Origin of the sequence: Pyxidicoccus sp. MSG2, assembly GCF_026626705.1 — a bacterium.
In the GTDB taxonomy this organism is placed as follows: Bacteria; Myxococcota; Myxococcia; order Myxococcales; family Myxococcaceae; genus Myxococcus.
Genome location: NZ_JAPNKC010000001.1, coordinates 3,329,523 through 3,444,287 on the forward strand (window position 1 = coordinate 3,329,523; position 114,765 = coordinate 3,444,287).

The following is a 114,765-nucleotide window of genomic DNA, read 5'->3' on the forward strand; positions in this document are numbered from 1 at the left end:
GAGGAGGACCTGCCCCGGCTGTTGCCCCTGGCCCAGGGCTTCGTGCGCGAGGCCCTGGAGAGAGACCCGCTGGCGGAGGACCCGCGCGGCTACGAGGCCCGCATCATCCAGCGCGTCCGCCAGCGCCGCACGTACGTGCTGGAGGAGGCGGGCGGGCTGGTGTTCAAGGTCGACATCGGCAGCCGCTCCCAGTACGGGGCGGAGCTGGAGGGGCTCTACACGCTGCCGGCCGAGCGGAAGAAGGGCCACGCCACGCTGTGCCTGGGACAGATTTCCCGGCACCTGCTGTCCTCGCTGCCGCGCCTGACGATGCGCATCGACGAGCGCGACGAGAGCAGCGCCCGAATCGCCCGCAAGGTCGGCTACCTGGCCGGCCGTACCCAGCGGCTCGTCCTGGTCGACTAGCTGTGCCTGCCCTACAGTCCGCGCCCGCATGAGCCGTCCCACGCCTTCCCGCCGTCCCCTCTCCGGAGAGGGTCCCGTCATCCTCCACGCCGCCACCGACGCGCGCTGGCTGCCGCTGGCGCTCGAGCGCTTCGACGAGGTGCTGGTGGACCACGCCCACTGCGAGAAGAAGGCCGCCGCCAACGCGCTGTCGCTGCTCCAGGTGTACCCGGACCTGCCGGGGCTGCCGGCGCAGATGGCGCGACTCGCCCGCGAGGAGAGCGCGCACCTGGCCAAGGTGCTGGAGTTGATGGAGGCACGCGGCCTGACGCTGACGAAGGACTCCGGGGACCCGTACGCCCAGGCCCTGCAGAAGCTGGTGCGCAACCCGTCCGCGGAGCGCCGCGTGGACCGGCTCCTGGTGGCCGCCGTCATCGAGGCCCGCTCGTGCGAGCGCCTCTCGCTGCTCGCCGAGGGGCTCACCGACCCGGCGCTCGCGCGCTTCTACGGGGAGCTGGCCCAGTCCGAGGACGGGCACCAGTCCCTCTTCTTCCGGCTGGCCGTCACCGCCGCCAACGGCGACGAAGCCACCGTGCGCGAGCGGCTGGAGTGGATGCTGGAGCACGAAGCCCGCGTCATCACCGACGTGGGCCTGCGCGCCGCCATCCACTGAGGCATCACGGCATGGCCGCGACGGCGCTCACGAGCGTCACGGCCCCGTGCCACCTGCTGGCGCCATGACCGTCGGCCCCGGACTCGCGGGAGCGACGGCGCTCACCGGCGTTCCCCGCGCGGGCGCCTCGCGGGCCGCCTTCTGGAAGGGCCACACCCAGGGCACGGCCACCACCAGCGCGGCCAGGAGCACCGCGGTGAGCGGCGTGCCCAGGCGGAAGAAGTCCGTGAAGCGGTAGTGCCCCGGGCCGTAGACGAGCACGCAGCTGGGCTCCAGCGGGGTGATGAACGAGCAGCTCGCCGCCAGCGTCACGCCCATGGCGAAGGCCCGCGGGTCCACGCCGAGCTCGTGCGCGGCATTGAGCGCCACCGGCAGCACCACCAGCGCCGCGGCCTGGTTGCTCATGGGCGCCGACAAAACGATGGTCAGCACCATCAGCATCGCCAGCACCGTGCGCGGCCCGCCGTACGCCCCCAGCTCCGCCACCGCATTGCCGATGTACTTCCCCGCGCCGCTCTCCTCCATGGCCAGGCCCAGCGCCATCATGGAGCCGATGAGCAGCACCACGCGCCAGTCCACCCGGAAGGCGATGCGCGCGTCCACGCACCCGGTGGCAATCATCGCCAGCATGCCGGTGAGCCCCGCCACCGACAGCGGCACCAGGCCCAGCGACCCGGCCCCCAGCGCCCCCAGGAAGAGCACCACCGCCAGCAGCGCCTTGCGGTGGCGCGGCGGCTGGTAGTCGTGCCCGCCCAGCACCACCAGGTTGGCGCCCTTCGCCAGCTCCGACACCTTCTCCTTCGCCCCGCGCAGGAGCAGCACGTCACCCACGGACAGGGGCATCATCGACAGCGAGCGCTCGCCGAAGATGCGCCCCAGCAGCTGCAGCTTGGTGACGCGCTGAATCGCCGGCTTGCGGTGCAGCGCCAGAGCGACGAGGCCGTAGCGCTCCAGGAACAACGTCTCCTTCAGGCTGCGCCCCGTCAGCGGGCTGCCCTGCGGCACGGTGGCCTCGATGAGGATGGTGTCCTTGTCGCTCAGCTCCGTGTCCGACAGCCTCACGTCCGGCCGGATTTCGATGCCGCGCAGGTCCTTCACCCGGAGGATGTCCTCGCGGTTGCCCTCGATGATGAGACGCTCGTCGCCGTGCAGCCGGTAGTTCGGCACCGCGGGCAGCGTCTGCCCGTCGCGGATGATGCCGATGACGCGCAGGCCGAGCCCTTCCGTGATGTCCGCCAGCTCCCTGCCCACGTAGCGCGAGTCCGCCGGCAGCATCGCCTCGGTGAGGTAGTCGCGCAGCGTCCAGTCGTCCACGCTCCCCTGCCCCTCGCGCGACGGCAGCAAGAGCGGTCCCAGCAGCACCACCACGAGGATGCCGATGATGCACAACGGGAAACCCACCGGCGCCAGCTCCGCCACGCCGATGGCCGACATCCCCATGCGCTGCAGCGCCGCGGACACCACCAGGTTGGTGGACGTGCCGTAGAGGAAGATCATCCCGCCCAGCATCGACGCGTAGGCCAGCGGCAGCAGCACCTTGCTCTTGGGCACCTTCGCCCGGTTCGCCGCGCCAATGGCCACCGGCAGGAAGGCCGCCGTCGTCACCGTGTTGGAGATGATGGAGGAGAAGGCCGCCACCGCGACCATCATCGCCATGACGAACGTCTGATGGCCGAAGCGGGCGAAGAAGGCCAGCCGCTGACCCACGAGCTGCACCACGCCCGTGGAGGCGAGCCCCTGCGTCATGGCCAGCAGCGTGAAGATGAAGATGACCGTGTCGTTGCTGAAGCCCTCGAAGGCCTGCTGCGGCGTGAGAACGCCCGTCAGGGCGAGCAGACACACCACCACCAGCGAGCTGACCTCGATGGGGATGGTGTCGAAGGAGAACAGCACCAACGCGACGACGACGATGCCGAGGACGATGGCGATGGTCATGGGTTCCGCCACCAACCTGTGCCCTTTCCCGCCGCGAGGTGAGCCCCCTGGCGCATCGCGCCGTCGACTACTGGATGCCCGGCCGCTGATACGTGGAATCAGGAGAGCCCTGTCCGGAAGGCCGGTTCACCGCCAGACGCCCCCTCGCGAGCACAGCCACCCGAAGGTCTCCCGTCTGGCCCGACGCGTGCTTTGGGCCCGGCCACCATGTCCGGCCCGCACGACCTCTTCGTCCGCTACACCTTCGGCCATCCCGAGCGGGCCGCGGCTGAGCTGCGCGCCGTGCTGCCCGCGCACGTCGTCTCCGCCGTGGACTGGACGTCTCTGCGCAGAGAACCCGGCAGCGTCGTAGACCCGGAACTGCGAGAAACCGAGAGCGACCTGCTCTTCACGGCGCGCCTGCGCACCGGCCACCCGCTGCTGCTGTATGTGCTGCTGGAGCACCAGTCCACGGTGGACCGGTGGATGGCGCTGCGCATGCTGCGCTACGTGGTGCGCCAGTTGGAGCGTTGGCGCCAGGAGCACCCGGACAGCACCGGGCTGCCGCCCATCCTCCCGCTCGTCATGTACCACGGGCCCGAGGGGGCCTGGACGGCGCCACGCCGGGTGGAGGAGCTCTTCGCGTTGCCGGAGAAAGAGTGGGCACGGTGGCGAGCGCTGGTACCGCGCTTCGAGTACCTGCTCGATGACCTGACAGCGGAGCGGGAGGAGGCGCTGAACTCGCGGCCCGGGCCGCCCCTGGTCCGGCTGGCGTGGTTGGCGTTGCGGTACGGGCGCAGCAAAGCGCTGGCGCGGAAACTGCCGGAGTGGGTGGCGATCTTCGCGCAGGTGCAGACAGGCCCCGGAGGCACCGATGGGTTGGCGGTGCTCATCCGGTACCTCATGTTGACAGGAGATGAGGCCACGCGTGAAGCAACCGGGCAGGTGTTACATTCGGTGCTGGGTGAGCAGCGCAAGGAGGAACTGATGCGGGGCTACGGCGAGGAACTCATCGAGCGAGGACTCCAGCAGGGCCTGGAAAGGGGCCGGGAGGAGGGCCTGGCGCAGGGACTGGTTCGCGGACGCGCCGAGGCCATCCTGCGCATCCTCACCGCACGGGACGTGCCGCTGAACGAATCGGCCCGGAAGCGCATCCTCTCCTGCACGGACATGGCCACGCTGGACCGCTGGTTCGACAAGTCCCTGAACGCCACCTCCTTCTCCGCGGTGTTCGAGGACCCGGCGTAGTCGCCGCTGACGGCGTCGTCAGGTGCAGGCCTCTCCGTACGCGGTGAGCCCCCTGGCGCACTGTGTCGTCAACTACTGGAAGCCCGGTCGCTGATAAGTGGAATTAGTAGAGCCCCGTCTGGTGGCCCGGTTGACTGCCGGACGCCAGTTGCATTCCCGGCCTCCTTCCAGAAGGTTTGTCGTCTCTCCCGTTGGTAGGTTCCGGCCCCTTGGGACGGCACGCGGGAATCCCTATTTCGAGACGACACGAGGATACTTCGATGGCTTCGACGCAAGCGGCGGCGGTGGGTGAGAAGGCCCCCACGAAGAACCCCACGCTCCTGGCCTGGGTGGCCAAGATGGCCCAGATGACCCAGCCGGACAGCATCGTCTGGTGCGACGGCTCCGAGGAGGAGAAGAAGCGCCTGACGGACCAGGCGGTGAAGGAGGGAATCCTCATCCCCCTGAACCAGCAGAAGCGCCCCGGCTGCTATCTGCACCGCTCCAACCCCAATGACGTGGCGCGCGTGGAGCACCTCACGTTCATCTGTACGCCCAACAAGACGGACGCCGGCCCCACCAACAACTGGATGGACCCGGACGAGGCGTACACCAAGCTGGGTCAGCACTTCGACGGCGCCATGAAGGGCCGCACCATGTACGTGGTGCCCTACGCCATGGGCCCCATCGGCAGCCCCTCCACCAAGATTGGCGTGGAGCTCACCGACAGCGTCTACGTGGTGCTCAACATGCGGATCATGGCCCGCATGGGGAAGCAGGCGCTGGACATGCTGGGCGACAGCGACGACTTCAACCGCGGCCTGCACAGCACCGGCGACGTGAATCCGGACCGCCGCTACATCTGCCACTTCCCCCAGGACAACACCATCTGGAGCTTCGGCTCGGGATATGGCGGCAACGTGCTGCTCGGGAAGAAATGCCTCGCGCTGCGCATCGGCAGCTACCTGGGCCGCGAGGAGGGGTGGCTGGCCGAGCACATGCTCATCCTCGGCGTCACCAGCCCCAAGGGTGAGACGACCTACGTCGCCGCCGCCTTCCCGTCCGCGTGCGGCAAGACGAACTTCGCGATGATGATTCCTCCGGCCGAGTACAAGGGCTGGAAGATTGAAACGGTCGGCGACGACATCGCCTGGATGCGCCCCGGTCCGGATGGCCGCCTGTACGCCATCAACCCGGAGGCCGGCTACTTCGGCGTGGTGCCCGGCACCAACTACAAGACCAACCCCAACGCGATGGAGACCATCGCCAAGGACACCCTCTTCACCAACGTGGCGATGACGGCCGACGGTGACGTGTGGTGGGAGGGCAAGGACGGCGAGGTGCCGGACGAGCTCACCGACTGGCAGGGCCGCCCCTGGAAGAAGGGCAGCACGGAGAAGGCGGCGCACCCGAACAGCCGCTTCACCGCGCCCATGGCGAACAACCCGGCGCTCAGCTCCAAGGCCAATGACCCGATGGGCGTGCCCATCTCCGCCCTCATCTTCGGCGGCCGCCGCTCCAACACCATCCCGCTCGTCATCCAGGCGTTCAACTGGACGCACGGCGTGTTCCTCGGCGCCACCATGGGCAGCGAGACCACGGCCGCCGCCACCGGCAAGGTCGGCGTCGTGCGCCGCGACCCCATGGCCATGCTGCCCTTCTGCGGCTACCACATGGGCGACTACCTCCAGCACTGGCTGGACATGCAGAAGGCGATTCCGCAGCTGCCCAAGATCTTCCAGGTCAACTGGTTCCGGCAGGACAAGAACGGCAAGTTCGTCTGGCCGGGCTTCGGGGACAACATGCGCGTGCTCGAGTGGATCGTGAACCGCGTCCACGGCCGCGTCCCCACGAAGGAGACGCTGCTGGGCTGGGTGCCGCGCTCCGACGAGGGCCTCAACCTCAAGGGCCTGGACATCTCCGCCGAGGCCGTCGCCGAGGCCACCTCCATCAAGGAGGACGAGTGGAAGAGCGAGCTGAAGAGCCAGGAGGTCTTCTTCGAGCAGCTGGGCACCAAGGCCCCCGAGGCCCTTATGCTCCAGCGCAAGCTGCTCATCTCCCGTCTGGAGTCCTGAGCCTCCCTGTAGCGACCTGAAGCCCTGTTCCGGGGCCGCTTCCTGCCTGCTCATGCCGGGCGTGGGGCGGCCCCGGTGTCTTTTCACGGGAAGTGAAGGCGCCCTCTTCGCCGTGCGGGCGGCTCCGCGCTAGGCTCGGGGTCACCATGAGACTGGCTTTTGTGTTGTCGGTGGCCCTCGCGCTGGCGCCACCGGTGGCGCTCGCGCAGCGCGGCGGCGCCCGGAATCCGGCGGTCCTCATCCGCGAGGGTGAGCGGCTGTACCAGGCTGGGAAGTACCGCGAGGCGGCCGAGGCGCTGAAGAAGGCGCACGAGCTGTCGCCCAATCCGAAGCTCATCTACAACATCGCCGTCGCCCTGGAGAACGCGGGCGAATTGCGCGAGTCGCTCTCCTGGTACCAGCAGTACGTCGGCAACACGGAGGGCACGGACCCCACGCTGCTCAAGCGCAGCGCGCGCGGCATCGACCGGCTCCAGGTCCTCATCAAGAAGGAGGAGCAGGCGCAGGCCACCGCGGACACCGAGCGCGAGAAGCTCCAGGCGGAAGCCGACGCGGCACGCCGCCGGGCAGAGGAGGAGCAACTGGCGGCCCGGCGCGCGGAGGAGGAGAACCTGCGCCGTCAGCAGGCCGAGCACGAGCGCGCGATGAAGTCGTACAAGCGCCAGCGCATCGCCGCCTTCGCGATTGGCGGCGTGGCCGTGGCCGGCGTGGGCGCGGGCGTGCTCTTCGGCATGCAGGCGCGCGACGCGCGCGAGCAGTTCGACGCCGCCCGGAACCTGGAGGACAAGCAGGCCCGCGCGGACGACACGAAGAGCAAGGCACTGCTCGCGGACATCGGCTTCGGCGTGGGCCTGGCCGGGGCGATTACGGCCATCATCCTCTACCCGAAGGATGGACCGCCCGTGGAGGGCGAGGTGCGGGTGACGTTGGCGCCCAGGGGCGCCGGAGCCGGAATGGAGGTCAGCTTCTGATGCGCGCGCTGGGACTGATGACGTGCTGCACCGTGCTGCTGGCCGGCTGCAGCTTCACCACCGCCGGTGGGCTCACCGAGTGCGAGACGAGCGCGGACTGCGACTCGGCGCAGGTGTGCAACGAGGGCTTCTGCCTGCCGCAGCCGGTGGGCTGTGGCGACGTGTTCGGCCCCGTCTCCAAGCCGAACACGATTCCGCTGGGCGCGGCGCTGCCCCTGACGACGTCCGAGGGCAAGGACGAGTCCGAGGAGCAGGCGCTCAACTCCATCAAGCTGGTGATTGAAGAGGTCAACCAGCGCGAGGGCATCAACGGCCGGAACTTCATCCTCTACATCTGCGACACCGGCTCCGACGCCGCGCGCGCCCGTGAGCAGGCCCAGTGGCTGGTGAACGAGAAGGCGGTGCCGGTGGTCTTCACTTCCGGCAGCGCGCAGACGATTGCCGCCTCCAGCGTCACCATCGCCGCCGGCGCACTGATGATGACGCACACGTCGACGAGCCCGGACATCGCCACGCTGCCCGACAAGGCTCAAGGAGCGGCGGGGCTGGTGTGGCGGACGGCGCCCTCGGACACGCTGCAGGGCCGCGTCATCGGCGACCTGCTCCAGGGCACCATCACCGTGGCGGACAACGCGACGGCCTTCGCGAACACGAACAAGGTCGTGCTGTCCTACGTGGACGACCCGTATGGCCAGGGCCTGTCCGGCGTGGTGCTCCGCCGGCTGACGCAGCCGCAGGTCATCTCCGCGAAGTACAACCGCAACGCGGACGTGACTCCGGCGGTGACCGCCATCAGCACCCAGCAGCCCGACATCACGGTGATGGTGGGCTTCTCCGAGGACAACGCGAAGGTCATCAACCAGCTCGCCGCCCAGGGCACCAAGGGGCGGAAGTGGTTCTTCACGGACGCCGGCAAGGACCCGGGCCTGTTCACCAACCTGGGTGCCAACAAGAGCGAGGTCAATGGCGCCTACGGCACCGCCCCGGCCCAGGCCCGTACCGGGGACAACGTGTACAAGCAGTTCGCCAACCGCTTCCAGGCCGCGTACGGCAAGGACCCGGGCCAGTTCTCCTTCACCGCGCACGCGTTTGACGCCATGTACCTCGTCGCGCTGGGCACCGCCTACGCGGCGGGCCCGGACGCCAGCAAGCCGCAGCCCATCACCGGCGCCCGCATCGCCGAGGGGCTGACGCACATGACGCCGGGCGCGGGCGTCACCGCGCCAGCCTTCGACCTGGGCTACAACGACTTCATCAGCGCCCGGGATGCCATGCGCACCGGTACCGTCATCAACGTGAAGGGCGCCAGCGGCGACCTGGACTTCAACAACGACACGGGCGAGGCCCCGTCCGAGTACGAGCTGTGGAAGGTGGAGAACGGCGCCTTCAAGACGGTGCAGCTCATCAAGCCGTCCGCGGACTGACGGGCCCCTCTCCCAACACCCGCGCCAGCACCTCCACGGCGGCGGCGAACACCTCGGGCGTCGGCAGCAGCGACAGCACGAGGAAGGCGCCGCCGCCGAAGTCGTAGAAGTACCCCGGCTGCACCCGCACGCCCGCGTCCAGCAGGGCGAGGCAGGTGGCCTCCTCGCCGGGCTCCGCCGGAATCCTCAGCACCGCGCTCCACCCGCCGTGCGCGGGCACCACGTCCCACGTGGCGCCCGCCGGGCGGGCCTTCAGCAGGCGCTGGCGGTTGCCCCTCACGCGCTCCAGCACCGCTGCCTGGAAGCGGGGCACGTGGGCCAGCAACTCCGGGAGCGCGAGCTGCACGGGCGTGCCCACCGGCAGGTACGTGTCCGCCACCCACTCCAGCCGCGCCAGCGCCTCGTCGCGCAGGGGCTGGGGGCCGCCCACGTGCATCCACCCCAGCTTGAGGCCGGGCAGCCCCGCGACTTTCGACAGGCCGGACAGGGCGAAGGTGAGCGCGGGCAGCGCGCGTCCGGCCACGGTGGCCACGCGCGAGGGCTCGGTGTCCCAGGCGAAGTCACTGAAGACTTCATCGGACACCAGCGCCAGCCCGTGGCGCGCGCACGCGTCCGCCAGCGCCGCCAGTTCGCCCTCGTGCAGGTAGTGGCCGGTGGGGTTGCCGGGGTTGACGACGAGCACCGCGCGGGTGCGGGCGTCGCACGCGGCCTCCACCTCGTCCACGTCCAGGCCGAAGCCGTGCGCGCGGGGCAGGGGGTAGGGCCGCGTCTCCACGCCCTCCAGGCGCGCGAGGTGCTCGAAGAGGGGGTAACTGGGCGCGGGCACCAGGACGTTGTCTCCCGGCTCGCACAGCAGCTTGAAGAGCCACCCGTAGGCCTCGCTGGTGCTGGCCGTCAGCACGAGGTGCTCGGGGGACACGGCCGCGCCGCGGGCCGTCAGGTGCGTGGCCAGGGCGTGGCGCGCGGAAGGAAGGCCGAGGGCTTCCGGCGCGTAGCCACAGGCGCCGGGAGGGGCGAGCAGGCCTGTCGCGGGGGCGGGCAGCCCCACGCGCGTGGGGTTGGACTCGGTGACGTCCAGCAGGGGGAGCCCGCGGGCGCGGTGCCGGGCGAGCGCCTGTGCCAGCGGGTTGGGGGTGCGGGGGAAGTCGGAGCGGGCGGAGAAGCCGCTCACAGGCCCGTCTGCAGCATGGCGTTGGCCACGCGGCGGATGAGCTCCCGGCGCAGCTCCTTGCGGCAGTGCTCGATGGCCTTCTCGTGGGGCCGGGGCAGCGCGGGGTCTCGGGTGCGCAGCGCGGTCCGGAGGACGAGCTCGACCTTCGAGGGCTCGATGTGGAACAGCCGAGGCCCCTCCTTCTGGAGGAAGTAGCTGAGCCCCCTCTGGTCGATGAGCTTCGTGAAGAAGCGCCGGACGTCCGCGTGGAACGTGAGGTCGATGATGTCCGCCATTCGCAACGCGTTCTCGCGCGGAAAAAACGGCCCGTCCATTTCACGGCCGCGTGACTCAAAAACTTGCGCGACCTGTAGCACTCGTCCTTTGGCGAAAACGCGCCGGAGGCCGATTTTCCGGCCTCCGCGCGCTCAGGGCATCAGCGCGCGCAGGGCCTTCCGGAACGCGGTGTGCCGTCGGCGCGCGTCAGGCAGGTACGGCACCGGTCCCAGCACCGGGACGCCGTGACGATCTTCCAGCAGCAGGCGGTTGTCGCGCTCGGACGGGTCCTTCGCCGCGGTGCCGCGCGACAGCAGCACGGCCTTCACGGGGATGCGGCGCGCGGCGAGCGCCTGGAGCGACAGGGCCGTGTGGTTGAGCGTGCCCAGCCCCGCGCGGGCCACCAGCAGTACGGGCAGGCGCAGGGTGGCGATGAGGTCGATGACGTCGTGCCGTGAGTCGAGGGGCACGAAGAGGCCGCCGGCCCCCTCCACCACCGTGATGCCATGGGAGAGCCGCTTCCACGCGGCCAGGGTGACGTCCCAGTCCGGCTCCCGGCCCAGGCGGCGCGCGGCCACGCCGGGGGCCAGGGGCGCTCGGAAGCGGTGGGGGCAGAGGGCGTCCACGGGCAGCGTGCTGCGCGCCGCCTCGCGCAGCGCCAGCGCATCCGCCGGGGCGCGCAGGGAGGCGCAGCCGCTCTCGTAGGGCTTGAAGCCCTGGGGCTGGAGGCCCGCGTCCGCCAGCAGCGACAGCAGCGCGCACGAGGCCTGCGTCTTGCCCACGCCGGTGTCCGTACCGGTGACGAAGATTTGGAAGGGCCGGCTAGCCATGGTGCACTCCCACCCGGCGCAGGGCGTCCAGCGCCAGGTCCACGTGGCCCAGGGTGTGGGCGGCGGAGAGGCAGAAGCGCAGCCGGCTGGTGCCCTCGGGCACGGTGGGCGGGCGGATGGCCTTCACCAGCACGCCCGCCTCGCGCAGGCGGCGCGCGGCGTCCAGGGCGCGCTCGGGTTCTCCGAGGACGATGGGGAACACGGCGCTGCGGGCTTCGGCCCTCAGGCCCAGCGCGCGCAGGCCGGCCGCGAAGCGGCGGATGTTGCGCCACAGCCGCTCGCGCAGGGCCGGGTCGCCCTCCACTGCGTCCACGGCGGCCTCGGCGGCGGCGCACAGCGCGGCGGGCAGCGCGGTGGAGAAGACGAAGGGCCGCGCGCGGGACACCAGCAGGTCCGCCACCGCGCGCGAGGTGGCCACGTACGCGCCCATGCCGCCCAGCGCCTTGCTGAGCGTGCCCATGCGCAGCTCCACGCGCGCCTCCAGGCCCAGCTCCTCACACAGGCCCGCGCCGCGGGCGCCCAGCACGCCGGTGGCGTGGGCCTCGTCCACCATCAGCGCGGCGCCGTGTGCCTCACAGGCCTCGACGATGTCGCGCAGCGGGGCCACGTCGCCGTCCATGGAGAAGACGGTGTCGGTGACGACGAGCTTGCGCCGCGCGGGCGTGTCCGCGAGCGCGCGGGACAGCGCCTCCACGTCCGCATGCGGATGGACGACGACGCGGGCGCGGGACAGGCGGCAGCCGTCCACGAGGGAGGCGTGGTTGAGGGCGTCGGAGAAGACGGCGTCACCGGGGCCCACGAGGGCGGGCAGGATGCCGGTGTTGGCGGCATAGCCGCTGTTGAAGAGGAGCACGGCCTCGGCGCGCTCGAAGGCGCAGAGGCGCGCCTCCAGCCGGTGGTGCGCGGACGTGTCGCCCACGACGAGCCGGCTGGCGCCGGTGCCCATGCCGTAGCGCTCCAGCGCGGCGGCGGCGGCGGCGCGCACGGACGGCGAGGCGGCCAGCCCGAGGTAGTCGTTGGAGGAGAAGTTGACGAGCGTCTCCCCGCCCATGCGGACCACCGGGCCCTGGGGCGAGTCCAGCGGCTCCAGGTGCCGACGCAGGCCGCGCGCGGAGAGGGCTTCCAGGTCCTCCCGCGCCCACTTCGAGGCGACGCTCACGTCTACCCGTCCCGCCGGGGCTCCAGCGGGCGGATGCCGGCCTTCTCGAGCAGGGCCATGTCCTGGCCGTACTCGGGGTTGCCAGTGGTGAGCAGCTTCTCGCCAAAGAAGAGCGAGTTGGCGCCCGCCATCATGCACAGCAACTGCGCCTCCTCGTTCATCTGCTGGCGGCCCGCGGACAGGCGCACCATGGACTGCGGCATGAGGACACGGGCGGTGGCGATGGTGCGCACCATGTCCACCGTCTCGATGCGCGGCTGCTCGGCCAGCGGCGTGCCCTCCACGGCCACCAGCGCGTTGACGGGCACCGACTCCGGGTGGTGCTCCTGGTTGGCCAGCGTGCGCAGCAGGTTGCAGCGGTCGTCCACCGACTCGCCCATGCCGATGATGCCGCCGCAGCACACGGAGATGCCGGCCTCGCGCACGCGGTTGAGCGTCTTCAGCCGGTCGTCATACGTGCGGGTGGAGATGATGTCGCCGTAGTGCTCGGGCGAGGTGTCCAGGTTGTGGTTGTACGCATCCAGCCCCGCCTCGCGCAGGCGCTTCGCCTGGCTGTCGGTGAGCATGCCCAGCGTGGCGCACGCCTCCATGCCCAGGGCGCGCACGCCGCGCACCATCTCCAGCACGCTGTCGAACTGTGGGCCGTCCTTCACCTCGCGCCACGCGGCGCCCATGCAGAAGCGCGTGGCCCCGGCGGCGCGAGCCTTCGACGCGGCCGCCAGCACCTCCGGCACCGCCATCAGCTTCTCCGCCTTGACGCCCGTCTTGTAGCGGGCCGCCTGCGGGCAGTACGCACAGTCCTCGGAGCAGCCGCCCGTCTTGATGGACAGGAGCGAGCACAGCTGCACCTTGTTGTCCTGGAACACGGTCCGGTGGACCGTCTGCGCCCGGTGGACCAGGTCCAGCAGCGGCATGGCGTAGATGGCGCGGACCTCGGCGAGCGACCAGTCATGGCGCACCTCGACACCCGGAGGCGGCGGCGCGGCCGTGTGGGAATGGCCGTGAAAGGACTCGCTGGGGGCGGCGGTGTCGGGCATGGGCTCCTCGGCAGGTTGGAGGAGCGCGAACGTGCGCGGGCGGCGGGAAGTTGTCAACGTCGCTGAGCGGACAGGTTGACGACTTCCCACGACAGAAAAACGGGCCGGCGCCCGCGGGGAAGCCCCGGGGCACCGGCCCTGCCAACCTCAATTGAAGCGGGCGCTAGACGCGGACGCGGCGCCGGCCGCCGGCCATGCCCACCAGGAACAGCACCAGGAGTGCGCCCACGACGGAGAACAGCAGTCCGGTCGGGTGCAGGTCGAAGATGCGGCCGTCGCTGCGGAACAGCGAGCCGATGAAGCCACCCACGAACGAGCCGGCGACGCCGAGCAGCGTGGTGGCGATGAGCCCCATGGACTGGTTGCCCGGCATGACAGCGCGAGCGATGAGGCCGGCGAGAAGGCCGATGACCAGGAAAGCAATGATCCCCATGACTACCTCCCTTGCTTGGGAGCGGCGCGGCTTGCGCTGCTCACGTGGATTCAAGGTGGGCTGCCCCTCCTTCCCGTACAACTTGACAACAGGGGGGTTGACACCGTGCCTGCCTGCTCTCCTGTCTGGCCAACCTGTAAGGGCGTAAAAACGTCAGGGTTCCGCGCTATGGCTCCCCCATGGCGAAGGCGAAGACGCACTACACCTGTCAGGCCTGCGGGTATCAGACGGCGAAGTGGCTCGGGAAGTGCCCGGACTGCGGCGCGTGGAGCTCGCTGCTGGAGGAGACGGGAGCGAAGGACGACGAGAAGCGCCCGGCGTGGGGGGCCTCGGGCGGGGCCTCGAAGCCCGTGCTCCTCAAGGAGGTCACCAGCGAGACGGAGGTGCGGCGCCGCACGGGCATCGCCGAGTTCGACCGGGTGCTGGGCGGCGGCGTGGTGAGCGGCTCGCTGGTGCTGCTGGGCGGAGACCCGGGCATCGGCAAGTCCACACTGCTGCTCGCGGCAGTGGACAGGCTGGCGCGTCACGGGCCGGTGCTCTACGTGTCGGGTGAGGAGAGCCTGCGCCAGACGAAGATGCGCGCCGAGCGGCTCCGCGTGGAAGGGGATGCCCTCCACCTGTTCGCGGAGACGGACGCGGAGCGCATCCTGACGGCCGCGGAGGCGCTCAAGCCGCAGGCGCTGGTGGTGGACTCCATCCAGACCATGTACCTGCCGGAATTGGGCAACGCGCCGGGCAGCATCACCCAGGTGCGCGAGGTGGCGGGCCGGCTGATGGCGTACGCCAAGCGCACGGGGGTGCCCACCTTCCTCGTGGGCCACGTGACGAAGGAGGGCTCCATCGCGGGCCCGCGCGTGCTGGAGCACATGGTGGACACCGTCCTCTACTTCGAGGGCGAGCGCGGCCACCCGTTCCGAATCCTGCGCGCGCACAAGAACCGCTTCGGCTCCACCAACGAGATTGGCGTCTTCGAGATGAAGGGCGCGGGGCTGGTGGAGGTGTCGGACCCCTCCGCCCTCTTCCTCTCGGAGCGCCCGGTGGGCAAGTCCGGCAGCGTCGTCACCAGTACGCTCAACGGCACGCGCCCGCTGCTGGTGGAGGTACAGGCGCTGGTGGCGCCCACGGGCTACGGCACCGCGCGGCGCACGGCCATCGGCGTGGACGGCAACCGCGTGGCGCTGCTGGCGGCGGTGCTGGAGAAGAAGGAGGAGATTCCGCTGGTGGGCTGCGACCTCTTCGTCAACGTCGCGGGCGGAATGCAGCTCAACGAGCCTGCGTGTGACCTCGCGGTGTGCGCGGCGCTGGTGAGCAGCCTGCAGAACCGGCCGCTGGACGCGCAGACGCTGGTGCTGGGCGAGGTGGGCCTCGCGGGAGAGGTGCGCGCGGTGGGCCAGGTGGAGCCGCGCCTGGCCGAGGCCGCGAAGATGGGCTTCCAGCGGGTGGTGCTGCCCGCCGGAAGCGCGCGGCGGCTCGAGGGCGCCGGGAAGATGAAGGTGGTGGGCGTGGAGACGCTCGGCGAGGCGCTGGCGGCGATGTTCGACTGAAGCACCGCGCGCCAGGGGCGCCGAGCCTTGGAGCCTCCGGGCCCGTGGGCCTACGGCGCCGCGGGCATCTTGAACTCGGGGATGAGCCCGCCGGTGAGGCGGATGCTCTTCATCACCTTGTCATGCGGCAGGGCGCCCACCTGGTGGAAGGACATGAGGGCGTCGATGCCCAGGGCCTCGTAGCGCTTCAGTCGCTTCCGCACCTGGTCCTGGGTGCCGACAATCAGCGAGTCCTGCTCGCTCAAGACTTCCCAGACCTGGCCGTCCGGCACGTCCTCGCCTCCGACGATGCGGCCCAGCAGCCGCTGGGCCCGGGACTGCGGCGCGTTGGGGTCCTTGTTGCGGACGTACTGCCCCGTGAGTCCTCCGCCCGCGGGGTCCTTCGCCAGCGCCTCCAGCTCGGCGGCGGTGCGGATGAAGACCTCCTTCGCCTCGAAGAAGGTGAAGGAGCCATTCGTGTACCAGGCCGCGGCCTTCGCGGCGCCGTTCTCCATCGCCTCCTGCTCGGTGTCCGCGCAGTGGACGAAGGTGAAGAAAGCGACCTGGTCGTTGACGAACTCACCCACCGGCTCGCAGCGGGTGCGCAGGGCCTCGCGGTAGATGTGAATCATCTCCGCGACTTCTTCCGGCGAGGCCCACAGCGTCACGCCCAGCGCCCCCACGCCGTTGCGTCCCGCCTGCTCGAACGAGGCCGGGCTGGAGCACGCCTGCCAGAGCGGCGGGTGCGGCTTGCGGTACGGCTTGGGGATGACGCTGATGTCCTTGAGCCGGTAGTCCGGGCTGTCCCAGGAGAACTTCTCGCGGGTCCACATCTTCGGAACCATCTCGAAGGCCTGCTGCATCTGCCCGCGCGTGGAGTCCGGGTCGATGTTGAAGGTGCGCCATTCGGGGATGGTGCTGCGCGCCAGCCCGAGCTGGAAGCGGCCCCCGCTCAGGTGGTCGATGAAGGCTCCGCGCTCCGCGATGCGGATGGGGTGGTTGAAGCGCCCCGGCGCCAGCACCGACGAGTGGCCCACGTGCATCCGCTTCGTGTTCATGGCGATGGCCGTGAGCATGACCTCGGGCGCGGAGCTGTAGCTGAACTCCACGGCGGTGTGGTGCTCCACCTGCCACCAGACGCCGTAGCCCATCTCATCCGCCAGCTTCGCCTGCTCCAGCGTCTCCTGGATGAGCCGATGCTCGTGGTCAGGACCGGTCCAGTGCTCCTTCGGGTGCTGCATCTCCGAGAAGATGTCGAGTCTCATGTCCCCCTCCTCTGCTGCACGGGTATGCGCCGCCCTCCAGGGCAGGGCTCCCGCAGCCTAGACCAGGCGGGCAGGCAACCGAGATACATGTCTCATCCTGACGGTAGGCGGCTGGGCGACATCGCAGACGCTGACGACACCGGTGTACGATTGAAGCGCCGAGGCCCCGCGAGGGAGCGAGCCGTCGCCCCGCCGGCGTGAAACAGGAAATCCATCCATGCAATGGATTGCCTTTCCGCCCGGACTCCAGGCGCATTTCCCTCTGGGAACCAATGCCTTGCACTTCCGCCTTCCCACCGACCTGGCGTCCTCATGGAGTGCCGAAATGACTCACAACATGGCTTGAAAGTCGACGGCGGCATTTGGTGTTTGTGCCCCCACTTGCCAGGCACCCCTTGCACGCCGGTCATTTCCGACGCGGCGGTTGAGCAGGCGAGGGCCCCTTCCGTCCGTCGTGTTCGGAGAAGCGGGGCCCGCGTCGGCTCACATTCCCTGGCTGCTGGAGCACCATGAGAAAGCAGCTCAAGTGGTTCATGTTGGCAGTCGGCGTCCAGGCCTCCGCGTGCGGTGGCGCGTCCGACTTTCAAGGAAGCACGCCCGAGGTCACCACCCCCGAGGTGACCGCCCCCGAGGCCCCCACGCCCTCCGAGTCCGCGCCCCTCGATGCCGGCGCCACCGCGGTGGACCCCAACAGCATCTACGCGGACGCGCTCGGCTCGGGCTGGGTGGACTGGTCCTGGGCCACGCACAACCTCGCTGCCACGTCCCCCGTCAATTCCGGCACGCGCGCCGTGTCCGCGACGTTCAGCGCATGGGCGGGGCTGTACTTCCACCACACGGGCGTCCCCACCACGGGGCTCGAGTTCGTGGAGTTCCAGGTCCACGGCGGCGTGACGACCAACCCCACCCTCTCCGCGTATGCCACCGTGGCCAATGCCAACCGGCCCACGGTGGGGGTGAACCGGTACTGTGACGGCGGCACCATCAAGGCCAACGCCTGGACGCGGTGCCGCGTGCCGCTGTCCGCGCTCGGCGTCACCAACGTCACGATGGACGGCTTCGTCATCCAGGAGGGCGCCGGCCGCTCGCTGCCGGTGATGACCTTCGACAACCTCCGCCTGGGCACCTCCGCGGCCACGCCGGCCGCTCCCACCGGGCTGGCGGCCACGCCGTCCTCGACGTCCGTCTCCCTGACGTGGACCGCCGTCAGCGGCGCGACGGGCTACCACGTGTACCGCGCCACCACCCAGGCGGGCACGTACACGAAGCTGACGGTGACGCCCGCCACCACCGCCACGTACCGGGACACCGCCGTCTCCGCCGGCGCGACGTACTGGTACGCCGTGTCCGCGGTGGGCACCGGCGGAGAGGGCGCCCGCTCCTCGGCGGTCTCCGCCACCGTGCAGTCCCCGGTGCCCACGGTGGCCATCTCCGTGACGCCCACCAGCGCGTCGCTCCTCAAGGGCGCCACGCGGACCTTCACGGCCGCCGTGACGGGCAGCACCAACACGGCCGTCACCTGGTCCGTCCAGGAGGGCTCGGCCGGAGGCACCGTCACCAGCGCGGGCCTGTACACCGCGCCGCAGACGACGGGCACGTACCACGTCATCGCCACCAGCCAGGCGGACACCACGAAGAAGGCGACGGCCACCGTCACCGTCACCGCGTCCACTCCGGCCACAGGCAAGTGGGTGTCTGGCTATTACACCGGCTGGAATGCGGACCTGTACCCGCCGGAGAAGGTGGACTTCAGCGCGATGACGCACATCATCGTCGGCCGCGCCACGCCCCGCACGGACGGCACAGTGAGCACGGCGTTCGACAACTCGAACGGCCCGGCCATGGCGCGCACCCTGGCGACGCGGGCCCACGCGGCCGGCCGCAAGGCCATCATCATGGTGGGCGGCGCCGGTGAGCACGCCAACTGGGTGGGCGCCGCCAGCAGCGCCAACCGCGCGAAGTTCGTGCAGAACCTGCTCTCCGCCATGGACAGCCTCGGCTACGACGGGCTCGACATCGACTGGGAGCCCGTGGAGACGGCCGACAAGCCCAACCTGCTCGCGCTGGTGAAGGACCTGCGCGCGGCGCGGCCGGGCATGCTGCTCACCTTCCCCATCGGGTGGATCAACACCAACTTCGCGACCGACGTGGACCCCTGGTACGCGCAGCTCGCGCCGTACCTGGACCAGATCAACGTCATGTCCTACGAGATGATTGGCCCGTGGGACGGCTGGCAGTCCTGGTACACGTCCGCGCTATACGGCCACACCGGCAACCACCCCACGTCCGTCTCCGCCAGCCTCAACGGCTGGGCGAGCGTGGGCATCCCCAAGGCGAAGCTCGGCATGGGCATCCCCTTCTACGGCATGGCGTGGCGCAACATCACCGGCCCGTACCAGAGCTTCACCAACTGGTCGGACTACGTGGGCAGCGACAACTCCTTCACGTACAAGAAGATCCTCCAGCTCTCCAAGTCCGGCACGTACCACTGGGACGCGGTGGCCGGCGCGAGCTACGTCACCTTCAGCACGCCCGTGGAGGACGGCACCGTGCGGTGGATTTCCTATGACGCCCCGCAGACCATCGCCGCCAAGGGCGCGTACACCCGCGACAACGGCTTCGGTGGCACCATCATCTGGACCATCAACCAGGGCTGCACCGACCCCGCCACCGGCGCCAACCCGCTGTTGGACGCGGTGAAGAGCGCGTTCCTGCAGTAGCGGGGCACCAGAAGGGAGGAGCGGAGCGCCACCCGCCACGCTCCTCCCTCCTGCTTCACTCCGCCAGGGGCAGGCCCGGAGGGGGCATGATGTTCGTCCCCGGGGCGCCTTCAGGCAGCACGGCGTAGCGCAGCAGCAGCACGCCGTTCTTGTAGACCTTGGTGGACAGCAGCTCCAGGCTCCGCGTCCCCTGGAGCCGCGTGACGAGCGGGATGCCCGAGCCGAGCAGCAGCGGGCTCAGCTTGAGCACCACCTCGTCGACGAGCCCCGCGTCCAGCACCTTCGACGCGAAGTCCGCGCCGCCCGCGAGGTAGAGGTCCTTGCCCGGCCGGGCCTTGAGCTGACGGATGACACCGAGGGCGTCGTCAGCCACCAGCTTCACGCGCGGGTTCGGGCTCTCCTTCAAGGAGCGCGTGAAGACGTAGGGCTCCATCATCGGATAGGGGTCCGTCACCCCCACCTTCAGGCCCTGCTCGTACGTGCGACGCCCCATCAGGACGGTGTCGTACGTCGCGAAGGACGCGAGGTAGTCGGTGATGTGCTCGCTGTCCTTCACGAGCCTCTCCTGCATGAAGGCCCCGTAGGTGTCGTCCTCGTGGGCGATGAAGCCGTCGGCGGTGGAAGCAACGTGGTACTTGAGCTTTCGCATACAGAAATCTCCAAAAGCAGCGCGTACGCCCGGAGCACCGGGCGGATGGGAATGGAACTCGCGGCGGGGACTCGGTGAAGACCACACGTCCGGACGGCAGACCTCGACGCACCACGGCCAGGCTGCCGGGGCGACGCAGGGAAGTCTCGGGAAGTGGGTCAGCGAGTGGAGATCATGGGGCGACGCCGTGAGGCGCCGGGCGCGACATTAAGCACGCCCACCGAGCGGCCGCAACCGGGTTGCATGCCCGAGCGTCGCCCATCGTGCGTCACATGCGCGGTCCGGCCTGTCGTTGCCGCACACGTGCTGTGAATATCTGCAGTGAGGGTGCGTCCAGGGCTTCGCGCGCCTGCTCCGCTGCCTGCCGCTGAGCATGGCACCGATTCTCAACCCCAAGGAACCTCGAATGAGCCCGATTGCCCGTGCCGTGATTGCCGTGTCCGTGTTCGCCGCCTCCGTCGCCTCCGCCCAGGACGTCGAGATGAACATGAACGTCCAGGGGGATGACATGGACATGCCCTCGGCCCACATCCAGGTGAAGGGCACGGCGCCCGGCTCGGGCGAGGAAGGCGTGGACATGGACGTCCAGGCCGGCGGTGCCCGCATGCAGATCAAGGTGAAGGGGGACGTGAATAGCGAGACAAGCGAGCGCACGGAGAAGCGGGAGCGTCGCGAGCATCGCGAGCGCCGTGAGGAGGTCCGTCACGAGGAGCCCCAGGCGATGCCCGTGCGGGGCGTCGCGTCGGAGCCGGCGTTCCGCAACTGTGGCACCGGCGAGGACCCGGGCTGCACCATGCGGCGGGATGGCCAGTTCGCGATGGACGCGGAGACCTTCCAGGGCGTCATGAAGTCGCTCAAGGCCGTCTCCAACGAGCTGACCCGCGAGGACATGGCGGAGAAGATGTTCAAGCGGAACTACCTCACCGCGAAGCAGTTCGGCCAGGTGCTGGACCTCTTCAACAACGAGCTCACCCGCCTGGACGTGGCGCAGAACGCGGCGCCCCACGTGGTGAACCCGCAGCACGCGCTGGGCTTCTCCTCCAAGTGGAAGAACTCCCTGACGGGCGAGGACTACATCGAGGTCATGTCCGCCCAGTAGTCGGCCGAGGTGGCCGGGCCCGCGTCACATGTGAGGCCGGCGCAGTCCCTCTCGAAGGGGGCATTGGCGCCTCCCCGAACAGGAGACGCCATGCCCGAACAAGAATCCTACATCCCAAGCATGGGTCGGCCCGCGAAGGCCGACCCCATCCTCCAGCAAGGCTCGACGGGGCCCGCCGTCGTCGAACTGCAGATGCTGCTCACGAAAGCGGGCTTCAGTCCCGGCGCCGCGGACGGTGACTTCGGCGCGAAGACGAAGTCCGCGGTGATGAGCTTCCAGCGCGCACGCGGGCTGACAGCGGACGGAATCGTCGGCCCGGTCACCTGGGCCGCGCTGCGGGCTTCCACTCCCGCCCCCGCCCCCGTGAGCGGGCTGCGCGAGAAGATAGTGGCCGAGGCGCAGTGGGGCCTCTCCAACGCCGCCGGCATCCACTACCAACAACTGCGGCCCATGGACGGCATCAACCAGCGCCACAAGCTGCCGCTGAACACGGACTGCTCCGGGTTCGTCACGCTCTGCTACAAGTGGGCCGGCGCCGGAGACCCCAATGGGCTCGGCTTCAACGGCCAGGGCTACACGGGCACGCTGCTGGGCTACCTGACCTCCATCCCCCAGTCTCAGGTGAAGGCGGGAGACCTCTGCCTCTGGGCGCGCAACGGCAAGGGCGAGCACGTGGCCATGGTCAGCGAGCCGGGCAGCGACCCGCTGCTCATCTCCCACGGCGAGGAGTCCGGCCCGTACACCGTGCGGTTCTCGTCCTCCAATCGCTACCACTCGGGCGCCACCGTGTACTGGCTGAAGCTGCCCTCGGTGGATGGCACCACCCGCGAGATGCCGCCGGGAGCGACCCAGATGCGCATGCGACAGCCCGAGGTGAGCGGCGCCACCGACGCGCCCAGCGAGTCCGGCCTGGCGCGAGAGAACGAGTCCCCGCCCGTCACGCACTGACGCTCCGGCGCGAGGCCCCGCGGGTGGGCGAGGTGCGACGTGGAGCCCCAGGCCCCATGCCAGCGTGCCTTCCTGACGCGGGGCTCGGCTAGAGTCCGCCGTGCACATGGCCGACGGAGCCCAACACACTTCCCGGTGGAGGGACGCACTGGGCTCGCTCTCGGCGCGGCTGCTGGTGGCGTTCCTCGTCCCCACCCTGCTGTTCGTCGCGGTGGCGGGCACGGCGGTGTACCACCTCGCTCGCGCCATCCTCGAGGAGGAGCTGGGCGCCGGCCTCTCCGCCATCGCCGCCGCCACCGCCAGCCAGGTCAACGGCGAGCGCATGCTCACCGTGGAGCCCGGCGATGACGTCACCGGCACCCGCACCTGGCGCAACCTCGTGCGCGCGTTGGAAGGCGTGCGCGAGGCCAGCGGCGTGCGCCGCGTCTACGCCGTGGACACGCAGGGCCGCGTGCGCGTGGACGTGGGCGGCGGCCTGCCCGTGGGCGTGGAGATGCCGGAGCTGGCGCGCGACAGGCTGGAGCTGGCCCGCGTCTTCGCCGGAGAGCGCGCCGCCAGCCAGGTCCTCTTCACCGGCACCGACGGGCACCTCTACAAGACGGGTTATGCCCCCGTGCGCCAGGACGGCCGCGTGGTGGGCGCGGTGGGCGTGGAGGGCAGCGCCGCCTTCTTCGGCCCGCTCCAGTCCCTGTCACGCACCTTCGTCATCATGGGCGCGGGGGCCCTGGCCGCGCTCGCCGCCATCGCCCTGCTCACCGCGCGCGGGCTGGCCCGCCCGCTGCGGCGGCTGATGGACTCCGCGCTGCGCATCGGCCGCGGAGACCTCACCACGCCCGTCCCGTCCGAGCCCACGCTCGAAATCGGCGTGCTGGCCCGCGAGCTGGAGGTCATGCGCGGCGCGCTGGAGAGCCGCGACAGGCAGCTCAAGATGATGCTCGCCGGCGTGGCCCACGAGGTGCGCAACCCCATTGGCGGCATCGCCCTCTTCTCCGGCATCCTCCAGGAGGACCTCCAGGCCGGCGCCCACTCCGAGGCCGGCGAGCACGTGAAGCGCATCCAGCGCGAGGTGGCCTACCTCCAGCGAATCGTCGAGGACTTCCTCGCCTTCGCCCGCGAGCAGCCCCTGGCGCGCTCGCCCGTGGAGGCCCCCGCCCTGCTCTCCGGCGCCTGTGAGTTGCTGGCCGTCGAGGCCAGTGCCCGGGGCGTCGCTGTCGAAGTGGACGCCGCGCCCGCGCGGCTGGAGGCGGATGGCAGCCTGCTCACCGCCGCCCTCGTGAACCTGGTGAAGAACGCGGTGCAGGCCTCGTCCGCCGGAGGCAGGGTGCGCGTGTCCGGCACGGCGGGGGACGGCCGCTACACCATCCAGGTGCGCGACGCCGGGCCCGGTGTGCCGGAGTCCGAGCGCGAGCGCATCTTCGAGCCCTTCTTCACCACGCGCGAGAAGGGCACCGGCCTGGGTCTGCCGCTGGCGCGCAAGATTGCGCTGGCGCACGGAGGTGAGCTGCGGCTGGCCTCCGCGCCGGGCGACACGACCTTCATCCTCACGCTGCCGCTGGAGAGCACCCCGCTCAGTTCGCCGCGGTGAACTGCCCCGCCATCCGCCCCACCTCCTCGGACACGCTGGACAGCGTGGCGGTGGCCTCCTGCGTGGACTCCAGGCGCTTCAAGGTGGAGTCCATGATTTGCGACAGGTCACCGATGGCGGTGAAGATTTGCGAGAAGCCGGCGTTCTGCTGCGTCACCGCGGCGGCAATCTGCCGGGCGGCCGTGGAGTTCTCCTGGGAGATGCGCGACAGCTCCCGCAGCGAGTCTCCGGACGCGCGCATCTGGTCCAGGCCGGTGCCGATGGTGTGCACGCCCTGCTCGCCCATCAACGCCGCGTCGCGGATGCCCTGGCTGATTTCCTGGAGGATGCCGCGGATGCGCCGCGTGGCCTGGATGGACTGGTCCGCCAGTCCGCGAATCTCCCGGGCCACCACCGCGAAGCCCTTGCCCTGCTCACCCGAGCGCGCCGCTTCAATGGCCGCATTCACCGCGAGCAGGTGCGACTGGTCCGCCAGGTCCTTCACCGTCTCGGTGATGTCACCAATCTGCGTGGTGCTCTCCGCCAGCCGCGCCAGCCGCTGCTGGATGCCATCCACCGCGCGCCGGATGTCCGCGAGCCCGGTGACGCTCTGCTCCACCGCGGCCTCGCCCTTCTGCCCCAATTCCTCCGCGCGGCGGGCCACCTGGAGCACCGCGTCCGCGCGGTCGGCCGCCATCAGCGAAGTGCGCTTGATTTCCTCCGACGTCACCTGCGCCTCGTGCAGCGCGGCCGCCTGACGCACGAGGCTCTGCTGCTGCTCGTCGTTGGCCGTGCGCAGGTGACTGCCCGCGTCGCCCAGTTGCGTCGCGGACGCCTGGAGCGCCAGCGGCAGCTTGCGCAGCTTGGCCAGCACCGCGTTCATGCCCGAGGCCAGGGTGCCAATCTCATCCGTGGACACCCACTCGGGCGAGGTGGTGCGGCCATGTGCCAGCGCTTCAATCGCCACGCCCACCGCGCCGGTGCCCTGCGCCTGCCGGCGCGCGAGCATGTACGTGGTGATGGTGGGAAGGATGAGCACCAGGCCGGCCACCCACGCCATGGAACCCAGGAGCTCCGTCACCAGCGAGCCGCCCAGCGTGTCCAACACCTGCCGGGAGGTGATGGCCCCGTCGTGCACCAGCTCCGCGCGGAGCACGTCCCGCAGCCCCAGCATCTTCACCGTCATCACACAGCCACTCAGGAGCAGCGTGGAGACGATGGACGCCACGAAGGTGAAGGGCAGGAACCAGGACTGGCGCGGCCAGAAGAAGCCGCCGCCGCGCGGCACGACGCCCGGGTGCAGTCGCTGCTCCTCCATCGCCAGCGGGACGAGCTGCTTCTCCAGGCTCAGCGCGATGGGGAACGACATCACCACGCCGAAGCAGAAGGCGATGGTGGAGCCCAGCACCACGCGCAGCACCTCCTTGTCGAACTCGAGGCACACCGGGATGCTGAAGCTCAGCCCCCCCAGCGTCCACGCCGCATACGTCGTGAAGACGGTGCTCTGCCACGGCAGCCGGAGGATGCGGCCCAGGCGCTCCCCCGGCGCATCCCCCGGGCGGTGCCGCAGCGCCCGCGCCGCGAGCAGGCGCAGCGCCGCGTACGGGTAGATGGTGCCGAAGAAGAAGATGAGCGCGGGAGCGATTCGCGTGGTGGCCCACAGCCCCTCCTCGCTGTTGAGCCCCATGGACAGCGCGATGAGGTACGCGCAGTTCAGGCCGGGCAACGCCACCCAGCTGATGAACGTCAGCGCGCCCTTCCTGGCGAAATCACCGATGACCTGTTCATCCAAGTTGCCCATGACTCGTGTCCCCCCGGACGTGAGCGCGGCCTCCAGCGTGGCTGTCCCCCCGGACGTGGCATGTAACCGCAGGACTTCCGCGGTCGCGCATGCCTGCGCTCACCAGATACAGCTTAATGAGCAACGCCTCGCGGATACCAGCCACCGGGTCCATCGAGAGTGCTCACAACTGTGTGAAAGGGATGGAATCCCTGCACTCCCAGCACTTCACTAACAAATCAGGCACGCAGTCGCTCGACGCGCATGCGCAGACCGCCGGACGGGGCAATGGTGACCGCTCGACGTTGAGGCCGTACCTGGGTGTCCAGGGGGGTCAGCTCGAAGCGCGAGAGCACGAGTCCGAGCACCACCTTCATCTCATACAGCGCCAGCGCCATTCCGATACATCGGCGCACACCGCCTCCAAAAGGCAGATATTCGAAGGGTGACCAGGCGCGCTCCAGGAAGCGCTCGGGGCGGAACACCTCCGGGTCGGCGAACGTCTCCGGGCGGTGGTGGGCAAGGTAGATGCACGCGGCCACGGTGACGCCCGGGGGCACCTCGTGGCCCTGGACGCGGAAGGGCACCTGGGTGCGGCGCGCGACGACGGGGATGATGGGGTGCAGGCGCAGCGTCTCCTGGCAGACGGCCTTCAGCCAGGGCGCGGCGCTGCTGGCGAGCGCGGCCGGCTCCGGCTCGGCGCCCAGCCCACGCAATTCCTCGTGCAGCCGCTCCAGCGCGCCGGGCGAGGCGTGAAGCCAGTGCAGCGCCCAGGCGATGGCCGTCGCCGTCGTCTCGTAGCCCGTCACCACGAGCGTCATCAGCTCGTCGCGCAGCACGCCGTCCTCCAGGGGCGCGCCGTCCTCGTAGGTGGCGGCCAGCAACATGCCGAGGATGTCGCCGCGCTCGCAGTCCTTCACCTCGCGCCGGTGGCGCACCTCCTCCAGGAGGAGCTGGTCGATGCGCTCCAGGCCGAGCTTGTAGGAGGCCCACGCCTCGGAGTGGTGCTCCTCGCGGAGCTGGCCGAGGTTGCCCAGGTTGAACTTGGAGTCATTGAGGAAGGCCTGGATGCGCTCGCTCAACTCGTCGGCACGGGCGCCGCCGTCCAGGCCGAACACCGCCGTGAGGATGACCCGCAGCGACACGCGCTGCATGACGTCCTGGATGACGACGGACTGACCGGGGTGCCAGCCCTGGAGCGCGGACAGCGTGGCCTCGCGCACCTGCGCGCCATACTGCTCGATTCGCCGCGAGTGGAAGGCGGGTCCCAGCATGCGCCGCTCCCGCTGGTGGGGCTTCTCCTCCAGGAGCAGCAGCGAGTGCGCGCCGAGCAGCGGCCGCAGCACCACGTTGCCCTCGCCCGCATGCAGCACCGCGGGGTCCGCGGAGAAGATGTCCCGCAGCGCGTCCGGGTGGGAGAACATCGCGTACGTGCCGTGGCTGCCGAGGTCGAGCGTGAAGGCGTCTCCCAGCTTCTCGCGGCAGCTTCGCAGCAGCTCATATGGACGCGCGCGCCACATCAGGGACTGCTGCACCGCCGGAAGCTCGACGCGTGGAGGCAGTGGGCTGACGGTCTGCATACGGAAGCTCCCCCCGGACCCCTGACGCTACTCCCCCCGGACCCCAGCGGCTTCGCGCGGCCCGGTGGGGGCCTTCCCGACAGCCAGGGGAGTCAACACCTCGCGTGTCCCCTGCGCGTCGCTTGGGGCACCCATCTGTCTTTCAGTGCGCAAGAAACAAGGAATGATACAGAGTCACGATACACCCGCTTCTCTTGCTTAGACCATCCCTGTATCTTTTTATCATTCGTTGATTTTTGGCCGGGTGGGGGGTGGGTCAGCGCGGTCGGTGGACGTTTCCCGGGCATGGGGCGCAGTGCTGCTCCTGAGTTTGGACAACCGGGCCCTGGTCCTCCAGCGGTCCAGTGACGGGGGGTTCCGCGATGCTGACCGGGAGCGACACCGATTCCATTCTTCACGCCGTGGTGGCCGCGACGCGGGCCGCATGCCGGCTGCCATTGCCCGAGGTCATCGGCCGCGGGCACTGCTTCGTCACGGACCTGGGCTTCGACTCGATGAGCATCGCCCGGCTCGCGCTGGAGCTGGAGGACCGCGTCCAGCAACCGGTGCTGCTGGACGACTGGATTGCCAGCGAGCCGGACCCGACCGCGCTCACCGTGGGCTCGCTCTGCAACTACGTCGCCGCGCTCGGGTAACCCCATGTCCACGAAGCTCTTCGGGATGCAGTGGGCGGGTGATGTCCTGGTGCTGACGCTGGACACCCCGGGCTGTGACTTCAACATCTTCAGCCACGAGGCGGCGGTGCAGTTGCTGGAGCTGCTGGAGGGCGTGGACCGCGAGCGGGTGCGCGCGCTCGTCTTCCGCAGCGCCAAGCCGGGCAGCTTCGTCAATGGCGTGGGGCTGATGATGGCGGGCACCGCCCAGGCGCCCGAGGACATCCCCCGGATGACGGAGACGGTGACGCGGGCCTACCGCGCGGTGCGCGAGTTCCCCGCGCCCACCATCGCCGCCATCCGTGGCAACTGCTACGGCTGTGGGGTGGAGTTCTCGCTGCACTGCGACTACCGGGTCGCGGCGCACACGTACGAGACGCACTTCTACATGACGGAGATTGCCGAGTACCTGTTCATCCCGGCGTTCGGCAGCACGCAGGACTTGCCCCAGCTCATCGGATTGGAGAGCGCCACGGATGCGCTCCTGTGGGGCCAGCGCTGGTCCGCTCCGGAGGCGATGCGCCGGGGGCTGGTGGATGCCTGCTTCGATGACGCGGACTTCGACGGCAGCGTGACTCGCTTCGTGGACGCGCTGCTGGAGTGCGGCGCGCCCAAGCGCTGGCAGGTGGACGCGCCGGCCCGCACGCCCGCGCCGGCCGACTTCGAGGCGCACACGCGCGCCCGCATCTCGAACCTGCCTCAGAGCTACCAGCCCGTGTACACGGAGTGCTTCGACCTGATGCTGCACGCCTCGCGGCGGGCCCGGGCGGACGCGGCGGACTACCAGCGGGAGGTGGAGGCCTGCGGGCGCGCGGTGGTGAACCCCATCGCGAAGGCCGCGCTCTCCATCTTCTTCGTGCGGCGGCTCGCGCAGCACCACAGCCTGCGCGAGCACGAATTGCCGCCACTCACCCACTGGGTCATCGACACCGAGGACGCGCGGCTCGCGGCGTTCGCGGAGGAGCTGCGCACCCGGCGCGTGCGCGGCCTGTCGGTGGAGGTGGCTCCGAGGACGCCTCCTCCTGGCGCTCCGGCGATGCACGTCGCGCGCCATGCCCCCGAGCATGGGCCGCTGCCGGAGGGCACGGTGTCCCTGGCGGTGGACCTGGTGGAAGGCGCACTGCTGGGAGCTTCGGACCTGGTGCTGTACGCGCCGCTGCTGGAGGCGGGGCTGCCGGTGGTGGAGGTGCGCGCGGGGAAGGACCAGCCGCTGGAAACGGCGCGCGGCGTCTTCGCCCTGCTCCACCGGGCCGGGTTCCACCCGGTGCTGTCGCACGCGACGGGGGAGCCGGTGCTCCATGCCCTGCTGGGCGCGTACCTGGGGCCGCTGGTGGCGCACGTGCTCGGAGGCGGCGAGGCGCGCGAGGCCCTGGCCACGGTGCGCACCATCGGCTTCGTGCGCTCTCCGGCGGAGCTCATCCGGACCCTACCGCGCACCGCCCTGGCGATGGCGCTGGCGCCGCACCTGCCGGGACCGGTGGAGCTCGGGGCCGTCGAGCGGGCGCTGGAGGAACTCGCCACCGCCGAGGCTCAGGGGGCCCATGGCTCCGCGCCGCTCGCGGACGCGGTGTTCATCTCGCTGCTGGGCTTCGTCACCCGCGCGCTCGCTGAGCGCACGCTGGGGCACCCCACCGTGGTGGACGTGCTGGCGCGTGAGCTCATCGACTTCCCGCTCGGGTTCGGGAGCCTCTGCCGCTACCTCACGCGGGAGCGGGCCTCGCGCCTGCTGACGTCGGATGTGGTGAGGGCCCTGCTCCCTCGGGGCCCCATGCTGGCGCTGGAAGCGTTCGTGTCCACGGGGCGCGACTTCTATCCGCAGGCGAAGCCGGCCGCGCGCCCCGCCGCCCCGGCCGTGGCCCTGGCGGCCACCAGGCAGGCCACTCCCTCCGCGCAGCCCGTGTCCGAACCGCAAGCCTCCGAGGCCCCGTCCTCCCCACGGGCCCTGCATGTCTGAGCCACGCGTCGCCGTCATCACGGGGGCGGCGGGTGGCATCGGACGAGCAGTGGTGCGGCGGCTGCTGCGCGCCGGGCTGCACGTCGTGGCGACCGACCACGCGGCGGAGTCCCTTCGCGAGCTGGCGGAGGTCAGCGTGGACCAGCCCCGCCTGAGCTGCGAGGTGATGGACGTGGCGGACGTGGAGTCCGTGCGCCGCGTGGCCGCGAGCGTCGACGCGGCCCACCACCGCGTGGACGTGCTCGTCACCTGCGCGGGCGTCTTCCAGCAGGTCTCCGCGCTCAAGGACGACGCGGAGGCCGTGGAGCGAGTGCTGCGCATCAACCTCACCGGCACGCTCCACACCACCACGCACTTCGGCGTCATCATGGCGCGCACCGGCGGGCGCATCGTCCACGTGAGCTCCATCGCCGGGCTCACCGGGGCCGCGCTCGCGGGGCCGTATGCGGCGTCGAAAGCGGGGATGGTGGCGCTCACGCAGTCGCACGCGCGCGAGCTGGCACCGCACGGCATCTCCGTGAACGCCGTACTTCCAGGCTACGTCGACACGCCGATGGCCGCGCCGATGCGCGCCACACTGCAGCAGTTCGTCATGCCTCGCGTCCCCCTGCGCCGCTTCGCGCAGCCGGACGAGGTGGCGGAGGTCATCGAGTTCCTCGCCACGTGCAAGACGCCCTACCTGACGGGCGCGGCCATCCCCATCGACGGAGGCCTGCATGTCGGCTGATTCGGTACGCGGGGACTGCCTGCACGGAGTGAGGCATCCCCCCGGCGGCCGGCAGCCGTGGAAGGAACGTTCATTCCGCGAGTCACCCGCCCGGAGGGGCGCAGCGGTGCCCTCCGGCGGCCGGCAGCCGTGGAAGGAACGTTCATTCCGCAAGTCGTCCGCCCACAGGGGGCAGCGGTGCCCTCCGGCGACCGACAGCCGTGGAAGGAACGTTCATTCCGCGAGGCCTCCGCCCGCTGGGGGCAGCGGTGCCCTCCGGCGGCCGGCAGCCGCGGAAGGAACGTTCATTCCGCGAGGCCTCCGCCCGGGGGGGCGCGGCTGTGCCCTCCGGCGGCCGGCAGCCGCGGAAGGAACGTTCATTCCGCGAGGCCTCCGCCCGCCGGGAGGAGCGGAGTGCCGGATGCCACTTCGCTTTGAGTGAGCCCGTCCTCACCGCCCCGTCGGAGGACACGACGCTGATTCACGACTCGACCGCTGACCCGGACGAATCCACCCACGGAGGTCTGCATGTCGGCCAAGCCCGCCTTGACGGTCCCGCCGGAGGACACGAAGCGGATTCACGACTCGGCCCCTGTCCCGGCTGAGTCCAGTCCTGAAGGTACCGTGAACGCAGCGCGGGCCTATGGCCCGGCCAGTCCGCGCGCGGAGACCGGGTCCACGACCACGGCCTGGCTGCCCGACCCAGCACTGACCTTCCCCGAAGCCTTCGCGCGGCGAGTGGCCCTGACGCCCGACCAGCCCGTGCTCCAAGCAGTCAGCTTCGTCGGACGCGAACCCCAGGCGCGCCCGTTCACCTACGCGGCGCTCGCGAACGGAGTTCATCAAGCCGCCGCGTTGCTCGTTCGCGCGGGCGTGCAGCCGGGAGACACCGTGCTGCTGTGCGTATCCCGGGCGGACGCGTTCTTCTCCTTCCTCGTCGCCACGCAGGTGCTCGGCGCCATCCCCGCCCCGCTTCCGTCGATGGCGGACTTGCAGATGCAGTCGTACCAGTCCCGCCTCCGCTCCGTGGCCCGTGACGCGAAGCCGCGCGCCCTCGTGGTGGACGACGCGCGCGCCCGGCAGGCCGTGGCCGGCGCGCTGGAGGATGGGACGCTCGGCGTCGTGGAGGTGGCGGAGCTCGACGGTGAGTCCGTACTCCTGGAGCGCGCCCTCGACTGGGGCTGCCGCCCGGAGGGCCTCGCCTTCCTGCAGTACACGTCCGGCAGCACCGGAGAGCCAAAGGGCGTGGTGGTGCGGCACGACAACCTCGTCGCCAATCTGCGCGCCATCATCGAGGGTGGGCGGATGGACGGGCGCGACGCCGTCTACTCGTGGCTGCCCGTGTTCCACGACATGGGGCTCGTCGCCGGGCTGCTGCTGGGCGTGTACCTGGGCATCCCCGCCTATGTCGCGCCGCTGAAGAGCTTCGTCTACCGCCCGGACTCGTGGCTGCGGGCCATCCACCGCTTCCGCGCCACGTTCAGCCCCGCGCCCAACTTCGCCTATCACCTGCTCGCGCACCGCATCCCCGAGAGCGCGCTGCGCGAACTCGACCTGTCCTCCTGGCGGCTCGCCTTCGACGGAGCGGAGCCCATCGACCCGCGCACGGCCGAGGCCTTCATCCGCCGCTTCGAGCCCGCGGGCTTCCGCGCCACCAGCTTCCGCCCCGCCTACGGACTGGCCGAGGCGACCCTGGCCGTCTCCTTCGCGCCACCGGAGGCCCCCCTGCGCTGTGACACCGTGGAGCGCGAGGCGCTCACGGCCCGGGGTGAGGCGCGCGCCGTGGTGAGCGGAAGCACCGACAGCACCACCATCATCAGCGTGGGCCAGCCCGTGCCAGGGCACCGGGTGCGCATCCTCTCGACAGAGGACGGACGCGAGCTTCCCGAGCGGCACCTGGGTGAGGTGGCCGTGTCCGGCCCGTCCGTGACGCCCGGCTACTTCCGCGAGCTGCGCGAGGGTGGAGCGCCGCGCGCGGAGCTGCGCACCGGGGACCTGGGCTACCTCGCGGAGGGCGAGCTGTTCATCGTCGACCGGCTCAAGGACCTGCTCGTCGTGGGCGGACGCAAGCATGCCCCGGCCGACGTGGAGCGCGTGGTGGGCGCGCTGGAGGGGGTGCGAGGTGGCGCGGTGGTGGCCTTCAGCGTGCGGGGCTCCGAGGGCACGGAGGAGGTCGTCCTCGCCGTCACTCCGGAGGCGGGTGCGGACCTGGTGGCTCTGGAGGCTACCGTGCAGCGGTCCGCGCAGGAGCACTTCGGCTTCCCACCGCGCGTGGTGCTCGTCCGCCCGGGCGCGCTGCCGAAGACGTCCAGCGGCAAGCTCCAGCGGTCCGCCTGCCGCGCGCGGTATCTCGACGGGACGCTCCAGCGCTTCACGCGCGAGCCGGCACCGACGACGTAGGTCCCCATCGCGTTGGCGCCTCTGGACGGCCATGAGGCGGAGCACGGCCAGGTCGATATGGCACCCGGGCCCGCGCAAGCCTTCCCGTCCACACCGCAGCCACGACTCCGCCCTAACGAGAGGCCGGAGCCACCACGCGCCGCGCCTTCTCCAGCATCCGCCGCAGCGGTGCCTCATCCGCTCGCGCCAGCGCCTCATCCCAGGTGAGCCACTGCACCCCGGTGGACTCGGCCGGGTCGTGCACCAGCGCCTCCGGGTTCTCCGCCACCAGGAGGTAGCGCACGTCCAGGTGGTGATGCTCCGGCTCGTCGCGGCGCGCCGGAATCGTGTGGATGTCCACGTCCAGCGGCTGGGGAGCGGCGGGGTGCACGTGGACACGGCAGCCCGTCTCCTCTCGTGCCTCCCGCAGCGCCGTGGCCGTCATGTCCCCGCCATCCGCCGCATCCGCATGCCCGCCCGGCTGCAACCAGCGCTTCAGCTTCCCGTGGTGCAGCATCACCACGCGCGCGCCTTCCGGGTCCACCACCACCGCGCTGCCGGTGAAGTGGGCGGTGGCCTGCGAGCGGGAGAAGGGCTGCTCCAGCGTGGCGGCGAAGTGGCGCATGCGCTCCAGGTCGTCGCGCTCCTTGTCGTCCGTGGCAACGTGACGCGCGAGCAGGGTCTGCAGGGACGTGGGGACCGGGGAATCCATGTCCATCCACGTACCGTCCCGCGACGGCACGCGCCAGTGCCTTCGCACGGCAGGCGTGCAGGCGGCACGAGCCGGTGTAGGGTGCCGCCCGGGTGTGTTCTCATGCAGGCGCACCCGGGGCGGCCGGTCCCCGCAGTGCATGGAGAATTCGAGCAACGCCATGGCGCGCATCCTCGTCATCGATGACCACGACACCCTGCGCGAGGGCATGGCCGTCACCCTCACCCGCGCCGGGCACTCCGTCTCCGCGGTGCGCAGCGGCGCGGACGGCCTGGCCGCCTGGCGCAAGACGCCCTTCGACCTCGTCGTCACCGACCTGAAGATGGACGGCATGGACGGCATCGAGGTGACGAAGGCGCTCAAGGCGTTGGACCCGGCCGCCGTCGTCATGGTGGTGACGGCCTTCGGCACCATCGAGACCGCCGTGCGCGCCATGCAGGAGGGCGCCTACGACTTCATCACCAAGCCCTTCCCGCCCGAGGTGCTGCGCGCCAAGGTGGACAAGGGCCTGGAGTTGTCCACCACGCGCCGGCAGGTGGAGAAGCTCACCGCGCGCACCGCCGCGCACGACGCGGACGCGGCCCTCACCCACGGCAGCCTCGTGGGCGACAGCGAGCCCATGCATCGGCTCGTCGCCCAGGTGCGCAAGGTGGCGGCGAGCGAGGCCACCGTGCTGGTGCGCGGCGAGAGCGGCACCGGCAAGGAGCTGGTCGCCCGCATGGTCCACCAGCTGTCCCCGCGCAAGGACGGGCCCTTCGTCGTCGTGCACTGCGCGGCGCTCGCGGAGACGCTGCTGGAGAGCGAGTTGTTCGGCCACGAGCGCGGCGCCTTCACCGGCGCGGTGAAGCGCAAGCTGGGCCGCTTCGAGCTGGCCGACGGCGGCACCCTCTTCCTCGACGAGATTGGCGAGATTCCCGCCTCCGTGCAGACGAAGCTGCTGCGCGTGCTTCAAGAAAAGGAAATCCAGCGCGTGGGCGGCGAGGAGACGCTCAAGGTGGACGTGCGCGTGGTGAGCGCCACCCACCGGGATTTGCAGGCCGAGGTGAAGGCGGGCCGCTTCCGCGAGGACCTCTACTACCGCCTGCACATCGTCCCGCTGATGCTGCCGCCCCTGCGCGAGCGGCCCGAGGACATCGCCGTACTCGCCCGCCACTTCGTGGCCAAGCACTCCGCCCGCGTGAATCGCCGCATCACCGGACTGGACGACGGCGCCCTGCGCGCGCTCGCCCGCCACGCGTGGCCCGGCAACGTGCGCGAATTGGAGAACGTCATCGAGCAGGCGCTCGTCTTCGCCGAGGGAGAGGTGCTCACCGATGTGGACCTGCCCTCGCACCTCACCGGCGGCACGCCGCGCATGGACGCGGGCCTGCCCGTGCCCCATGGTGACCGGCCCCTCCCCGACATCCTCGAGGACCTGGAGCGGCAGCTCATCGCCCGCGCCTACGAGAAGGCCGGCCGCGTGAAGACGGAGACCGCGCGCCTGCTCGGCATCAAGACGTCCGCGCTGTATTACAAGCTGGAGAAGTACGGCTTCCTCCCGAAAGGCACGCCCCCCGAGGAGGCTTGAGCCTCGAAAATCCGTGACACCCCGACGCGCCACCATGACTTTCCACCGCCGTCCCACCCCCTCCCACTCCCTCCCGGCGGCTCCAAGCCCCTGGAATCGCCCGGCTTTTCCCACCGGGGTCGTACCGGAGTACAGGGCCGGACTGGCATCCGCCTTGCTCAGGAAGCCCCGTCGATGAACCCCCGCCTCTCCGCCCTCCTGCTGTGCCTGCTGCTTGGCGTGCCCGCATGGGGCGCGTCCGGGCTGGAGGCGGTGCGCGGGCGGGCGCAGACGGCGCGCACGGAGGTGCGCTCGCTGCGCGGCCAGCAGCAGTCGCTGCGCGAGGAGCTCAACGGGCTGGCGGCGCGAATCGAGGCGCTGAAGTCGGCGCGCCAGGGGCGGCTGACCGCGGGGACGGAGCTGGAGGCGGCGCTGCGGCGCTCGCAGGAGCTGAGCGGCTCGCTCACCGGGCTGGCGCAGTCGGTGGCGGCGGCGGAGGGCGAGTCGGAGCGCGCGCACCTGGCGCTGCACACCGCGCTGTCCGAGGAGCTCTCGCGGCTGCGCGCGGCCTGGGACGCGACGACGGAGCGGGGCCAGCGGGCGAAGCTGCTGGAGGCCATGCGCACCGCGCGCGCCGAGCGCGAGGCCGTGCGCGCGGCGCTGCCGGCCTCGCGGGTGCCGGCGCTGGACGCGGCGACCTCCAGCGGGGATGACCCCGAGGACCTGCTGGAGCAGGCGGACACGCTGCGCGACACCGAGGACAAGGTGCGCGAGCGGCTCAAGGCCCTGCGCGGGCGCATCACCGAGGTGCGCGAGGAGCGCGACCTGGACCGGCGCATGAACGACTTCCTCGGCGAGGAGTCGATGTTCGACGAGCAGGACCGCCGGCTCCGCGTGCGCCTGTCCGGCGACCGCGTGCAGGTGGACCGCAGTGGGGGGAGTCGGGGCGGCAGCCCCTCCTTCCAGGAGGACTCGGCGGGCGCCCCCGGCGGAAACCCGGCACCGCCTCCGGAAATCAGCACGCCCGATGACGTCAGCGGCCCCGGCCCCATCTCGCCCACCAACGCCTCGGCGCGCGCGAGCGACCGCCGGCCGCAGGTGGAGTCGGTACGCGCCCAGGCGCTGGCCTCGGGCGGGCCGGTGGACCTGGCCGCCCTGGAGGCCGAGGCCGCGAAGCTGGAGTCCCTGGCCCGCGAGCTGGACGGCCGCGCCTCCACGCTGGAGCACCGCGCCCAGGAGCTGGAGAAGCGCTGAGGCGGCCCTGGGGCTACAGCAGCCCGCCCTCCACCTCGAGCGTCACCACCGCCTGCAGGCGCACCTCGCGCTCCGGCATGCGCCCGCGGCCTCGGACGATGATGCTCATGGTGGGCGCGGACACGAAGGGCTGCAATTCCGTGTCGTCCACGTCCAGCGAGAGGACGGGGTTGGGCGGCCGGAGGTTCAGCCGGGAGATGTCCTGACGCCGGGCGATGCGCTCCTCGCGGTCTCCTGCCCGCGCGAAGAACTCCACCGAGTCCAGGAAGGTGAAGTCCTGGTCATTGGGACTCAAGAGCTTGAGCGTCAGGGACGTCACCTTCGCGGACGTCACGTCGCTCTTCTGGACATCCTGGTTCTTGAAGTCCTGGTTCTTGTCGAAGTCCAGCCCCGCGAAGCTGCTGATGCTGGGGAAGGCGTTGAGGTCGGTGGTGGCGCCGGGAGGCCCCGCGGGCACGGTGGACTCGCCCTTCAGCTCGGTGGTGAAGGAAGAGGGGGCACAGGCGGCGAGCCCGAGGCCCGCCGCCGCCAGGAGGGACAGAAGGCGCATGTATCAAGTGTATCGGGCCGCCGGGGGGGCCGTCACCGTCGAGGCCGACCTGCCGGACGGGCGCGCCCTCCCGCGAGTGGGGCGTGCAGGCTCCGGGCCGGTTATGGTGCGCGCGTCGTGGCCCGCTCCCGCCCACACCTCCTGCTTGCCCTCTGCGTGCTCGCCGCCGGCCCCGCGCCCGCGGCCGAGTGGGAGGGCGCGCTGAAGGCCACCAGCCGGATGATGGTGGACACCAACGCGTCCCGCGACTTCTCCGACGCCGCCACCGCGGCCAACAACGGCCTGGACGGGGCCTTCAGCCTGCTCGGCTCCGCGGAGGGGCGCGGCACCTTCGAGCGCTCGCAACTGGTGGGCCGCTACGAGTTGGGCGTGCGCAAGTACCTGGGCTTCACGGACGAGGACACGCTGGTGCAGGCCGGTGCCCTGGAGGGCTCGCTCGCGCTGGGCGCCGAGTTCGGCGTCGGCCTGGAGGGCCACGCGAAGGACCGGCGCGGTGGCTCGCGGGCGTACTCCGATTTGGGGACGAGCGCCTTCGTCGAGTACGCCCCCGACGTGCGCCTGGCGCTGCGCCTGCGCGCGGGGGCCCGGCGCTTCGTGTACCGGCCGGACGCCACCGCCAACTTCGGCGGCCCGGAGGTGGGCGTGCTGGGCCGCTACCGCTTCGACCGCCGGCACAGCGTGTCCCTCTTCGGAGACTGGGGCTCACGGGGCTACGGCACCCAGGCGCGGCCGCGGCCCGGAACGACGGTGGCCTCCCCGGGCCGGCGCGAGGACGGCGCCCTCACCGCTGGCGCCTCCTACAACTACCGGGGCCCCGTGGCGCTGGGCCTGACGTACGCCTACCAGGAGTCCTCCTCCAACAGCTTCGGGGAGACGGTGCTGCGGCACCGCGTCACGGGCAACGCCGGACTGCGCCTGCCCTGGCGGATGACGCTGCTGGCCCAGGGCTCGCTGGGCTTCAGCACCTACCCGGACGGCATCTTCCTCTCCCCCGAAATCATCCTCGTGGAAGAGGACGAGGGGCAGAACTCCGTCTCCCTGAAGCTGGCCCGCCCCGTGACGGAGAAGGTGGACGCGGAGGTGTCCTGGGGCCTGTGGAGCACGCGGCTGCCCCGCAACGGGCTCACCTACACGCGCCAGGTCTTCGGCATGGGCTTCACCTGGCGCGACTGACGGGGTGACTTCAGCCCAGGTCGGCGATGCGCTCGTCGATTTCCTCGGCGAGGCCGGGGTGTCCCTGGGACAGGGCGTGCGCCTTCGCCCGGCCGAGCACCTCCCGGGCCTTCTCCGTCTCCCCGGCCCCGGCCCAGGCGTCGCCCAGGGCCACGAGGGCGGCGGCGTACCCCGGGTCCAGCCGGACGGCGGACTCCAGGGCCCGGGCCGCCTCGGCGTATTCCCGACGCTCCAGGTACAGCTTCCCCAGGGAGAAGTGGCTCATGGGGGAGTCTGGGAAGTTGGCCACCATCTTCTTGAACTGCTCCAGCCGGGCGTCGCTCATGGACAACAGGAGATAGAGGACCGCTGTCCCCTTGCCAAGGGTGCGGTAGGGTGCGCGGCACATGGCCACAAAGAAGAAGACGAGCGCGAAAAAGAGCGCCGGCAGGACACCGGCGAAGAAGAAGACGGCGGGCAAGGCTCCCGCGGGCAGGGGGCCTGCGGGCAAGAAGGCCCCCGCGCGCAAGAAGACGGCGGGCCGGGCCCCTCTGCGCGCCAAGAAGGCGAGGCTGCCACCCGCCCCGCAGCAGAAGGCGGGCCCCGCGGAGAACCCCCAGGCGAAGGCGCTGGCCCAGCGCATCGGCCAGCTCCTCGTGGACAAGAAGGCACTGGACGTCGTCATCCTCGACGTGCGGGGCATGACGTCCTACGCGGACTACTTCGTCATCGCCTCCGGCGAGAGCGACCGCCAGGTGAGCGCCATGGCGGACAACGTCCAGGTGCAGCTCAAGACGCCCGACGAGGGCGGCCACCGTCCCATCGGCACCGAGGGCCTGGAGACGGGCCAGTGGGTGCTGCTGGACTACGGCGAGGTGGTGGCGCACCTGTTCCTCTCGGACCTGCGCGCGCACTATGACCTCGAGGGCCTCTGGGCCGACGCGGCGCGGGAGAAGGTGGCCTGAAAGTCAGGCTCCTCTCCATCGGCAAGGACCGCTCGGGCCTGTATGAGCCCGCGGTCCAGGAGTACGCCAAACGCCTGGGGCACTACACCCGCTTCGAGCTGGTGGAGCTGCCCGAGGCCAGCGGCAAGAAGCTCAAGCCGGGCGAGGCGAAGGCGGCGGAGGCCGACGCGATTCTCGCGAAGCGCAAGCCGCAGGACTGGCTGATTGCGCTGGACGAGCGCGGCTCGCTGCTCGACTCGGTGGAGCTGAGCCGCTACGTGGCCAAGGCGCAGACGGGCGCCAAGGATCTGCTCTTCATCATCGGCGGCGACGAGGGGCTGGATACGCGGGTGCGTGACGCGGCGAACCTCACGCTGTCCCTGTCGAAGATGACGCTGCCGCACCGGCTGGCGCGGGTGGTGCTCATCGAGCAGCTCTACCGCGCCTTCACCATCCTCAAGGGCGAGCCCTACCACAAGTAGGCGGCCGGGCAGGCCCGGGAACTCCGAGCCTGTCCGGGCCTGCCCCGTCAGGGCGCCGCCAGGCGTGGCGTCTGCGGGGGCATGAGCACCGCCGCCTCCTCCGCCACCCCTTCCTCCGCGCCCCCGGCGCACGTCCGCGTCATCGCCTCGCCCCAGTCGTGGGTGGAGGGCGAGGCGGTGCGACAACTCGAAGCCATGGCGCGGCTGCCCGGCATGCGCCTGGCGGTGGGGCTTCCGGACCTGCACCCCGGCAAGGGCGCACCGGTGGGCGCCGCCTTCACCTCCGAGGGCTTCCTCTATCCCTACCTCGTCGGCAACGACATCGGCTGTGGCATGGGGCTCTTCGACGTGGACCTGCTGGCGCGCAAGGCGAAGGCGGAGCGGTGGGCGGCGAAGCTGGATTTGGAGGGGCCGTGGAGCGGGGACGTGGACGGCTTTCTCTCGGAGCATGGGGTGAAGGCCACCGGCTTCGAGGCGGCGCTGGGCACGGTGGGCGGCGGCAACCACTTCGCGGAGGTACAGCGGGTGGACGCGGTGCACGACGCGGAGGCCTTCGCGGCGCTGGGGCTGGCGGCGGACCGGCTGCTCCTGCTGGTGCACTCGGGCTCGCGCGGCCTGGGTGAGGCGATTCTTCGCTCCCACGTGGACCGGCACGCGGCGGGTGGGCTGGTGGATGACTCGGCGGAGGCGCGGGCGTATCTGACGCGGCATGACCACGCGGTGGAGTGGGCCCGGGCCAACCGGGCGCTGGTGGCAAGGCGGGTGCTGGACGGCATCGGAGCCCTGGGCCGGCGGGTGTTGGATGTCTGCCACAACAGCGTCACCCCGCTGAAGGTGGAAGGGCGCACGCAGTGGCTGCACCGCAAGGGCGCGGCGCCGTCGGACGAGGGCCCGGTGGTGATTCCCGGCAGTCGCGGCGCGCTGAGCTACCTGGTGGCGCCGGTGGGAGACGGGACGGTCAGCGCGCACAGCCTGGCGCACGGCGCCGGCCGCAAGTGGACGCGCACCGCCGCCCGCGAGCGCATCAAGGAGCGCTTCACCGCCGAGTCCCTCACGCGGACCTCCTTCAAGAGCCACGTGGTGTGTGAGAACAAGGACCTGCTCTTCGAGGAGGCGCCGCAAGCGTACAAGACCATCGACCGGGTGGTGACGGACCTGGTGGAGGCGGGCCTGGTGCGGGTGGTGGCCACGCTGGCCCCGGTGCTGACGTACAAGACGCGCGCCCGGGGGGAGTGACGGCTTCCTGGCCGCCAGGTTGAGGGGCTGGCGCTTTTTGTCCTCTCCGCCCGCCGCCCCCATGGTTAGGGTTCGGGCATGACTCCCGCGCACAAGGTCCTGCTCTGCATCCTGGACGGCTGGGGCATCCGCCAGGAGCGAGATGCGAACGCCATCCTCCTGGCCGGCACGCCCCACCTCGACAAGCTGGCGAGCCCCTACCCCTTCACCGAGCTGCAGACGGCAGGACTGGCCGTGGGCCTGCCCGAGGGGCAGATGGGCAACTCGGAGGTGGGCCACACCAACATCGGCGCCGGCCGCATCGTCTACCAGGACCTGGTGCGCATCAACCGCGCGGCCGAGTCCGGTGAGCTGGGACAGAACCCCGTGCTGCGCGCGGCCATGGACGGCGTGAAGGCCGACGGCAAGGCGCTGCACCTGCTCGGGCTGGTGTCTCCGGGGGGCGTGCACTCGTCCATGGAGCACCTGTATGCGCTCCTGCGTGCCGCGCGCGAGCGGGGCGTCCCCCACGTCTACGTGCACGCCTTCCTGGACGGGCGCGACACGCCGCCGCAGAGCGCGCTGGGCTACGTGGAGGAATTGGAGCGCTTCCTCCACGAGACACACGCGGGCCGCATCGCCACGGTGAGCGGGCGCTACTACGCCATGGACCGCGACAAGCGGTGGGACCGGGTGCACCTGGCCTACGAGGCGCTGGTGTACGGCCGCGGCCCCAGGGCGCCGGACGCGCTGAGCGCCATCCGTGCGTCCTACGCGGAGAAGGTGACGGACGAGTTCGTGAAGCCCACGGTGCTGGCCAGCGGCGACGGCACGCCGGTGGGCCGCATCCAGGACGGCGACACGGTGGTCTTCTTCAACTTCCGCGCGGACCGGGCGCGGGAGCTGACGAAGGCGCTCGCGTACCCGGACTTCAAGGAGTTCGACCGGGGCGGGCTGCGGCTGGGGCGCTACGTGTGCATGACCCAGTACGACGAGACGTTCGATTTGCCGGTGGCCTTCGCGCCGGACCAGCCGCAGGACATCTTCCCGGAGCTGCTGTCGCAGAAGGGCCTGCGCCAGTTGCGCACGGCGGAGACGGAGAAGTACGCGCACGTGACGTTCTTCTTCAACGGCGGCCGCGAAGTCGTGTACCCGGGCGAGGACCGGCACATGGTGCCCAGCCCGCGCGACGTGAAGACCTACGACTTGAAGCCGGAGATGTCCGCGCGCGAGCTGACGGCGGAGCTGGTGCGGCGGCTCGACTCGGGGACGTACGACTTCGCGCTGGTGAACTTCGCCAACCCGGACATGGTGGGGCACAGCGGCCGGCTGGACGCGACGATGCAGGCGGTGCGCGTGGTGGACGAGTGCCTGGGCGTGCTGGGCAAGGCGTGCGAGCGCAACGGCTGGGTGATGGCCATCTCCGCCGACCACGGCAACTGCGAGCAGATGGTGGACCCGGTGACGGGCGAGCCGCACACCGCGCACACGCTCAACCCGGTGCCCTTCCACCTCATCCACCCGGACTTCCGGGGACAGAAGCTGCGCCCCGGCATCCTCGCGGACATCGCCCCCACGCTGTGCAAGGTGATGGGGCTGCCGCAGTCGAAGGAGATGAACCGGATGGGGCTGTTCCCTTGAGCACCGAGGGGCCGTGCCGGTGCTGAAGGCGCTGCTGGATTTGCTCTACCCGCCTTCGTGCATCGCCTGCGCGAAGGTGCTGCCGGGCCCGGGGGCGTTCTTCTGCGAGCCGTGTGACACCGCGCTGGAGCGGCTGCCCCCCGCGTGCTGCCGCACCTGCGCGGAGCCCGGGACATTTCCCGGTGGAGCCTGTCCCCGGTGCCGCGCGGCGCCGCCTCCGTTCTCCCGGGGGTGGGCGCCGTTCGCGCATGAGGGGCCCGTGGCGCGGGCCATCCACCGGTTCAAGTATGAAGACCACCCGGAGCTGGCCGCGCCGCTGGGAGAGTTGCTGGCGGGTGAGGCCCGGGCGTTCCTGGGCCGGGCACCGGAGCACGTGGTGGCCCTGCCGCTGCACACGCGCCGCTATCACTCGCGCAAGTACGACCAGGCACAGCTCCTCGCGGGGACGCTGGCGAAAGCCACGGGCCGCGAGGCTCCGGTGGGCTGGCTCACGCGCACCCGCGAGACACAGCGGCAGGTGGGACTGAGTGAAGCGGAGCGCGCGCACAACGTGGCGGACGCCTTCACTGCGTCCGCCGCCGCGAAGGGCCGCGAGGTGCTGCTGGTGGACGACGTCTTCACCACCGGCGCCACCGCACGCGCCGCCGCTACGGCACTTCAGGAAGCCGGCGCCGTCAGGGTCGAGGTGCTGACCGTGGCGCGGGCCTTCAGCCTGGCCTGAGCCGCCCTGAGGCAGGTGAAGTGGCCGGACTCCAGGTGCCGGTCCGTCTGGATGGGACGCGAGGCTGCCGGGTCAGGCGTGGGAGGCCGCCGAATCCCTCCTGAGGACCTTGCGCAGCCAGGTATCCGCTGCCGCGAGGCCGCAATTGCGTACCAGGGAGGATTAGCTGTGACTAGACTCCAAAAGTATAACTGCCCCTGCTTCCGGAGTCTCCATGAAAACCCCTGTGACGCCCGTGGCCGCGCCGCACCCGGTTCCCACCTTCATCACCGAAGAGGAGGATGCCCTCGGAGCGCCGGGCGGGCGCCATACGCTCTTCCATGTGGATGACACGCGCTACGACTTCGTCCGGGTCCTGGAGCAGCGGGATGATGGCGAGGTGCTGATGCTGGCCGAGCGTCACGAGAAGCACGGGCTGGCGGGCCCCGTCGTCATCCGGCGGGTGCGCAGCCCTTCCACCTTCGAGCGGCGGCAACGACTGGTGGAAGAGGTGCAACTGGCCTACCGGCTCAATCACCCGGCCATTGCCCAGGTGCATCTCTTCAAGGTCCGGGAGCGCAAGCCGTACGTCATCATGGAGTACGTCGACGGACCTACCCTGGATGGTGTCCTGAGCCTCATGGCGATGCGGCACCGGCCTGTCTCCATTCCCTTCGCGCTGCACGTCGGCGCGGAGATTGCCGACGCGCTTCACCATGCCCACCAGCTCACCGACGACGCGGGCCGGCCGCTGGGGCTGGTGCACCGGGACGTCAGCCCTCGCAACGTCAGCATCAGCAGGAACGGGGCCGTGAAGCTGACGCACTTCGGGGTCGCCTACTCACGTCTGGTGGGGCGCGAAGTCACGCAAGGGGCCCTCCGCAAAGGGGACGTCGCATATTCCTCACCGGAGTATCTGAGCCTGCGGAGACTGACGCCCGCCGCCGACCTCTTCTCGCTGGGGCTGGTGTTGCTGGAACTGGCCACGGGGCGCAACCTCTTCCAGGAAGCCATGGAGGAGATTGCCGAAGCACCGGAAGGCGCGCTGGCGAAGGTGGCTGTGGAAGAGCAACCCTCGCTGCCACTGACCCGGCTTCTCGCGCTCATGGAGGCCTGCAAGCCGGACGCGGTTGTCCGGGCGGTGGCCGGTCTGCCCCAGGACTTCCAGGCCGTGCTCCAACGTGTCCTGCGACGCGAGCCCGCTGGCCGTTACGCCACGGCCGGACAGATGCGGGACGCGTTGCGCGCATGTCTCGCGCGCGAATGGCAGACCGGCCCCTACGGACGCCAGGAAGCGGCGGCGGAACTTGCGCAGCTCATCAGCGAGGCCAGCGCCGCGCGGGACGAAGTGGACCTGGGGGATGAGCGCCTGTTCCCCGCGGGGCTGGAGTCACATGAACTGGACGTTTCCGCGGGAGGCAGGAAGCGCCGGACATAGCGGGCCGCCACGCGCGCGGCGCTCCAGAAACCCTTGGGGCGACGGCTAGCGTGACAGCGCGCGGGCCATGACGACGAGCGCATCCAGCTTCTCCTCGTCCAGCTCGCGCGCCAGGGTCACCAGCCGGCGCAGCAGCGGCGGCTCCTTCTGCGCGTCGCGCCGGGCCTCCTTGTCGGGCCGGGCCAGTCCCAGCAGTTCGTCCGTGGGGGTGCGCAGGGCCATGCTCAGGCGGCGCAGCATGCCCGTGCTGGGCACCATCTTCCCGCGCTCCACCCGGCTGTAGACCATGGGGTGCATGTCCACCATGGCGGCGACCTCCGCCTGTGTCAGTCCCAGACGCGCCCTCGCTTCGCGCATCGCCTTGCCCACCGTCATTCCCAGTTGTTCGTCCATGCGTGCGAGTAAAGGTAGCGCACTGCCACCCGCGTGACTTCATCCGCCGGGCATTCTTTTCCCGGGGCGCGAGCTATATCAGGGAGGTATAGCGCGTGATAGACTTCCCGCTTGATAGCGCCGCCCACTGCCGCCCCGTGGTGTGGCTGCCTGGGGTCGTGCGCAGCCGCGCTCCTGGGCTTGCTACCGCCCACCCACTCCTGGAGGAAGTCCTGATGCGCCTTGGCGGCGCCGGTATTCATGAGGAAGGCAAGGGCGGCGCCGGCCGCCGGGAAGCGGGCCCATGAGAGACCCCCTCTTCGCGGACGTGGAGCCTGGCACGGATGTGGGTGGCTTCTCGGTGGAGGGGCTGCTGGGCCGGGGCGGCTGCGGCGCCGTCTTCCGCGCGCGGCGCGGGGGCCACGCCTTCGCGCTCAAGTTGCAGTCGCTCTCCGCGCTGGGTGGGTGGGCGCAACGCGAGGTGACCATCCTCACGCGGCTGGGCCACCCCAACGTGGTCCGCTTCCATGCCTGCGGGCTCTGGCCCGACAGGGCGCCTCGGTGGTTCTACATCGCCATGGAGTTGGTGGAAGGGCGGACGCTGAACGACTGGGTGGCGGAGGAGAACCCCAGCGCACGCCGCGCGGGGCGTCTCGTGCTGGACCTGGCGCGTGGACTCGCGGCGGCCCACGACAGCGGCGTGCTGCACCGGGACGTGAAGGAGAGCAATGTGGTGGTGCGCGACGCCACCGGACAGGCGGTGCTGGTGGACTTCGGCGTGGGCTCGTACCCGGGGGCGCCGCGCCTGACGCGGGAGGTGCTGCCTCCCGGCACGCCGCAATACCGCAGCCCGGAGGCGCTGGCCTTCCGGCGGGCACATGGGGAAGGCGCCGACGCGCACTACGTCTCCACGGCGGCGGACGATCTGTATGCCCTGGGTGTCCTCCTCTACTGGGTGCTCACGGACAGGCACCCCTTCGCCGCGCCCTCGTCCGCGACGGAGGTGGAAGCCGTCATCTCAAGGACGCCCACGGCTCCGCACGAGGCGAACCCACGCGTGCCCCCAACGCTGGGCGCGCTCTGCATGCGGCTGCTGGAGAAACAGCCGGAAGCACGCTTCTCCAGCGCGGGCGCTCTGGCCGAGGCGTTGGAGGTGGAGTTGGCCGGAGCGGACGACGCCTGGGACGTGCCGCTCTGTGAGAGCAAGGCCTCCGCTCCCGCCGCACCACCCGAGGTGCCGGAGGACGGCGAGGAAGCATGGATGCTGGAGGGTGAGGCAGGAGGAGGCGTGCCACGCCGGGGCCGGCTGCCTGACCGAATCGTGCCCGATGGGGCCGTCCCCGCCGCGGCTGGCGCGGCGGCACCGCCCACTCCTTTCGCCGAGCCGCCCGTGCGGGCGCGAAGCGGCTTCAAGTGGGCTGTCCTCATGGGCCTTGTGGCCAGCCTCGTCGTGGGGGCGGCGCTGATGATGAGGGCACACGCGCCTCCATCCCTGTCTTCCGGTAGGGAAATGGCGCCGTCCGCCGCGCGGCCAGAAGCTGAGCGGGCCGCAGCCGCACCCTTGTCGGCGGCCTCCACTCCCGCGGTCGTCGCCCCGCCGGCGGCGCACGTGCAGAAAGATGAGTCACCCGTGAAGCAGCCTGCTACTCCTCCTCCCGCCACTCCCGCGCAGCCCCGCCCGGCCCGCCTCTCCGGCTCCCTGGCGCGCGTTGCCGCCGCCGCGGCCGCCTGCACCGCCCTGGCCTGCCCCGGGGGGCCACAGTTTCGTGAGAAACCTCCCGTCGAGCCGTGCCCCGTGGGGGCCGTGGATGCCATGAAGAAGCTGGGTATCGACGTGGGCGATGAGGGTTACGGAGTCATGCCCGGGCGCAGCCCCGACAAGGGAGTGGACGTGGTCACCGTGCGCGATGGCTGGGTCCGCGTTGAAGTAGGCGAGCTGGGGCACCTGGAGAATGGAACGGTGAGCGGGCGGCTCATCGTGGGCGAGCGCGTCTACGGCCGCTTCACCGAGGGCCGGACGAAGAGGGGAGACGTCTTCCCCGTCTGCCTGGAACTGCGTGACTTTGAAGAGCGCGTCCGGGGTGTGCGGCGCGAGCCGGGCAGTACCGCCGTGGACTCCGCGCGCATCATTTCCACCGTGGCCTTGAGTGCGGTGGACCACTTCGAGTGATGCCGTGGAGGTATGCCCTCGTGCTGAGTCGCTTTGGCGCGGTCCTGCTGACGTGTGCCCTGTTTGTCGTGACCAATGCCACCGCTCAGCCCGAAGGTGACCCGTGGGCGCCAGGCACGCGCCGCATCACCCTGGAGCCGCAGCGCGCGGGTCCGCCTCCGAAGGTGCGCATCAGCCCTGGCGTGGGGACGATCCTGGTCTTCGACACGGCCGTGGCGCGCGTGGAGCTACAGGAGCATGAGCGCTTCGGGCGGGTGCGGCTGGACAAGGACACGCTCACGCTGCTGCCCACCTCCAACCTCGAGGCGGAGGAACTGAAGCTCACCGTTCACTTCGAGGACGGGGCGGTCCCCATGAGCGCGGACTTCCTCCTGGTGGTGCACGCCACGCTGGCCGAGCGGCAGGTGGAAGTATTTCGCCACCCGCGTTCTGCCGCCAACCTCCAGGCGGAGCTGGAGGAGAAAGACGCGAAGATGCGGCGTCTGGAAGAGCAAGTTGCACGGTTGCAGGCAGCACAGGCGCAACCGGAAGGCCTCACCGGCCTGCTCGTCACCGGGCACATGGACGGGACAAGAGGTGTCCAGGTACGCGCGCTGGCGCGTGACTTCGTGCTTCACCGGCGCAGCGCGCTGCGCGCCACGGGGGTGGTCACCTACCGCGCCGCGAGGAGCTTCGCGCTCTCGGTGAAGTTGGAGGGCATTGGCGGACCCGAGGCGTGGCAGGCGGAGGGCGCGGCCTTGGAGGCGAGGGATGGAATCGCGCTCCGGGTGCTGAGGGTGTGGCAGTCTGCGCCGCTTCAGTCAGGCGAAAAGGGCCAGGTGGTGGTGGAGACCGAAGCCGAGGACACCACCAGCCCGGGGCCGTACACGCTGACCGTCTGGGCCACGGGCGGCAAGCGCCCGGTCATCCTCGGCAACATCCAGTTCCCATAGGCTTCCGGTAGGACAGCCGTGCACATGATCCAGCGTCAGATCATGCGAGGGCGTGTTGTTGTTTTGTTGAGTTCTTCCATGGTGCTTTCTCTGTTGCGCCGCGCGATTACGACGCACCACGGGAGAGCAGACACCGGGCCAATGCTGGCAACGTGTGATTACGCCAGTTTGCGTGCAAACTCGGGCTCAGCCTACTTCTGCACGTGCAGAAGTGAGAGGTGGTTGCCTGGGTGCCCTACTCAGGTGGCCGGGCCGGACGCGGTGGGCGTGTTGCTCACGGGCATGGGCGACGACGGAGCGGACGGGCTGGCGGACATACGCCGCGCCGGGGCCGCCACGTTCGCCCAGGATGCTGCCACCCGCGTGGTGTACGGCATGCCGCGCGACGCAGTGCTGCGCGGAGCAACCGAGCAGTCTCTGCCACGCGACTCCCTGCCCGAATCCATCCTGAACGCGGCCTCGCGACGCGGGTCCTCACCGGGTGACGAGGAGGAGCCTCGCGGCATGCGCTGGCCCCTCCCCGTCCTCCTCGCATTCGTCGCCCTCCGCCGCGCCCACGCGCCCGAGCCGGCGACTCCCGCTCCCGTGGCCGCGGCGCCCACGTATCCCGAGCCCCAGCCGCCCGCGCCGCGGATCCCCGACACCGTCCGCCCCGCCCACTCCGCGTTGGACTTGAAGCTTCTCCCCGCCGAGCCGTGGCGGACGCTTTCACTGCGTCCGCCGCCGCGAAGGGCCGTGAGGTGCTGCTGGTGGACGACGTCTTCACCACGGGCGCCACCGCGCGTGCCGCCGCCATGGCACTGCGGGAAGCTGGCGCGGTCCGGGTCGAGGTGCTGACCGTGGCGCGGGCCTTCAGCCTCGCCTGAGGACACGCCGCAACTGGGAGTGGAGTGGCCGAACTCCGCGGGCCCGGGTCCGAGCTTCAGGCACCCTGTCCTGATCGACCCGGCCAACCCTCCAAGCAGACATGCAGTCCGGGGCGTTTGGTACCCAACTTGAGACATGCCCGGATTGACGTGTATTTGGAGCACACACGTTCCACGCTCCACCCGGCCCGGTGGTGACAGGACACGCACGTGGACCTGCAGGCCGTCGTACACATCTTCGTCGAGGAGGCGGAAGGACTGCTCCACACCCTGGAGCAGGGCTTCCTGACGCTGGAGTCGTCCCCCGGCGAAGCCAACGCCCTCGCCGGCATGCTGCGCGCGGCGCACACGCTCAAGGGCAGCTCGGCCTCGCTCGGCCTGGAGCGCTTCCCCGCAATCATCCACTCGCTGGAGGAGCACCTGGAGGCCCTGCGGGACGGACACCTCGTGGCGGACGCCGCGCTCGTCACCCGCTTCCTCGAGCTGGTGGATGCGCTGCGCCACCAGGCCCGAAGCACCCGCCTCGGGGAGCCCGAGGCCTCGGCGAAGGCCGAGGCGGTGCTCGCGGAAGTGGAGCAGCTGCGCAGGCGCACGGACGCAGCCTCTCCGGTCGCCACCCCAGCCGCGCAGACCCCGGGTGCCTTCGAGGAGACACCGGGCACCGCCGTCCGGGTGGAGGAGGAGCGGCTGGACCGGCTGCTCGACGTGACGGGGGAGCTGACGCTGGACCACGGGCGCGTGGTGGAGCTGGTGCGCACCGGCGCGGCGCGCGAGGCGCTCCTCACGGAACTGGAGGACATGCGGCAGCGGCTGCGGAGCCTGGAGGCAGCGGTGCTCCAGGCGCGGCTGGTGCCCGTGGAGCCCATCCTCCACGCCCAGCAGCGCACGTTGCGGGACGCCGCCGCCGCCTGCGGCAAGCGCGTGCGGCTCGTCGTGGAGGCCGGGGGCGTGGACATGGACACGCGCGTCGCGGGCCCCCTGCGCTCCGCGCTGCTCCACCTCATCCGCAACGCCGTGGACCATGGCATCGAGTCACCCGAGACGCGCCTCGCGCGGGGCAAGCCCGAGGAGGGGGCGCTCACGCTGCGCGCCGGGCATCGCCTGGGCTGCCTGGTGGTGACGCTCTCCGACGACGGCGCGGGGTTGGACCGCGAGCGCATCCTCGCGCGGGCCCGGCAGCGCGGCCTCGTGGCCGCCGACGCGCGCCCGGAGGACGCGGCGCTCGACGCGCTCATCTTCGCCCCGGGCTTCTCCACCGCCGAGTCCGTCACGGCGCTCTCCGGCCGCGGCGTCGGCCTGGATGCGGTCCGCCAGGAGGTGGAGTCGCTGCGCGGCGGGCTGGACGTGGGCAGTGAGCTGGGACGCGGCACCACCTTCACGCTCCGGCTGCCGCTCCACCTGGCCATCATCCCGGGCTTCGCGGTGGTGGCCGGCGCCCACGCCTACGTGCTGCCCCTGGACGCCGTGGAGCAGTGCGCGCCGCTGCCGGACGGCGCCGCGCGGCCCGGCACGACGGAGGGCGTGCTCCACCTGGGCCGGCAGCCCATGCCCTACGTACGCCTGCGCGACGCCTTCCGGCTCGGAGGCGCCGCCTCCCGCCGCGAAGAGGTGGTGGTGGTGCGCACCGAGGCGGGCCGCGCCGCGCTGGTGGTGGATGCGCTGCTCGGCGAGCACCACGTCGTCGTCAAGCCGCTGGGCCCGCTGCTGCGACGGCAGCCCGGCCTGTCGGGCGCGTCCGTCCTCCCCGACGGGCGGCTGGCGCTGCTGCTGGACCTTCCCTCGCTGCTCCGCTCCCCCTCCGCTGTCCCCATGGCCCCGCCCCCGAGGCCCGTAGGAACCCCCACCCCATGATGCTCAGGAACATTCGAATCGGACCCCGGCTGGCCGCGGGCTTCGGCGTGATGATGGCGCTGGTGCTCGCCGTGGCGCTCGCCAACCACATGGGCCTGACCCAGGTGGAGGAGATGTCGCACCGGCTCGTTGCCGGCGACAACCGCCTCACGGCGAAGTCCCAGGCGGTCGTCACGCTGACCCAGGGCCTGCGCCGCTACGAGAAGGACTACTTCCTCAACATCGGCAACGCCGCGCGCCAGGCGGACTCCTTCCAGCAGTGGACGCAGGCGCGGACGGACCTGGCCGAGGCCGTCCAGGAGTTGCGCGAGAGCACCACCGGGAAGGACCACGAGGACGTGATGCACATGGAGCAGGCACTCCAGGAGTACGCGGACGACTTCCGCGCCGTGGTCGCGGGAATCCAGAGCGGGACGCTGCACACGCCCCAGGAGGCCAACACCACGCTGGAGCAGCACAAGGACGCCATCCGGCTGCTGGAGACCACCGCGGACGCCCAGCACGAGCGCTACGAGGCGATGGTGGAGGGCCAGCTGGAAGGCACCCTGCACACGCTGCGCTCGGAACTGTGGGCCTTCGTCGCCGTCGCCCTCGTGCTGGCCGGCGCCGCATCGTGGCTCCTCACCCGCTCGCTCACCCTCCCCCTGCAGCGGGCCGTGGCGTTGGCCGAGCGCATCGCCTCGGGCGACCTGCGCGAGCGCGTGCGGGTGGACGGGCGTGACGAGCTGACCCGGCTGCTCCAGGCGCTGGACGGCATGGCGGAGCGCATCCGCGAGGTCATGGGCCAGGTCCGCTCCGAGGCGGACGGCCTCTCCTCCGCGTCCGGCCACGTGGCGGCCACGTCCACCTCGCTGTCGCAGGGCACCAGCGAGCAGGCCTCCGCCGTGGAGGAGACGACGGCCAGCCTCACGCAGATGACGGTGGCCATCAACCAGACGGCCGCCCACGCCCGGACGACGGAGCAGATGGCCCAGCAGGGCGCGAAGGACACCGAGCTGGGCGGCGCCGCGGTGACGCAGACGGTGCAGGCGATGCGCGCCATCGCCGACAAGGTGCTGCTCATCCAGGAGCTCGCCTACCAGACGAACATCCTCTCGCTGAACGCCGCCATCGAAGCGGGCCGCGCGGGCGAGCACGGCCGCGGCTTCGCGGTGGTCTCCACCGAGGTGCGCCGGCTGGCCGAACGCAGCCAGGGCGCGGCGCGTGAAATCGCCACCCTGGTCAACAGCAGCGTCGCCACCTCGGAGCGCGCGGGCGAGCGGCTCGGCATGCTGGTGCCCTCCATCCGCAAGACGGCGGACCTGGTGCAGGAGGTGGCCACCACCGCCAGCGAGCAGGCCACCAGCGTGGGCCACGTGAGCCGCGCCATGGGGCAGATGAGCGTGGTGACGCAGCAGAACGCCTCGGCCGCCGAGGAGCTGGCCGCCACCTCCAAGCAGCTCGCCGGACAGGCCAGGAGCCTCCAGCGGCTCCTGGGCCTCTTCCAGCTCCCGGAGCTCCGTGAGCCGCCCGTCGCGTCCACGCCCCGGGAGCCGCCTCCGCCGGCCGCCGGGCTCGACTCCCACTTCCAACCCTTCGCGGTGGGAATGCGATGAGCGCGGAGGGCGCAGGCACCCGGCAGTACCTCACGCAGCACCTGTGTGGTGAGCGTTACGCGCTGCCGCTGTCGCGTGCGCGGGAAGTCCTCCGGTACGGCCCCCTCACGCCGGTGCCCGGAGTGCCGCCGTCCATCCGCGGCGTCATCCACGCGCGCGGGCGCGTGGTGCCGGTGGTGGACCTGGCGGTGCGCTTCGGCCGCCCGGCGCAGGAGCCCACCCCGTGGACGTGCTTCGTGCTGGTGGAGGTGGACGTCGACGGCGAGCCCACGGTGCTAGGGATGATGGTGGACGCGGTGGACTCGGTGGTGGAACTGGCCCCCGAGGACGTGCTGCCGCCGCCGCCCTTCGGCACCGCCATCCGCACCGAGTTCCTGCTCGGCATGAGCCGCCTCGGTGACGGCATCCTCCTGCTGCTGGACGTGGACCGCGTGCTGGCGCATCACGAGCTGCTCGCCGCGGGAGAGCTGGCGGCCCGTGAGCTCGCGACACCGGGCTCCAGGCCCGGCGCTGGAGACGCGCCGGCATGAAGGCCGCGGGGCTCGCGAGCCTGGCGCAGCCGCCACTGCCGGAGCCGGCGGCGCTCTCGCGCCTGCGGGAGTGCTTCTACGCCGAGGCCGGGGTGCGTCTGGGCGAGGGCAAGGCGGAGTTCGTCCGGTGGCGGCTGTCCGCGCGGCTGCGCGCGCTCGGGCTGGAGTCCTTCATGGACTACGCGGCCCGCGTGACGATGGACACCGCCGAGCGGAAGAAGATGGTGGAGGCGCTGCTCGTCCACGAGACGTGCTTCTTCCGCGAGCCCGCACAGTTCACCTGGCTGGAGCGCGAGCTGTTCCCCCGCTGGCGGCAGGACTCGCGCCGCCGCAGCCGCCATGTGCGCGCCTGGAGCGCGGCGTGCTCCACCGGCCAGGAGCCGTACACGCTGGCCATGGTGCTGCTGGCGAACCTTCCCGCCGAGGAGGGCTGGAGCGTGGAGGTGCTGGGCACGGACCTGTCCGGCGACGCGCTCTCCCGGGCCGAGGCGGCGATGTGGCCGCTGGAGAAGGCGTCGGAGATTCCCACCGCGTACCTCCACCGCTTCATGCTGCGCGGCACCGGCCCCGCCGAGGGGTGGATTCGCGCGGGCCCCCAGCTGCGCTCGGTGGTGCGCTTCCAGACCCTCAACCTGCTGCGCGCGGAGGACACCGCCCCCGGCACCTTCGACCTGGTGCTGTGCCGCAACGTGCTCATCTACTTCGACGCCGCGTCCAGCGCTCGGGCGATGCGGGGGCTGGTGCGGAACCTCGCGCCGGAGGGCCTGCTCCTGCTCGGCCACGCCGAGGGCCTGCACGGGCTGCGCGGCCTGCGCGGCGTCCATTCCTCCATCTACACCCGGGCCCCCGAGGCGCCCGCCCCATGACGCCGGCCGGAGAGCCGCTGCGGCGGGTGCTGGTGGTGGACGCCTCGGCCGTCGTGCGCCAGGACGTCGCGGCGCTGCTGCGCGACACCGGCCGCTGCGAGGTGGTCGTCGCGGCGAACGTGCTGGCGGCGCGGCAGAAGCTCCGGCGCGCGTGGCCCGACATCGCCCTCATCGGCCTGGAGCCCCCGGGCCACGACGCGCTGGCCCTGCTGCGGGAATTGGTGGCGGCGTCGGTGCCGGTGGTGGTCTGCGCGAGAGACGCCTCGCCAGGCGCCCCCCAGGTGCGGGAGGCGCTGTGCGCCGGCGCCAGGGACGTCCTCCACTGGCCACGGGTGGGCCTCAAGGCGCACCTGGCGCAGGAGGCCGGCCCGCTCGCCGCCCTGCTGCTGGACTCGGAGCGACGGCCGCCCCGCGTCCCACCACTGCCCCGGGGCTCCAAGCCGAGCCCGCCCTCGACTCCCATGGCGGACCGCGTCTGGGCGCGGCAGGTGGTGGCGGTGGGGGCGTCGACGGGAGGCCCCGCCGCCCTGCGCAGACTCCTGGGCGCGCTGCCCGCGCATGCACCCGCGCTGCTCGTGGTGCAGCACATGTCGGAGCCCTTTGCCTCCGCCTTCGCGCGGGGCCTGGGCGAGGTGTGCCGCATCGAGGTCCGCAGCGCGGCGACGGGAGACCGGGTGCGCCCCGGCCTCGCGCTGCTGGCGCCCGGAGACCAGCACCTGCGGCTCGTCGCGGGGGCCGGTGGCTACGCGGTGGAGTTGTCGGAGGCGCCTCCCGTCCGGCACCACCGTCCCAGCGTGGACGTCCTGTTCCACTCGGTGGCGGAGGCGGCCGGGCCGGACGCGGTGGGCGTGCTGCTCACCGGCATGGGCGACGACGGAGCGGACGGGCTGTCAGCCATGCGCCGGGCCGGAGCCGCCACGTTCGCCCAGGATGCCGCCACCAGCGTGGTGTACGGCATGCCTCGCGCCGCGATGCTGAGGGGAGCAGCCGAGCAGTCACTGCCGCTCGACTCGCTGCCCGAAGCCATCCTGAACGCGGCCTCACGACGCGGGTCCCCACCGGGTAACGAGGAGGCGTAGCCTCGCGGCATGCGCTGGCCCCTCGCCGTCCTCCGCGCATTCGTCGCGCCGCGCTGCGCAAGGCCGGCGCCGTGCAGGTGGAAGTGCTGACGGTGGCGCGCCTTCAGTCTTTTTTGACTGTCCGGTGAAGTCTCGTTTTACCCACTACCGTCCGCGCCACCGGTGTGCTTTTGCAACAACTGCCGTGGGACACGCCGTCCCTGCGTGGGCCGTTGTGCGTCGCGCGCGCGACATCCACGGCGCTGCTCTTCCTCTTCCGTGAATGGAGTTGCGTGATGAAGCAGTCCCTGTGGAGCATGTTCGGTCTGGCGGGCGTCGTGGCAGCCCTGGGCGCACCGCTTCCCGCCTCGGCGCAGATTCCCTCACCCGCCTGGGTGCGGCAGCTCGGGTCGAACCTGGACGAGCAGGCCCAGGCGGTGGCCGTCTCGGGCAGCAGCGTGTACGTGGTGGGCACCACCACGAGCCAGCTCGGGCCGGAGCCGCGCGCGGGCGGCCAGGACATCTTCATCTCGAAGTACGACACCGCCGGCGCGCTGCAGTGGGTGCATCAGCTCGGCACCAGCGAGGGTGACCGCGCCACGGCGGTGGCCACCGACGCGGACGGCAACGTGTACGTGGTCGGCCACACCTTCGGCGGCTTCGACTTCTACGTGAATGCGGGCGGCCTCGACTTCTTCGTCACGAAGTACGACGCACAGGGCAACCGCCTGTGGCTGAGCCAGCGCGGCACCGTCATGGATGACTTCGCCACGGGCGTGGCCGTGGGCGCGGACGACACGCTGTACATCGCGGGCTACACCGGGGGCAGCTACGCGAACGGCGGCAACCCCAACAACTACGACGTGGTGGTGGCCCTGTACGACACGGCCGGCAACCCCTACTGGCTGCAGCAGCTCGGCTCCAGCCAGAGCGACGTGGCGCAGGGCATCGCGGTGACGCCCACGCACGAGGTCTACGTGACGGGCTACACCTTCGGCAGCCTCGACGGCACCACCACCCCGGTGGGCACCGACATCTTCCTGATGCGGCTGGACATCCTTGGCGCCCAGCAGTGGGTGCGGCAGGTGGGCGCGTCCGACCAGGACTACGCCACCAGCGTGGCGGTGAGCCCGGATGGCGGCGTGTACCTGGCGGGCTACACCTTCGGCACGCTGGACGGCAATCCCCAGGCCGGCACCTACGACGCGCTGCTCGCGCGCTATGACGCCCTGGGCAACCGCCAGTGGAGCCGCCTGCTGGGCGGCACCCAGCCGGACTACGCCCAGGCCGTGGCCGTGGCCGCGGATGGCACCGTGCAGGTGACGGGCTACACCAGCGGCGTGTTCGACGGAAACCCCTCCGCCGGGCTCGGCGATGCGTTCCTCGCGCGCTACGACGCACTGGGCACGAAGCTCGGCTCGCGAGTGGTGGGCACCACCCTTCCCGACCAGGGCCGCGGCGTGGCCGTGGACGCCAGCGGCAACACGTACGTGACGGGCTTCACGTACGGCGGCCTCGGCGGCAACACCAACGCGGGCAGCTACGACGCCTTCCTCATCCGGTTCTGAGGCCGGGCTGGAGCACCGGCGCCCGCGCGCCCGCTCCAGGAGGTTGCAGGGAGGCAGGATGACGCAGCCTGCCTCCCGCTTCCCGTTCCCCCATCCACCGGGGAGGCGCGCTAGTTTCGCGGCATGCGCTGGCCCCTCCTCGTCCTCCTCGCATTCGTCGCCCTCCGCTGCGCCCACGCGCCCGAGCCGGCGACTCCCGCTCCCGCTCCCGTGGCGGAGGCGCCCACGTATCCCGAGCCACAGCCACCCGCGCTGCGGCTGCCCGACACCGTCCGCCCCGTCCACTACGCGCTGGACTTGAAGCTCCTCCCCGCCGAGCCGACCTTCTCCGGCGCCGTCGCCATCGACGTGGAGGTCCGCGAGCCCGTGCGTCAGGTGTGGCTGCACGGCCAGGACCTGGAGATAACGCAGGCCCGCGTGGAGACGGGCGCGCGCACCCTGGAGGCCCGCGCCGTCACCGCCAGCGACGGGCGCCTCGGGCTGCTGCTGCCCGAGCCCCTCCCCGCGGGCAAGGCCGTCATCCACCTGGCCTTCACCGGCCACATCGACCGCGAGCGCAGCCGTGGCATCTACGGCGTGGAGGAGCGCGGCGAGCCCTACCTCTACACCTTCTTCGAGCCCGTGGACGCGCGCCGCGCCTTCCCCTGCTTCGACGAGCCGGGCTTCAAGGTGCCCTGGCGCCTGCGCTTCACCGTGAAGACCGGGCACGTGGCGCTCGCCAACCACCCCGTCGTCTCCCGCGAGCCGCTGCCAGAGGGCCTCGAGCGCGTCACCTTCGCGGAGAGCCGCCCCATGCCCAGCTACCTCGTGGCCTTCATGGTGGGGCCGTTCGACGTGGTGGACGCGGGCACCGTGGGCCGCAACGCCGCGCCGCTGCGCTTCATCGTCCCGAAGGGCCGGGGCCCGGAGACGGCGTACGCGGCCAGCGCCACCCCGCGCATCGTGAAGAGCCTGGAGGACTTCTTCGACCAGGCGTACCCGTACGAGAAGCTCGACGTGGCGGTGGTGCCCCGCTACTGGGGCACCATGGAGCACCCGGGCATCGTCGCGCTCGGTCAGCCCCTCACGCTCATCCGCCCCGGCGAGGAGACGCTCGCGCGCCGCAAGTGGTACGTCACCATCGCGGGACACGAGCTGGGCCACTACTGGTTCGGCGACATCGTCACCTGCAAGTGGTGGGACGACATCTGGCTCAACGAGTCGCTCACCTCGTGGTTGGACAGGAAGCAGATGGACGGGTTCGACCCGGGCTGGGGCTTCTCGCGCGAGGCGAGCATGCACGCGCTGTCCTCCGCGCTCGACGCGGACGCGCTCTCGGCCGCGCTCCCCGTGCGCAAGCCGGCGGAGACGCATGACGACGTGCTCGGCTCGTTCGACAACGGCACCACCTACGCCAAGGGCTCGGCCGTCATCGCCATGTTCGAGGCCTGGCTCGGCCCGGAGCAGATGCGAAACCTCCTGCGCGTCCACATCCGCAAGCACGCCTGGGGCGTGGCCACGTCCGAGGACTTCGCCACCACGCTGTCCGAGGCCGCGAGCCCCGACCTCGCCCGCTCGTTCCGGAGCTTCATCGACCAGCCCGGCGCCCCGCGCATCTCCGCCGAGCTGCAGTGCAAGCCGGGCACGCCCACGCGGCTGAAGCTGTCGCAGGAGCGCTTCCTGCCGGCCGGCTCCACCGGCAGCACGAAGCAGACGTGGTCCGTGCCCGTGTGCGTGCGCGCGGGGACGGGCGGCGGCTCGCACCGCGTCTGCACCATGCTCAGCGAGGCCACCGGCGAGCTGTCGCTGCCCATGCGCGACTGCCCGAAGTGGGTGCTGCTCAACGCGGGCGGCACGGGCTACTACCGCGCCAGCTACACGCGCGAGCAGCTCGCCCAGGTGCTGGCCGCGCCGCCGAAGAGCCTCACCGTGGAGGAGCGGCTGGCGCTGCTGGCGGACGTGGAGGGCTCGGTGCGCCGGGGGGATTTGCCGCTCGGCGAGGCGCTGCGGCTCGTCCCCGCCACCGCGCGCGACGAGGACCGCCTCATCGTCCAGCGCGGCGCCCGGCTCCTCCAGCTCGTCAACGAGGACGGGCTGTCCGTGGAGGACCGCACCCGCTTCCGCGCCTGGGTGGGTGAAGTCTATGCGCCCCGCGCCCGCAAGCTGGGCTGGGAGCCGAAGCCGGGCGACAGCGACGACGTGAAGCAGGAGCGCGCGCGGCTGCTGGAGCTGGCGACGCTGGAGGGAGAGGAGCCCGTGCTGAACCGGGAGGCGACGCGGCTCGCGAAGGGGTGGCTGGCAGACAGGAAGTCCCTCGACCCGGAGGCGGTGCCCCTGGTGCTCGCGGCGGCGGCACACCATGGAGACCGGGCGATGTTCGACACCCTGCTCGCCCAGGCTCGCAAGACGGAGGACCGCAACGAGCGCAGCCAGTTGCTCACCACGATTGCCAGCTTCCGTGAGCCGGCGCTCGTGAAGGAGGCGCTGAAGCTCGTGACGAGCAACGAGATGGACCTGCGGGACACGAAGGTCCTGCTCACCGGCGCCTTCATGACGGCCGACACGCGCGAGGTGGCCTGGGCCTTCTACCGGGAGAACTTCGACGCGCTCGCGGAGCGGCTGCGCTCGGACGAGCTGGGCTGGCTCGTCAGCCTGGTGGGCAACCTCTGCGACACGGAGCGCCACGCGGAGGTGCAGGCGTTCCTCGAGCCACGCGTCTCCCGCCTGGAGAACGCGCCGCGCGCGCTGGCCCGCGCCGAGGAGTCCATCCGCCTGTGCGCCGAGGCGGACCGCCTCCACCGCGAGGGCGTGAAGGCCTTCCTGCGCGCGCCCCCCACGGTGCCCGCCCCCACCCGGACGCGGTAGGGAGAGCAGACGGCCAGCCCTCCGGGAAGGAGTCGCCCCGGGGGGCGGGCCCGCGCTACACAGCACGCATGTTCGACGCCGCACGCTACCTGGAGCGCCTGGGAGTGGACGCGAGCACACCCCTCGCGCGGCTGCACCGGGCCCACCTCCAGGCCGTCCCCTTCGAGAACCTCGACATCCACCTGAAGCGGCCCATCCGGCTCGACGAGGAGGCCGTCTTCGAGAAGGTCGTCCTCCAGCGGCGGGGTGGGTTCTGCTACGAGCTCAACGGGCTCTTCGCGCGCCTGCTTCGGACGCTCGGCTACGACGTCACGCTGCTCTCGGCGCGCGTGGCCACACGGCCCGATGGCAGCGAGTACGGCCCGGAGTTGGACCACCTGGCACTGCTGGTGGAGGACGCCTCCGGCCGCTGGCTGGCCGACGTCGGCTTCGGGGAGTGCTTCGTGGAGCCGCTGCGGCTCGACGAGCGGGGCGTCCAGGTCCGGGCCGGTCACCGCTACCGGCTCGTCGAGGAGGAAGGTCGGCTCGTCTACTGGAGCGAGGCGGCGTCGGGCTGGGAGGCGCAGTACGTCTTCTCGCTCACCCCGCACGCGCTCGCGGACTTCGCCGGCATGTGCCTCCACCACCAGACGTCGCCGGAGTCTCCCTTCACGCAGCGGCGCCTGTGCACCCGGGCCACGCCCGAGGGCCGCATCACCCTCAAGGAGGGCGCGCTCGTCACCACCACGCGGGACGGGCGCCACGAGCAGCCGCTCGCGGACGAGGACGCCTGGCAGGACGCGCTCGCACGGCACTTCGGAATCACCTTGCGCTGAGCGCGTGGCGTAGACACACCTACCTCCGTCCCCGGCCGCCACGGCATCGGCGCCCACTTGTCAGCTACCCGTCAAAGCGATACGCCTGCGCCCGCCTGCTCCGGAAGTCACGGAACAACCCCCAGACGCGACAACATGATGAACGCCGGCACAGAGGGCAGAGCCGAGCCGTACCTCCACTTCGTCGTGGGCGGTGAGCACTACGCCACGCCCAGCGCCTGCGTGGCGGGCGTGGTGCCCGAGGCCCGCCTGGAGCCGGTGACGGGCGCGCCGCCCCACGTGCGCGGAGTGCTCGTCCAGGACGGCGAGGCCGTGCCGGTGGTGGACCTCTCCCACCTGCTGGGCCAGGCGCTGCGCACCGTGCGCGCGCGTCCCACCGTGGTGCTGGCCCAGGTGCGCTGCTGTGGTGAGCCCCTGCGGCTGGGCCTCGCGGTGGACGGCGTGGGCGCGCCGCTGGAGCTGTCCTCGCGGGATGTGGTGCCGGCGCCCTCCTTCGGCGCCGCCATGCCGGTGGACTTCCTGGTGGGCATGGGCCGGCACGGCGAGGGCCTGGTGCTGCTGATGGACGTGGAGCGCATCCTCACCGAGAGCCAGCTCCACTCCGCCATCCAGCTGGCGTCGCCCGTCGGCCCCAAGGGCCACGGCGGCTGACGCACCCGCACCTACCTCGTCCCCTACAGTACCCTCCGCGACGTTTTCGGTTGCCTGCCCGCCGCCCGGGGCCGCATGCAGGGGAAGGCCCGGAGAGGGTCACCTGTTCATCGCCGTCGGCGCCCCTGTTTCCCTCGCGGGTGCCCCTACCGTAGACGTCAACGAGGAGAACGGATGTCCCGCTTCACATGGCTGGCCGCGGTTTTCGTGCTCACCTGCCCGCTCTGGGCGCAGGCGAGGCCGGCAGCGGACGAGACGGCGCGCGGGTACGCGGCCGAGGCGCTGAAGCAGGCCTCCTCCCCCCGTGGCGCCGCCGCCCTGCTGCGGATGCACGCCCTGGTGGATGACGTGGAGGACCTGACGCCGCTCATCAGCACCTACTCCCTCATCGCCTCGCGGCGCACGTCGGACCCGAACACCCGCGCCACCGCGCAGATGCTGCTGCTGGAGACGGAGCGCGCCCGCGGCCGGCTGGTGCGCGCCAACGAGGTGAAGCAGTGGCTGGGCTTCGTCGGCGACTACTACGTCGTCGGCGGCTTCGAGAACGAGGGCAAGGCCGGCTGCGACACCGACTTCGGCCCCGAGGCCGCCAACCTGGACCTGGCCGCCACCTGGCCGGGCGCCAAGGGCCGTGAAGCCACGTGGCGCAAGCTGACCGCGAACACGACGGACGGCTACGTGGACCTCGCCACCGCGGTGCGCCCCAACCGTGAGACGGTGGCCTACGCCGTCACCTGGCTGGAGGCGTCGCAGGAGACGCGCGTGGCCATGGGCGTGGGCACCTCCGGCGCGTTCCGCCTGTGGGTGAACGGGCAGCTCGCCGCGAAGGAGGACCGCTACAACCTGCCCCGGCCGGACCAGTCCCGCGTGTCCGTGAAGCTGCGCAAGGGCCTCAACCGCGTCCTCGTGAAGGTGTGCCAGGAGTCCGGCCCGCTGGGCTTCTACCTGCGCCAGGAGACGCCCTCCGTGCGAGCGTCGCTGCCCGCGAAGGCCCCCGCGCTGGAGCGCGGCGCCGCCCCCGCGCCCCAGTCGCTGCCCACCCTCACCTCCGCGCTGCGCACCCTCGTCGAGAAGAACCCCAACGACGCAGAGCTGCGCGGCGACTACGCCCGCGTGCTGGGCTTCTTCCGCGCCTATGACGAGCGCGAGCACACCTCCACCGTGGAGGCCACGCGCGCGGCCGAGGCCGCCCCCGGCAACGCGGGCCTGCAGATGCTGGCCGCGGGCCAGCAGCGTGACGACCTGAACGAGCGCCGCCGCTTCCTGGAGGCCGCGCTGAAGGCGGACCCGGACTCCGCGGAGGCGCGCGTCGCGCTGGCCGACCACGAAATGGACCGCGGCCACCCGGAGCGCGTGGAGGGGCTGGTGGCGCCGGTGCTCCAGAAGGACCCGGACTCCGCCTCCGCCCGGCTGATGCTGGCGAATGCCGTGGAGGCGCTGAACGAGCGTCCCCGCGCGAGCGCGCTGGTGGAGGAGGCCTTTCGCCGGCAGCCCCGCGTGCCCCGCGCGGTGCGCGCCGCGGTGCAGGCGTCCCGGCAGCTCGGCCGCAACCGCGAGGCCATGGACCGGATGCGCGTGGTGCTGGCGCTGCGCTTCGATGACGTGAATACGCGCCGCGGGCTCGCCTCGCTGCTGGCGGACGCCGGCCAGGTGGAGGCCGCCCAGCGCGAGTACGCCCAGCTCGTCACCCTCAACCCCTTCGACAACGGCGCGCGCGTGCGGCTGGCGGAGTTGAAGGCCAACAACGGCGCGGTGGAGGAGGCGGTGGCCCTCTTCGCCGAGGCCCGCGCCCTCTCCCCCGACGAGCCCGAGGTGTACGAGCGCGAGGGCCGCGCCCTGCTGGCCGCCGGCCGCCGTGAGCCGGCGCTGGCCGCCTTCGAGAAGTCCCTGGCGCTGCGCCCGCAGAACCCGGGCCTGAAGGAGACGCTGCGCACCCTCAAGGGCGAGACGTCCGGCGCGGGCATGCAGTACCTGGTGGACTCCAGGGGGCTGGAGAAGGAAGCCGAGGCCTACGTCCACGAGGACGCCGTGTACCTGGTGGACAGCACCTACGTGCGCGTCCAGAAGAGCGGCCTGTCCAGCCGCCTGTCGCAGATGGTGGTGAAGGTGCTCAACGCGCGCGGCGTGGATGCCTTCCGCATGATGCCCGTCACCTACTCGCCGGACCGCCAGGAGGTGCGCATCCTCAAGGCCCGCGTGGTGAAGGCGGACGGCTCCGTGGTGGAGAGCTACGGGGAGAACGACCGCAACATCAACGAGCCGTGGACGGGCATGTACTACGACGCCCGCGCCAAGGTGCTGACCTTCCCCTCGCTGGCCCCCGGCGACCTGCTGGAGCTGACGTACCGGCTGGACGACACCGCGCAGGACAACCTCCTCTCCGACTACTGGGGTGACGTGGAGAGCGTGCAGGGCGTCTACCCGAAGGTGCGCTTCCAGTACCTCGTGGACATGCCGAAGGAGCGGCCCCTCTACTGGAACAAGAGCAAGCTCACCGGCGTGCAGGGCGCGCAGGAGTCGGTGGACGGCGGGCGCGTGCTCTACCGGTGGAACGCGAAGCACGTCTCCAAGGTGGTGCCGGAGCCGGGCATGCCGGGCTGGGCGGAAGTCGCGCAGAACCTCCACGTCTCCACGTACCAGACGTGGGACCAGGTGGGCCGCTACTGGTGGGGCCTCGTCAGGGACCAGCTCCAGCCCAACGCCGAGCTGCGGCAGACGGTGGACCAGGTGCTCCAGGGCGTGGACCGCAAGGACGAGCTGGCGGTGGTGCGCGCCATCTACAGCTTCGTGGTGACGAACACGCGCTACGTGGCGCTGGAGTTCGGCATCCACGGCTACAAGCCCTACCGCGTGGACCGCGTGCTGGCGCGCCGCTTCGGTGACTGCAAGGACAAGGCGAGCCTCATCCACTCCATGCTGCGCGTCGCGGGCGTGGACAGCCGGTTGGTGCTGCTGCGCATGCGCAACCTGGGCGCCATCGGCGAGGAGCCGGCGAGCCTCGCGGCCTTCAACCACGCCATCGCCTACGTGCCCAAGTACGACCTGTACCTGGACGGCACGGCGGAGTTCCACGGCGCGAAGGAGCTGCCCAGCGCGGACCGCGTCGCCAACGTGCTGGTGGTGGACCCGGATGGCAAGAGCACGTTCCTCACCACGCCCGAGGCGAAGGCCGAGGACAACGCCACGCGGCTGACGCTGGACGTGGCGCTGAACACCAACGGCGCCGCGCAGATAACGGGCGCGAGCACGGTGGCCGGGGAGAGCGCGCCGGACTACCGCCGGGCGTACCGGCCGGAGGCCACGCGCAAGTCCACCTTCGAGCGCGCCTGGGCGCAGAGCTTCCCGGGCCTGACGGTGCAGGAAGTGAAGCTGAGCGACACCACGCGGCTGGACGACGACGTGGCGCTGGACTTCAAGATGAACATTCCGCGCTACGCGGAGGTGCTGCCCAACGGCATGCGCTTCCTGCCCTTCGGCACGGGCCGCACGTACCAGCAGGCGTACGCGTCGCTCGCCGAGCGCCGCTTCGACCTGATGATGCAGGGCCCGTGGCTCAACAGCTTCACGCTGCGCTACGCGCTGCCCGCCGGCTGGACGGTGACGGAGCTGCCGCAGGCGGTGGAGGAGAAGACGAAGTTCGGCTACGTGAAGCTGAGCTACCGCGTGGACGGCGGCAAGCTGGTGGCGGATGGGGAGATGGCTCTCACCGCCGCGCGCGTGAAGGCGGACGACTACGCCGAGTTCCGAGAGTTCCTCGGCCGCGTGGACCGCGCCTTCGGGCGCCGGGTGCTCGTCCAGGGCCCCGGCAGCCGCACCGCGTCCGCGGCGCAGTAGCCGCTTCCGGCTTCGCGCTCGCGGTGGCACGGCGGGCGCGAGGCCACCGGAACAGCCCCAGGCAGTGACACGGCCCGTCGGTGGAAGCTGCTTCCACCCGCGGGCCGTCGTCTGTCCGGAGCCCGGCTATGGCTGCTCGGGCGCGCTCAAGGCGGCGACGATGATGCCGCCAGCGATGCGGGGCTGGTCCTGCCCCATGCGAAGCGTGTTGACGGAGTAGACGAGGCGCCGCCGCAAGTCGCGCGTGGCGCCCATCCCGTTGTTGTAGCCGTGCCTGTCCCCGCTCTTCCCCCACAGGGTGAAGCCGTTGACGACGAAGCGGCCCAGGCCCGCGGCGAAGCTGGCGCGGCCTCCCTTCACGTCGGGCACGTCCGGCACGGTGAACATCTCCTCCAACTGCGCGCGCGGCAGCAGCCGCCCCTTGAAGAGCGCGACGAGGAAGCGGTCCAGGTCGGCGGTGGTGGAAATCATCTCCCCCGCCGCCCAGGGCACGGACTGGCTGGCCACGGTGACGTCCACCAGGCACCTGCCCTGGTACGCGGTGGCCCCCGCCGGGCAGCCCTCCCCTTCCGCCGCGACGATTTCGTAGCCATGGGCATGCGGCCCCGGAATCGTCACGTCGTTGCCAGGCACGGAGGTGTCCCGCAGGTGCAGCGGGCGGAGGATGCGCGAGTGCACCTCTTCTCCATAGGGACGGCCCGTCACCTTCTCGATGAGCAGCCCGGCGACGATGTAGCCGATGTTGCCGTACTCCTGCTGTGTGCCCGGCTCGAAGCGGGGCCCCTCCGGGAGCGCCAGCGCGACGAGCTCGCGAGGGCTGAAGCGGCGGTAGCGGTTCTCGAAGAACCACGCGGGGTCCTTCTGCGGCACCGGCACCCCGGGCAGGCCGTGGGTGTAGTTGAGCAACTGCCTCACGGTGATGGGTGCATAGACGCCGTCGGGCAGCAGGCGCGGCAGGTAGTGCTGGACGGGCCGGTCCAGGTCCACGCGGCCCTCGGCGACGAGCTGCAGCACCACGGTGGCGGTGAACACCTTGGTCATGCTGCCGATGCGGAAGCGCGCGTCCGCGGGAATCGGCGCCCCGGTGCGGATGTCCGCCACGCCCGAGCTCCCGAGCCAGTGCCCGTCCGCGCCACTCACCCGGACCAGGGCGCCCGTCACCTCGCCATTCGGAAGGTTGGCGATGGCCTGCCGCAGGGCCTCGCGATTCAGCGGCGGCAGGGGCGACTGGCCCGCCTCCAGCGTCAGCTCACCCGACTCCAGCTCGCCCACCTCCGGCTCGCTTCCGGCCGGAGCCTCGGGTCCGCAGGCGGGGGCCATGAAGCTCGCGAGCAACGCCATGCCGACCCGCAGTCCGCGGTGAAGGACAGCCATGTTCCATCTCCTGTTGGGGGAAGGCCGGCGATGCCGGCTGGCAGATGGAACACCGGCGCCTCGCGGCGCTGTCACCGGGGCTTCAGGAGAACAGTGCGCCGAGCAGCTTGCGGACCTCGCCGGGCCCGTTGACGCGGAAGGCGGCGCGCGTGGGCTTGTGGCCCGCGTTGATGGTGAGCCCGCCCGGGGGGATGGCCGCGAAGAGGTCCTCGTCCGTGCGGTCATCGCCAATGGCCACCACCAGCGTGCCCGGCGCGAGCCCCTGCGTGGCCTCGCCCACCACGCGGCCCTTGTGCACGCCGTGGGGACGGACCTCCACCACCCGGTCTCCGGGCAGCACGTCCATGTGCTGCCCGGCGAACGTCTCCATCAGCAGCAGGCGCAGCTCGCGGGCCTGGATGGCGCCGAACTCCGGGTCCACCATCCGGTAGTGCCACGCCAGCGACGCCGTCTTCTCCTCCAGGAACGAGCCCGGCACCCGCTCGCAGAAGGCGCCCAGCACCGGCCGCGCGCTGGCCTTCCACTCGAAGGACACGCCCTCCAGCATGCGCCATGGCTGGCCCGGCCGCGTGCGGGACCAGAGGCCGTGCTCCGCGTGCAGGCTCATGGGCAGCTCGCCGAACCACGCCTCCAACGTCTCCTTGGGCCGGCCGCTGACGATGCTCAGCGAGGTGTTCGGCCGTGCCAGCAGCTTCGCCAGCAGCGCTCGCAGGGCATCGTCCGGCGCTGCGAGCTCCGGCCGGGACGCGAAGCCCACCAGCGTCCCATCGTAATCCAGTAGCAGGTGCAGCCGGGGTGACGCTTTCATCAACTCCAGCGCCTCGGCGCCGCTGCCCGTCTTCCGCTCCGCCATGGAGGGCAGGGACTGGAGCCGGTTGAGGAAGCTGCCCGTCCACCAGTGCACGTCGTGGGACTTCACGCCCTCACGCAGGGCGCGCATCCGCTTTCGGCGCTCGTCCTCGCCCAGCTCCAGCGCCTCTTCAATCGTGTCCGCCATGGCCTCCACGTCGAACGCGTTGACGATGAGGGCGCTGTCCATCTCCGCGGCGGCGCCGGCGAACTCGCTGAGCACCAGCACGCCGTCCTCGTCCGGGCGGGACGCACAGAACTCCTTGGCCACCAGATTCATGCCGTCGCGCACCGGGGTGACGAGCATGACGTCCGCCGCGCGGTACAGCCCCACGAGCTGCTTCTCGTTGAAGGAGCGGTAGAGGTAGTGCACCGGCACGTTGTGGACGCCGCCGTACAGGCCGTTGATGCGGCCCACCAGCTCGTCCACCTTCTCGCGGTAGGCGGCGTAGGCCTCCACCTGGGTGCGGCTGGGCACGGCCACCTGGATGAAGCGCAGGCGCCCGCGCCAGGCGGGCTCGCGCTCCAGCACGCGCTGCACGGCGAGCAGCCGGCGCGGAATGCCCTTGGTGTAGTCCAGCCGGTCGATGCCCAGGAGGATGCGCTGCCCTTCCGCCTTCCGGCGCAGGGTGGCCACCTCCTCCAGCACACCCGCGTCGTTGGCGAGCGACTCGAAGGCCGCGGCGTCGATGCCCATGGGGAAGGCGCCCACCCGCACCTCGCGGCCGTCCCAGATGACGCGGTCGATGTCCGTGTCCAGCCCGAGCTGCCGCATCAGCGCCCCGGAGAAGTGCCGCACGTAGCTCACCGTGTGGAAGCCGATGAGGTCCGCGCCGAGCAGTCCCTTGAGCAGCGCCTGGCGCCGGGGAAGGGTGCTGAAGACTTCCGACGACGGGAAGGGGATGTGGTGGAAGTAGCCGATGCGCGCGTCGGGCAGCCGCTGGCGCAACATGCCGGGCACCAGCATGAGCTGGTAGTCATGCACCCAGATGGTATCGCCCGGCTGGTAGTGGTGGACGACAAGGTCGGCGAAGCGCTCGTTGACCTTGCGGTAGATTTCCCAGTCCCGGTCCTGCCGGGGAATCCGGTCCACCATGTAGTGGCACAGCGGCCAGAGGACGCGGTTGGAGTAGCCCTCGTAGTAGCGGCTCACCTCGCTGGCGCTGAGGTAGAGCGGCACGCAGCGCATGGCCTCGAGCTGGGATTCGACCTTGGCGCGCTGGGCGTCCGTCAGGCGGGAGACATCGCCGGGCCAGCCCAGCCAGACACCGCCGGAGCGCTCATGGGGACGGCGCAGGCCGGTGGCGAGGCCTCCCGCACTGCGCACCACGGAGACGCTGTCCTTCTCCACCTTGACGGTGACAGGGAGGCGATTGGAGACGAGCAGGAGTCGGGACATAGGCCCCTGACGCTTAGTCACTCCCTCCGGGGATGGCCATGGTTGAAAGGGGCAGCGTGCTGGATGGTGGACCCTCGGGACCGCCCGGTGGGACCCAGCCCAGACGGGTCAACAGCGCGGGCTCGCGGCCCGGCTTCCAGATGAAGGCATCCAGCACGTAGTGCGTGGCCTGCGGCAGCGCCAGCAGCGGCACCACCAGGGCGAGCAGGTCCTCCGGGAGCTCCACGGTGCTCACCCCGAAGAGGGGAGCCCGCTCGTGCCAGATGAGCCAATCCCAGAGCCCCTCTTCCATCAGGGCCAGCACTCCGAGGAACAGGATGAAGCCCGGCAGCCCCGCGCGCAGGAGGGCCCCGCCCACGCCATAGCCGCCTTCCGCGCGCCGCCCGCGTGCGTAGCGAAACAGCAGCGCGAAGTACGGGACGCCGTGGAGCACGATGTTCATCACGGTGAAGGCGAAGTCATCCTTCGCGAGGACGATGCCGCCGAACCACGCCACCCACGTGGCGGCCACCAGGAGCACCTTGCCCGCCTGCAAGCCTTCGCCGCGTGTCACGCGCAGCGCCTGGAAACCCACCCAGACCGCGAGGACGACGGCATGGACGGCCAGAGCCACCGTCCCCACCCCGCGGGGCATACCGGAGAGGAAGTCGCCCTCCACGAACCACCAGAAGTCGCGAGGCAGGTTCGCGTGCCACCAGACGACGGGGCCCAGGGTGGCGGCGTAGATGGCGGCGGCGTCCAGGCGGCGCTCGGCGGTGGAGGCGCGGACCTTGCGGCCGTAGAGGGCCACCCAGCCGTACTGCTGGCGGACGAAGTGCGTGAGGGCCACGTAGGCGAACAGCGTCCAGAAGGCCTGGGGGGACACGAGGTACGCCGTCACGCCCGCGACATACGCGGCGAGCGGTGCGCCCAGGTAGAGGCCGGGGCGGCGGCGCAGCTCGTCGGTGTCCAGATAGGTGCGGAACAACGTGGACCAGACATGGGCCACGTCCACGCAGACGACGAAGAGGACCCAGGCCCACAGCGGCGTGTCTCCCACCGCGCCGAGCCACGGCGCGGTGAGCACGAAGGCCACGGACACCAGCGCGCTGCCGGCGAAGACGGTCAGGTCCACTCCCGGACTGAACAACCAGCCCTGGGAGGGCGAGAGGAGGCGGGGCATCGGAGTCCGCAGACTATCACCGACTCCGAGCCACTTTCTCAGGCCGTTGAGAGCAGGTCAGGCGACTATGCTTCGTCGGCGATAAGCAGCCTTCTTGCGTGAGCACAGATGCCCCGTTTCTTCTGGTTGCGCCGCGATGAGGCCACAGCGACGACGTACGATGGCGAAGTCGACGCGGCGCACAGATGGAGACTGCCCGGCGTGAGCTGCCACACGTGCGGAGCGACCTGGGGCGGAGCAGGTCACCAGTACCCGTGCGTTGACCTATCGCAACTGTCCGAGCGCCACGAGTTCGAGAAGGCCAGACCCGAGCCCTTCCCCGAGTTCGCACGCCTTCGTGAGCTGGTGCGCCCTTTCGCGCCTCCCCATGCAACGCTGCCACCCGGAACAGCCTTCGGGTCGCTGGTCGGTCGTGCCTTCGGGAAGTTCGGCCCCTTCGGATGGTGGGGCAGTTCCATGCTGCTGGTACGCCGTGCCTCGCTAGAACTTCTTCAAGCGGAAGGCGTACGGGGACTGCTCGGCTGCCGCACGGAGCTGCGCTTCCGGCAGAAGGACCCGCCGGAACTGCTGGAACTCCAAATCGAGCCGCACGGCAGACTCCACCCGGACTGCATTCCCCCGGATGAGCCTCCACCGTGCGTCACCTGTGGCCGGTTCGGACTCGCGCGGCCAGATGAGCCCATCCTGGACGCGGCCTCCCTGCCCCCGGAACTCGACCTGTTCCGGCTCGGCAACTTCGCCACGATGATCATCGGCACCGAGCGGTTCAAGGAGGCCGTGCAGCGCCTGGAGCTGCACGGCCTCACCTTCCGCGAGCTCCAGACGCGCTAACGCACGACGATGTTGACCACCTTGTCGGGCACGACGATGACCTTGCTCACCGTCTTCCCGCCCTCGAGCTGCCGGACGACGTTGGGCAGCGCCAGCGCCCGCTCACGCACCTCGGCCTCCGGCGTGCCGCGCTCCACCTCCACGCTGCCGCGCAGCTTGCCGTTCACCTGGACGGCGTACGTCACCTGCGCATCCACCGTCAGCGCCACGTCGAACACAGGCCACTCCTGCTCCAGCAGGAAGCCCTTCCCACCGAGCCGCTCCCACGCCTCGTCCCCCAGGTGCGGCGCGAAGGGGCCCACCAGCTTGACCAGCGTGACGAGGTCCTCGCGCGTGCTCCCCTTCGAGGTCAGCTCGTTCGTGTACGTCATCAGCGCCGCGATGGCCGTGTTGAACTGGAGCCGCTCCAGGTCCGCCGTCACGCGCTGAATCGTCTTGTGGCGCAGCTTCAGGTGCGGGTCGCCCTCGGGGACGCGGGACGGTGCGTGCTCCTCGACCAAGCGCCACGCACGGCGCAGGAATCGGCCGCAGCCCTCGATGGCCCTCGGGTCCCAGGGCTTGGGCAATTCGAACTCGCCCATGAACAGCTCGTACAGACGCAGCACGTCCGCGCCGTGCTCGGCCACCACGGTGTCGGGGTTGACGCCGTTGAGCTTGGACTTGGCCATCTTCTCGACCTGGACCTTCAGCGTCTCGCCCGTGGCGCGCAGAATCGCCGTCTCGCCGCGCAGCTCCACCTCCTCCAGCGCGTGGTAGTGCTCCGCCGCGTCCACGTACGTGTAGGCCAGCACCGTGCCCTGGTGGCGCAGCTTGCGGAACGGCTCCTTCGTGGAGACCTGGCCCAGGTCGAACAGCACCTTGTGCCAGAACCGTGCGTACAGCAGGTGGAGCACCGCGTGCTCCGCGCCGCCCACGTACAGGTCCACGTTCATCCACTGGCGCTCGGCCTCCTTCGACCAGGGCGCCTGCTCGTTCGTCGGGTCCAGGTAGCGCAGGTAGTACCAGCACGAGCCCGCCCACTGCGGCATCGTGTTCGTCTCGCGCCGGCCCGGGCCTCCGCACTTCGGGCACTCCGTCTCCAGCCACTCGGGAATCGTGGCCAGCGGAGACTCGCCGGTGCCGGACGGCTCGTAGCGTTCCACCTCCGGCAGCGTGACGGGCAGCTGGTCCTCGGGCACCGGCACGGCGCCGCACTTCGCGCAGTGGATGATGGGAATGGGCTCGCCCCAGTAGCGCTGGCGCGAGAAGATCCAATCGCGCAGGCGGTAGCTCACCGTGCGCTTCCCCTGACCCCGTGTCTCCAACGTGGCCACCACCCGCTGCTTCACGTCGGCGGTGGGCAAGCCGTCCAGCGCTCCTGAATTCACCGCGACACCGTTGCCCGTGAAGGCCTTGTCCGGCTCGGGCTGCGCACCGTCCACCGGACGCACCACCTGACGGATGGGCAGGCCGAACTTCACCGCGAACTCGTGGTCTCTCGCGTCGTGCGCGGGCACGGCCATGATGGCGCCGGTGCCGTAGGTCGCCAGGACGTAGTCGGCAATCCAGATGGGGATGCGCTCGCCGTTGATGGGATTGACCGCGTGGCTGCCCGTGAAGGCGCCCGTCTTCTCCTTCGCCAATTCCGTGCGCTCCAAATCACTCTTGAGCCGCGCGGCCGCCTGATAGTCCGTCACCGAGGCGCGCTGCTCCGCTGTCGTCAGCGACTCGACCAGGCCGTGCTCGGGCGACAGCACCAGGTATGTCGCGCCGTACAGCGTGTCCGGGCGGGTGGTGAACACGCGAATCTCCGAGCCCGCCGCCTGCCCGTCCGCCACGCGGAAGGACACCTCGGCGCCCTCGGAGCGGCCAATCCAGTTGCGCTGCATGGCCAGCGTGGACTCGGGCCAGTCGACCTTGGCCAGGTCCTCCAGCAACCGGTCCGCATACGCGGTGATGCGCAGCATCCACTGGCGCAAATCCTTGCGCTCCACCTGGGTGCCGCAGCGCTCACACCGGCCACCGGCGGCCTCCTCATTGGCCAGTCCCGTCTTGCACGAGGGACACCAGTTGATGGGCATCACGCTCTCGTACGCGAGCCCCTGCTTGAACAACTGCAGGAAGATCCACTGGGTCCACCGGTAGTAGCGCGGGTCGGTGGTGTTGACCTCGCGCTCCCAGTCGTAGGCGAAGCCCACGGAGTCAATCTGTCTGCGGAAGTTGGAGACGGCCTGCTCGGTGGTGACGCGCGGGTGGATGCCCGTCTTGATGGCGTAGTTCTCCGCCGGCAGGCCGAAGGCATCCCAGCCCATGGGGTGAAGCACGTTCCAGCCCTGCATCCGCTTCCACCGCGTCAGCACGTCGGTGGCCGTGTAGCCCTCGCAGTGTCCGACATGCAGCCCCGCGCCGGAGGGGTACGGAAACATGTCGAGTGCGTAGAACTTCGGCTTCTTCGGGTCGAACGTCGTCCGGTGCAGGCGGGCGTCGCGCCAGCGCGCCTGCCATTTCGGCTCTACCTCACGGGGGTCAAAGGGCATGGTGCCTTTTAGTACGCCCGCGTCGCGGCATTCCTGACCTGACCCGACGGGTCGTCGCCAGCAGGACCGAGCCGCTGATGCGATATGAACGCTCGCACCATGCGCAGCGCCCCGCCGACTCCCGACAGCCCCACCCCGCCGCTCCGGACGGCGGCCGGTAGCGCAACGGGAGCCCTCCACCCTCCCCCACCCCGCTTCCGCCAGCGACTGCTCGTGGTGATGCTGCTCGCGGGCCTCGTGCCACTGGTGCTGCTCGGCCTGCTCGCGCAGGGCGCGCTGGAGCGGGTGCTGTCCGTCTCCATCGCCCCCGTGGAGGGCGTGCTGGACGGCGTCTCCTCGGACCTGGAGCGCCGGGGCCTGCCCCAGGACGCGCTGAACGAAGCTCGCCTCAACCTCGCCCAGGCGGAATTGGCGCGGCGGGCCCTGGTGCGCCGCGTGCCCGCCTTCATCGCCGCGCTGGTGCTCGTCTCCGGCGCAGTGCTCGCCCTGGCCGCCGTGCTGCTCGGCCGTGCCCTCACGCGCCCCGTGGCCACCCTCACCGAGGGCATGTGGGCCTATGCACGCGGGGACCTCACCGTGCGCCTCGCCACGCCCGAACAGCCGCGCGACGAGCTCCAGTTCCTCCTGGGCCAGTTCAACCGCATGGGCCAGGAACTGCTCGCCCAGCGCGAGCGCCTCAAGTCCGCCGAGCAGATTGCCGCCTGGCAGGACGTGGCCCGCGCCCTGGCCCACGAGCTGAAGAACCCGCTCACCGCAATGAAGCTCTCGCTCGCGCGTCTGTCCCGCACGGACGCGAGCATGCCCACCGACTCCACCCGCATCTCAGAGGCCGTGGCCCTCCTCCAGGAGGAGGTGGACCTCCTGATGCGGATGACCCAGAGCTTCTCCACCTTCGCGAGGCTCCCCGCCCCGCGCTTCCAGGACGTGGCCCTGCGCCCCCTCCTGGCCGAAATCTGTACCCTCTACGCGGGCACCTCGCCCGTCCCCGTGGAGCTCGTCCCCGGCCCCGACGCCTCCCTGCGCGCGGACCCGGACGGTCTGCGCCGCCTCTTCGGCAACCTGGTGAAGAACGCCACCGAGGCCTCTCCCACCGGAGCCCCTCCGGTGCGCGTCGCGCTGGAAGCTCTCGACGGCGGCGCCGTGCGTGTCACCGTGATGGACGGAGGCAGCGGTGTGACTGGCGTGCTGGAAGGCCCCGCCCTCACGCGCGGGCTCTTCAGCACCAAGCCCGAGGGCAGCGGCCTGGGCCTGCCCATCTCCCAGAAAATCGTCCACGAGCACGGCGGCACGCTGCGCCTGGAACCGGCCTCGGGTGGCGGTACGCTGGCGCGCGTGGACCTGCCCCTCGCTCCTCCCTCCGCCCCGGCCACCGCATGAAGCCAGGTCCCCGCATCCTCGTCGTCGACGACGACCCCGGCGTCCTCAAGGCCCTGCGCGGGCTGCTGAGCGACGAGGGCTTCACCCCGGTGGAGGCCCGCTCCACCGCCGAGGCCATCCGCCTGCTCGACGCGCCCGAGGGCCCGCCCGCGGCGATGCTGCTCGACATCCGCATGCCCGGAGAGACGGGGCTGGAGCTCCTCGCGCGCCTGCCCAGGCCGCTGCCCGCGCCGGTGGTGGTGCTATCCGGCGAGGCCTCTCCCGCGGAGGCGGTGCAGGCGCTGAAGCTGGGCGCCACCGACTTCGTGGAGAAGCCGCCCTCGCCCGAGCGGCTCCTCACGGCGCTGCGCAACGCGATGGTGCTGGGCGAGCTCCAGGAGGAGCGAGAGCGGCTGCTGGACGCGCTCGCCCGCCCCGGTCACCTCGTGGGCGAGAGCCCCGCCATGGAGACGTTGCGCCGGCTCATCACCCGTGTGGGGCCGAGCGACACGGCGGTGCTCATCACCGGCGAGACGGGCACGGGCAAGGAGCGCGTCGCGCGGGCGCTGCACCTCGCCTCGGGGCGCAAGGGCCGGCTCGTCGCCGTCAACTGCGCGGCCATTCCCTCCACGCTGCTGGAGAGCGAGCTGTTCGGCCACGAGAAGGGCGCCTTCTCCGGCGCGGTGTCCCGGCGCGCGGGCCGGATTGAACAGGCGCACGGCGGCACGCTGTTCCTGGACGAGCTGGGCGACATGCCGCTGGAGCTCCAGGCCAAGCTGCTGCGCGTGCTGGAGACGAAGGAGGTGGAGCGGCTGGGCGGCTCGGTGCCGGTGCCGGTGGACGCGCGCATCCTCGCGGCCACGCACCAGGACCTCGCCCGCGCGGTGAAGGAGGGCCGCTTCCGGCAGGACCTCTTCTTCCGCCTCAACGTGATGCCGCTGCAGCTTCCGCCGCTGCGGGAGCGTCCCGATGATTTGCTTCCACTGGCCCGCGCCTTCGCCGCCGAGCTCGCCGGGCCCAACGTGCCGCTGGTGCTGGCTCCCGGAGCGGAAGTGGCCCTGCACGCGTACGCCTGGCCCGGCAACGTGCGCGAGCTGCGCAACCTCATCGAGCGCCTCAACCTGCTGCGTGGTGACGGCCCGCTCACGCTCGGCCCCGAGGCCATCCAAGGGCCGTTGGCCCCTGCCGCGCCCTCGCGTCCCACGCTGGGGGACAGGAGCTACCGCGAGCACGTGGAGGACTTCGAGAAGGACCTCATCCGCGCCGCGCTCCAGGAAGGCGGCAGCATCGCCGGAGCCGCGCGGCTGCTGCAGGTGGACCGCGGCAACCTCTACCGCCGCATCAAGGCGCTCGGGCTCCCCGTGTCCTGACGGGGCCGAGGTCGCTCCTGGGCGCAATCTGAAGTAAGATTGCATTTGCAACGCCCACCCAGGAGGACACATGAAGAAGGCCCTGTTGCTCCCATGGCTGCTGCTGGTCGCTGCGTGTGGTGGTGCCGAAGTGACGGCGGAGGAAACCGCGCCGCCCACCACGCCCACCCCGCTGCTTGCCTCCCAGGAGGAAAGCGTCATCCAGCCTGCCTTCTGGTACACGTGCAACCTGCCGTGCCGGCCGGGCTACTGCGCCACCAGCTCCATCTACTATCCGGACTGTGCCCCTTTCGGCTCCACGACGCGGTACACCTGTACGCCGTGCAGCGGCGGCCCTGTCGACCCGTAACCGGGCCCGGCGTCCACCGCTCTCCGCGTCCTGCTCCCGCTGAGACCTCCCGTGCGGCCACGCAACCGTGGCCGCATTGCGTCGATAATCCCTCCCGGACACCGGAAGCCCCCACCGGGAGAGCAGTTTCATGTCGAACCGCATTGGCCGCCCCTCGCTCACCTCCACCGTGCCGGCGCCAACCGCGGCCACTCCAGAGCGCGCCGCGCGTCCCGCTGGAGCAGAGAAGGCACCCGTCTCCCGCTCCCTGGCCGACGGGTTCGACTCGGGCGCCACCCGGCCGAGCCAGACGTCCCCGCGCGGTGCTGCGCTGCTGACGGGCACGAGCGCCCCGGCCTCCGTCGCCGCGTCGAAGGCCGCCGAGCTGCAGCCCCAGGTCCACGGCGCCACCGGCTACGAGGCCCACTTCGGCATGGGCGGTCGCACCGCGCGCGCCGTCGTGGAGGGCCAGGGCCAGGTCGCGCTGCCCACCGGCAATGGCCGGGGCCCCTCCTTCCACGCGGAGGCGGGCAAGCCGCTGACAGTCACGGTGGACCCCGCGCGCCTGTCGAAGTCCGCCGAGAAGGCCGAGCTGGTCTGGCGCGTGGCGCCCGGGGGGACGGAAGTGGCCATCCCCCTCACGGACGGCTCGCGCGACGCGAGCGGCCGGCTCAACACGCTGCCCGCGCGCATTGACGTCCCGGAGGACGCCTTCGGCACGCTGCGCATCTCCATCCGCACCACGGGCGCGGACGGCAAGCAGTCCAGCTCGTGGGACCCCAGCTCCGACGCGGCCATTGCCCCGAAGGAGGGCGCGGCCGTCGTCTTCACCGACGACTGGAAGACCCAGGTCGAAGGCAAGCTGCGCGCGGGCGACAAGGTCGACATTGCGTATGACCGGGACAGGCTCGCCGCGATGCTGGGCGGCGTGACGCCCTCGGACGTCGTCGCGTGCGTGTCCTTCAACGGCGAGCCTCCCCGGGAGGTGCCGCTCATGGTGCAGCCGGGTGAGGGAGGCACGCAGGGGACGATGTTCATGCCCTCGCTCCAGGTTCCCGTCGAGGCGACGGAGATGACCCTCTGGTTCAAGGGCCAGGGCCAGGGGAACACGAGCTACGACTCGTCCTTCGGGCAGAACTTCAAGTTCAAGGTGGGCCCCGCGCGCGACGACGCGGACCCGTCGTGGAAGGCGGAGCTCTTGCGCAGCAAGAGCTTCCCCAACCTCCAGGCGGAGGACTTCGTCGGCATCGGCCCGTCGTCGCAGCGCTACAACTGCATCGCCTGGACGCTGGGCATCCAGGACCAGTGGGTGTGGCCGGGCACGCGCCTGGAGGACTTCGACAAGCTGTATGCGCAGCAGGGCTACCAGCCGATGTCCTCGCTGGACCTGAGCAACGACCCCAATCTGGAGAAGGTCGTCGTCTACGGGCTCAAGCCGAAGACGGGCACGGGCCCGATTGAAGTGACGCACGGCGCGCTCATGGACGAGCAGGGACGCCTGACGAGCAAGATTGGCACCCAGCCGCTCATCCGCCACAACAGCGCTGACGACCTCACCGGCCCTTCGTATGGTGAGCCGGTGCGCGTCTACGTCCGTCCCCGTCAGCCCGCGGTGAACAACTCATGAGCAGCGTGGGTGCCCGCTTCGAAGCGCTGGCGAAGGAGTGGGAGGAGCACTGCGCGGAGCACCGCGAGGCGTCCAACCCCTACGTGTTCCTCAACCACCCCTCGTTCGAATCCATCGTCGCCCTGGGCCGGCCCGCCGTGCCCCTGATTGTCGAGCGCTACCGCGAGGGGAGCGTCTTCTGGGGCGCGGCCCTGCGGCGGATGACGGGGGTCACCACGTTCGGTGACGGCGTCGTCGGCAACCTCGACGCCACCCGGCGCGGCTGGCTCAAGTGGTGGGAGGAGAACCAGGCGTCCTTCGGCGGCCGGGCGTCCTGAGCGGACTCACGGCCGGCCCGCATCCACGGGTGGCTCCGGGGCCTTCGCGGAGACGGCTCGCAGCGGCGCGTCGCTTCCGAGGCTGATGAAGGGCGCCCAGTAGTAGGGATGGGGCCGTGACGCCCGCAGCGAGAGCATGGCGTCACGGAGCGCGGCGGAACGCCCGTGGCCCGCGAGGAGCTGGCGGTAGTAGTCCTCCATGAGCGGGTGCGTGGTGTCGTCGTTGATCTTCCACAGGCTCATCACCACCGTCTCCGCGCCCGCGATGACGAAGGCGCGGCGCAGGCCCTGAACCCCCTGGCCGGGACGGGCGGTGCCCTGGCCCGTGTCGCAGGCGGACAGCACGACAAGCTCGGTGCCCCACAGGTCCAGTCCGGCCAGCTCCTTGGCCGTCACCAGCGAGGTGGACCGGGGGCGGGCCCTGCCAGCCGGCGGAGGCGCCGCCCGCGCCTCGGGGAGGACCAGGCCCGAGCGCATCAGCGGGTCTGGCGGGAGCTGGCCGGGGCCCGCGCCGCTCAGCCCGCCGAGCGTCCCCACCGCACGAGCGTCCGGAACACGGGCGTCGTCGTCCAGGAAGAAGCCGTGGGTGGCGATGTGGAGGATGCCGGGAGCGGACAGCTGGAACAGCCGCTCGCGGCTGGCGTCCGCGCCAAGGAAGAGCTGCGCGCCGGGGAAGGAGCGCTGGACGAACTCCGCTTCCCGCCGCGTCCCGGGGAGGGACGCCCAGGGCTGGTCCGCGAGCTCGGCGCGCAGCACGGTGGAGGGCCGCTCCCACTCCTGTGAGGCGGCACGTCGCGCCGGGCCCCGCTTCGAGCCCCTGGAAGCGGCCCGGGCCGGCACGGCGCCGAAGTCCGGGTCCGCGAGGACGACCACCGAGCGCGCCGCCAGAAGGCCCGGGGGACGCGGCAGCAGCTCCTTGCCCGAGGTGAGCCAGGTGAAGTCGAACGTGTCGACGAGGAAGCCCGTGCCGTCGTGCAGCGCGGCGAAGGGAACGAGGCTGAGCTGGCCATCGGGTGCGAGGTAGAGCCTGCGAGTGTCGCCCAGGAGCGGCAGCAGGGGCCGGAAGACGCGGGCGTGGAGCGCCTGCGAAGGGCCCGTGAAATTCACATCACGGTTGCCAATGGCCCGGTTGAAGTGCGAGGCCGCGACGTCGATGGGCGTCGCGGGCCCCAGGTCCACCGCGCGGCTGCGCCCGTCGGGGAAGAGCACCAGCGCCAGGTAGCGGAGCGGGACCGTGGGCTTCGCCGCATCCTTCACGCCGGGCGGCGGCACGAGCGGCCGGTCTCCATAGGCGATGAACTCCACCAGCGCGCCGTCCTTCGGGAGTGAGGCGGCAACGCGCTCGACGATGGTGTCGGGGGACGGCAGCGCGGTGAGCGCGCGCAGCGGCGCGGAGCGCGTGGCGAGGCTGGCCTCGAGCGCATCGGCCTGCTCGCCGAGCAACTGCAGCCGCTGCTGGTGCTCCGCCGGGGGCACCGGGCCGGGGCCGTCGAGCGACAGCCGCGCGAGCTGCGAGCGCAGGCCGCGCAGTTGGAGGAAGCGCTCCCGGTCCGCGTCCCCCAGGCTGCGGTAGACAGCGTGGGAGGTGCCGGCAATCTCCTCGACGGAGCGGCCCTTGCGGAGCAACACGGCGGACAGGGCGAGGCGCCGCACCCGGGCGTCGTCCGGATGCGCGCGCAGGAGCGCGTAGAGGCGCTCCTCGTCACTGCGGATGAACTGGAGGAAGCTCGCCAGGTACGCCTCGGAGAAGCCGAGCGACTCGTGGCGCAGATGCTGCTCCGAGATGTCGAACGCCCGGGCCAGCAGGGGCAGCGCGGCGGAGAGCCGGTGCTGCGCGAGGTACAGCACGGCCAGGCTGTTGAGCGTGAGGGCGACGTCGGGATGCCCCTTTCCCAGCGCCGCCTCCTGGATGCCCAGCGCGCGCTGGAACAGGGGCTCCGCCCGCGCATACGCACCCTGGTCCTGGTACAGGTTCGCGAGCTTGCCGAGCGTGAGCGCCACGTCGGGATGTGTCCCCCCGAGCGCCGCCTCCTGGATGGCGAGCGCCCGCTGGAGGAGCGGCTCCGCCCTGGCGTACTCGCCCTGCTGTCGATGGGTGCTGGCGAGCTCGCTGAGGGTGAGGGCGACATCCGGGTGATTCCCGCCGAGCGTCGCCTCCCAGATGGCGAGCGCGCGCAGGAGCAGCGGCTCCGCCAGGGCATGCTGCCCCCGCGCCTGCCGCATGAGGGCAAGCCGGTGGAGGCAGATGGCGACCCGGGGATGGTTCGCACCGACGGTGGCCTCGTAGATGGCGAGCGCGCGCCGCAGACGCGGCTCCGCCTCCGCGTCGAGCCCCAGCTCCTGGTATGCCACGGCGAGCCGCATGAGCACGTCACCGACATCGGGGTGCGATGCGCCGAGAATCGCCCCGTAGACGACCACCACGCGCTCCCCGCACCGCAGCCACTGCCGGCTCTCCTCCGGGCTGTAGGAGAAGGCCAGGTTGTCGAGTGACGTCGAGATGCGGGGATGAAGTTTTCCAAGCGCGAATGCCTCGCCGATGACGAGTGCGCGCTCATGCATCGGCTCCAACCGGCCGTCGATGTTGATGTTCTGCCTGGCGATGTCGGCGGCGTCACGGGTGAAGGCCGCTTCCAGGATGTCGAGCGCGCGCTCGTAGAACGGCAGGCTCTGCCCATAGAGCCCCTGGGTGTCTAGGAGCTGCGCGAGCATCCAGTGCGCGTCGGAAACCCTGGGATGCCGCGGGCCCAGCGCCGCCTCGAAGGCCGCGAGCCCGCGCGTGTAGAAGTCCTCGGCCCGCGCATACGCGCCCTGCTGCTGGTGGAGGAAGCCGAGGCTGGTCAGCGAGTACGCGACGAGGAGCCGGTCCCCGCCGGCCGCCACCTCGTGGAGCGCGAGGGCGCGCGTGTAGAGCGGCTCGGCCCGGGAGTACTGCCCCTGGAGCTGATACACGGCCGCGAGGTCCTCCAGCGACGCGGCGACGTCGGGATGTCCTGGGCCGAGCGCCGCCTCGCGAAGAGCCAGCGCGCGCTCCAGCAGCGGCGCCGCCCGGGCGTAGCGCCCCTGGAGCTGGTACACGCGCCCGAGGTGGCGCAGCGAGGTCGCCACGTCGAGAGAGCCCCTGCCGGGCACTGCCTCGCGGATGGCCAGCGCCCGCTCCAGCAGGGGCGCCGCCTGACCATAGGAGCCCAGGTCCGCGCGGAGGTTGCCGAGCAGGTCCAGCGAGGCCGCGACGTCGGGATGGTGGGGGCCCAGCGCCGCCTCGCGGATGGCCAGCGCGCGCCGCATCAGGCTCTCCGCGCGGACATACCGCCCCTGCAGCCAGAGCACCTCACCGAGGACGTGCAGGCAGCTCGCGACGTCCGGGTGCGCCCCGCCCAGCACGGCCTCCCGCAACGCGAGCGCGTGCTCGACCTTCGGCACGGCCTCGGCGTACCTGCGGGCGCCCTCGAGGGACAACCCCTCCGCCAGGGCCGCCTGGGCTTCCACGAGGCGCGCCGCGGGGCCCTCCGCGGCGAATCCCACCGCACACCACAGGGTGGCCAGGGCCACGCATCCCAGCATTCGCCCCACGTTCGCCTCCTGCTTCCCCGGCGGCGGACGCCCCCACCCCCTCACACGCAATCGCCGAGGCGGATGTCAGTATCACATCGCTGCTCGACATCAGGATGTGCCCGTGACATCGACGGGCCCGCCCACCCCTCGTCCTTCCAGGCACTTGCCTCATGCCCGTGGTTGGAACGGCATGTGCTCTCCCGTCCGGACATGAACCGCTTCGTCCTCTTCCTCTGCTGCCTCTCCCTCGCCGCCGGTGCGCAGCCCGCCCCGGCCCCGTCCCTGCCCGGCCCCGAAGATGCCGGGACGGCACCCTCCTCCGTTTCCGAACCCGTCACCGATGCCGGCGTGGGGACCATGCCCATCGAGGTGCGGCCCGCCGCTCCCGCGCGCGTCCGGAGCCAGGACCGCGACGACGAGAAGACCGCCGAGGAGCGCAACGAGTCCCGTGACGAGGGCGACGACGAGGACGCCCGGCCCGGCGCCGAGGAGCTCAACGAAGCGCTCGCGGAGGCCACCCGGGACGAGCGGCACGAGTGCCCCGACGACTACTACGGCGACGAGGAAGAGGAAGCGGACACGGAAGACTCCACCATCCTCGCCCCGCTCCAGTTCAGCGTGGACGGGCGCCCGCTCACACCCGGGAGCATGGAGCTCCACGGCCTCCAGCGCCTCACCGACGCGCAGGTGCGCGCGCTCATCGGCGCCCCCATTTCCTCCACTCCGGAGCCCCTCACCCCGAAGCAGGCACAGACCTTCCTCCGCCGCCTCGCGCGCACGGGCCTCTTCGCCCGCGTCGAGCCGCGCCTGCGCGCCTCCGAGCAGGGCCCCGCGGTGCTCGAGGTCCACCTGGAGGAGAACCCCACGGTGACCTCCGTGGAGCTGGAGGGGCTCCAGGACCTCCAGGCCCGCGAGCTGCTGGAGGAGTTGTTCCGCCTCCCCCACCGCTTCCCCTCCGAGGACAACGACGAGGACGAGGACATCATCGCCACGCTGCGCGTGGACTCCCGGCGCGGAACGCTGTCCGTCGTCCGCCCGTGCCCGCCGCCGCGCCCGCCTCGCGAGTGGCTGGCCCGCGAGGAGCGCGGCGAGTACCGCCGGGGCATCATCCTGGGAGGCGTGGCCGTAGCACTGGAGCGCACGCTCAAGGACTTGCGCGACGACGGCTACCTCCTCGCGAGCCTCTCCGCCACGCTGTACCCGGACGGACGGCTGGTGGTGACGGTGGACGAGGGCCGGCTGGAGTCCGTGGACGTGGAGGGCGTGGGCCCGGAGATGGCCACGCGGGTGCGCGACGCGCTGGACCTGAAGCCCGGCGACGTCTTCCTGCGCAGTGACGCGCGGCGCGCCATGCAGCGCGTGGAGTCGCGGCTGCCCTTCCTGGAGCCCGCCGACGTGGACGACGACGACGACGGGCTGACCCGCCGGGCGAGCATCATCGAGGAGCGCGCCGCCGACGGCACGCGCCACTACCGCACGCAGGAGGATGAGCGGCGCCAGCGTCGCCGGCACGAGAAGGTGGAGTTCGAGCTGAGCTGGCGCCAGCTCGTCGACTGGTGGGAGACCGGCCGCGACGGCGAGGGCATCTCCCTCGACGGCAAGCGCCTCGTCGTCCACGTGCGCCCGCGCCGGCCGGACATGGACGTGGACCTGCTCCCGGTCCACACCCAGGTGACGGGCTTCGCGCCGGGCCTGGCGGGCCACCTGCGCATCTGGGACCCGAAGGACCGGGCGCACCTCACCGCGGACGCGGCCCTCTTCATCCCGCTGAGGCTGGGCGGCCAGCGCCTGCCGGACGACCCGGAGGGCACGAAGCACCAGCGCCGGCTGAACCTGCTGGGCGGCGTGAAGGCGCAGGTGCCCTCCGTGGGCCTCGCGGAGCTGGGCATCCAGGGGCATGACTTCACGGACACGATGGACCGCTGGCGGCTGGGCGACATCGACTCGTACATCTACTCGTTCCTCATCAACCGGCCGGACCGCGAGTACTTCCGCCGCAGGGGCTTCGCGGCCTTCGCCACCTGGCGCTGGGCCGACGCGTGGCTCGCGGGCGTCGAGTACCGGGCCGACCGCTACGAGTCGATGCAGAGCTTCACCCCGCCGCTCACCCTCTTCCGGCGCGACTCGGCACCCTTCACCAACGAACCCGTCACTGAGGGCCATTTCAAGTCCGTGGTGATGCGGCTGGAGTACACCAGCAACGCGGAGGCCGGCACGCGCGTGGGCTCGCTCTTCCGCACGCCGGAGACGTCCCTCTTCGAGCGGGATGGCGACTGGGAGCACAGCGCATCCCTGCGCGGGCTCCTCACGCTGGAGGTGGGCGACGGCCCCGGCGTGGATGAGCGCTTCTGGAAGCTGGTGAGTGACTTGTCGCTGGACGTGCCCACCGGCTGGAAGACGGGGATGCACCTGCGCGTGCGCACCGCCGGCGGCGACAACCTGCCCGAGCAGAAGCGCGAGGCGCTGGGCGGATGGACGGCGCTGCGCGGCTACGGCTTCAAGGAGTTCCGGGGGGACGTGTCGCTGCTCACCACCGCGGAGTACCGGTGGCACGTGTTCGGCGTCTTCGCGGACGTGGGCTCGGTGCGCGTGGACGAAGAGTGGACGGAGGCGAGGCTGAGCCTGGGCGGCAGCTTCCACTTCGGTGACGACGTGCGGGTCGACGTCGCGTGGCGCACCGACGACAAGGCCACGGCCACTCCCGAGGCGCGACTGCTCTTCGTGCGGACCTTCTGAGGCGTATGGCACGGACGTGGATACGGGCGGGCAGGAGGCTCGGCGCGGCGTGGGTGGCCGCGGCGGGACTGCTCGCGCCCATGGCCCGCGCGGAGGAGCCGCATGTGTCCTGCACGGCCACCCTCTCCGGGCGGCGCGTCGTGGTGCGGCCGGAGGCGCTCGCCTTCATCTCGCCGGAACTGGACCGGCTGGTGCGGCTGGGTATGGCGGGCCGGGTGGAGGTGGAGGTGACGCTCTGGAAGCGCCGCTCGCTGTGGTTCAACGCGCGGGTGGACAGCACGCGGCTGACGCAGGTGCTCGCCTTCTCACGTGGCGGCTACGTGCTGGATGGACGCTCGCTGCCGGAGGGGCCGGGGGCGCTGGAGTTGGAGCGCGTGGCCTGGACGCTGGAGGACCGGCCTGGAGCGGAGGACGGCTTCCTGGTGCAGGTGGAGGTGCGGCTGCACGTGGTGACGGCCGCCAGCCTCGGCCGGGTGGCGTCGTGGCTCACGCTGGAGAAGAAGGACAGCGAAGGAGAGGGCTCCAGCCTCACCAGCACCGTGCTCCGCTCCGTCGCGGAGGATTTGTCACGCGGCGCCTCGGGGCGCTGTGACGTCAGCCGCGCGCCCTGACCCGCGCGCGGCCCCCAGAGACTCATGACTCATGGATTGCCCGGTGCATGCGCCGAGGCGAGGAGGACCGTCATGTCCCGTTGGATGTCCCTGTTGCTCGTCATGGCGTCGGCGTGCAGTCCCTGGCCCGAGCCCCTCTCGCGTCCCCTCGACTTCGACTCCGTCGCGACGGAGGTCATCGCGCAGGTGCGGCGGTTCGCACGCGTGGAGCCCCGACGGACGGTGCACGTCTACGTCCCCGACGGAGTGGAGTCCGGAGGCAGCCACGTGCCCCTCCTCTACCTGGAGGAAGGACGGGCCCTGTTCTTTCCCGAGGGCGCGGCGAGCACCGCACGCGCGGTGGTGCCCAGGCCGAGCGAACTCGTCGCTCTCGGGCAGCGCCGGGACATCGTCATCATCGCGGTCGACTCGGAGGCGTCCGCCGAAATGGCCGCTGCGCCAGACGGCCGGACGCGCTACGTGACCCATGTCGCCGCGCGCCCTCCGCCGACCTGAGCGGACGGGTGGCTCCATGGCGTGGTGAGCAGGCTCGTGGTACCCGCGGATATCGAGTTCAGAATCGGGAGGGAATGGTGCGCAAAGGTTCGTGGCTGCCGCTGGCGGCGCTGCTTCTGGGGAGCATTCAGGCACAGGCGCAGGAAACGCCGGGCCCGCATGACCGGGCCGAGGCCATCAAGGTCATCTCGGAGCTCCGCAGAATCGTGGCGCCCGAGGGGCTGGAGCGCACCGAGAAGCTGCGCATCGGAGGCATCGACCAATGGGTCTCGGTCCGCAGCCGCGACCTGCGCAATCCGGTGCTGCTCGTGCTCCATGGCGGCCCCGGCTGGGTGGCGATGCCGACGAGCTGGTATTTCGCGCACGGCTGGGACGAGTTCTTCACCGTCATCCAGTGGGACCAGCGCGGCGCGGGCAAGACGTATGTCGCGAACGACGCGGCCACCGTCACCCCGACGCTCACCGTGGAGCGGATGCATGCCGACGCCGAGGAGGTCGTCACGTGGGCGCGCAAGACGTTCGGCAAGGAGAAGCTCTTCGTCCTCGGCCATAGCTGGGGCAGCATCCTCGGGCTCACCCTCGCGCAGAAGCACCCCGAATGGCTCCACGCCTATATCGGCGTCGGCCAGGGCATCGACGCGCGGGAGAGCGAGCGGCGCGGCTGGGCCTGGACGATGGAACAGGCGCGCGCGGCGAAGAACGAGGAGGCCATCCGCGACCTCGACTCGATTGCGCCCTATGCCGTTGGCAAGACGCCGCTTCCGGTGAAGGACATCATGCTCCAGCGCCGCTGGCTCAACTTCTTCGGGGGTGCCGCCTATCGGCGCCCGAATGCGAGCTTCGAGGGTGCGGCGGTGAATCTGTCGCCCGAGTACACGGACGAGGACGTGCGCCAGGTCTGGAAGGCGGAGGGAGTCTCGGTCGAGCGGCTCCTTTCCTCGATACTGACGACGGACCTGTCGCAGGTGAAGCGGCTGAAGACGCCGCTGCTCCTGTTCCTCGGACGCCACGACTACAATGTCTCGGCGACGGTCGCCGCCGAATGGTTCGCGGGCGTCAAGGCGCCATCGAAACAGCTCGTCTGGTTCGAGCAGTCGGCGCACGAGCTGATGACCGAGGAGCCAGGCAAGGTGCTGCTCTCCCTCGTCCGTCATGCCCGTCCGATTGCCGAACGCGCCGGCGATGTCGCACCCGCCAGATAGCTCCGCTGGCGCCCACCTCCCAAGGCAGGCAGGGACTCGTGCCTGCCCGGGCCGCGCCGGGGGGCTGGACCTGGCAGGAAGAAACCTTTCCGTGCGGGGCGCTGCTGGCCATGCACTCGGCATCCTTCATAGGCTCCGGCCATGACGAGCCCGTTGTCGCACCCCGCCCCTGCCCACGCAGAAGCCTCCCCGCACCCGTTGCTGGCCGCCGCCGAGGCGCTCTTCCCCCGCCTGTCCGCGCGCTCGGACGAAATCGAGAATGCCCGCCGGCTGCCGCCGGACCTGGCCGCCGAGCTGGCCCGGGACGGCTTCTTCCGGATGATGATTCCGGAGTCCCTCGGCGGCCTGGAGCTGCACCCGGCCGTGTCCTTCCAGGTCATGGAGGCGCTCGCGAAGGCGGACGGCTCCGCGGGCTGGTGCGTGATGATTGGCGCGGCCACCGCGCTGACCTCCGCGTACCTCTTCGAGCCCGCGGCCCGCGCCATCTTCGCCCGCCCGGACGTCATCACCGGCGGCGTGGCGGCGCCCATCGGCCGCGCCGAGCGCGTCGAGGGCGGCTACCGCCTCAGCGGCCGCTGGCCCTGGGCGAGCGGCTCGCAGCACTGCCACTGGTTGGTGGGCGGCGGCGTCGTGACGGAGGGCGGGAAGCCACGCATGGTGCGCGAGGGCCTCCCGGAGACGCGCATGTTCTTCTTCCCCGCGGAGCGCGCGGTGCTGCACGACACGTGGTTCGCCTCGGGGCTGTGCGGCACCGGCAGCGGCGACATGGAGGCGAAGGACGTCTTCGTGCCGGACGAGTACAGCTTCTCCCTGGTGGCCCAGCGCCCGCACGTCGCCCGCCCGCTCTACGGCTACCCCTTCGGCCTGCTGGGGATGGGCATCCCCGCCGTGGCGCTCGGCATCGCCCGCCGCGCCATCGACGAGATGAAGTCGCTGGCCACACAGAAGACGCTGATGCTGGAGCGGCGCCTGCTGGCCGCGCGCCCCGCCGCGCAGGAAGCGGTCGCCGACGCCGAGGCCACCGTGCGCGCCGCCCGCGCCTTCATGCTGGAGGCCCTCCACACCATCCACGCCGAGTCCACGCGAGGCCCCGTCTCCGTGCGCACCCGCGCCGAGCTGCGCCTGGCGATGACACACGCCACCCGGGCCTCCGCGCGCGCCGTGGACCGCATGTACGAGGCCGCGGGAGGCAGTGCCGTCTTCCGCTCCAGCCCCCTGCAGCGCTGCTTCCGCGACGTCCACACCGCCACCCAGCACGCCATGGTGTCTCCCGCCACGCTGGAGCTGACCGGCGGCCTGCTGCTGGGGCTCGAGCTGCCCACCTTCACGCTGTAGCAACGGCGAGGGCCCGGCCCCACCTGGAAGACAGGTGGACGCCGGGCCCGTGGCTACCGCGGAGTCACGGACTCACTGGCAGCTGCCGCTGTCCTTGTCGAAGAGGGCCGTGAAGTTGGCGCCGTTGTTGTAGACCTGCAGCTTCTTCAGGCCGTACCCCATGGCCGACTCGCTGTTGTACGCGGCCTGGTACCCGGACATGAGCCCGTTGACGTAGACGTGGGGCGCGCAGCCGCTGGCGTCATTGGCGACGTAGGCGAAGCGCGGCGGGCTGAAGGTGGGGTCCGCGACGATGTTCTCCACGTGCAGGCCCTGCGCCGGCAGCGAGGCAATCTCCGACTCGGCGAACGTCTCCGATGCGGCGTAGCGCAGCCAGCGCGTGTTGGCGTCGGTGTTGCTGAAGAGCACCGCGTAGTACTGCACGCCGGCCTCGCGGTACGGGAAGAAGTCCTCCACGCGCCAGCCCGAGTTCACCACGTACGTGGTGTAGAGCGAGTCCAGGCTGGCCTGCGTCAGCCGGTGCTCGAAGCGCGTCAGCTCGTTGGTGCGCAGCTTGCCGAAGATGGTGCTGTAGCGGGCCTTGCCGGCCGAGTCGATGCGGATGCGCGTCTCGCGCGGCACGTAGCTGGACTGCTTCCACTGGTCCACCACCGCGTCGAAGCTCGCGCTGTCCAGCCCGGCCTGCACGCCCCAGTTCCTGTCACTGGAGTACTGGTATGAGCCCGCCACGCGCAGCACGCCGTTCTGCTCGTAGTAGCTGAGCGTCTTCGGGCGGTAGCTCATGCCGCTGTAGTACTCGGGCAGCTCGACGAAGGTGTCCCAGGTGATGCCGTGGAAGTCCGGGTAGTGCGGCATCCACAGGCGCGGGTAGTACGTGGCCTGGAAGGCGTCGTAGCAGCCGGTGGAGACCTTCTCGTAGACGCCGTACGGGTCCACCTCCACGGTGACCTTCGGGTCCGTGGGCGTGGGCGCGCCGAGGTACACGTGCAGGTGGTTGTTGGCGTGGTTGCTGGCGGGCTCGCCATCCGTGGCGAGCGTGCCGGCCGTCATCGTGTTGCCGGACTTCGCAATCTTCTGCCCCTGGGTGACCCACTGGCCCAGGGAGACGGGGATGGCGTCGCTGTCCGTGCCCCACGAGGGGTGGTTCGGGTAGTTCTTCGCCATCAACTGGTAGCGCGCGCAGCCGTCGTCGCCCACGGGGCAGGTCATCGCCTTGACGGCGGCCACGTCGTGGGCGCGGCCGTTCCGCAGATGCATGTAGAAGCTGTAGAGCTTCTTCCCGTTGGCGCCGGTGTGCTCGATGACCACCGTGTTGCCGCCACCGCCCGCGGGGCCGTCGAAGTAGATGCCGATGACCTTGCCATCCGCGATGGCCAGCACGTCGAAGCTGGGGTCCTTGTCGCTGGGGGTGTTGGAGCGGCTGATGTCCAGGCCGCGGTGGATGCCGCCGCCGTTGTAGCGCCAGCCGTGGCCCAGCTTCACCTCGGTGCCGGAGAGGTACGGCGAGTTCGCGGTGAAGGGCAGCTTCAGCGGCAGCGGCGTGCGCAGGTTGCGCAGGAAGCTCTGGGCCTCGGTCGCGGTGGCGAAGGCCGAGTACGGGCTCTTCAGGTGCGTGAGCATCCGGTTCTGGAGGTCCGTCTTCAGCGCGGAGGCCGGCAGGGCGTCCACGACTTCGCGCCACTCGTCCAGCTCGCCACCCGTTGCGGTCTCCAGCGACTCGTAGCCGGAGGGGTCCGGAGTGATGCACGTCTCGGCGATGGTACCGACCAGCTGGGGCTGTTCCTGCTCGCCCAGACTCATCGGCTGACCGTCATCGAGGGGAGCGCCACACGCGGTAAGGACGAGTGGGAGAAGCGCCGCGAAAGAAGGTGATTTGAAATTCATACCCCCTCAACGAGCCCCGCCCGCAATCTTCCTCACGGCGACTATTCGTCAGCTCCGCGCTGCGAATCGTTGAGCGGAGAGCACCTGCGGCCGCTGGACGCGCGGGGTGATTGAGGCACCCGGGCGCCGCTCCTAGGTTGGCCGGCCTCACACACCGGTGTGCGTGCCCGTGTGGCACGGGAGGAGGAGCCATGGGCCTGCAGGACAGCTACAAGGACGTGCTGGACGTCGCGAAGACCGTGGGTGCACAGGTCGAGTCTCGCGAGGAGAACGGCAAGCTCATCATCAAGGGGAAGGCGAACTACGCGTTCGACCGGGACCGCATCTGGGACCAGATCAAGGCGAAGCACTCGAACTGGCAGAGCGAGGTCATGGTCATGCTCGACGTGACCAACAACGAGCACTACGGCGTCTACACCGTCAAGTCGGGCGACACGCTGAGCAAGCTCGCCAAGGACATCTACGGGGACATGAAGCTCTACCCGAAGATTTTCGAGCTCAACAAGGACCAGCTGAAGAACCCGGACACCATCAAGGTCGGCCAGGTGCTGAAGCTGCCGCCCAAGTCCATCGCCAACGCCTGAGGCGGTGCGCCTGAAGTGAAGGGCCCGGGGCCGCGCGCTCCGGGCCCTTCTTCTCGCGGGCGGCCTACAGCCAGCTCGCCTCGCGCCGTCCCAGCTCCGCCAGCACGCGCTCCGCGGCCTTCACGCCGAACCAGTTGGCCTCCTCGAAGAGGGCCATGCCGCCCAGGTCCGTGTGCGCGAAGTGCAGGGCGCGGCCCAGGCTCTCGCGGGCCGCCTTCTTCTCCGCGCCCCACATGAAGCCCGGCGAGGGCCGCACCATGGCATGCCCCCAGCGCTGCACCTCCAGCCGCTGCGCCTGCGCGGCGAGGCCCGGGTGCGCGGGCAGCAGGTCCGCCATGACGAGCGCCTCCCAGTCCGCGTAGCTCGCCGACAGCGCCTTGTCGCGCTCCGCCTTCGCGTCCGCGCCAGCCATGGGCAGGTACCAGGTGAGCACCGTGGGCCCGCGCTCGTCCTGGCGCAGTTGCTGGTGCGTGGAGACGACGTAGCCCAGGCTGCGGCTCTCGTAGAAGACGTTGTCCCAGGCCAGCGGGAAGCCGCGCGAGCGCGGCGGCGAGGACAGCGTCAGGTTGGCCACCACCCAGGGCCCATAGGTGAAGGCGCCCAGCCACTCGGGACGCTGCTTGCGCCAGGGGGCCACCACGTGCGCCGCCACGAAGCGCGGGCAGGCCAGCACCACCTGGCGCGCCTGGAAGGAGCGGGGCTTTCCGGTACCGGCCTCCAGGGCGTCCACGCGGCAGCCACCCTCGTTCGGCTCCACGGTGTGCACCAGCACGTTGCGCTCCACGGCGGCGGGCGGGAGCGCGGACTGGAGCTGCTTCACCAGCCGGCCATTGCCCTCGGGCCAGCTCAGGAAACCCTCGCTGCGCTCACCCTTTCCGTCCTGCCGCGCGGCGAAGTACCAGATGCCCGCCCAGGCGGAGACGTGCTCGGACGTGGTGCCGTAATCGTCGCGGCAGGCGTAGTCCACCAGCCACTTCAGCCGTGCGGACGTGAAGCCCTCTCGCGTGAGCCACGCGGCCATGCTGAGCGAGTCCAGCGCCGTCCACTCCGCGTCGTCGCTGGACAGCCCGGAGGGCACCGCGAAGGCCTTGCGCCCCTTCGCGTCGCGGGCCGCGGCGAAGGCATTCATCCGCGCGTCGAAGCGCTCCAGCTCCGCCACGTCCGCGGGGCTCGCGCCCGCGCGCAGGTAGAGGCCCTCGTACCAGTGGCCCCGGTAGAAGAGGCGCTCCTCCGGCTCATGGATGAGCAGGGTCTCCTCGAAGGTGGGGTAGCCCTCCGCGTCCACGCCGGTGACGGCGCCCATTTCGCGGAGCAGCCGCACCACGGGGCCCCGGTCCTCCAGGGGCGCCGGCAGGTAGTGCGCGCCCCACGGGTACGCGGACACGGCGTTGTGGCCGGAGCGCGACGTGCCGCCCGCCTCGGCCTCCAACTCCAGCACGCGCACGCCCTTCACGCCCGCGCCCGCCAGCCGCCACGCGGCGGACAGGCCCGCCACGCCCGCGCCCACCACCAGCACGTCCACGGGCTCCAGCACGTCCGCGCGAGGCAGTGGTCCGCCCCGCAGCTTGTGGCCCACCTCCACCGCGCGGTCGACGATGGCCCCCGGCACGGGCTCGCGAGGAGCGGCGCGCTTGCACGAACTGGCCACCGCCGAGCCGAGGAACGCGGCGACGAGCTCCCGCCGCGTCAGTTCCACCGCCGCCACTCCTCCTCGTAGTAGTGCACGAGCACCTGGTTGTTCAGCCGGTTCACCTCCGCCGGCAGCGGGCCCATGTCGGGAGCGAACTGCGTGAGCGACTCCAACGTGGGCTCGTCCAGGAAGAGCAGCCCTTCCGGCAGCGGGCGGTGCCGTCCCGGCACGTCGTGCGCCACCAGCACGTAGCCCCACTCGCCGAAGGACGGCACCAGCGCGTGGTACGGCTGCGTCCAGAAGCCCGCCGCCTTCAGCGTCTGCGCCACGCACCAGAAGGAGCGCCGGGCGAACAGCGGGCTGGTGCTCTGCACCACCGCCACCCCGTCCGGCGCCAGCCGCTTCTTGAGCAGCTTGTAGAAGCCCGTCGTGTACAGCTTCCCCAGCGCGAAGTTGTTCGGGTCCGGGAAGTCCACCACCACCACGTCGTACTGCTCGTCACCCTCCGCCAGGAAGCGCATGGCGTCCGTGTTCAGCACCCGCATCTTCGGGTCCGACATCGAGTGCCCGTTGAGCTTCGCCAGCTCCCCGTAGCTCGTCGCCAGCCCGGTAATCGCCGGGTCCAGGTCCACCAGCGTGACGGAGCGCACCTGCGGGTGGCGCAGCACCTCGCGCGCGGCGAGCCCGTCCCCGCCGCCGAGGATGAGCACCCGCTCCACCTTCCCCGCGCGCACCATGGCCGGGTGCACCAACGACTCGTGGTAGCGGTACTCGTCGATGCTGGCGAACTGGAGGTTGCCGTTGAGGAACAGCGAGAACCCGCGCTTGCCGCGCGTCAGGATGATGCGCTGGTACGGCGAGCTGGACGCATGCACCACGTCGTCCGCGTAGAGCTGGTCCTCGTAGAACGTCGTGAGCCGGTCCCCCAGCACGAAGCCCACCAGCAGGAACACCGTGAGCACCACCGCCTTGATGCGCAGCCGCAGCGGGTTGCCCAAGAGCGGCGCCAAGAGCCACGTGCTCCACAGCCCCACGGCCGCGTTGAGCACGCCGAACATCAGCGAGGTGCGCACCAGCCCCAGCTTCGGCACCAGCAGCAGCGGGAAGGCGACGCTCGCCGCCAGCGCTCCCAGGTAGTCCAGCGACAGCACCTGGCTGACCAGGTCCTTGAACTTGAGCTGGTCCTTCAGGATGCGCAGCAGCAGGGGAATCTCCAGCCCCACCAGGGTGCCAATGGCAATCACGCTGCCATACAGCGCCACCTGGAACATGCTGGTCAGGGTGAAGGTGAGGAACAGCAGCGGCGCGCACAGGCCGCCCAGCAGCGCCACCGCCAGCTCCACCTCCACGAAGCGCTGCGCCACCCCGCGCTCGATGTAGCGCGACAGGTAGCTGCCGATGCCCATGGCGAACAGGTAGCCGCCAATGACGGTGGAGAACTGGGTGATGGAGTCCCCGAGCAGGTAGCTCGCGAGCGCCCCGACGACGAGCTCGTAGATGAGCCCGCACGTCGCGATGACGAGGACGGTGATGTACAGCAGCGTTCTGTTCAAGTCGTCACTTCACGTCGAGCGGGGCGGGGCGCGAGCGCCCTCAACCCCCGATGGCGGCCGCCACGATGATGGCCAGGCCGATGATGAAGGAGCCGATGACGATGCCGACCGCCGTGTTCTGGTCGACCTCCAGCTCCTTGTTCACGTCGAAGGGGAGGATGAGGCGGATGACGTAGAAGCCCGCCACGAACACCGCCAGACCGATGAGCGAGTAGATGACGCTCGCCAGCACTCCATCCAGGCTCACCACCACACCGAGCAGCAACATCACTTGCCTCCCTGGTAGCCACCGGTCCACAGCAGGATGCCGCCCGGCCCGCGCCGCACGTTGCCGGGCACCTGGTCCTTCTGCTCGCTGCTGAAGGGCGACCAGCCCGTCATCATCAGCGCCGCATAGCCCAGCAGCACCAGCCCACCGAAGAACTTCATTCCGTGCCTCCGTGAGTCATGGAACTCAATCCGCGAAGTTGCTCTCAGACCAGCGCTGCGTCTCGAAGCCGTGCGAGCGGAACAGCGCCCACGCGGGCCCCACCAGCAGCAGGACGAAGGCGAAGCAGAACCAGCTCCCCCGGGGCGAGTCGTGCGTGAGCTTCACATTGAAGGCGCGCGAGCGGGCCGGCCCCGGGTCGAAGGACGCCGTGGTGCGCAGCACGTACTTCCCCGGCGGCAGCGGGGACAGGGTGGTGCTCCCCGAGCGCGAGCCCTCGCTCCACGAGCCATCGCTGTCACTGCCGCTGTAGTAGCTCAGCTCCTCGTAGAACCCCACCACCTCGCCCGTGTCCTGGTTCACCAGGTCGCCCTGGACGCCCAGCCAGTCGTTGTCGAGCGCGGCGGCGGAGACTTCCACCTCCATGTTGCCGCGTTTGGTCAGCTCGAAGGGCTTGCTGAACTCCATCGCGGCCGGCGTGCCGGGCTGCGCGTCCGGGGGCACCACCACCGCCATCTCCTGCACCACGCGGTTGTCCGCGCGCACGGAGAAGAAGCCCGCCATGACGAGCAGCCCCGCCATCCAGAGCAACGTCCACAGGAAGGTGGAGCGCATCCCCGCCTTGTGCGGGTTGGGCTGACTGGGGGCGATGCCCTGGGGCGGCGGCAGGGACTCCTTCAGCTTGAAGGCGTCCTTCACCACGCCGGGCGCCAGGTACTCGCCGTGGGTGTACGTCACCTCGTCCTCGGTGGCGTCCACGTTCACCGAGTACGGCGGCGCCACGTACTCCGTGGCCTTCGCCCACTCTCCCGCCGTCACCTCCCAGTAGAACTCGCCCTGCACGGCTTCCGTGACGGCGGTGACGTTCTGGAAGGCCTTGTAGCGCCGGCTCTCGTAGAAGGCGGCCACCATGGGTGCCAGCTGCACGTCACCGGCGGCCATCGGCTTGAGGAACACCCAGTGGCCGTTGGAGTGCATCAGCCACGTGAAGCCGCGCGCCGGGTGGTAGAGGAGGTACTCCTCCCACGGGTAGCGCACGCCCTCCACGGTGCACGAGCGCACCAGGTAGCCGATGCACAGCCACTCCGTGCCCTCCAGCGTCCCCTTCGCGCCCAGCGGGATGAGGGGCGCCTCGGTGGGCTTCTCCAGCAGGCGCAGGAAGGACAGCTGCCCGTGGCTGACGTCCAGCAGCGCGCCGCAGTAGGGGCACGCCACGCGCAGCGACTTGTCCGGCGCGCGCAGCTCCAGCGGGCCGTTGCAGTTGGTGCAGCGCGCCTGCTTCATCTCCACCTTGCGCGCACGGGGACGGAGCTGGCTGGCCGCGATGCCGAGCTGCTCCAGCTTCAGCGCCTCGCCGGTGAAGACCTCCGGGTCCTGCCCGCGGGTGCCGAAGTCCAGCGTGAGGAAGGTCCCCTTGCCGCCAGTGGCGTCCACGTACCAGGCGTCCTGCGTGGGGTCCACGTCGCTGGGGAGCTGCCCCTCCGCGGACACCACGCGCCCGTGGCCGCGCTCCTCGATGACCCAGGCACGGTTCCTCAGGCGCAGCCGCTCGCCGGGTTGCAGGCTCTCCAGGACGAGCCCTTCCTCCACGCCCGCGTCGAAGAGCAGGTGGAAGGCGCCCTCGGACTCGCTGATCCACCCGGTGCGGCCGTCGTCGAACTCGACGTACCACTCGTCCCAGGGGCCGGCGCCGTGGTCCTTCTGGAGGTGGCCGATGATGCGGTAGCCCGCCCTGGCGTATCTGCCCTCCGCGCCCAGTTGCAGCGGCGAGTCGGTGGGGACGATGCGGCCAATCTTCCCGTGGGCCTCGAACGTGGCCCCGCTGCGCGCCACCACCGTCTGGCAGTGCGCGCACACCACCACCTGCGCCGAGCCGGCGGTGAACTCGATCAGCACACCGCACGATGGGCACTGTCCCTGCTGCGTCACGCCACCCCTCCCCGCTTCAGCTCTCGCACATGGCTGGACGCCGCGCCCAGGTGCCGCGCCAGCAGGGACTCGAAGTCCGGGCGCGCGCGGGTGCGGCAGCAGTAGACGTTGAGCGCGGCGAAGCCGTGCTCGGGGAAGGTGTGGATGGTCAGGTGACTCTCCGCCAGCAGCGTCAGGCCGGTGATGCCGCCCGGCTCGGGGAAGACGTGCCACTGCGGCTGGCCCACCACCTTCAGGTGCAGCAAGACGATGAGCTCCTCGAAGAGCGCGGCGAGCGCGGCCGCGTCCTTGAGGCGCTCTGGCGCGCACCCACTGGCGTCAACCAGCCACTCCTGTCCGGTGGTCAGCGTCGGAACCCCTCCTGCGTGACGGCTTCTTAGCATGCCACCTGCCCTCGAAGGTGAGCCCATGTCGGCCATCCGGGCAGGCGTGGCGGGGCCGTTGGCGCCCGGGGATGGCTTCCCGGTACGCTTCCGCGGGAGATGACGCAGTCGCTGCCCGACGTCGCCCTTCCGCCGCCCACCCCCACTCCCGCCCCGGCCCGCGAGTCGGGCGCCATTGCCCGCCTGTCGCGAAGCCTGCGCGGCCTGCCTCCCGCGGAGCGCTGGTGGGGCCCCGGCTGTGGCGGCCTGGCCGGCTGGCTGCAACGCTCCGCGCAGGGGCTCCCCGGCGAGGACCTCACCCCGCGCTTCAAGGCGCTGCTGACGCGCGTGCGCGAGGGCGAGCCCGTGCTGCCGGACGCGGCGAAGCGGCACCAGTACGTGCTGGTGCGCGGCATGCTGGGGGACGAACTGCCCGGTTACCTGCTGGACAACGTGCAGCGGCTGGAGCGCCGGGGCCTGGACGTGCTCGAGGCGCCGGTGGACACGGAGGGGCTCATCCGCGACAACGTGGCGGTGCTGCGCGAGGCACTGCTGGACGCGGAGCACTTCGGCCGCTCGGTGGTGCTGGTGGGCCACAGCAAGGGCGGCGTGGAGTGCACGGCCACGCTGGCCCTGCACCCGGAGTTGCGCCGGGTGGTGCGCGCGGTGGTGACGCTGCAGGCGCCCTACGGCGGCTCCTCCCTCGCCCATGACCTGGCCACCACGCCGGAGATGCGGCGGCTCATCGACTTCGCCTTCCCTCTGCTGTTCCATGGGGTGTCCCGGTCCGTGGAGGAGCTTTCCTATACAAGTCGGATGGCGTTCATCCGAAAGCACCCCTACCCGGCCGGCATTCCCACCGTGTCGCTGGCCACCTCGCGCCTGTCGCGCCTGTCCAGCCTGTACCCCCTGCAGCGCTACCTGCGTGACAGGTACGGCTACGCGTCCGACGGCCTGGTGACGGCCCTGGACGCGGAGGTGCCCGGCGCGGGCGTGGTGCGCCTGGACGACATGGATCACGCGGAGGGCGCGCTGCGCGCCCTGCCCGGGTTCAATCGCTATCACCCCGGCGACGTCACCGAGGCCATGGTGGCCCTGGCGCTCGACGCCCGCTGATTCAGGCCGGCGCGGTCAGCTTCACCTTCTTCATCACGTGGTCGACGGTGGCCAGGTGCAGCGCCAGGTCGTACAGCCGCCGGGCGAGCGCCGCGTCCTCCTTCACCGTCTTGCCCAGATCCTGGCGGGACACGCCGGACAGGCCGGCGAGGTCGTTGATGAGCGCATCCGTGGCCTTCTTCTCCGGCTGCACGCCGTCACGCGTGGCGATGGCCCGCAGCGCCAGGGCCAGCGTCAGGCGCCGCACCGCGTCCGCGCGGGTAAGCGAATCCCGCTGCCACCCCTCCAGCGCCTCCTGCAGTTCGTCCGGCTGGAAGGCCTTGCGGGCGAGGATGGGGCGCTCGGTCTCCGCCCAGCGGCGGCGGATCTCCTCGTTCACCAGCGCGGTGGACAGCGACACCTGCGTGCGCTCCACCAGCACGTCCATCACCCGCTCCTGGGTGAGGCGGTCCATCTCCTCGGTGCGCTCGCGGGCCAGCTCCTCGCCCAGGTGGCGCATGACGTCCGTGAGGCTGGCCATGCGCAGCCGCTTCAGCAGTTCCGGCGAGTCATCCGCCAGGAGCTTCAACTCCTGCGCCGCCTTCACGTCCAGGAGGAAGCGCGCCGTCTGCCCGCGCAGCGACTCCACGGGCCAGGTGTCCGGCAGCTTGAGCTCGATGCCGAAGGACTGACCCACCTTCGCGCCGGCCAGCGCCTCGAAGAAGCCCGGCAGTACCGGGTCCGCAATCACATGCGTCCGCCAGTCCTCCCGCGTGGAGAAGGGCAGCAGCCGCCCGTTGGCGAAGCCGAGCACGTCCAGGAGCACCTCGTCCCCCACGCCCACGTCCTCACCCGGCTTGCGCACGCGGCGGTCGGCGTACTGGCGGCGGAGCGCATCGAAGCGGTCGAGGACGTCCTGCTCCGTCAGCGGAGCCGGGGGCACCAGGGCCACCGTCAGCCCCTCCAGCGAGGGGGCGGTGACGGTGGGGATGTCCACCGGCTCGGTGCTGTCCAACGAGAAGGCGGCGGGCATCCGCTTCATGATGCCGAGCGCGTGAAGCTCGGCCAGCGAACGCGCTCCGCCGCCCTTCGGGTCGTCCTTCGTCGTCATGACGCGAGTATGCGTCGGGACGGATGAGGCTAGAAGAAGGAGCCGATGAAGCTGGACACCGTGGAGACGGCGGCGCCCACCTGGCTGACCACCGGGATGTTGGTGGCGGCGGCGATGGAGCCCAGCGCGGTGATGCCGGCGGTGACCTTCTTGCCCGCCGAGGCGTTCGGGTCGGCAATCGTGCTCACGGCGGCGGCGGTGTCCGCCGCGGCGATGGCCACGTTCAGGCCCGGGGCGAAGCGGCCGGCGGCGCGAGCCACCGCGGTGCCGCCACCCTGCACGGCGGCGCGGGCCGCGTTGGCGCCCAGGCGGCCAGCGGTCTCCAGGCCCTCACCCGCGACGCGGGCGGCCACGTTGCGCACCACCTGGCGCGAGGCCCCCTGCACCGCCTCGCGGGCGGCGGCGCCGGCCACGCGGTTCGTCACGGCGCGGGCCGCGTCGGGAGCCGCCTGCGTGAAGGCGGTGCGGGCCGCGTTGGCGGCGGCGCGGTAGTTGCTGACGTTGCCGGCCGTCTCCAGGGCGCCCTTCGCCACGTTGAGGCCGGTGGAGGCGGCGCTGGCCACGGAGCCCGCCGCCTTGTTGGCGCTCTCCAGCGAGGGGTTGCGGAAGAAGTCGCGCGTGTCGCGGAAGGCCAGGTAGGCGGCGCCCGGAAGCTGCGAAACGCTGGCGGCGGTGCCCGCGGCGCCGGCCCAGCGCGCCCCACGGGTGTTGACGCCCTCCACGGTGCCGGCGCTGCCACGGCCCGGAATCTCCCAGGGGCCGAAGCGCTGCGGGCCCGCGGCGTTGCGCACCTGGGTGGCGGCCACGGCGTCGGAGATGGACTTCGCGCCGTTGGCGACCTGGCTCACCCGGTTGTGGGCCGTCTCGAACCGGTCCGCCTGCCCCGGCGCCGGGGCCGGAGGCCGGGGCGCGGGCGCCGTGGGACGCGCCGTCGGCGTGGACGTCGGGGCGGGGCGGGTCTCGTTACGGATGGGCGCCATGAGAAAGGGACTCCAATGGGATCTTCACGAATCGCTACCGGATCATCGGGCCTTCCGCCCCGGAGTTGCTTCGGGGCGGGGCGGTTGTGTCTCTTTTTACTCCAGGTGCGTGACAGTGGACAGAGGCCTCCGCGTAAACCCCTGGAATCCGTTGAAGGTGGCGTCTAGGTTCGCCCGCCATGCGGACCCGAATCCTGACGACCGTCCTCCTCTGCCTCTCCCTCGCCGCCTGCAAGGACTCCGACAAGAAGGAGTCCTCCAGCACGCCTCCTCCGGCCTCGCAGACGCGGCCCGCGCAGCCCGCACAGGCCCCCGCCGCCACGCCGCCCGCCGCCACGCCGCCCGCCGAGGCCGCCGCCTCCGGCGAGTGGACGAAGAAGGTGCAGGCCGGCCAGGAGGTCTACGCCACCCTGACCACCAACCAGGGCGCCATCGTCGTGCGCCTGTTCTCCAAGGACGCGCCGAAGACGGTGGCCAACTTCGTGGGCCTCGCCACGGGCGAGAAGCCGTGGACGGACCCCAACTCCGGTCAGCGGGTGACGGACAGGCCGCTGTACCAGGGCGTCATCTTCCACCGCGTGATTCCGGGCTTCATGATTCAGGGTGGAGACCCCACGGGCACCGGGCGCGGCGACCCGGGCTACCGCTTCGAGGACGAGTTCCAGAGCGGCCGCACCTTCAACAAGCCCGGCCTGCTGGCCATGGCCAACGCCGGCCCCGGCACCAATGGCAGCCAGTTCTTCATCACCACCTCCACGCCGGACTACCTCAACAACCGCCACACCATCTTCGGTGAGGTGGTGCAGGGCTACGACGTGGTGGCGAAGATCTCCAACGTCCAGCGCGACTCGCGGGACAGGCCGCAGACGCCGGTGGTCATCGAGAAGATTTCGATGAGCGACCAGGCCCCGGCGGGCGCGAAGTGATGGGTGGCCGCACCGCTCGACGCCTCGCCACGCGGCTGGGTGAGCTGGAGTGCAACGTCGTCGACGCGCTCCCCGAGGGCGCGGCGCCCGAACTGGCCGTCATCCTCTGTCACGGCTTCGGCGCTCCGGCGACGGACCTGGTGCCGCTCGCGCCGGAATTGATGTCGGTGGAGGCGTCGCTCGCAGACCGCGTGCGCTTCATCTTCCCCGGCGCCCCGCTGACGCTGGCGGAGTGGGGCATGCCCGCCGGGCGCGCGTGGTTCCACCTGCCCGAGGCCATCATGCGCGGGCAGCTCCGCGACTGGGACCTCTTCGCCCGCGAGGTACCTCCGGGCCTGCCGGCCGCGCGCCGGGCGATGATGAGCGTGGTGGACGCGGTGTCCACCTCCACGAAGCTGCCGTATGGCCGCATCGTTCTGGGCGGCTTCAGCCAGGGCGGCATGGTGACGACGGACGTGGCGCTGCGGCTGGAGGAAGCGCCCGCGGGTCTGTGCATCCTGTCCGGCACGCTCACCTCGGAGGCGGAGTGGCGGCAGAAGGCCCAGGCCCGCAAGGGACTGCCCGTGTTCCAGGCCCACGGCCGCGATGACACCGTGCTGCCCTTCTCCGCCGCCGAGCGCCTGCGCGACGTGCTGACGGAGTCCGGGCTGGCGGTGGACTTCCACCCCTTCGACGGGCCGCACACGATTGACTCCGAGGAGCTGGAGCGGCTGGCCGCGTTCCTGCTGGCGCGGCTGGGAGGGCGCTGACGGCATGTACCACGCGAAGGAGCTGACGGTGTCCACCCGGGGCCGCGGCTTCACCGACATCACCGCCGAGGTGCAGCGCGCGGTGACGGAGAGCGGCGCGCGGCAGGGGCTGTGCACGGTGTTCCTGCACCACACGAGCGCGTCCCTGATTCTGTGTGAGAACGCGGACCCGGACGTGCGCCGTGATTTGGAGTCCTTCTTCGCGCGGCTGGTGAAGGACGGGGACCCGCTCTTCGTGCACGACGCGGAGGGGCCGGACGACATGCCCGCGCACGTGCGCACGGTGCTCACACAGAACTCCTTGAGCATCCCCGTGAAGGACGGCTCCGCGGCCCTGGGGACGTGGCAGGGCGTCTACGTCTGGGAGCACCGCACGTCGCCGCACCGCCGCCGCGTCACCGTGTCCGTGGTGGGGTGAGCGCGGCCCGGAAGACCCGCCGGGCCGCGTTCCGGTGACGGCGAATCAGTAGCAGTAGTACCAGTCGGCGCTGAGGTACGTGCCGGTCGTCGCCCCGGTGGCATCCCGCAGCTGGAACTTGGGCTTGATTCGCTCGGAGGGCGGCGTGCCCGGCGGGAGCTCGTCGCAGTAGTACGTGCGGGTCGCGCTCCCCTCGTTCATGGTCGAGGAGTAGGAGAAATCCTCGACGTAGAGGTACCCGTTCTGCCCCCAGAGGTACGTGAAGGGCGCGACGCCGCTCGTCGGGGTCGCCGTGCAGGTGATGGTCGTCGCGGACGTGCGGCTACAGGAGAGCGAGGCCGACAACCCGGCCTCGGAAGTCCCCAGGGTGGAGTCCTCCTGCGTCGCGGAGTCGAGCCCCTCCCGCGGAGCACCACCACATGCCGCCAGCATCAGCGCCGCGGGAGCGAGGAGAAGCGCATCACGAAGGGAGAAGCATCGCATCGGTCTGCCTCCAGTCAGGTGAGGCGCGGGAGTGCGCCTCCCTGGAGGCAGACGAGAACACACTTACTCTTGAAATCCAATGACATGAGCAACAGCCTGATTCCATGGCCGGACGTCCCACGGCCTCGCTACCGCTCGCGATGCGCGGTGGCGGCAACCGTCACCTTGCGCTCCTGGCCCTTCGCGCGCGCCTGTCCCCGGATGCGCACCCAGGAGCCGGGCGCGTCCGGCGTCGCGTGGACCATGGACCAGCCGGTGGGCACCTCGGGCGCGGCCCAGGTGTAGAGGGCGCGGGCATCCTTCGGAGCCAGGTTGATGCAGCCGTGGCTCATCGGGTCGCCGAAGCGGTCATGCCAGTAGGCGGTGTGCAGCGCGTAGTCGTCCTGGAAGAACATGGTCCACGGCACCGTGGCCACGCGGTACGTCTCGCCGCCCGTGGTCCCGTTGCCCGTCATGTCCGCCTCCGCGAACTTGAGCCAGATGCGGTAGAGCCCCTCCGGCGTGTCCGTGCCCGGCTTCCCGGAGGAGATGAGCGTCGCGTACACCGGCCGCTCGCCCTCGTAGGCCACCAGCACCTGCGCCTCCAGGTCCACGTCCAGCCACCGCTCGCCGGGCTCCACCCCGGGCGGCGCGGGCGTGAACCAGGCCACGTGCAGGTCGTCCCTGGCCACCCAGTGGTTCTCCGAGATGAGCACCCAGTTGCCATCCGCGGACAGCTCCCGCACCGCCACCAGCGTGCGCGGCGGCAGCACCGTCTCCCGCGCGGCCTTCGCGTCCGGCGCCACGCGCACGTCCACGTTGGCATCCGGCCGCCGGCGGGACTGCGCCCACGCGAAGGGCGTGGGCAGCTCCGCGAGCAGCTCGGCATTCACCCCCTCGAAGGAGGACGGCCGGTACTCGCGCAGCACGCGCGCCTCCAGGTACTGGCCGTCCGCGGTGCGCCAGAAGGTGCGGCGGCCCACGCGCACCTGCCCGCGCAGTTGCACCGTCACCGAGCCCTTCAGCAGCACGCCCTTCTTCTTCCTCCGCGCCAGGGCGAGGCTCGGGTACGCGCGCACGCGCCGGCCCACCACGCGCGCGTAGATGCCGGGCGTCAGCTCACCCTCGCGCAGCTTTGGCAAGTCACGCACGCGGGGCTCGCGGAAGTTGGGCTCCAGGTAGCGGTCGCAGACCCAGCCGCGCGGCTCGATTTGAATCCACGCCTCGCAGTCCGGCCCGCGCATGGCCGTGTCGCCCTGCCAGCGTACGCGCATGTCCTGGGCCACCGTGCCCAGTGGCGGCGCATCCCGGCGCGGCTCCTGGCGCACGGCGATGGAGCGCCTCACCCGCAGCGAGCCCGCATCGGGCGCATAGGGAATGGCGAAGGGCGCCGTCCCCGCATCCGCGCCGCCGACGGGTTCCGAGTCCGGCTCGAACTCCTCGGGGTCCAGGGACGGGTCGATGTCGCCGAGCACCAGCCCCGTGTCCTCCAGCGGCTCTCCGTCGGGACCGAGTACCAGCTCCGCGCCCGGGTTCTTCCTGTCTGGAATGACGACGAGCTGCTCGGCCGGCGGAGGCTCCACGTCCTCCGCTTCCCCATGTGGCGCGGGCCTGGGCATGGCGCTGAGTGCCGGGTCGTTCGCGAGCGCGGGGCCCTCGGCTCGCGAGTCGTCGGAGCCGGCAGGCGCGGAGGCCACCCCAGGCGACGACTTCACGTCGGTGGAGGCCGTGCCACCATCTGGCGCGGTCCGCTGCCACGCTGCGAGCAGTTCTCCCGAGGTGGGGCCACTACCGGAGGCCTGCGCGCTCGGGCCACCGTCAGCGGACGGCGCCCCCGAATCGGCGGCGGCCTGCACAGCAGCCACCCGCGCCGCGCCTGCGTCAGGCTCGCGGCCACCCTGCGTGGGCACGACGGCCACCGCCACGCCGCCAGCGACACGCGGCTCCTCCGGTTGGGAAGAAGGAGCACACGCGAGACCGGGCAGGAGCAGAGCGAGCGGGAGCCAACGGCGCATGGATGCGACACGCTACGTAGGTGCCCGCCGAGTCACAACGTCGTCCGAGGTGAGGTTGCCTGCGCTCGACTCCGCGCGGGTGTGCATACCGTGCGCCCGGAGCGGCTGTTGTCACATGCAACGGAATGTATCAGCCCGAGCGAGGGGAACCGCCGCTCACTTCCGCGAGCCGACCGTGAGGTACGCGTTGAACAGGCCGACCTGGGGGCCGGTGCCCAGCTCCGAAGAGACCTTGTCCAGCAGGGCCCGCTCGACGCCTCCCCACTTCTCACCGAGCGCCCTCCGCGCCAGCACGATGGGCGCGGCCGAGCGCACCATCGCGTCCACCAGCGCCGCCGTCGAGGCATAGTCCACGCGCGCACTCACCTCGTGCACGGAGACGTCCACGAAGCCCGCTCCGGCCATCTCCCGCTGGCACGTCTCCGGGTCCGACAGCGGCATCATCCCGTCACGCGGCGCCCCGCCTCCGCCCCCGCTCATCAGCTCGGCGAAGCTCCGGTAGAACACGTTCATCGCGGGCGAGCGCTCCAGCGGAATCCAGCTCGACACGACGGCGCGGCCTCCGGGGACGAGCACGCGCAGCAGCTCGCGGAAGCCTCGCGGACGGTCGGGGAAGAACATCAGCCCGAACATCGAGAACGCCGCGTCGAACGTCCCATCCGGCAGCGCCAGCGCCATGCCATCCCCGATGAGCGACTCGACCGCCAGCCCCTCCGCCGCCACGCGCTCGCGCAGCACCGAAATCATCCGGGGCGCGAAGTCCACCGCCGTCACCCGCGCGCCTCCCCGCGCGGCGATGAGCGCCAGCGTCCCGGGCCCGGCCGCCACGTCCACCACGCGAGAGCCCCGTCCCACCGCCGCCCGTGCGAGCGCGTCACGGGCGAAGTTCTCGAACACGGGCTGCAGCTCGCGCACGTACTCCGGCACGACGAGGTCCCAGGCTTCGGGGACGGCGAGAGGCGACGTGGTCGACGACATGGGAAAGGTTTCTCCAGGAAGGGGCTGCGCGGACTTCGACACCACGGGTCACCGCAGGACGCTCACCACGCCCTCGGGCAGCGGAGTGCCCGCCGGCCACAGGACATACGTGGCATGGCGCGAGTGACGCCAGGCCCGCCAGAGCTGCTCTCGCTTGTACGTCACCTCCACCGTCTCGTTCGTCTTGAAGGCGGGGTCGTTGCACACCACGTCCCCTTCCGGCGTGAAGCCCTTCACCACGATGAGGTGCCCGTCCGAGCGGCGCACGGGAGAGCCGGCCAGCGTCCCCTCCTCGTACGCGATGCTGATGCTGACGGGGATTCCCGCGGCGATGAGCCGCTCCACCTGGGCGAAGCCATCCAGGCGCAGCACCAGGCCGTGCAGCGCCCCGTTGCCCATGGCGGCCGCGTACGCGGTGTTGAAGGGCCAGTTGCCGGTGCCCCGGTACGTCCAGTCATAGGTGCGCTCGGCCGACGCGGGCACCGTGGTGTGCAGCTCCGGCCGGCCGAGCTTCTGTCCCCAGTAGCCGAGCAGCATCGTGGTCGACGTGGGCGAGCACCACACCGGCCCGCCCTCCGGATAGAGCATCTGCGAGTAGCCCGGCACGTCCAGCACCGTCCCCCACGCCGCGCGCTCCGAGGCGCCGTCCTCGGCAAGCCCGTGCCTGTCACTCACCGCCGCCGACAGCGCGCGCACGCGGGGCGTGGCCTCCGGCCGAGAGGAGTAGAGCCACACCTTCATCCGCAGCGCATCCGCCCGGCGCTGGAGGTTGAGCGTGTCCGTGGACACCGCGCCGTCCGCGTCGCGCTGGCCCTCCACGCTGTGCCGTGCCACGGGCTCCTTGTCGAAGGCCCACACGCCCAGCTCGTAGTCCTTCGTCCAGGTGCCGTCGATGCGCGCGGCGAGCGTCACCTTCAACCACGTCCCCGGAGGGGTGAGGGCGTCGAAGGAAGGCACCACGGTGGTGAAACCACCCGGGACGAGCTGCGTATCGGAGACCGCCACGCCCTGGCGGTAGTCCCCGCCGACGTAGCGCGTGCCACCCTCCGCATCCAGACCCGAGGCGAACGGCTCGCTTCCCGTCGGCGCCGTCGTGTCCAGCTCCAGCGCCCCATCCGCCGCGAGCACCGTCCCCTCACGGGCGAAGCGCTCGAAGTCCCGCTCCACCGCGCTCCGGCGCCACAGGCGCGCCGGGGGGCCCACGTCCACGGGCGCCTCCTCGGGGCCGCGCGGCTGCGAGACACAGGCCGTCAGGTTGGAGGCCAGGAGAAGCGCGAGCGTCGGCAGGGAGCGGGAATTCACGGCGCGGAGTCTGGAGGGCCCGGCCCCATGGCACAACCCCGTTGTCGAAACCACCCAGGGTACCAGACTTCGCCCGGTCCACTGCTCGCACGCGCCAGGAGGTTCACGGACGAGGCGCTTCTGCATCCAGGTCGTCCACCCCGGGGTACGTTTCGTGCCGGTAGTCCCCCCGGAGGCCGTCCCGATGAAGAAGCCCCTCGCCGCGTGTCTCGTGTTGCTCGCCCTGGCCGCTCCCGCCCTCGCCGCTCCGAAGGGAGAGGAGGCCGCCGTGCTCGAAGCGCTGCACTCGGGCTGCGAGTCCTTCCGCACCGGGAACGAGAGCCTCGCGGCCGAGTTCCTGGCCGACGGCTTCACCCTCACCGACACGTCCGGCAACATCACGACGCGCGAGGAGACCCTCACCGAGCTGCGCAACAAGGAGCCCCGCTACGAGGTCTTCCGCAACCACGACATGAAGGTGAGGCTCTACGGCGACACGGCGGTGGTGAACGGCACCACCTCCGTGAAGGGCGTGGCCGGTGGAAAGCCCTTCGCCGCAGAACTGCGCTTCACGGACACGCTCGTGAAGCGCAACGGCCGGTGGCGCATCGTCGCCAGCCACGTGTCCCCGATGCCGAAGCAGAAGGAGCAGAAGCAGGGCGAGGCAGCACCGGCCCCGCGCTGAGCCGCCCGCCCGCCCCCCCTCCCGTCGAGCCCGTGCCCACCACCGTCCTTCCTTCACGCCCCGCCAGGGGGTATTCAGCGTGGGAATGAAGGACGCCGAGACCTCCCCCGCCCTCCCGGAATCAGCAACGCCGGCCGCCCTGTCGCTGGACGAAGTCCGCCGGTGCACGCAGCTCCTGCAAGCCATGGCCGAGAACCGGCGTCTGGTGACGGAGCTCCCCGAGCCGGAGAAGATTGCCCTCCTGTCCGCCGCCACCCGCGTGGTGTTCCCGGACCGCCAGACGAAGTCGCGGCTCACGAAGACCCTGCGCAGGGAGCGCAAGCAGGCGAAGCAGACGCATGACCGGGAGGTCCGCGCCACGACGGAGATTCGCTCGCTGCGCCGGGCCGCCGTCTTCAACGTGCCCCTGCTCCCTCCCCCGCCCCCTACCGAAGGGCCGGAGCGGCTGCTGGCGGTGCCGCGCAAGTGCTACGTGTGCAAGGCGGAGTACCGGAAGCTGCACTTCTTCTACGACACCCTCTGCATCGAGTGCGCGGACTTCAACTACGCCAAGCGCACCCAGCGCGCGTCGCTGGACGGGAAGGTCGCGCTCATCACCGGCGCCCGCGTGAAGATTGGCTACCAGGCGTCGCTGATGCTGCTGCGCTCGGGCGCGCGCGTCATCGCCACCACCCGCTTCCCGCAGGACGCGGCGCAGCGCTACCTGCGCGAGCCCGACTTCGCGGAGTGGTCCCACCGGCTGCACATCCACGGGCTCGACCTGCGGCACGCCCCCAGCGTGGAGCTGTTCGCGCGGCACGTGGAGCAGACGCACCACCGGCTGGACATCCTCATCAACAACGCGGCGCAGACGGTGCGCCGTCCCCCCGGCTTCTATGAGCACCTGCTGGAGGGGGAGCTGCGCCGGATGGAGGAACTGCCAGAGGCGGCCCGCCCCCTGCTCGCGGGACACGCGGCGTGCATCGCGGCGCTGAACCCGGCGCTCGGCGCTGGCGGCGCGGACGCCCCGGCGCTCGCGCCCACCTGGCGCAGCAACGACCCGGCGATGGGCATCCACTCGTCCGCCGCGCTGTCCCTGCTGCCCTATACACAGGAGCAGGAGGGCGACACGCGCGCCCTCTTCCCCCAGGGGCGTCTGGACGCGGACCTGCAGCAGGTAGACCTGCGCGAGATGAACTCGTGGCGGATGAAGCTGGCGGAGGTGTCCACGGCGGAGATGCTGGAGGTCCACCTCATCAACGCGGTGGCGCCCTTCATCCTCTGCGGGAAGCTCAAGCCGCTGATGATGCGCGGGCGCACCACGCCCGGCCACATCGTCAACGTCTCCGCCATGGAGGGCAGCTTCTCGCGCGGGACGAAGACGGACAAGCACCCGCACACCAACATGGCGAAGGCCGCGCTGAACATGATGACGCTGACCTCCGCGCCCGACTACGCGAAGGACAACATCTTCATGAACGCCGTCGACACCGGCTGGGTCACCGACGAGGACCCGGCGCTGCACGCGGAGCGCAAGCAGCAGGACCTCGACTTCCAGCCGCCGCTGGACATCGTCGACGGCGCGGCCCGCGTGGTGGACCCGGTCATCTCCTCGGAGAACTCCGGCGAGTTCGTGTGGGGCAACTTCTTCAAGGACTACCGCCACACCGCGTGGTGAAGGCGGGCGTCTGCTCGCGCGGCCGGCGGCCGGCTTGCGACGCGGCCCGTTGAATGCTCCGCTTCGCCCCGCCGGGTCCTGCCCGGGCACAACCTCCACCCCTCGTAGCGTCCGCCCGGACCATGTCTCCACGCCCCCGTCATCCCCGGCCACTGCGCTGGCACCTGGTGAGGCTCGTGCTGGGCGCGCTGCTGCCCGTCGTCGCCTTCTCGTGCGGCCTCTTCTTCTTCCTGGCGCGCGCGGAGCGCCAGTCCTCCGAGCGACGGGTGCTCACCTCGGCGCGCTCGCTGGCGGAGGCGTTCGACAGCGAGACGGCCGGCTCGCTGCGCACGCTCCAGGCGCTGGCCGCCTCCTCGTCGCTGGACGCGGAAGACGTCCGGGGCTTCCGGGCGCAGTGCGAGCGGGTGCTTCAGACGCAGCACGGGTGGTTGACGCTCATCCTCACGTCCCCGGAGGACGTCCCGCTGCTGAACACGAGCGTCCCCGAGGGCAGCCCCATCCCTCCCGTCGCGGAGCCGGAGAGCCTCACCCGGGTGCGCGAGACGCTGCGCCCCCTGGTGGGAAACCTCGCCGTGGGACGAAGGTCCCGGCAACTGCTCGCCGTGCCGCTCCGCGTTCCCGTGGTGCGTGACGGGAAGCTGCGCTACGTGCTCACGGCCGTCCTCTCCGCCGACGCGCTCCGGGAGGTGGTGGCACGGCAGGCCTCGGACGACATCGAGTGGACGCGCACGCTGGTGGACATGCACGGCATCGTGGCCGCCCGCACCCGGGACCCGGCGCGCTTCGTGGGGCAGTCCGCGACGGACTCCTTCCTCCAGCGCACGCGCGCCGCGCACGAGGGCGTCTACGCCGACCACTCCATGGAGGGCGAGCCCGTCTATGCCGCGTTCAGCCACACCACGTCTGGCTGGACGGCCACCGTGGTCAGCCCGCGCCACGTGCTGGATGCCCCCGTGCGGCGCTCGCTGCTGGCAGGCGGACTGCTCGGACTGGCCATGCTGCTCTTGAGCGCCGCGGGGGCCTGGGCGCTGTCCCGGCGCATCGGCCGCTCCATCACCGACGCGGCGGACGCGGCGGACGCGCTCGCCAGCGGTGCGCCTCTGCGCGTGGACGCCTCGGACGTGCGCGAGCTGGCGCGGCTCAACGAGGCCCTGGTGCGCTCCGGGCACCTGCTGGAGGCGCAGGACCGCGAGCGCGAAGCCCACCTGGAGGTGGCCGAGGCCGCCCGGGCCGAGGCCATCGCCGCCACGCAGGCTAAGGACGCCTTCCTCGCCATGCTCGGCCACGAGCTGCGCAACCCGCTGGCCCCCATCGTCAGCTCGCTGGAGGTGCTGCGCCTGCGCGGGCTGGCGCAGACGCCCGAGCACGAGGTCATCCGCCGCCAGCTCGGCCACGTGGTGCGGCTGGTGGACGACCTGCTCGACCTGGCGCGAATCGTGCGCGGGCAGATGTCACTCCACCGCGCGCCGCTCGAGCTGTCCACGGTGGTGGGCCGCGCGGTGGAGGCGGTGACGCCGCTGCTCGAGCAGCGCCAGCATGTGCTCGACGTGGCGGTGCCCGCCGAGGGGTTGCCACTGCTGGGCGACGCGGACCGGCTCACGCAGGTGGTGACGAACCTGCTCACCAACGCGGCGAAGTACACGCCGCCCGGGGGACGGCTCCAGGTGCGCGCGGAGTCCGGCGCCGAGGAGGTCATCTTCACCGTCTCGGACAATGGCGAGGGAATTCCCCCCGAGCTGGCGGAGCGCATCTTCGCGCCCTTCGTGCAGGGGCCTCGCTCGGTGGACCGGGGCGCGGGCGGGCTGGGCATCGGCCTGGCGCTGGTGAGCAGCGTGGTGACGGCGCATGGCGGCCGCGTCTCCGTGCACAGCGAAGGGCCCGGCCTGGGGAGCACCTTCACCGTCTGGCTGCCACGCCACGCCGCGCCCCTGGAGGCGCCCGCCGAGCCGGCCCCGCTTCCGCGCCCGGCCGTGGAGCGCGCCCCGCTGCGCGTGCTGGTGGTGGACGACAACGTGGACGCGGCCGAGGCACTGGCCGACCTGCTGGAGATGTCCGGCTACACGGTGGCCATGGCGCATGACCACCGGCAGGCGCTGCAGCGGCTCGACGGCTTCACGCCCGACGTGGCCATCCTCGACATCGGCCTGCCGGAGGTGGACGGCCATGGGCTGGCCGCGCTCATCCGCGAGCGCCTGGGCGACGCGAGCCCCACCTTCGCCGCCCTCACCGGCTATGGCCAGCACGAGGACCGGGCGCGCAGCGAGGCGGCGGGCTTCCAGCGCCACTTCGTGAAGCCGGTGGAGCTGGCCGAACTGGTGGCGTTCCTCGAAGAGGCCCGCCGCCCGCGCCGCGGCGCCGCCTGAGACGAGGCGCTCAGCCCCGGTGGGAGCGGGGCAGGCACACCCGGAACAGCGTGCCCGTCTCCCGCGTGGAGGTCACCTGGACGTGGCCCCCGTGCGCGGTGACGATTTCATGCACGATGAAGAGGCCCAGCCCCACGCCGTTCAGTGCGTCGCCACCGTCGTCCGCGCGGGTGAAGGGTTGAAAGAGCCGGGGCAGCAGCGCGGGCGGAATGGGGTTGCCCGCGTTGGCCACCTCCAGCACCACATCCGTCCCCTCGCCGTCCGCGCGCACCTCCACGGGCACGCCCCGGGCGCCGTGCGTGAAGGCGTTGACGACGAGGTTGCCCAGAAGCTGCGCCAGCCGGTCCAGGTCCCACTCGCCCGTCAGGTCCCCGCACAGGTCCAGGTGGATGTCCCGCTCCGGGTACGCGGCGAGCAGCTCGTCCACGACGATGCGGCAGGCGTCCTCCAGGCTCATGCGCCGGCGCTGGATGGGCAGCGTGGCGCCCTGGCTCACCCGCGCATAGTCCAGCAGGTCGCGGATGAGGTGGTCCATGCGCTGCACGCTCGTGAGGATGCGGGCCGCGCGCTTGCGCTGGGGAGAGTCGGGAGCGCTGTCCTTCAATAGCAGGGCGCTGGAGGTGGCGATGGCCTGCAGCGGGTTGCGCAGGTCGTGCCCCACGATGCCCATCAGCCGGTCTCTCGTCTCGGCCTCGCGGCGCAGGGCCTCGCGCATCTCGTGGTGCGCGGTGACGTCCATGGACACCGCCACGCCCGCGAGCGGCCGCCCCTGCGCGTCGTGGACCCGCTTGGAGCTGAGGTCGAGGTGCTTCGTCGTACCGTCGCTCATGCGCAGGTGCATCGGCTCGCGCAGCACCGTCTCCCCATGCAGCAGCGAGCGCGCCAGGGGCCACTGCTCGGGCCGGTAGGGCGTGCCATCCGGCCGGTAGCCCTGGTAGGCCGCGTACCCGGGGATGCCCTCCGAGGCCACGAAGGGGTGGCCCCAGATGGACTCCACCGCCGCGTTGCCGCGGATGAGCCGGCCGCCGGGCTCGGCGATGACGACGCCCACCGGGAGCTGGTCCAACACGGCTTCCAGGAGGCCGCGCTCGGTGGCCAGCCTGTCGCGGAGCTGCTCGGCCTCCTCGCGGGCGCGACGCTCGGCCTCGTACAGGCGCGCGCGCTCCAGCGCCAGGGCGCACTGCTGGCCGAGCGACTCCATGAACTGGAGCTGCTCCGGCTCGAAGCGCTGCGCGTGCGCGAAGGAGAAGCCGAAGGCGCCGAGGGTGCGCCCGTCCACTCGCAGCGGCAGCGCGGCGAAAGCGCGGCCCAGCAGGGACGGCTCGTCCCGCAGGCCCGGGTAGTCCCGGAAGAGGTCCTCCAGGTCCGGGTACAGCATGGGCCGGCCCGTGCGAACCGCCTCGCGGTACATGACGGGCGTGTCCACGGGGAAGCGCCGCCAGGACTCCAGCACCCCCTCGGGGAAGCCGTGCGCGGCGCGCAGCTCGAAGGAGGCACCGTCCTCGCTCAGCAGCACCAGCGAGGCGGCGACGGCCTCGAGCGCCGCGGCTCCCTCGCGCACCACCACACTGGCCACCTCCTCGGGCCGGAGCGCGCGGGACAGCGCGGACGACACCGCCGCCAGCCTGTCCGCGCGGAGGCGGGAGCGCCGGGACGTGGTGATGTCCTGGAGGATGCCGATGATGCGCAGGGGCCGCCGGTGTGCATCGAAGTGCACCCGCCCGAACGCCGACAGCCAGCGCTCCTCCTTCACGAGCGGCCCCACCACGCGGAAGTCGGTGCGGAAGCATCCGTCGCCTTTGGAGTCGAAGGCCGCCCGCAGGGCCGCGTCCACGCGGGGACGGTCCTCCGGGTGGACGCACCCCATGAGTTGCTCCCTGTCCAGGACGCTCGCGGCGGACAGCCCCAGCAGCTCCAGGCTCCTGGCGCTGAAGTTCCGATGACCCGTGAGGAGCTCGCGGTCCCACGTCCCCAGGTCCGCGCCCTCGAGCGCGAGGCGCAGCCGGTCCTCGCTCTCGCGCAGTTGACGTGCGAAGCGCCCGGCCTCCTCCCCCCGGCGCAGCTCGGTGATGTCGGAGATCATTCCCACGTACCCGGCGACGCGGCCGTCCACATCCACGTGCGGCAGGTAGTCCGCCTGGACCACGCGCGTGCCGCCATCCCGGTACGGCATGGCGCGCTCGAAGCGCACCGGCTGACCGGACAGGGCCGCTCGCAGGTGGGGGAGCGCGGCCTGGTATGCGGAGTCGCCCAGCACCTCACGCACACTCCGCCCGAGGACCTGCTCGCGGGGTACGCCGAACCAGCGCTCGTAGGTCTGGTTGCAGAAGCGGTAGCGCTCGTCGCGGTCCACGTACGAGAGCAGCACCGGCGCGGCGTCCACCGTCACCAGCAGCTTCTCGATGAGGCCCCGGTCGTCCAGCATTCCGCCCTGACGGGGACGCTCACGGTCCAGCACCAGCAACTGGTCGATGACATCTCGCAGAGAGGTAACGGACGGGGATGGAGTCATGACCTGGGGTGAGAAGGGAACAGTAGTGTTCAACCGCCCACCCCACCTGGGGGGTTCGCCGCTTGATTGGCGCTCGACGGGGCGAACCGCAAGACCCCGCACCGCGCTCTGTCAGGCAGCCGGACAGGTGAGGGCCGTGTAGCGGCGCCGCGTTGCCAGAGGTGGCGCTGGAGATTGCTGAAGAAAAGGGGTGAGGGATTTTCGCGGCTTCCTCCGCTCAGCATGTCAGGAGGGCTTCCTAGGCTCTCCTTCGCGTGCAGGGGCCCAGGCCCCCACGACTGACGGGCAATGTCCCGAGGAGACAACCATGAAGCGAGTGTCCCTTTTCTGTGCAGTGATGATGTCGGTGCTCTTCGCGGGTTCGGCCGAGGCCTCGCTCGTCACGGTGTCGGGCTACGTGTGCTCGGCGACGTACACGCGGCAGAACAACGTCAGCTATGGCCAGGGCTACGTGCAGGTGCAGGTGCACAACTCGCCGGGCTGCACCGGCGGTGTCGTCGGGACCTACGTGTACCTGGGCGCCGGCGCGGCCAACGGGGGCTACCAGCACAGCGAGGCCGAGCGGCTGGAGTTCTTCGAGCGAGCCACCACCGCGGCCACCCAGGGTACCCGCCTCAGCCTGTACATCGAGAGCGTGGGCGGGGGCATCTTCAACACGACCTACTACGCGAACTGAGCGCGGAAGCTCCGTGCCACTTGACCGGGACCGCGAGAGGCGGTCCCGGTCGCTCTTCGCGTGACGTGCGCGCCCACCGTTTCCGCGGTGACTGGTGGCGAGTCCGGTTCGACGAAGGCGGGCGGAGCCATTCGCTCCACTGGCATTTCCAGACCGGTCAGGGCGTGGAGACGAACTCTCGCAGGAGGTCACGCTGCGAGGACTCGAGCGGATGCGAGACGCCTGAGACCTCCACCGCCGCCGCATGCGCACGCGCCATGCGGTCCACCACCGAGACGTCCACCTCGACGGTGAGCGTCTGGATGCTCCCCACCTTCGTCCCCCGCGCCTCGTACCCAACACCTTTCAGCGGCACGCGCCGCCCGTCGAGCACCAGCGCCACCGAAGTGCGCTCACTCCAGTCCGACTCCGAGCGGTCCTCCACCGTGAGCCACACCCTCGCGGGCCGCGTCCGGGCGCCGCGCCCCGGCTGGGAGAAGCCCACCTCCAGCCATCGGTCGATAACCTCCGGACCCCAAGGCACAGGCATCACCCCGAGTGTCACCGAGTGCCGCGTCTCACCACCCGTCGCGTCGTACCAGGCCTGGATGCCCTCCTCCGGCACGGGCGGCCCGTACTGAGGCACCGCCGCCACCGGCATGCACCGGGAGCAGGCACTCATCGTCAGCAGCACCAGCAGGAAGGCGCCGCGCACGGCTACGACTCCGCCCCGCCCTCTGACTCCAGCAATTTGTAGAGCGTCTTGCGGTCCACATCGAGCAGCCGCGCCGCCTCGCTCTTGTTCCCGCCCACGTGCTGAAGCACGTGTGCCGCGTACCGGCGCGACAACTCCGCCAGGCTCGGCATGTCCCCCGCCAGCCCCGTGAGCTTCTGTGTCGCATCACCGATGGGCTCCGGGAAGTCCTGCGGCCCGAGCACGCCCGTCACGTTCAGCGCCAGCGCCCGCGCCACCACGTTCTCCAACTGCCGCACGTTGCCCGGCCAGTCGTAGCCCGTCAGCCGGGTCATCGCCTCCGGCGTCACCACCGGCCGCACTCCACCCCGCGCGTGCCTCGCCGCGAAGTGCTCCACCAGCGCCGGCACGTCCTCGCGCCGCTCGCGCAGCGGCGGCAGGTGCAGGTGCACCACGTCCAGCCGGTACAGCAAATCCTCGCGGAAGTGCCCCTCCGCCACCCGCGCCTTCAAATCCTTGTTCGTCGCCGCCACCACCCGCACGTCCACCTTCACCGGGATGCTCTCGCCCACGCGGCGAATCTCGCCCTCCTGCAGGACGCGCAGGAGCTGCGACTGCACCTTCATCCCCACGTCGCCAATCTCGTCCAGGAAGAGCGTCCCGCCGCTCGCCTCCTCGAAGACGCCCCGCCGCGCGCCCGAGGCGCCCGTGAAGCTCCCCTTCGCGTGGCCGAACAGCTCGCTCTCCATCAGCGACTCGGTAATCGCCCCGCAGTCCACCGGGATGAACGGCC

93 protein-coding genes and 1 pseudogene (2 of these 94 running past the window's edge) are annotated in these 114,765 nt (G+C 71.2%); 58 read left to right on the forward strand and 36 right to left on the reverse strand.

Annotation, left to right across the window (positions count from 1 at the left end; genetic code table 11):
- Positions 1 to 405: the 3' end of a GNAT family N-acetyltransferase gene (locus OV427_RS12485; protein ID WP_267856311.1), read on the forward strand. The gene continues 432 nt to the left of window position 1, outside the view; 405 of the gene's 837 nt are visible here — the last part of the coding sequence; its start codon lies off the left edge, out of view; its stop codon occupies positions 403 to 405.
- Positions 406 to 433: 28 nt separating this feature from the next.
- Positions 434 to 1,057, forward strand: coding sequence for a tRNA-(ms[2]io[6]A)-hydroxylase (locus OV427_RS12490; protein WP_267856312.1), 624 nt, complete (start codon positions 434 to 436; stop codon positions 1,055 to 1,057).
- Between the two features lie 36 nt (positions 1,058 to 1,093).
- Here OV427_RS12490 and OV427_RS12495 read toward each other — a convergent pair whose 3' ends face one another.
- The gene (locus OV427_RS12495) at positions 1,094 to 2,992 is read right to left on the reverse strand and encodes an SLC13 family permease (RefSeq protein WP_267856313.1); all 1,899 of its coding nucleotides are present in this window, start codon (positions 2,990 to 2,992) and stop codon (positions 1,094 to 1,096) included.
- Between the two features lie 207 nt (positions 2,993 to 3,199).
- Between OV427_RS12495 and OV427_RS12500 the strand changes: the two genes are divergently transcribed.
- The 4 genes from OV427_RS12500 to OV427_RS12515 all read left to right on the forward strand — a co-directional run bounded on the left by OV427_RS12500 (position 3,200) and on the right by OV427_RS12515 (position 8,668).
- Positions 3,200 to 4,219, forward strand: a complete 1,020-nt coding sequence (locus OV427_RS12500; RefSeq protein ID WP_267856314.1) for an Rpn family recombination-promoting nuclease/putative transposase — start codon at positions 3,200 to 3,202, stop codon at positions 4,217 to 4,219.
- 260 nt (positions 4,220 to 4,479) lie between these two features.
- Positions 4,480 to 6,273, forward strand: a complete 1,794-nt coding sequence (locus tag OV427_RS12505) for a phosphoenolpyruvate carboxykinase (GTP) (protein ID WP_267856315.1) — start codon at positions 4,480 to 4,482, stop codon at positions 6,271 to 6,273.
- A gap of 146 nt (positions 6,274 to 6,419) precedes the next feature.
- Positions 6,420 to 7,244: a tetratricopeptide repeat protein gene (locus OV427_RS12510; RefSeq protein ID WP_267856316.1), complete on the forward strand. Its 825-nt coding sequence runs from the start codon at positions 6,420 to 6,422 to the stop codon at positions 7,242 to 7,244.
- Entirely contained in the window at positions 7,244 to 8,668 is a 1,425-nt protein-coding gene (locus OV427_RS12515; protein WP_267856317.1) for an ABC transporter substrate-binding protein, read from the forward strand. The genes OV427_RS12510 and OV427_RS12515 overlap by 1 nt, the downstream gene beginning before the upstream one ends.
- Here the strand turns inward: OV427_RS12515 and OV427_RS12520 are convergent.
- The 6 genes from OV427_RS12520 to OV427_RS12545 form a co-directional block, all read right to left on the reverse strand.
- Positions 8,649 to 9,839, reverse strand: coding sequence for a pyridoxal phosphate-dependent aminotransferase (locus OV427_RS12520; protein ID WP_267856318.1), 1,191 nt, complete (start codon positions 9,837 to 9,839; stop codon positions 8,649 to 8,651). The two genes, OV427_RS12515 and OV427_RS12520, sit on opposite strands and share 20 nt — an antisense overlap.
- Positions 9,836 to 10,114, reverse strand: a complete 279-nt coding sequence (locus tag OV427_RS12525; RefSeq protein ID WP_206721553.1) for a hypothetical protein — start codon at positions 10,112 to 10,114, stop codon at positions 9,836 to 9,838. Before OV427_RS12525 ends, OV427_RS12520 begins: the two co-directional genes overlap by 4 nt.
- A gap of 132 nt (positions 10,115 to 10,246) precedes the next feature.
- Positions 10,247 to 10,924, reverse strand: a complete 678-nt coding sequence (gene bioD / locus OV427_RS12530; RefSeq protein WP_267856319.1) for a dethiobiotin synthase — start codon at positions 10,922 to 10,924, stop codon at positions 10,247 to 10,249.
- Positions 10,917 to 12,083, reverse strand: coding sequence for an 8-amino-7-oxononanoate synthase (bioF, locus tag OV427_RS12535; protein ID WP_267856320.1), 1,167 nt, complete (start codon positions 12,081 to 12,083; stop codon positions 10,917 to 10,919). Before bioF ends, bioD begins: the two co-directional genes overlap by 8 nt.
- A gap of 2 nt (positions 12,084 to 12,085) precedes the next feature.
- A complete protein-coding gene (gene bioB, locus OV427_RS12540; RefSeq protein WP_267856321.1) occupies positions 12,086 to 13,120 on the reverse strand; it encodes a biotin synthase BioB in 1,035 nt (344 codons plus the stop codon).
- 163 nt (positions 13,121 to 13,283) lie between these two features.
- Positions 13,284 to 13,553 (reverse strand): GlsB/YeaQ/YmgE family stress response membrane protein, encoded by a 270-nt coding sequence (locus tag OV427_RS12545; protein WP_267856322.1) that lies wholly within the window; start codon positions 13,551 to 13,553, stop codon positions 13,284 to 13,286.
- A gap of 179 nt (positions 13,554 to 13,732) precedes the next feature.
- Between OV427_RS12545 and radA the strand changes: the two genes are divergently transcribed.
- Positions 13,733 to 15,097, forward strand: coding sequence for a DNA repair protein RadA (radA, locus tag OV427_RS12550; protein WP_267856323.1), 1,365 nt, complete (start codon positions 13,733 to 13,735; stop codon positions 15,095 to 15,097).
- Positions 15,098 to 15,147: 50 nt separating this feature from the next.
- Here the strand turns inward: radA and OV427_RS12555 are convergent, their stop codons facing one another.
- Positions 15,148 to 16,341: an LLM class flavin-dependent oxidoreductase gene (locus tag OV427_RS12555; protein WP_267856324.1), complete on the reverse strand. Its 1,194-nt coding sequence runs from the start codon at positions 16,339 to 16,341 to the stop codon at positions 15,148 to 15,150.
- A gap of 509 nt (positions 16,342 to 16,850) precedes the next feature.
- Between OV427_RS12555 and OV427_RS12560 the strand changes: the two genes are divergently transcribed.
- On the forward strand, positions 16,851 to 19,061 hold the full coding sequence (locus tag OV427_RS12560; RefSeq protein ID WP_267856325.1) for a glycosyl hydrolase family 18 protein: 2,211 nt from the start codon (positions 16,851 to 16,853) through the stop codon (positions 19,059 to 19,061).
- Positions 19,062 to 19,116: 55 nt separating this feature from the next.
- Here OV427_RS12560 and OV427_RS12565 read toward each other — a convergent pair whose 3' ends face one another.
- Entirely contained in the window at positions 19,117 to 19,710 is a 594-nt protein-coding gene (locus OV427_RS12565; protein WP_267856326.1) for a dihydrofolate reductase family protein, read from the reverse strand.
- Between the two features lie 406 nt (positions 19,711 to 20,116).
- On the opposite strand from OV427_RS12565, the gene OV427_RS12570 reads away from it, so the two are divergent.
- The 3 genes from OV427_RS12570 to OV427_RS12585 all read left to right on the forward strand — a co-directional run bounded on the left by OV427_RS12570 (position 20,117) and on the right by OV427_RS12585 (position 23,342).
- Complete coding sequence (locus tag OV427_RS12570; RefSeq protein ID WP_267856327.1) at positions 20,117 to 20,809, forward strand: DUF4476 domain-containing protein; 693 nt, start codon at positions 20,117 to 20,119, stop codon at positions 20,807 to 20,809.
- Between the two features lie 90 nt (positions 20,810 to 20,899).
- Entirely contained in the window at positions 20,900 to 21,757 is an 858-nt protein-coding gene (locus OV427_RS50570) for a peptidoglycan-binding protein (RefSeq protein WP_324289955.1), read from the forward strand.
- 106 nt (positions 21,758 to 21,863) lie between these two features.
- Complete coding sequence (locus OV427_RS12585; RefSeq protein WP_267856328.1) at positions 21,864 to 23,342, forward strand: sensor histidine kinase; 1,479 nt, start codon at positions 21,864 to 21,866, stop codon at positions 23,340 to 23,342.
- Here OV427_RS12585 and OV427_RS12590 read toward each other — a convergent pair.
- On the reverse strand, positions 23,326 to 25,122 hold the full coding sequence (locus OV427_RS12590; RefSeq protein ID WP_267856329.1) for a methyl-accepting chemotaxis protein: 1,797 nt from the start codon (positions 25,120 to 25,122) through the stop codon (positions 23,326 to 23,328). The two genes, OV427_RS12585 and OV427_RS12590, sit on opposite strands and share 17 nt — an antisense overlap.
- Before the next feature lie 218 nt (positions 25,123 to 25,340).
- A complete protein-coding gene (locus OV427_RS12595; RefSeq protein WP_267856330.1) occupies positions 25,341 to 26,681 on the reverse strand; it encodes a cytochrome P450 in 1,341 nt (446 codons plus the stop codon).
- Positions 26,682 to 27,043: 362 nt separating this feature from the next.
- Between OV427_RS12595 and OV427_RS12600 the strand changes: the two genes are divergently transcribed.
- From OV427_RS12600 to OV427_RS12615, 4 genes are all read left to right on the forward strand, one after another.
- Positions 27,044 to 27,316 carry a hypothetical protein gene (locus tag OV427_RS12600; RefSeq protein ID WP_267856331.1) on the forward strand — a complete coding sequence of 91 codons (273 nt, stop codon included), beginning with the start codon at positions 27,044 to 27,046 and terminating at the stop codon, positions 27,314 to 27,316.
- Positions 27,317 to 27,320: 4 nt separating this feature from the next.
- Positions 27,321 to 29,288: an enoyl-CoA hydratase/isomerase family protein gene (locus OV427_RS12605; protein ID WP_267856332.1), complete on the forward strand. Its 1,968-nt coding sequence runs from the start codon at positions 27,321 to 27,323 to the stop codon at positions 29,286 to 29,288.
- Positions 29,281 to 30,015 (forward strand): SDR family NAD(P)-dependent oxidoreductase, encoded by a 735-nt coding sequence (locus OV427_RS12610; protein WP_267856333.1) that lies wholly within the window; start codon positions 29,281 to 29,283, stop codon positions 30,013 to 30,015. The genes OV427_RS12605 and OV427_RS12610 overlap by 8 nt, the downstream gene beginning before the upstream one ends.
- Before the next feature lie 603 nt (positions 30,016 to 30,618).
- A complete protein-coding gene (locus OV427_RS12615; RefSeq protein WP_267856334.1) occupies positions 30,619 to 32,394 on the forward strand; it encodes a fatty acyl-AMP ligase in 1,776 nt (591 codons plus the stop codon).
- A gap of 112 nt (positions 32,395 to 32,506) precedes the next feature.
- On the opposite strand, the gene OV427_RS12620 is transcribed toward OV427_RS12615, so the two are convergent.
- On the reverse strand, positions 32,507 to 33,085 hold the full coding sequence (locus OV427_RS12620) for an NUDIX hydrolase (RefSeq protein ID WP_267856335.1): 579 nt from the start codon (positions 33,083 to 33,085) through the stop codon (positions 32,507 to 32,509).
- Positions 33,086 to 33,245: 160 nt separating this feature from the next.
- Here OV427_RS12620 and OV427_RS12625 point away from each other — a divergent pair, with 160 nt between their 5' ends.
- Complete coding sequence (locus OV427_RS12625) at positions 33,246 to 34,652, forward strand: sigma-54-dependent transcriptional regulator (protein WP_267856336.1); 1,407 nt, start codon at positions 33,246 to 33,248, stop codon at positions 34,650 to 34,652.
- A gap of 174 nt (positions 34,653 to 34,826) precedes the next feature.
- On the forward strand, positions 34,827 to 35,885 hold the full coding sequence (locus tag OV427_RS12630; protein WP_267856337.1) for a TetR family transcriptional regulator: 1,059 nt from the start codon (positions 34,827 to 34,829) through the stop codon (positions 35,883 to 35,885).
- 13 nt (positions 35,886 to 35,898) lie between these two features.
- Here the strand turns inward: OV427_RS12630 and OV427_RS12635 are convergent, their stop codons facing one another.
- Entirely contained in the window at positions 35,899 to 36,435 is a 537-nt protein-coding gene (locus OV427_RS12635; RefSeq protein ID WP_267856338.1) for a hypothetical protein, read from the reverse strand.
- Positions 36,436 to 36,552: 117 nt separating this feature from the next.
- Here OV427_RS12635 and OV427_RS12640 point away from each other — a divergent pair, with 117 nt between their 5' ends.
- Positions 36,553 to 37,608 carry a hypothetical protein gene (locus OV427_RS12640; protein ID WP_267856339.1) on the forward strand — a complete coding sequence of 352 codons (1,056 nt, stop codon included), beginning with the start codon at positions 36,553 to 36,555 and terminating at the stop codon, positions 37,606 to 37,608.
- 10 nt (positions 37,609 to 37,618) lie between these two features.
- On the opposite strand, the gene OV427_RS12645 is transcribed toward OV427_RS12640, so the two are convergent.
- Positions 37,619 to 37,996: a tetratricopeptide repeat protein gene (locus OV427_RS12645; protein ID WP_267856340.1), complete on the reverse strand. Its 378-nt coding sequence runs from the start codon at positions 37,994 to 37,996 to the stop codon at positions 37,619 to 37,621.
- Here OV427_RS12645 and rsfS point away from each other — a divergent pair.
- From rsfS to OV427_RS12675, 6 genes are all read left to right on the forward strand, one after another.
- Complete coding sequence (rsfS, locus tag OV427_RS12650; RefSeq protein WP_267856341.1) at positions 37,995 to 38,552, forward strand: ribosome silencing factor; 558 nt, start codon at positions 37,995 to 37,997, stop codon at positions 38,550 to 38,552. The genes OV427_RS12645 and rsfS overlap by 2 nt on opposite strands.
- Positions 38,549 to 39,013 carry a 23S rRNA (pseudouridine(1915)-N(3))-methyltransferase RlmH gene (locus tag OV427_RS12655; RefSeq protein WP_267863418.1) on the forward strand — a complete coding sequence of 155 codons (465 nt, stop codon included), beginning with the start codon at positions 38,549 to 38,551 and terminating at the stop codon, positions 39,011 to 39,013. Before rsfS ends, OV427_RS12655 begins: the two co-directional genes overlap by 4 nt.
- An 81-nt stretch (positions 39,014 to 39,094) precedes the next feature.
- Positions 39,095 to 40,249, forward strand: coding sequence for an RNA ligase RtcB family protein (locus OV427_RS12660; RefSeq protein WP_267856342.1), 1,155 nt, complete (start codon positions 39,095 to 39,097; stop codon positions 40,247 to 40,249).
- A 78-nt stretch (positions 40,250 to 40,327) separates the two neighbouring features.
- The gene (gene gpmI, locus OV427_RS12665; RefSeq protein ID WP_267856343.1) at positions 40,328 to 41,869 is read left to right on the forward strand and encodes a 2,3-bisphosphoglycerate-independent phosphoglycerate mutase; all 1,542 of its coding nucleotides are present in this window, start codon (positions 40,328 to 40,330) and stop codon (positions 41,867 to 41,869) included.
- A gap of 19 nt (positions 41,870 to 41,888) precedes the next feature.
- Entirely contained in the window at positions 41,889 to 42,590 is a 702-nt protein-coding gene (locus OV427_RS12670) for a ComF family protein (RefSeq protein ID WP_267863419.1), read from the forward strand.
- A 214-nt stretch (positions 42,591 to 42,804) separates the two neighbouring features.
- Complete coding sequence (locus OV427_RS12675) at positions 42,805 to 44,007, forward strand: serine/threonine-protein kinase (RefSeq protein WP_267856344.1); 1,203 nt, start codon at positions 42,805 to 42,807, stop codon at positions 44,005 to 44,007.
- 45 nt (positions 44,008 to 44,052) lie between these two features.
- Here the strand turns inward: OV427_RS12675 and OV427_RS12680 are convergent, their stop codons facing one another.
- Positions 44,053 to 44,400, reverse strand: coding sequence for a helix-turn-helix domain-containing protein (locus tag OV427_RS12680; RefSeq protein WP_267856345.1), 348 nt, complete (start codon positions 44,398 to 44,400; stop codon positions 44,053 to 44,055).
- A gap of 283 nt (positions 44,401 to 44,683) precedes the next feature.
- On the opposite strand from OV427_RS12680, the gene OV427_RS12685 reads away from it, so the two are divergent.
- From OV427_RS12685 to OV427_RS12750, 14 genes and pseudogenes are all read left to right on the forward strand, one after another.
- Positions 44,684 to 46,549 carry a serine/threonine-protein kinase gene (locus OV427_RS12685; RefSeq protein ID WP_267856346.1) on the forward strand — a complete coding sequence of 622 codons (1,866 nt, stop codon included), beginning with the start codon at positions 44,684 to 44,686 and terminating at the stop codon, positions 46,547 to 46,549.
- A gap of 20 nt (positions 46,550 to 46,569) precedes the next feature.
- Positions 46,570 to 47,481, forward strand: coding sequence for a DUF2381 family protein (locus OV427_RS12690; RefSeq protein WP_267856347.1), 912 nt, complete (start codon positions 46,570 to 46,572; stop codon positions 47,479 to 47,481).
- Between the two features lie 282 nt (positions 47,482 to 47,763).
- Positions 47,764 to 47,868 (forward strand): annotated as a pseudogene (locus tag OV427_RS50780) (chemotaxis protein CheB); the annotation flags it as partial.
- A gap of 308 nt (positions 47,869 to 48,176) precedes the next feature.
- Positions 48,177 to 48,347 carry a phosphoribosyltransferase family protein gene (locus OV427_RS12700; RefSeq protein ID WP_267856348.1) on the forward strand — a complete coding sequence of 57 codons (171 nt, stop codon included), beginning with the start codon at positions 48,177 to 48,179 and terminating at the stop codon, positions 48,345 to 48,347.
- 210 nt (positions 48,348 to 48,557) lie between these two features.
- The gene (locus OV427_RS12705) at positions 48,558 to 50,198 is read left to right on the forward strand and encodes a chemotaxis protein CheA (protein ID WP_267856349.1); all 1,641 of its coding nucleotides are present in this window, start codon (positions 48,558 to 48,560) and stop codon (positions 50,196 to 50,198) included.
- Complete coding sequence (locus OV427_RS12710) at positions 50,195 to 51,793, forward strand: methyl-accepting chemotaxis protein (RefSeq protein WP_267856350.1); 1,599 nt, start codon at positions 50,195 to 50,197, stop codon at positions 51,791 to 51,793. Before OV427_RS12705 ends, OV427_RS12710 begins: the two co-directional genes overlap by 4 nt.
- Positions 51,790 to 52,323 (forward strand): chemotaxis protein CheW, encoded by a 534-nt coding sequence (locus tag OV427_RS12715; protein ID WP_267856351.1) that lies wholly within the window; start codon positions 51,790 to 51,792, stop codon positions 52,321 to 52,323. Before OV427_RS12710 ends, OV427_RS12715 begins: the two co-directional genes overlap by 4 nt.
- Complete coding sequence (locus OV427_RS12720; protein WP_267856352.1) at positions 52,320 to 53,189, forward strand: CheR family methyltransferase; 870 nt, start codon at positions 52,320 to 52,322, stop codon at positions 53,187 to 53,189. The genes OV427_RS12715 and OV427_RS12720 overlap by 4 nt, the downstream gene beginning before the upstream one ends.
- The gene (gene cheB, locus OV427_RS12725) at positions 53,186 to 54,268 is read left to right on the forward strand and encodes a chemotaxis-specific protein-glutamate methyltransferase CheB (protein ID WP_267856353.1); all 1,083 of its coding nucleotides are present in this window, start codon (positions 53,186 to 53,188) and stop codon (positions 54,266 to 54,268) included. The genes OV427_RS12720 and cheB overlap by 4 nt, the downstream gene beginning before the upstream one ends.
- Before the next feature lie 275 nt (positions 54,269 to 54,543).
- A complete protein-coding gene (locus OV427_RS12730; protein ID WP_267856354.1) occupies positions 54,544 to 55,815 on the forward strand; it encodes an SBBP repeat-containing protein in 1,272 nt (423 codons plus the stop codon).
- A gap of 123 nt (positions 55,816 to 55,938) precedes the next feature.
- The gene (locus OV427_RS12735) at positions 55,939 to 58,659 is read left to right on the forward strand and encodes a M1 family metallopeptidase (RefSeq protein ID WP_267856355.1); all 2,721 of its coding nucleotides are present in this window, start codon (positions 55,939 to 55,941) and stop codon (positions 58,657 to 58,659) included.
- 68 nt (positions 58,660 to 58,727) lie between these two features.
- A complete protein-coding gene (locus OV427_RS12740) occupies positions 58,728 to 59,474 on the forward strand; it encodes an arylamine N-acetyltransferase family protein (protein ID WP_267856356.1) in 747 nt (248 codons plus the stop codon).
- 135 nt (positions 59,475 to 59,609) lie between these two features.
- Entirely contained in the window at positions 59,610 to 60,125 is a 516-nt protein-coding gene (locus OV427_RS12745) for a chemotaxis protein CheW (protein WP_267856357.1), read from the forward strand.
- A gap of 174 nt (positions 60,126 to 60,299) precedes the next feature.
- Positions 60,300 to 63,959 carry a DUF3857 domain-containing protein gene (locus OV427_RS12750; protein ID WP_267856358.1) on the forward strand — a complete coding sequence of 1,220 codons (3,660 nt, stop codon included), beginning with the start codon at positions 60,300 to 60,302 and terminating at the stop codon, positions 63,957 to 63,959.
- Between the two features lie 126 nt (positions 63,960 to 64,085).
- On the opposite strand, the gene OV427_RS12755 is transcribed toward OV427_RS12750, so the two are convergent.
- The 3 genes from OV427_RS12755 to OV427_RS12765 all read right to left on the reverse strand — a co-directional run bounded on the left by OV427_RS12755 (position 64,086) and on the right by OV427_RS12765 (position 68,743).
- A complete protein-coding gene (locus tag OV427_RS12755; RefSeq protein WP_267856359.1) occupies positions 64,086 to 65,333 on the reverse strand; it encodes a serine hydrolase domain-containing protein in 1,248 nt (415 codons plus the stop codon).
- 82 nt (positions 65,334 to 65,415) lie between these two features.
- Positions 65,416 to 67,581 carry a bifunctional alpha,alpha-trehalose-phosphate synthase (UDP-forming)/trehalose-phosphatase gene (locus OV427_RS12760; protein ID WP_267856360.1) on the reverse strand — a complete coding sequence of 722 codons (2,166 nt, stop codon included), beginning with the start codon at positions 67,579 to 67,581 and terminating at the stop codon, positions 65,416 to 65,418.
- Positions 67,582 to 67,594: 13 nt separating this feature from the next.
- Positions 67,595 to 68,743 (reverse strand): hypothetical protein, encoded by a 1,149-nt coding sequence (locus OV427_RS12765; RefSeq protein ID WP_267856361.1) that lies wholly within the window; start codon positions 68,741 to 68,743, stop codon positions 67,595 to 67,597.
- A gap of 108 nt (positions 68,744 to 68,851) precedes the next feature.
- Here OV427_RS12765 and OV427_RS12770 point away from each other — a divergent pair, with 108 nt between their 5' ends.
- On the forward strand, positions 68,852 to 69,574 hold the full coding sequence (locus tag OV427_RS12770) for a double-CXXCG motif protein (protein ID WP_267856362.1): 723 nt from the start codon (positions 68,852 to 68,854) through the stop codon (positions 69,572 to 69,574).
- On the opposite strand, the gene leuS is transcribed toward OV427_RS12770, so the two are convergent.
- Positions 69,571 to 72,090 (reverse strand): leucine--tRNA ligase, encoded by a 2,520-nt coding sequence (gene leuS, locus OV427_RS12775; RefSeq protein WP_267856363.1) that lies wholly within the window; start codon positions 72,088 to 72,090, stop codon positions 69,571 to 69,573. The genes OV427_RS12770 and leuS overlap by 4 nt on opposite strands.
- A gap of 84 nt (positions 72,091 to 72,174) precedes the next feature.
- On the opposite strand from leuS, the gene OV427_RS12780 reads away from it, so the two are divergent.
- From OV427_RS12780 to OV427_RS12800, 5 genes are all read left to right on the forward strand, one after another.
- Positions 72,175 to 73,467: a sensor histidine kinase gene (locus OV427_RS12780; RefSeq protein WP_267856364.1), complete on the forward strand. Its 1,293-nt coding sequence runs from the start codon at positions 72,175 to 72,177 to the stop codon at positions 73,465 to 73,467.
- Positions 73,464 to 74,816, forward strand: a complete 1,353-nt coding sequence (locus OV427_RS12785; protein ID WP_267856365.1) for a sigma-54-dependent transcriptional regulator — start codon at positions 73,464 to 73,466, stop codon at positions 74,814 to 74,816. The genes OV427_RS12780 and OV427_RS12785 overlap by 4 nt, the downstream gene beginning before the upstream one ends.
- 70 nt (positions 74,817 to 74,886) lie before the next feature.
- The gene (locus tag OV427_RS12790) at positions 74,887 to 75,165 is read left to right on the forward strand and encodes a hypothetical protein (protein WP_267856366.1); all 279 of its coding nucleotides are present in this window, start codon (positions 74,887 to 74,889) and stop codon (positions 75,163 to 75,165) included.
- Between the two features lie 130 nt (positions 75,166 to 75,295).
- On the forward strand, positions 75,296 to 76,771 hold the full coding sequence (locus OV427_RS12795; protein WP_267856367.1) for a DUF6209 family protein: 1,476 nt from the start codon (positions 75,296 to 75,298) through the stop codon (positions 76,769 to 76,771).
- Positions 76,768 to 77,088: a hypothetical protein gene (locus OV427_RS12800; protein ID WP_267856368.1), complete on the forward strand. Its 321-nt coding sequence runs from the start codon at positions 76,768 to 76,770 to the stop codon at positions 77,086 to 77,088. The genes OV427_RS12795 and OV427_RS12800 overlap by 4 nt, the downstream gene beginning before the upstream one ends.
- Positions 77,089 to 77,094: 6 nt before the next feature.
- Here OV427_RS12800 and OV427_RS12805 read toward each other — a convergent pair whose 3' ends face one another.
- On the reverse strand, positions 77,095 to 80,652 hold the full coding sequence (locus tag OV427_RS12805; protein WP_267863420.1) for a CHAT domain-containing protein: 3,558 nt from the start codon (positions 80,650 to 80,652) through the stop codon (positions 77,095 to 77,097).
- Positions 80,653 to 80,835: 183 nt separating this feature from the next.
- On the opposite strand from OV427_RS12805, the gene OV427_RS12810 reads away from it, so the two are divergent.
- The 5 genes from OV427_RS12810 (at position 80,836) to OV427_RS12830 (ending at position 87,022) form a co-directional block, all read left to right on the forward strand.
- Positions 80,836 to 83,379 carry a hypothetical protein gene (locus OV427_RS12810; protein ID WP_267856369.1) on the forward strand — a complete coding sequence of 848 codons (2,544 nt, stop codon included), beginning with the start codon at positions 80,836 to 80,838 and terminating at the stop codon, positions 83,377 to 83,379.
- Positions 83,380 to 83,384: 5 nt separating this feature from the next.
- Complete coding sequence (locus tag OV427_RS12815) at positions 83,385 to 83,990, forward strand: hypothetical protein (protein ID WP_267856370.1); 606 nt, start codon at positions 83,385 to 83,387, stop codon at positions 83,988 to 83,990.
- A 72-nt stretch (positions 83,991 to 84,062) separates the two neighbouring features.
- A complete protein-coding gene (locus OV427_RS12820) occupies positions 84,063 to 84,485 on the forward strand; it encodes a hypothetical protein (protein WP_267856371.1) in 423 nt (140 codons plus the stop codon).
- Between the two features lie 8 nt (positions 84,486 to 84,493).
- Positions 84,494 to 85,687 (forward strand): alpha/beta fold hydrolase, encoded by a 1,194-nt coding sequence (locus OV427_RS12825; RefSeq protein ID WP_267856372.1) that lies wholly within the window; start codon positions 84,494 to 84,496, stop codon positions 85,685 to 85,687.
- A 141-nt stretch (positions 85,688 to 85,828) separates the two neighbouring features.
- The gene (locus tag OV427_RS12830; protein WP_267856373.1) at positions 85,829 to 87,022 is read left to right on the forward strand and encodes an acyl-CoA dehydrogenase family protein; all 1,194 of its coding nucleotides are present in this window, start codon (positions 85,829 to 85,831) and stop codon (positions 87,020 to 87,022) included.
- Between the two features lie 72 nt (positions 87,023 to 87,094).
- On the opposite strand, the gene OV427_RS12835 is transcribed toward OV427_RS12830, so the two are convergent.
- Entirely contained in the window at positions 87,095 to 88,822 is a 1,728-nt protein-coding gene (locus tag OV427_RS12835) for a M23 family metallopeptidase (protein ID WP_267856374.1), read from the reverse strand.
- A gap of 275 nt (positions 88,823 to 89,097) precedes the next feature.
- Here OV427_RS12835 and OV427_RS12840 point away from each other — a divergent pair, with 275 nt between their 5' ends.
- Positions 89,098 to 89,490, forward strand: a complete 393-nt coding sequence (locus OV427_RS12840; RefSeq protein WP_267856375.1) for a LysM peptidoglycan-binding domain-containing protein — start codon at positions 89,098 to 89,100, stop codon at positions 89,488 to 89,490.
- 64 nt (positions 89,491 to 89,554) lie between these two features.
- Here OV427_RS12840 and OV427_RS12845 read toward each other — a convergent pair whose 3' ends face one another.
- From OV427_RS12845 to speD, 6 genes are read right to left on the reverse strand one after another with little or no spacing between them, the layout of a single operon-like run.
- Positions 89,555 to 91,186, reverse strand: coding sequence for a flavin monoamine oxidase family protein (locus OV427_RS12845; protein ID WP_267856376.1), 1,632 nt, complete (start codon positions 91,184 to 91,186; stop codon positions 89,555 to 89,557).
- Positions 91,177 to 92,673: a polyamine aminopropyltransferase gene (locus tag OV427_RS12850; protein ID WP_267856377.1), complete on the reverse strand. Its 1,497-nt coding sequence runs from the start codon at positions 92,671 to 92,673 to the stop codon at positions 91,177 to 91,179. The genes OV427_RS12845 and OV427_RS12850 overlap by 10 nt, the downstream gene beginning before the upstream one ends.
- A 40-nt stretch (positions 92,674 to 92,713) precedes the next feature.
- Positions 92,714 to 92,941 carry a DUF350 domain-containing protein gene (locus OV427_RS12855; protein ID WP_163996350.1) on the reverse strand — a complete coding sequence of 76 codons (228 nt, stop codon included), beginning with the start codon at positions 92,939 to 92,941 and terminating at the stop codon, positions 92,714 to 92,716.
- The gene (locus tag OV427_RS12860) at positions 92,941 to 93,102 is read right to left on the reverse strand and encodes a hypothetical protein (protein WP_267856378.1); all 162 of its coding nucleotides are present in this window, start codon (positions 93,100 to 93,102) and stop codon (positions 92,941 to 92,943) included. The genes OV427_RS12855 and OV427_RS12860 overlap by 1 nt, the downstream gene beginning before the upstream one ends.
- Before the next feature lie 25 nt (positions 93,103 to 93,127).
- Positions 93,128 to 95,029 (reverse strand): DUF4178 domain-containing protein, encoded by a 1,902-nt coding sequence (locus OV427_RS12865; protein WP_267856379.1) that lies wholly within the window; start codon positions 95,027 to 95,029, stop codon positions 93,128 to 93,130.
- Positions 95,026 to 95,412: an adenosylmethionine decarboxylase gene (gene speD, locus OV427_RS12870; protein ID WP_267856380.1), complete on the reverse strand. Its 387-nt coding sequence runs from the start codon at positions 95,410 to 95,412 to the stop codon at positions 95,026 to 95,028. The genes OV427_RS12865 and speD overlap by 4 nt, the downstream gene beginning before the upstream one ends.
- 99 nt (positions 95,413 to 95,511) lie before the next feature.
- Between speD and OV427_RS12875 the strand changes: the two genes are divergently transcribed.
- A complete protein-coding gene (locus tag OV427_RS12875) occupies positions 95,512 to 96,507 on the forward strand; it encodes a lipase (protein WP_267856381.1) in 996 nt (331 codons plus the stop codon).
- Between the two features lies 1 nt (position 96,508).
- On the opposite strand, the gene OV427_RS12880 is transcribed toward OV427_RS12875, so the two are convergent.
- Positions 96,509 to 97,597 carry a peptidylprolyl isomerase gene (locus OV427_RS12880; RefSeq protein ID WP_267856382.1) on the reverse strand — a complete coding sequence of 363 codons (1,089 nt, stop codon included), beginning with the start codon at positions 97,595 to 97,597 and terminating at the stop codon, positions 96,509 to 96,511.
- 29 nt (positions 97,598 to 97,626) lie between these two features.
- Positions 97,627 to 98,577: a hypothetical protein gene (locus tag OV427_RS12885; protein WP_267856383.1), complete on the reverse strand. Its 951-nt coding sequence runs from the start codon at positions 98,575 to 98,577 to the stop codon at positions 97,627 to 97,629.
- 179 nt (positions 98,578 to 98,756) lie between these two features.
- Between OV427_RS12885 and OV427_RS12890 the strand changes: the two genes are divergently transcribed.
- The 3 genes from OV427_RS12890 to OV427_RS12900 are packed head-to-tail and all read left to right on the forward strand — an operon-like array spanning position 98,757 to position 100,670.
- Positions 98,757 to 99,503: a peptidylprolyl isomerase gene (locus OV427_RS12890; protein ID WP_267856384.1), complete on the forward strand. Its 747-nt coding sequence runs from the start codon at positions 98,757 to 98,759 to the stop codon at positions 99,501 to 99,503.
- On the forward strand, positions 99,503 to 100,252 hold the full coding sequence (locus OV427_RS12895; RefSeq protein ID WP_267856385.1) for an alpha/beta hydrolase: 750 nt from the start codon (positions 99,503 to 99,505) through the stop codon (positions 100,250 to 100,252). The genes OV427_RS12890 and OV427_RS12895 overlap by 1 nt, the downstream gene beginning before the upstream one ends.
- Positions 100,253 to 100,256: 4 nt before the next feature.
- Positions 100,257 to 100,670: a secondary thiamine-phosphate synthase enzyme YjbQ gene (locus tag OV427_RS12900; RefSeq protein ID WP_267856386.1), complete on the forward strand. Its 414-nt coding sequence runs from the start codon at positions 100,257 to 100,259 to the stop codon at positions 100,668 to 100,670.
- Positions 100,671 to 100,715: 45 nt separating this feature from the next.
- Here OV427_RS12900 and OV427_RS12905 read toward each other — a convergent pair whose 3' ends face one another.
- The 4 genes from OV427_RS12905 to OV427_RS12920 all read right to left on the reverse strand — a co-directional run bounded on the left by OV427_RS12905 (position 100,716) and on the right by OV427_RS12920 (position 105,427).
- Positions 100,716 to 101,153, reverse strand: a complete 438-nt coding sequence (locus OV427_RS12905; protein ID WP_267856387.1) for a hypothetical protein — start codon at positions 101,151 to 101,153, stop codon at positions 100,716 to 100,718.
- Positions 101,154 to 101,281: 128 nt separating this feature from the next.
- Complete coding sequence (locus tag OV427_RS12910) at positions 101,282 to 103,147, reverse strand: L,D-transpeptidase family protein (protein WP_267856388.1); 1,866 nt, start codon at positions 103,145 to 103,147, stop codon at positions 101,282 to 101,284.
- Positions 103,148 to 103,303: 156 nt separating this feature from the next.
- Positions 103,304 to 104,125 carry a class I SAM-dependent methyltransferase gene (locus tag OV427_RS12915; RefSeq protein ID WP_267856389.1) on the reverse strand — a complete coding sequence of 274 codons (822 nt, stop codon included), beginning with the start codon at positions 104,123 to 104,125 and terminating at the stop codon, positions 103,304 to 103,306.
- Between the two features lie 48 nt (positions 104,126 to 104,173).
- Positions 104,174 to 105,427, reverse strand: coding sequence for a peptidase C39 family protein (locus OV427_RS12920; protein ID WP_267856390.1), 1,254 nt, complete (start codon positions 105,425 to 105,427; stop codon positions 104,174 to 104,176).
- A gap of 184 nt (positions 105,428 to 105,611) precedes the next feature.
- Between OV427_RS12920 and OV427_RS12925 the strand changes: the two genes are divergently transcribed.
- The 3 genes from OV427_RS12925 to OV427_RS12935 all read left to right on the forward strand — a co-directional run bounded on the left by OV427_RS12925 (position 105,612) and on the right by OV427_RS12935 (position 110,111).
- Positions 105,612 to 106,091, forward strand: coding sequence for a nuclear transport factor 2 family protein (locus tag OV427_RS12925; RefSeq protein WP_267856391.1), 480 nt, complete (start codon positions 105,612 to 105,614; stop codon positions 106,089 to 106,091).
- Between the two features lie 85 nt (positions 106,092 to 106,176).
- Positions 106,177 to 107,748 (forward strand): SDR family NAD(P)-dependent oxidoreductase, encoded by a 1,572-nt coding sequence (locus OV427_RS12930; protein WP_267856392.1) that lies wholly within the window; start codon positions 106,177 to 106,179, stop codon positions 107,746 to 107,748.
- 122 nt (positions 107,749 to 107,870) lie between these two features.
- Complete coding sequence (locus OV427_RS12935; protein ID WP_267856393.1) at positions 107,871 to 110,111, forward strand: ATP-binding protein; 2,241 nt, start codon at positions 107,871 to 107,873, stop codon at positions 110,109 to 110,111.
- A 10-nt stretch (positions 110,112 to 110,121) separates the two neighbouring features.
- On the opposite strand, the gene OV427_RS12940 is transcribed toward OV427_RS12935, so the two are convergent.
- Complete coding sequence (locus OV427_RS12940; RefSeq protein ID WP_267856394.1) at positions 110,122 to 112,623, reverse strand: PAS domain-containing protein; 2,502 nt, start codon at positions 112,621 to 112,623, stop codon at positions 110,122 to 110,124.
- Positions 112,624 to 112,930: 307 nt separating this feature from the next.
- Here OV427_RS12940 and OV427_RS12945 point away from each other — a divergent pair, with 307 nt between their 5' ends.
- Positions 112,931 to 113,299: a hypothetical protein gene (locus OV427_RS12945; RefSeq protein ID WP_267856395.1), complete on the forward strand. Its 369-nt coding sequence runs from the start codon at positions 112,931 to 112,933 to the stop codon at positions 113,297 to 113,299.
- A gap of 157 nt (positions 113,300 to 113,456) precedes the next feature.
- On the opposite strand, the gene OV427_RS12950 is transcribed toward OV427_RS12945, so the two are convergent.
- Together OV427_RS12950 and OV427_RS12955 are read right to left on the reverse strand one after the other, a co-directional pair.
- Entirely contained in the window at positions 113,457 to 113,993 is a 537-nt protein-coding gene (locus OV427_RS12950; protein ID WP_267856396.1) for a hypothetical protein, read from the reverse strand.
- Between the two features lie 2 nt (positions 113,994 to 113,995).
- Positions 113,996 to 114,765: the 3' portion of a sigma-54-dependent transcriptional regulator gene (locus OV427_RS12955; RefSeq protein ID WP_267856397.1), read on the reverse strand. The gene runs 574 nt beyond the window's last position; 770 of the gene's 1,344 nt are visible here — the last part of the coding sequence; the start codon falls outside the window, past its right edge — the gene reads right to left on this strand; it ends in the stop codon at positions 113,996 to 113,998.

Bases quoted from the DNA above. Each gene is read 5' to 3' on its own strand.
- OV427_RS12490 (WP_267856312.1), top strand. From the start codon at position 434: ATGAGCCGTCCCACGCCTTCCCGCCGTCCCCTCTCCGGAGAGGGTCCC.
- OV427_RS12495 (WP_267856313.1), bottom strand. From the start codon at position 2,992: ATGACCATCGCCATCGTCCTCGGCATCGTCGTCGTCGCGTTGGTGCTG.
- OV427_RS12500 (WP_267856314.1), top strand. From the start codon at position 3,200: ATGTCCGGCCCGCACGACCTCTTCGTCCGCTACACCTTCGGCCATCCC.
- OV427_RS12505 (WP_267856315.1), top strand. From the start codon at position 4,480: ATGGCTTCGACGCAAGCGGCGGCGGTGGGTGAGAAGGCCCCCACGAAG.
- OV427_RS12510 (WP_267856316.1), top strand. From the start codon at position 6,420: ATGAGACTGGCTTTTGTGTTGTCGGTGGCCCTCGCGCTGGCGCCACCG.
- OV427_RS12515 (WP_267856317.1), top strand. From the start codon at position 7,244: ATGCGCGCGCTGGGACTGATGACGTGCTGCACCGTGCTGCTGGCCGGC.
- OV427_RS12525 (WP_206721553.1), bottom strand. From the start codon at position 10,114: ATGGCGGACATCATCGACCTCACGTTCCACGCGGACGTCCGGCGCTTC.
- bioD (WP_267856319.1), bottom strand. From the start codon at position 10,924: ATGGCTAGCCGGCCCTTCCAAATCTTCGTCACCGGTACGGACACCGGC.
- bioB (WP_267856321.1), bottom strand. From the start codon at position 13,120: ATGCCCGACACCGCCGCCCCCAGCGAGTCCTTTCACGGCCATTCCCAC.
- OV427_RS12545 (WP_267856322.1), bottom strand. From the start codon at position 13,553: ATGGGGATCATTGCTTTCCTGGTCATCGGCCTTCTCGCCGGCCTCATC.
- radA (WP_267856323.1), top strand. From the start codon at position 13,733: ATGGCGAAGGCGAAGACGCACTACACCTGTCAGGCCTGCGGGTATCAG.
- OV427_RS12555 (WP_267856324.1), bottom strand. From the start codon at position 16,341: ATGAGACTCGACATCTTCTCGGAGATGCAGCACCCGAAGGAGCACTGG.
- OV427_RS12560 (WP_267856325.1), top strand. From the start codon at position 16,851: ATGAGAAAGCAGCTCAAGTGGTTCATGTTGGCAGTCGGCGTCCAGGCC.
- OV427_RS12565 (WP_267856326.1), bottom strand. From the start codon at position 19,710: ATGCGAAAGCTCAAGTACCACGTTGCTTCCACCGCCGACGGCTTCATC.
- OV427_RS12570 (WP_267856327.1), top strand. From the start codon at position 20,117: ATGAGCCCGATTGCCCGTGCCGTGATTGCCGTGTCCGTGTTCGCCGCC.
- OV427_RS50570 (WP_324289955.1), top strand. From the start codon at position 20,900: ATGCCCGAACAAGAATCCTACATCCCAAGCATGGGTCGGCCCGCGAAG.
- OV427_RS12585 (WP_267856328.1), top strand. From the start codon at position 21,864: ATGGCCGACGGAGCCCAACACACTTCCCGGTGGAGGGACGCACTGGGC.
- OV427_RS12590 (WP_267856329.1), bottom strand. From the start codon at position 25,122: ATGGGCAACTTGGATGAACAGGTCATCGGTGATTTCGCCAGGAAGGGC.
- OV427_RS12595 (WP_267856330.1), bottom strand. From the start codon at position 26,681: ATGCAGACCGTCAGCCCACTGCCTCCACGCGTCGAGCTTCCGGCGGTG.
- OV427_RS12600 (WP_267856331.1), top strand. From the start codon at position 27,044: ATGCTGACCGGGAGCGACACCGATTCCATTCTTCACGCCGTGGTGGCC.
- OV427_RS12605 (WP_267856332.1), top strand. From the start codon at position 27,321: ATGTCCACGAAGCTCTTCGGGATGCAGTGGGCGGGTGATGTCCTGGTG.
- OV427_RS12610 (WP_267856333.1), top strand. From the start codon at position 29,281: ATGTCTGAGCCACGCGTCGCCGTCATCACGGGGGCGGCGGGTGGCATC.
- OV427_RS12620 (WP_267856335.1), bottom strand. From the start codon at position 33,085: ATGGATTCCCCGGTCCCCACGTCCCTGCAGACCCTGCTCGCGCGTCAC.
- OV427_RS12625 (WP_267856336.1), top strand. From the start codon at position 33,246: ATGGCGCGCATCCTCGTCATCGATGACCACGACACCCTGCGCGAGGGC.
- OV427_RS12630 (WP_267856337.1), top strand. From the start codon at position 34,827: ATGAACCCCCGCCTCTCCGCCCTCCTGCTGTGCCTGCTGCTTGGCGTG.
- OV427_RS12635 (WP_267856338.1), bottom strand. From the start codon at position 36,435: ATGCGCCTTCTGTCCCTCCTGGCGGCGGCGGGCCTCGGGCTCGCCGCC.
- rsfS (WP_267856341.1), top strand. From the start codon at position 37,995: ATGGCCACAAAGAAGAAGACGAGCGCGAAAAAGAGCGCCGGCAGGACA.
- OV427_RS12645 (WP_267856340.1), bottom strand. From the start codon at position 37,996: ATGTGCCGCGCACCCTACCGCACCCTTGGCAAGGGGACAGCGGTCCTC.
- OV427_RS12660 (WP_267856342.1), top strand. From the start codon at position 39,095: ATGAGCACCGCCGCCTCCTCCGCCACCCCTTCCTCCGCGCCCCCGGCG.
- gpmI (WP_267856343.1), top strand. From the start codon at position 40,328: ATGACTCCCGCGCACAAGGTCCTGCTCTGCATCCTGGACGGCTGGGGC.
- OV427_RS12675 (WP_267856344.1), top strand. From the start codon at position 42,805: ATGAAAACCCCTGTGACGCCCGTGGCCGCGCCGCACCCGGTTCCCACC.
- OV427_RS12680 (WP_267856345.1), bottom strand. From the start codon at position 44,400: ATGGACGAACAACTGGGAATGACGGTGGGCAAGGCGATGCGCGAAGCG.
- OV427_RS12685 (WP_267856346.1), top strand. From the start codon at position 44,684: ATGAGAGACCCCCTCTTCGCGGACGTGGAGCCTGGCACGGATGTGGGT.
- OV427_RS12710 (WP_267856350.1), top strand. From the start codon at position 50,195: ATGATGCTCAGGAACATTCGAATCGGACCCCGGCTGGCCGCGGGCTTC.
- OV427_RS12715 (WP_267856351.1), top strand. From the start codon at position 51,790: ATGAGCGCGGAGGGCGCAGGCACCCGGCAGTACCTCACGCAGCACCTG.
- OV427_RS12720 (WP_267856352.1), top strand. From the start codon at position 52,320: ATGAAGGCCGCGGGGCTCGCGAGCCTGGCGCAGCCGCCACTGCCGGAG.
- cheB (WP_267856353.1), top strand. From the start codon at position 53,186: ATGACGCCGGCCGGAGAGCCGCTGCGGCGGGTGCTGGTGGTGGACGCC.
- OV427_RS12730 (WP_267856354.1), top strand. From the start codon at position 54,544: ATGAAGCAGTCCCTGTGGAGCATGTTCGGTCTGGCGGGCGTCGTGGCA.
- OV427_RS12735 (WP_267856355.1), top strand. From the start codon at position 55,939: ATGCGCTGGCCCCTCCTCGTCCTCCTCGCATTCGTCGCCCTCCGCTGC.
- OV427_RS12740 (WP_267856356.1), top strand. From the start codon at position 58,728: ATGTTCGACGCCGCACGCTACCTGGAGCGCCTGGGAGTGGACGCGAGC.
- OV427_RS12745 (WP_267856357.1), top strand. From the start codon at position 59,610: ATGATGAACGCCGGCACAGAGGGCAGAGCCGAGCCGTACCTCCACTTC.
- OV427_RS12750 (WP_267856358.1), top strand. From the start codon at position 60,300: ATGTCCCGCTTCACATGGCTGGCCGCGGTTTTCGTGCTCACCTGCCCG.
- OV427_RS12755 (WP_267856359.1), bottom strand. From the start codon at position 65,333: ATGGCTGTCCTTCACCGCGGACTGCGGGTCGGCATGGCGTTGCTCGCG.
- OV427_RS12760 (WP_267856360.1), bottom strand. From the start codon at position 67,581: ATGTCCCGACTCCTGCTCGTCTCCAATCGCCTCCCTGTCACCGTCAAG.
- OV427_RS12765 (WP_267856361.1), bottom strand. From the start codon at position 68,743: ATGCCCCGCCTCCTCTCGCCCTCCCAGGGCTGGTTGTTCAGTCCGGGA.
- OV427_RS12770 (WP_267856362.1), top strand. From the start codon at position 68,852: ATGCCCCGTTTCTTCTGGTTGCGCCGCGATGAGGCCACAGCGACGACG.
- leuS (WP_267856363.1), bottom strand. From the start codon at position 72,090: ATGCCCTTTGACCCCCGTGAGGTAGAGCCGAAATGGCAGGCGCGCTGG.
- OV427_RS12780 (WP_267856364.1), top strand. From the start codon at position 72,175: ATGAACGCTCGCACCATGCGCAGCGCCCCGCCGACTCCCGACAGCCCC.
- OV427_RS12785 (WP_267856365.1), top strand. From the start codon at position 73,464: ATGAAGCCAGGTCCCCGCATCCTCGTCGTCGACGACGACCCCGGCGTC.
- OV427_RS12790 (WP_267856366.1), top strand. From the start codon at position 74,887: ATGAAGAAGGCCCTGTTGCTCCCATGGCTGCTGCTGGTCGCTGCGTGT.
- OV427_RS12795 (WP_267856367.1), top strand. From the start codon at position 75,296: ATGTCGAACCGCATTGGCCGCCCCTCGCTCACCTCCACCGTGCCGGCG.
- OV427_RS12800 (WP_267856368.1), top strand. From the start codon at position 76,768: ATGAGCAGCGTGGGTGCCCGCTTCGAAGCGCTGGCGAAGGAGTGGGAG.
- OV427_RS12805 (WP_267863420.1), bottom strand. From the start codon at position 80,652: ATGCTGGGATGCGTGGCCCTGGCCACCCTGTGGTGTGCGGTGGGATTC.
- OV427_RS12815 (WP_267856370.1), top strand. From the start codon at position 83,385: ATGGCACGGACGTGGATACGGGCGGGCAGGAGGCTCGGCGCGGCGTGG.
- OV427_RS12820 (WP_267856371.1), top strand. From the start codon at position 84,063: ATGTCCCGTTGGATGTCCCTGTTGCTCGTCATGGCGTCGGCGTGCAGT.
- OV427_RS12830 (WP_267856373.1), top strand. From the start codon at position 85,829: ATGACGAGCCCGTTGTCGCACCCCGCCCCTGCCCACGCAGAAGCCTCC.
- OV427_RS12835 (WP_267856374.1), bottom strand. From the start codon at position 88,822: ATGAGTCTGGGCGAGCAGGAACAGCCCCAGCTGGTCGGTACCATCGCC.
- OV427_RS12840 (WP_267856375.1), top strand. From the start codon at position 89,098: ATGGGCCTGCAGGACAGCTACAAGGACGTGCTGGACGTCGCGAAGACC.
- OV427_RS12855 (WP_163996350.1), bottom strand. From the start codon at position 92,941: ATGTTGCTGCTCGGTGTGGTGGTGAGCCTGGATGGAGTGCTGGCGAGC.
- OV427_RS12860 (WP_267856378.1), bottom strand. From the start codon at position 93,102: ATGAAGTTCTTCGGTGGGCTGGTGCTGCTGGGCTATGCGGCGCTGATG.
- speD (WP_267856380.1), bottom strand. From the start codon at position 95,412: ATGCTAAGAAGCCGTCACGCAGGAGGGGTTCCGACGCTGACCACCGGA.
- OV427_RS12875 (WP_267856381.1), top strand. From the start codon at position 95,512: ATGACGCAGTCGCTGCCCGACGTCGCCCTTCCGCCGCCCACCCCCACT.
- OV427_RS12880 (WP_267856382.1), bottom strand. From the start codon at position 97,597: ATGACGACGAAGGACGACCCGAAGGGCGGCGGAGCGCGTTCGCTGGCC.
- OV427_RS12885 (WP_267856383.1), bottom strand. From the start codon at position 98,577: ATGGCGCCCATCCGTAACGAGACCCGCCCCGCCCCGACGTCCACGCCG.
- OV427_RS12890 (WP_267856384.1), top strand. From the start codon at position 98,757: ATGCGGACCCGAATCCTGACGACCGTCCTCCTCTGCCTCTCCCTCGCC.
- OV427_RS12895 (WP_267856385.1), top strand. From the start codon at position 99,503: ATGGGTGGCCGCACCGCTCGACGCCTCGCCACGCGGCTGGGTGAGCTG.
- OV427_RS12900 (WP_267856386.1), top strand. From the start codon at position 100,257: ATGTACCACGCGAAGGAGCTGACGGTGTCCACCCGGGGCCGCGGCTTC.
- OV427_RS12905 (WP_267856387.1), bottom strand. From the start codon at position 101,153: ATGCGATGCTTCTCCCTTCGTGATGCGCTTCTCCTCGCTCCCGCGGCG.
- OV427_RS12910 (WP_267856388.1), bottom strand. From the start codon at position 103,147: ATGCGCCGTTGGCTCCCGCTCGCTCTGCTCCTGCCCGGTCTCGCGTGT.
- OV427_RS12915 (WP_267856389.1), bottom strand. From the start codon at position 104,125: ATGTCGTCGACCACGTCGCCTCTCGCCGTCCCCGAAGCCTGGGACCTC.
- OV427_RS12925 (WP_267856391.1), top strand. From the start codon at position 105,612: ATGAAGAAGCCCCTCGCCGCGTGTCTCGTGTTGCTCGCCCTGGCCGCT.
- OV427_RS12930 (WP_267856392.1), top strand. From the start codon at position 106,177: ATGAAGGACGCCGAGACCTCCCCCGCCCTCCCGGAATCAGCAACGCCG.
- OV427_RS12935 (WP_267856393.1), top strand. From the start codon at position 107,871: ATGTCTCCACGCCCCCGTCATCCCCGGCCACTGCGCTGGCACCTGGTG.
- OV427_RS12940 (WP_267856394.1), bottom strand. From the start codon at position 112,623: ATGACTCCATCCCCGTCCGTTACCTCTCTGCGAGATGTCATCGACCAG.
- OV427_RS12945 (WP_267856395.1), top strand. From the start codon at position 112,931: ATGAAGCGAGTGTCCCTTTTCTGTGCAGTGATGATGTCGGTGCTCTTC.